The sequence below is a fragment of the Pseudomonas sp. SDI genome (genome assembly GCF_003105155.1).
GTDB lineage: Bacteria > Pseudomonadota > Gammaproteobacteria > Pseudomonadales > Pseudomonadaceae > Aquipseudomonas.
Genome location: NZ_QETK01000017.1, coordinates 1 through 112720, shown reverse-complemented (window position 1 = coordinate 112720; position 112720 = coordinate 1). Strand labels below are relative to the sequence as shown.

The window sequence follows — 112720 nt, the reverse complement described above, 5'->3', positions numbered from 1 at the left end:
CACTGGCATCAACGCCAGCCCGGCACCGCAGGTGACGGTGGCAAACGCCACCGCGCCGACCAGCGCAATGCCCAGCGCCGCGCCAGCGAGAAACCCGCCAAGGGCACAGGTGTGGGCAATTTCGTCATGCAACCGTGCCGCTTCGTACATGCACACATCTCCCTGTGTTCGTGGACGTCCTTAAGGCGTGGTGTTGAACGGGTGCGCCTGGAAGCTCGCCAGTACCTCCTGCCAGGTCTGGTCCAGTGCGGCATCGAAGGGGCTCTGTGCGGTGGCGGAGAACACCAGCACGCGCTCTTCGGCAATCAGGAAGGCGGCCTGGCGCTGGTACACAACCCGGCCATCGCTGTTGAAGTGCGCGTCGACCTGCATACCCGCCAACGGCGCCTGGGTTCCCAGCCACACCTCGGCGCTGCCCAGCCGGGTGTACTGGCGCAACCGGATGGCGATCAATTCCAGCTGGCGTTCGAGGTACTGGTCGAGGCTTTCCCCCGGTAATGTCTGGTCGCGACCGACGGTGAGGCTGAACACCGCAGGCACCACGTTGCCGGGGATAAACATGTTCACGCTGCGGTCGCTGAAGCCGTCAGGCAGGGTCAGGCGGCCTTCCTGTAGCAAGTAGTCCATGGGGGTCGAAATCCTTTGAGTGAATGCGTTTGCTTAACTGGCCGGCTGCGGTGGCGCAGCGAACACGCCCTCGACCTTGGCGTCGATGTCGGCCTTGATGCCGTCGGCACCCGGCGCGGTGGCTGCGGCACCGCCGGGCAGGTTGATGTCGAGGTTGCCGCCGGTGTTGATCTGCCCGCTGCCTTCCACCGAGAAATTGAACTGGCTGCCGTAGAGGTTGATCACGCCGTTGCTGTTCAGCTCCAGCACGCTCTGTCCGCACACCAGGCGGATCTGCTGACCGGCTTCGATCAGGTAGGTGCTGCCGATGCTGTCCTGCTTTACGCCGCCCACCAGCAGGGTGTCGTTGCGTTTCACCGTGCGGTTGCGGTGCTGGCCGACCAGTACGGTTTCGCACCCGGTCGACGCCGACGCTATGGCTCTCGTTGTGGTTGATCACGCTGTCGAGGTCGCGCTGGGCGTGGACGAAGATCTGCTCCTGGCCAGCGCGGTCTTCGATGCGCAGCTCGTTAAAGCCCTCGCTGTTCGGGCTGCTGCGGCTCTTGAATACCGAGCGGGTCTTGTTTGCCGGCAGGTCGTAGGGCACACGGTTTTCGGCATGCGGCAGACAGCCGGTAATCAGTGGCTGATCGGGGTCGCCTTCGAGGAAGCTGACCACCACCTCCATGCCCACCCGCGGAATGCTGATCGCGCCATAGCGGCTGCTGGCCCAACTGGACGCCACACGCACCCAGCAGCTGCTGTGCTCGTTGCGCTGGTCGCTGCGGTCCCAGAAGAACTGCACCTTGACCCGACCGTACTGGTCGCAGTGGATTTCATCGCCGGCAGGGCCGCTGACCACCGCCGTTTGCGTGGCCAGGATCAGCGGTTTGCGATGGCGTAGTGGCGGCCGATAGGGCACATCCCAACGGCTGGCGCTGAAGCTGTTGCGATAGCCTTGCTGCCGGCCTTGAGCGTTGCCCTGCTGGTTGCCCGAGTACTCTTCGAGCACTTGCGGTTGATAACCCTGGTGTTCGATGGCCAGCAGCAACCAGCGGTCGTTCAGGGTGCGCCGCGGGTGGTCGGACACGTTCAGCAGATGGCCGTTGCGCAGGCTCGGCTGGTCGCTGCTGCCCTCGGCCAGGCAGTAGTCGGCGCGGTCGCGTTCGAGCATGCGTCGGGTCAGGTGCTGGCCACGCTCGTGCAGATCGAAGCGGCCGGGATACTCGTAGCGCTCCAGCGCCGGTTTGAAGCCGCTGCGGTTGTCTGATTCGATCGGCCGTGCCGGGGCTTCGAAGTTGTAGTTGCGCTGGCTGACCTCGGTAATGCGGGTGGTCACACGCAGCCCGAAGCGGTTGATCACCGGCTCGGCGGCGACCATGGCGCTGTCCTGCACGTAGGGGGTGGGCCGGCCGAGCTCGGGGAAGGCCACCTGCTCGTCGCCGAAAACCAGCAGGTGGCGATCGGGCAGGTGCTGGAAGTGATAGTGAATGCCTTCCTCTTCGCAGAGGCGTTGCACGAAATGCAGGTCGGACTCGCCGTACTGTACGCAATAGGTACGCCGTGGGTACTCGCTCGGGCCCAGCTGAAAGCGGTAGGTGTCGCCGAGAATGCCGTGCTCCTTGAGCACCTGCTGGATGATCTGCGGCACCGTGCGGTGCTGGAAGATCCGGTGGTTGATGCGCAGGGCCAGGTTCGAGAAGCGCGGCGCCAGCGTGAGGTGGTAGTGCGCCAGGCGTTTGCCGGCCTCGCCCTGAGCGACGTGTTGGACTTCGCCGTGGATGCCTTCGCCGGCATGCCCGAAACGAAGGAATGCCGGCTGGTTGAGCAGGCTTTCGAGATCGAGCTCGTGGTGCTCGCTGACGCATTCGAGGGCAAACGCATAGGGCGTGTTGATGGCCTCGTTGCCGGTAAAGGCCAGCACCTGAAAGTCGTGGCTGGGCCCGGACAAGGTCAGGGTGAACTGCGGGGCATTGGCGGGTCGGAACATCCACTGTTCTCCATGCGCGTCGTCGAAGTGGCGCAGGGTAAGGGTTTTCCGGTGGCTAAAAAGGGCGTTGGCAACGGTAGGGAAATGTCCCATTCGTGTTTGGGAAAGTTCCTACTTATCGCGCCTGCCAAGCTGCACCGCCAGCTGCAATCGCAGCCCTTGAAAATGGCGGCTGAAGCCGGGTCTGGCGGCTGCGGATTGCGTGCTAGACCTGTCGGAAGGGTGGGCGATGCAGCGAGCGCATCAAAAACAGAAAAAAAGATATAAGCAGCTAAATAAAAGATATTGTTCGGGAATAAAAAATCTCGGTATTGTCCGCCTCACGCCAGCCGCTGAAGGCCAGGCACCTCACTTTTCGCCGTCGCTCGATGGCCGTGATTCGAATAAGGACTGCGCATGAAAAAGGCTCTGTTGTTCTCTGCATTGGCCGCCGCCCTGTCGGTTGCCGGTTTTGCCCAGGCGGGCGAAAAACTGGTGGTCGCGGCCACCCCAGTGCCACACGCCGAGATCCTCGAGCTGATCAAGCCGACCCTGGCCAAAGAAGGCGTAGACCTGGAAATCAAGGTATTCACCGACTACGTGCAGCCGAACGTGCAGGTCGACCAGAAGCGTCTGGACGCCAACTACTTCCAGACCCTGCCGTACCTGAAGAACTTCAACGAAGGCAAGGGCACCCACCTGGAAACCGTGATCGGCGTGCATGTCGAACCGTTCGGTGGTTACTCGAAGAAGGTCAAGAGCCTGAGCGAGCTGAAGGACGGCGCCACGGTCGCGATCCCTAACGAAGGCAGCAACAGCGGTCGCGCCCTGCTCCTGCTGCAGAAAGCCGGCCTGATCACCCTGAAAGACCCGAAAAACGCCCTGGCAACCCCGAAAGACATCGCCGAGAACCCGAAGAAGCTGAAGTTCCGCGAGCTTGAATCGGCCATGCTGCCGCGTGTGCTGGATCAGGTCGACCTGGACATGATCAACACCAACTACGCCCTGGAAGCGGGCCTGAACCCGGCCAAGGACGCCCTGGTCATCGAAGGCAGCGACTCGCCTTATGTGAACTTCCTGGTGGCCCGCCCGGACAACAAGGACAGCGCCGCTATCCAGAAGCTGGCCAAAGCCCTGACCAGCCCGGAAGTAAAAACCTTCATCGAGAAGAAATACAGCGGCGCGGTATTGCCGGCGTTCTAATTCGCCAGCACCACACCTGCTGAAAACACAACGCCGATGCGCTGGCCGCATCGGCGTTTTTGCATGCGCGGTTCAGTCTTGCTGATTCAAGGCGCGGCTTAGGGCGGTGAGCCATTTGAGCAGTTCGTCGGCGTCGAGCAGGGGGGCGGTGCTGTTCATCATTGTTATCGTCCTTGTTGATGGGATAGGCCACGAGCAGCCAGTGGCGTCAGGGGCTTTGAGAGCGTTTTTGCAGGAAAGATCCCAAGGCTTTGTGGGAATTTTTCGGTTAGTAGATTGGGTGATATCAATATGCAATAAGGGTATTTAAAAAATTGTTTTTATACCTTTAGAGTCTTACCCAGCGTGCTTACCGGCACACCCCAACCTTGCTATCAACCGCCCGTCTACCCTCGGGCAGGTCCTGGATGACCGTCATGCCTTCACTCCCTGCGCGTGCGCCGAGGCTTACTCCATGAGCTTCGACGTCGCTTTTATCCTTAGCACATTGCCCGCGTTTCTCAAGGCGGTCGGGGTCACCTTGCAGGTCGGCCTGATCGCCATCGCCACCTCCTTGCTGGTGGCGCTGGTGAACGCGGCGATCCTGGTTTACCGCACGCCCTACCTGCACCGCGCGGTGCAGCTGTATGTGGAACTGGCGCGCAACACGCCGCTGTTGATTCAGCTGTTTGTCGTGTACTTCGCGCTTCCTACAGTGGGGCTGAAAATTTCCGGCTTTGCGGCGGCAATCATCACCATGACCTTCCTTGGCGGTGCCTACCTCACCGAAGTGCTGCGCGCCGGGGTGGAAGCGGTGCCCGTGGCGCAGTTGGAGTCGGGACGTTCGATCGGCCTGTCGGAAGGCCAGCTGTTGCGCCATGTGATCCTGCCGCAGGCGGGTATCCTCAGCTTGCCATCGCTGTTCGCCAACTTCATTTTCCTGCTCAAGGAAACCACCGTGGTCTCGGCGGTAGCGGTGCCGGAGATTCTCTACACCACCAAGAGCTACATCGCCCTGTACTACAAAACCTACGAAATGCTGACCGTGCTGACGCTGATCTGCGTGCTGTTGTTCCTGCCGTTGTCGCTACTGCTCAGCCGCCTGGAACGGAGGCTGCAACATGGCCAGTTCGGGTCTTGAGTTACTGCTGGTGTCGCTGCCGCAACTGGCGCAAGGCGCGGCGCAAACCCTGTCGATTTCGGCACTGAGCATTCTCTTCAGTACCCTGGGAGGTGTGCTCTACGGGGTGCTGAGCACCCTGGGCAATCGCAGCGTGAAGCTGCTACTGCGGGTGTACCTGGAGCTGTTCCGGGCGATCCCGGTGCTGGTCTGGCTGTACCTGCTGTTCTTCGGCTTGCCGATCTTCTTTGCCCTGAGCATCCCGGCGTTCTGGTGTGCGGTGCTGGTGCTGTCGTTGTGGGCGGCGAGCGAGGTCGGTGAGGTGGTGCGCGGCGCGTTGCACTCGTTACCGCGCGGGCAGCGTGAGGCGGGCCTGTCGATTGGCCTGTCGGCGGCGCAGCTGTATGGCTACGTGTTGTTGCCGCAGGCACTCAAGCGCATGACCCCACCGACCATCAACATCTACACGCGCATCATCAAAACCAGCTCGCTGGCGGTGCTGATCGGCGTGGTCGATGTGATCAAGGTCGGCCAGCAGATCATCGAGCGCACTTATGAGTCGGTGCTGATCTATGGCGCGCTGTTCCTGTTCTTCTTCTTTATCTGTTATCCGCTGTCGGCCGCCTCGCGCGTGCTGGAGCGCCGCTGGGCGAACGCATGAACGCACTGATCGAGTTCAACCGCTTCAACAAGTTTTTTGGCGAGCAGCAGGTGCTCAAGGATGTCGACCTGGCGGTTCGCGCTGGCGAAGTGGTGGTGATTCTCGGCCCCAGCGGTTGTGGCAAAAGCACCTTGCTGCGCTGCCTGAACGGCCTGGAAAGCGCCCACAGTGGCCAGTTGCGCCTGAACGGCCGCGAACTGCTGAGCCCGACCACCAACTGGCGTGAAGTGCGCCAGCAGGTCGGCATGGTGTTCCAGAGTTATCACCTGTTCGGTCACATGAGCGTGATGGAGAACCTGCTGCTGGGCCCGCTCAAGGTGCAAAAGCGCGAGCGCCGCGAAGCCCAGGCGCAGGCCGAAGACTTGCTGGCCCGTGTCGGTCTGCTGGACAAGCGTGATGCCTACCCGCGGCAGCTTTCCGGTGGCCAGCAGCAGCGCATCGCCATTGTCCGCTCGCTGTGCATGAACCCGCAGGTGATGTTGTTCGACGAGGTGACCGCGGCGCTCGATCCGGAGATGGTCAAGGAAGTGCTGCAGGTGATCCAGGGCCTGGCCCGCGACGGCATGACGCTGTTGATCGTTACCCACGAAATGGCCTTCGCGCGCGCGGTGGCCGACCGCATCGTGTTCATGGAGGCCGGCAGGATCCTTGAACAGAACCCCCCCGAGCGTTTCTTTACGAACCCGCAGACCGCACGCGCGCAGCAGTTCCTGGAGAAATTCTCCTTCGTTGAAAGCCTGCCCGAGAAACCCACAAAGGAACTGTCATGAAAACTGCCAATGCTTCGAAACTGTTGTTGTCGCTGTTGGGCCTGGCCTTGCTGGTCGGCTGCAACAAGGCCGAGGATTCGGCCAAACCGGCTGCCACCGGTGCGGCCCCGGCCACCAGCTACCTGGAAACCATCAAGGCGCGCGACAAGCTGATTGTCGGCGTATTCACCGACAAGCCGCCGTTCGGCTTCGTCGACGAGACCGGGCGTTATGTAGGCTTCGATACCGACATCGGCCGGGCGTTTGCCAAGTCGCTGCTGGGCGATGAAAACAAGGTCGAGTTCGTGGCCGTGGAGCCGGCCAGCCGGATTCCGTTTCTGCAGAGCGACAAGGTCGACCTGATCCTGGCCAACATGACCGTGACGCCGGAGCGCAAGGAAGTGGTCGAATTCACCAACCCCAACCTGCGGGTGGCGGTCCAGGCGCTAGTGCCGGACGGCAGCAGTGTGCAGAAGCTCGACGACCTGGCCGACAAGACCACCATCGTCACTACCGGCACTACGGCCGACATCTGGCTGACCCAGAACCATCCAGACTGGAAGCTGCTCAAGTTCGAGAAAAACACCGAGTCGTTGCAGGCGCTGGCCAGTGGCCGTGGCGATGCCTATGCACAGGACAACCTGATCCTGTTCAGCTGGTCGAAGCAGAACCCGGGCTACCGCGTGCTGGCCGAGAAACTGGGCGACGAAGCACCGATTGCCCCGGCAGTGAAGAAGGGCAACATCGAGCTGCGTGACTGGGTTAACAACGAGTTGGCGCGTCTGGGTGAGCAGAAGTACCTGCTGAAGCTATATGACCAGTACGTGCGCAAGCAATTGAGCGACGATACCAAGCCGGAAAGCGTGATTGTTGAAGGGGGCAAGTGGCAGGGCTGAGGCGCGATCGAGTGCTGCTCGTCGTTGACGGAGAAGTTCGCTTCGACGGGCAGGCCCGGTGACAGGATCGAGCGCTGGAGCTGGTCATGGATGTCCGTGGTCAGTTGGCCGGCCAAGGCAAGGCGGGGCATCTAACGGCCCAGCAGCGCAGTATTGGGTGGCGACCTGATATTTCTGCCAGTAGACAATGTTCGGCATTAGCGAAGAATGCAAGGCAGACCATGTCATGGGCGCGCACGATGACTAGCAAGCATCCTATGTTTCTCACGGCGTTGTTGTGCATGTTGTGTGTTTATGCCGCACAGGCGCAGCGTCTGGCCGGGGAAACCTGCGCTACGCCGGCCGACGGGCCGCGCTATTTCGACGAGCGCTATGCCTGCGCAGCAGGCTTGCAGTGCAATGAAGGGCTATGCGAGTCGCCACGCTCGCTACCGCCAACCTGCAAGGCTGGCTTTGTCGCCAAGGGGCTTGCCGCCGACGATGCAGTGACGTTGTTCTTCACTCAGGAGCGCAGTTATTGCTATGTCGATTGCAAGGGCCTGCACGACGCGGCAGTGAGCGCCAGGCATATTCAAACTCGGCTGAGTACGTATGAGAAGCGCAGGAATACCCAGGCGGCCAGCGAAGCGCAGGACGGCTTCCTGAGTTTTCTTTCCAGAAACCGCGAGCCGCTGAACGCCGGGACATTGAAGGCTTCGGAAAACATCCCGCGCGACGAACAGGAAAAATCGGCATTGCTTGGCGAGTTATCCACAGCGAATGACAACGCCGAGCGTATTTGTACGGGTTGCCGGTTTTGCGCGATGTACTGAGGCGTAGAAAAAGGCTTGGCGCCTGCTGTCGATCCATCCCCATGTACAGTCTATGCCGGCTAATGTTACGTCGGCGCATCCCGCAGTCCCTCCATCCGCGTTTGGCCTGACGCCTTCTCCAGCACGATGTTACAAGCGGCTGTAGGAACCCTGATCTACGCTAACAGTCGCATCTACCAATCGACTGGCGAGTGAAAGGAGTCTGCATGACGGCGTTGCGTGCAAACCTGATCGTCGGCCTGGGCCTGTTGCTCGCGCTGAGCGGTTGCGAACAGAAAAAAACCGTCGAACCGCTGCGGCCACGGGTGGCGGTGCAGAAGGTGGAGCCCACCGATTTCGGCGCTTCGGTCACCCTCACCGGGGATGTGCAGGCGCGGGTGCAAACCGATCTGTCGTTCCGCGTCGGCGGCAAGATCATCTCGCGCAGCGTAGATGTGGGCGATCACGTCACGGCCAAGCAGGTGTTGGCCCGGCTCGACCCGAAAGACCTGCAAACCAACGTCGACTCGGCCAAGGCCGACGTTTTCGCCGAACAGGCCCGCGTTACCCAGACCGCCGCCGCCTTCGTCCGCCAGCAGAAACTGCTGCCCAAGGGCTACACCAGCCAGAGCGAATACGACGCCGCCGAAGCCAACCTGCGTAGCAGCCAGAGCGCGCTGAAGGCAGCCCAGGCGCAACTGGCCAACGCCGAGGAACAACTCGGCTACACCGCGCTGATCGCCGACGCGCCCGGGGTGATTACCGCGCGCCAGGCCGAAGTTGGCCAGGTGGTGCAGGCCACCGAGCCGATCTTCAGCCAGGCCGTGGATGGCGACCGCGACGCGGTGTTCAACGTCTACGAGTCGCTGCTGGTGTCACCGTCAAGCAACCGCACGGTGACCGTCAGGCTTGTGGATAACCCGGACATCCAGGCCCAGGGCCAGGTCCGCGAAGTCACCCCGACAGTGTCGGCGCAAAGCGGCACGGTGCAGGTCAAGATCACCCTGAGCAAGGTTCCGCCGGGCATGGAGCTGGGCTCGGTGGTCAGTGCCACCGCCAGCCGCCAGGGCAAACCGAGTGTCGAGTTGCCCTGGTCGGCACTGACCAAGGACGTGCACGACCCGGCGGTATGGGTGGTCGGCGAGGGCAACCAGGTCAAGCTGCAGAGGGTCACGGTGGTGCGTTACCTCACTGGCAAGGTCGTGATCGGCGACGGTCTCAAGGGCGGCGAGCAGGTGGTGGTGATCGGCGGCCAGTTGCTGCACCCGGATATGCAGGTGGAAGTGGTCGATGCCAAAGACAGTGGGGTGGCGCCATGAAGTGGCTGATGCTGATGCCGGCGTGCCTGCTGTTGCTGGCCTGCGCGAAGCAGGATGAGGCGCCGGAGCCGGTGCGCCCGGTGCTGTCGCTGATCGTGCAGTCGCAGGACGTGCAACGCCTGGGCCGCTTTGCCGGGTCGATCCAGGCCCGCTTTGAAAGTACCTTGGGCTTCCGCGTGCCGGGACGCATTGCCCGGCGCTGGGTGGATGTCGGCAGCGCGGTGAAACCCGGCGATGTGCTCGCCAGCCTCGACCCCACCGACCAGCGCAACCAGGTGCGTGCCGCCGAAGGCGAGCTGGCCAAGGTGCAGGCGCTGTGGATCAACGCCCAGGCCGATGCCCGCCGCCAGCAGCAGCTGTACGACCGCGGGGTGGGGGCCAAGGCGCAGTTGGACATCGCCCAGACCAATCTGAAAACCACTGGTGCTTCGCTCGCTCAAGCGAAGGCTGCGCTCACTCAGGCCAAGGATCAGCTCGGCTACAGCGAGCTGCGTACCGATCACGCCGCAGTGGTTACCGCCTGGCAGGCCGAAGCCGGGCAAACCGTCAGCGCCGGGCAGGCCGTGGTGACCCTGGCGCGGCCGGACATCAAGGAGGCGGTGATCGACCTGCCCACCTCGCTGGCTGACGAGTTGAACCGCGGGCTGGAGTTCCTCGTGGCGTCGCAGCTCGACCCGAGCGTTACCGCCAAGGCCAGCGTGCGCGAGATCGAGCCGCAGGCCGATGCCGCCACCCGTACCCGGCGCGCGCGGCTAACCTTGGCGAGTACCCCGGAAGCCTTCCGCCTGGGGACGGCGATCAGCGTCACGCTCAGTTCGGCGGTGTCGCCGCGCAGCGAGCTGCCGCGTTCGGCGCTGCTCGACAAGGACGGCAGCACCCGCGTGTGGGTGGTCGACCCGCAGCAGCACACCGTGGCCCTGCGCGAAGTAACGCTGCTTGAACGCAACGAGCAGAGCGTCACCGTGGCCTCGGGTGTGCAGGTCGGCGAGCGGGTGGTGACGGCGGGGGTAAACAGTCTCAAACCGGGTCAAAAAGTGATCGTCGATGAGGACAGTGTGCGATGAAAGGAAGTTTCAACCTGTCCGAATGGGCACTGCGGCACCAGTCGTTCGTCTGGTATCTGATGTTTGTCGCGTTGTTGATGGGCGTGTTCTCGTACATGAACCTGGGCCGCGAGGAAGACCCTTCGTTCACCATCAAGACCATGGTGATCCAGACGCGCTGGCCAGGCGCGACCCAGGACGAAACGTTGTACCAGGTCACCGACCGTATCGAGAAGAAGCTCGAAGAACTGGACTCCCTCGACTATGTGAAAAGCTACACCCGGCCGGGCGAGTCGACGGTGTATGTGAACCTGCGCGACACCACCAGGGCGGCCGACATTCCGCAGATCTGGTACCAGGTGCGCAAGAAGATCGAGGACATCCGCGGGCAGTTTCCGCAGGGCATCCAGGGCCCGGCATTCAACGACGAGTTCGGCGATGTATTCGGTTCGATCTACGCCTTTACGGCCGACGGCTTGAACTTCCGCCAGTTGCGCGACTACGTCGAGCAGGTGCGCGCCGAAATTCACGAAGTGCCGAACCTGGGCAAGGTCGAGATGATCGGTCAGCAGGACGAAGTGCTCTACCTGAACTTTTCCACCCGCAAACTGGCGGCCCTGGGCATTGACCAGCGCCAGGTGGTGCAGGCGTTGCAGGCGCAGAACGCGGTGACCCCGGCGGGGGTGATCGAGGCTGGGCCAGAGCGGATTTCGGTGCGCACCAGTGGCCAGTTTGCCTCGGAAAAAGACCTTGAAGCGGTGAATTTGCGGCTCAATGACCGCTTCTACCGGCTGGCCGATATTGCCGAGATCCGCCGTGATTTCGTCGACCCGCCCACTGTGCAGTTCCGCTACAACGGCGTGCCAGCCATTGGCCTGGCCATCGGCATGAAGGCCGGCGGCAATATCCAGGTATTCGGCGAGTTGCTGCAAAAGCGCATGGAACGGGTGACGCAGGACCTGCCGGTGGGTGTGGGCGTACACACCGTATCGGACCAGGCGGTGGTGGTCGAGGAGGCGGTTGGCGGCTTCACCAGTGCGCTGTTCGAGGCCGTGGTGATCGTGCTGGTGGTGAGCTTTGTCAGCCTGGGGGTGCGCGCCGGGCTGGTGGTGGCCTGCTCGATCCCGCTGGTGCTGGCGATGGTCTTCGTGTTCATGGAATACAGCGGCATCACCATGCAGCGGATTTCCCTCGGTGCCTTGATCATCGCCCTCGGCCTGCTGGTGGACGACGCGATGATTACCGTGGAGGTGATGGTTACCCGCCTTGAAATGGGCGAGACCAAGGAGCAGGCGGCCACCTTTGCCTACACCTCGACGGCCTTCCCGATGCTCACCGGCACCCTGGTGACAGTCGCCGGCTTCGTACCGATCGGGCTCAACGCCAGCTCGGCGGGTGAGTACACCTATACCCTGTTTGCGGTGATCGCGGTGGCGCTGATCGTCTCGTGGATCGTTGCCGTGCTGTTTGCCCCGGTGCTGGGTGTGCACATCCTCAGTACCCACGTGAAACCGCACAGCGAGGAGCCCGGGCGGGTCGGCAAACTGTTCAGCGATGGTTTGCTGTGGAGCATGCGCCACCGCTGGCTGACCATCATCGCCACGGTGCTGATCTTTGCCCTGGCGATCTTCTGCATGCGCTTTGTGCAGAACCAGTTCTTCCCGGCGTCCGACCGGCCGGAGATCCTGGTCGACCTCAACCTGCCGCAAAACGCCTCCATCGAGGAAACGCGCAAGGCGGTGGACCGCCTGGAGGCCACGCTCAAGGGCGATCCGGACATCGTGCGCTGGAGCACCTACATCGGCCAGGGCGCGGTTCGTTTCTACCTGCCGCTGGATCAGCAGTTGCAGAACCCGTATTACGCGCAGTTGGTGATTGTCAGCAAGGACTTCGAGGCGCGCGAGGGGCTGATGAAGCGCTTGCAACAGCGTTTGCGCCAGGACTTCGTCGGCATTGGCAGCAACGTACAGTCGCTGGAGATGGGCCCGCCGGTGGGGCGGCCGATCCAGTACCGGGTCAGCGGCAAGGACATCGACCAGGTGCGCAAGCATGCGATCGACCTGGCGACCCTGCTCGACAGCAATTCGCACATCGGCGAGATGATTTACGACTGGAACGAGCCGGGCAAGGTACTGCGCATCGACATTGCCCAGGACAAGGCGCGGCAGTTGGGCCTGTCGTCGGAAGATGTGGCGAACGTGATGAACAGCATTGTCAGCGGCGCACCGATTACCCAGGTGCACGACAACATCTACCTGATCAACGTGGTGGCGCGGGCCGAGGACAGCGAGCGCAATTCGCCGCAGACCTTGCAGAACCTGCAGATCGTCACGCCTGGCGGCACATCGATTCCGCTGTTGGCGTTTGCCACGGTGCGCTATGAGCTGGAGCAACCGCTGGTGTGGCGGCGTGATCGCAAACCGACCATCACCATCAAGGCGTCGGTGCGCGACGAGATCCAGCCGACCGACCTGGTGGCGCTGTTGAAGCCGCAGATCGACGCGTTCGCCAGCAAGTTGCCCGTCGGCTATTCGGTGGCCACGGGCGGTACGGTGGAGGAGAGCAGCAAGGCCCAGGGGCCGATTGCCAAGGTGGTGCCGCTGATGCTGTTCCTGATGGCGACGTTCCTGATGATTCAGTTGCACAGTGTGCAGAAGTTGTTCCTGGTGGCGAGCGTGGCGCCGCTGGGGCTGATTGGTGTGGTGATTGCGCTGGTGCCGACCGGGACGCCGATGGGCTTTGTGGCGATTCTGGGGATTCTGGCGCTGATCGGCATCATCATCCGCAACTCGGTGATTCTGGTGACGCAGATCGACGAGTACGAGGCGCAGGGCTATACGCCGTGGGATGCGGTGCTGGAGGCGACCAACCATCGGCGTCGGCCCATTTTGCTGACAGCGGCGGCGGCGAGCCTGGGCATGATCCCGATTGCGCGGGAGGTGTTCTGGGGGCCGATGGCCTACGCGATGATCGGCGGGATCATTGTCGCGACGTTGCTGACGCTGCTGTTTTTACCGGCGTTGTATGTGGCTTGGTACAAGGTGCGGGAGCCGCAGAAGGCTTGAGGGCCTTATCGCGGGCTCTTGTGGGAGCGGCGATGCGGCGACCCGACTCGTGCGATGGTCTCACCGCTTGTTCAGCACCTTCGCCAACCGGTCCCCACTCACCTGAATCAACGCCACCAGCAGCACCAGCATCACAATCACCGTCAGCATGATCTGGCTGTCGAAGCGCTGGTAGCCGTAGCGGTAGGCAATATCCCCCAGCCCGCCCGCGCCAATCGCCCCGGCCATTGCCGAGGAGTTGATCAGGGTGACCAGGGTAATCGTGAACCCGCCGACAATCCCCGGCAGCGCTTCCGGCAACAGCACATGCCAGACGATATGCCAGCGCCGGCAGCCCATCGCCTGCGCGGCTTCGATCAAGCCATGGTCGACCTCGCGCAAGCTCACCTCGGCAATCCGCGCGAAAAACGGCGTGGCCGCAATCGTCAACGGCACCACCGCTGCCCACACCCCGTAAGTCGTTCCGACAATCAACCGGGTGAACGGGATCAACGCCACCATCAGGATCAGGAACGGAATCGAGCGAAACAGGTTAACGAACGCCCCCAGCAGCCGATTCAGCGTCGGCGCCTCGAAAATTCCGCCCTTGCCGCTGGTCACCAGGATTACCGCCAACGGCACCCCCGCCAGCAACGCCATCAGCGACGACACACCGACCATCAGCAAGGTGTCCAGCACCCCCTGCAACAAGCGCTCAAACCACATAACCAAGTACCTCTACCTGCGCCGCCCACTGTCGGGCCCGTTCGATCACACTGGCATGGCCGTGCGGCGAAGCCGTCACCGCCACCACCAACTGCCCCAGCGCACGCTCCTGAATCGGCTCGATACCGCCCTGCAACAAGCTCACCTGGCCACCCAGCGCGGCAAACAACGTCGACAAATCCGGCGCCTCGGTATCCCGCCCGCTGACGCGCAAGCGCAACACCAGCCCGGCCTGCGCCGAGGGCGGTGCGGCCAGCAAGCGTGCCTGTACACTCTGCGGCAAGGCCGGCTGCAACGGCGCCAGCAAGGTGCGGCTGACCTCGTGCTGCGGATCGCCAAACACCTCCCAGACCGCGCCCTGTTCCACCACCCGGCCACGCTCCAGCACCACCACCCGATCACAGATATCGCGGATCACCGCCATCTCATGGGTAATCAGCACGATGGTCAGGCCCAGGCGCCGGTTGATATCGCGCAGCAAGCCGAGGATCGAGGCGGTGGTCTCCGGGTCCAGCGCCGAGGTGGCTTCGTCGCACAGCAGGATCTGCGGGTCATGCACCAGCGCCCGGGCAATCCCCACGCGCTGCTTCTGCCCACCGGAGAGCTGCGCCGGGTATACGTTGTGCTTTTCCTGCAAGCCCACCAGCTCCAGCAGCTCGCGCACCTTGCGCTGGCGCTCGGGCTTGGCCACGCCAGCCACCTTCAAGGGCAGCTCGACGTTCTGGAACACGGTTTTTGCCGACATCAGGTTGAAGTGCTGGAAGATCATGCCGATCCGTCGGCGCAACGCTACCAGACGGTCTTCGTCGTATTCGCCGATGTCGACCTGATCGATCAATACACGGCCGCCGCTGGGTTGCTCCAGCCGATTGATGGTGCGAATCAGCGACGACTTGCCGGCACCGCTGCGGCCGATGATGCCGAAGATCTCACCACGCTGGATGTTCAAGTCGATGTCGGCCAGGGCCGGGGCGTCCTGCCCCGGATAGGTCTTGTACAAGCCGATGAAGCGCACGTGGGCGTTCTGCAGTTCCGGGTGCAGCGCGCGTTGTTCGGCTGGCTGCACAGGGCTAAAGGGTAGCGCCGTCTGGCGGGCGGTGGCTGGGCTCATGTCAGCTCTCCCAGCCCGGCTGGTAGAGCGTGCCGTGGGCTTTTTCCAGGGCCGCGCGGACCACCGGCGAATGCTGGTAGATGTCGATGAATTTGGCCAGGCGCGGGTCGGCCTTGTTCTGCGGCTTGATCACGAACTGGATCACGTATTCCTTGTGGTCGAGACCGTCGAACAGCAGCGCCGAACCGGCATCGAAGGTGTTCGCCAGGCGGATATAGGCCGGGTAGCCCTGCACCAGGTCGGCGTCGTCATAGGCACGTACCAGTTGCACCGCTTCCACCTGCAGAATCTTCAGCTTCTTCGGGTTGGCGACGATGTCGTCCTCGGTGGCCTTGTAGCCAACGCCTGTTTTGAGGGTAATCAGCCCGGACTTGGCCAGCAGTTGCAGGCCGCGGCCGCTGTTGATCGGGTCGTTGGCGATGGCGACGCTGGCGCCTTCCGGCAACTCGTCGAAGCTTTTGTACTTTTTCGAATACAGGCCGACGTTATTGATGATCCCCGGTGCATACGGCACCAGGTCGAAGCCAGCGGCCGCCTTGGCGTTTTCCAGGAACGGAATGTGCTGGAAGTAGTTCACGTCGATATCGCCGCTGGCCAGGCTGACGTTCGGCGCGATCCAGTCGCTGAACTCGATCAGTTCGACGTTCAGCCCCTGCTTCTTGGCCTCGTCCACCGCCGCTTCCAGCGGGATGGCGAAGGCGGCGGTGGTGCCGATTTTCAGTGGTGCATCGGCGGCATGTGCCGCGCCGGTGAGACCCAGGGCCAGGGCAAACGCCGCGACAGGGCGGGTCAGAAAGGTCTTAAGCATGCTGTAGCGCTCCAGTCGGCTGTGGGGGTGCAAGGCGGTCGGCAGGTTGCCGGTAGGTGGCGCCCGGGTGGTCGCTTGGCAGGTGGGCAGAGCCGGTGGCGAAGAGTTTTTCGCGCAGGCTGCCGGTGTCGTAGGCGGTCTTGTACGCGCCGCGTTTTTGCAGCTCGGGGATCACCAGGTCGATGAAGTCGACATAGCTTTCCGGGGTCACCGTGCGGGTCAGGTTGAAGCCGTCCAGACCGGTTTCGGCAATCCAGCTTTCCAGTTCGTCGGCCACCTGGCTCGGCGAGCCGATCACGGTGATGTAGCGGCCGCCCAAGGCATGCTGGTCGAGCAACTTGCGCCGGGTGAAGTCGTTGTTCTGCAGGTTTTTGGTGGCCGACTGGATGGCGTTGCTTTTCACGTACTGGATTGGCTCGTCCAGCTCATAGGCGGCAAAGTCGATGCCGGTAGAGCTGGAGAAATGCGCCACGCCGGCCTCGGCGCTGGCATAGCGCAGGTATTCGGCGTGCTTGGCGCGGGCCTGTTCTTCAGTGCGCGCGACGATCACGGTGATCCCCATGAACACCTTGATCGCAGCCGGATCACGCCCGGCAGCGACTGCGGCGGCGCGCACCTTGTCGACCTGGACGCGGGTGGCGGCCTTGTTCTGGCCGCTGATGAACACACACTCGGCATGCTGCCCGGCAAAGCCCAGGCCGCGGTCGGAACTGCCGGCCTGGAACAGCACCGGGGTGCGCTGCGGCGAGGGCTCGCAGAGGTGATACCCCTCGACGCGGTAGAACTCGCCGTGGTGCTCGACCTTGTGCACCTTGTCCGGCTGGGCGTACACGCGCTGCGCGCGGTCGTTGATCACCGCGCCGTTTTCCCAACTGCCTTCCCAGAGCTTGTAGAGCACTTCGAGGTACTCGTCGGCCTGGTCGTAGCGGCGGTCGTGTTCGGGCTGCTCGGCCAGGCCCATGGCCTTGGCGGCGCTGTCGAGGTAACCGGTGACGATATTCCAGCCAACCCGGCCACGGCTCAGATGGTCGAGCGTCGACAGGCGCCGGGCGAATTGATAGGGCGCCTCGTAGGTGAGGTTGGCGGTCAGGCCGAAGCCGAGGTGGCGGGTCACTGCCGCCATCGCCGAGACCAGCAGCAGCGGGTCGTTGACTGGCAACTGGATCGACTCCTTGAGGGTGACATCCACCGACTGCTGGTACACGTCGTACACGCCGACGATGTCGGCGATGAACAGCCCGTCGAACAGCCCGCGCTCAAGCAACTGGGCCAGTTCGGTCCAATACTCGATGCTGGTGTAGCGGTGCGACGTGTCGCGCGGATGGGTCCACAGGCCATGGTTGATGTGCCCGACGCAGTTCATGTTGAAGGCGTTGAGCAGGATCTTTTTCTTCGCCATCAAATGGTCCCCCGCAGCGGTGGGTTCTCATCGTTGAGGTAGTAGTTGCCGATGGCGTGGTACTTCCAGCGCACCGGGTCGTGCAGGGTGTGCACGCGGGCGTTGCGCCAGTGCCGGTCGAGGCCGTGCTCGGCGAGGGTGGCCTGGCTGCCGGCCAGCTCGAACAGGGTGCTGCCGGCCGCGAGGGAAATCTCGGTGCTGATCGCGCGGGCCTCGGCCACGGCAATCGAGGCGGCCGCAACGGTTTCGGCGTTGGTTTCGGCCTGGGCGCGATCGAGGAATTCGCCGGCGCGCTCCAGCAGCGCTTCGCTGGCGTGCAGGCGGATCGCCAGATGACCGAAGGACTTCAGCGTCAGCGGGTCGTCGGTAGCATTGTCCAGGCCCGAATCGATCCACGGCCGGGTGCGCGTGCGCACGAACTGCAGGGCGTCTTCGTAGGCGGCGCGGGCGATGCCGGTGTCGATGGCGGCGTGAAGGATCTGCGCCAGCGGGCCGACTGGGGTCGGCCGCTCGAAGGCGCTGTGGAACGGCACCACGTCTTCGGCGGCGACGTAGACGTTGTCGAATACCACCGAGCCGCTGCCGGTGGTGCGTTGGCCAAAGCCGCTCCAGTCGTCGATGACGGTCAGTCCGGCGTTGTCGGCCGGGACGAAGGCCAGTTGCTGCCGGCCCTGCTCGTCGATCACCGAGGTGGGAATGCGCTGCGCGTACAGCGCACCGGTGGCGTAGAACTTGCGGCCGTTGATGCGGTAACCGGCGCCATCGCGGCTTAGCGCGGTGGTACGGTCGTGAGCGGTCTTGGTGCCCAGCTCGGCCAGGGCATTACCGAAGCGTCGGCCGGCCAGCACTTCGCCGTACAGGCGTTGCTGTTGCTCGGCGCTGCCGTTCACTCGCAATACTTCCAGCGCATAGAAGTGGTTCTGCGGAATCTGCCCCAGCGAGGCGTCGGCCTGGGCGATACGGGCGATGACCTTGGCCAGGGTGACATTGGACACGCCGGCGCCGCCGAACGCCTTGGGCACGCTGATGCCCCACAGGCCGGAGCGCGAGAACAACGACAGTTCGGGGTACGGCAGTTGCCGTTCGCGGTCGCGCAGCAGGCTGTCCTGGCGCAACAGGGTGGCGATTTCTTCGGCGACGACCAGGGCCTGGGCGTCAGTGTGGATGACCGCGACGTCGCCGTGCGGTTGTGCGGAATGGGTCATGAGGAAAAGCTCCAGTGGTCTGGTTATATCCAGGAGTGCCGGGCAGGCAACGTACCGTTCAGGTGGTAGGCACCCACGGCGTGGTATTTCCAGCGCACCGGGTCATGCAGGGTGTGGACGCGGGCGTTGCGCCAGTGGCGGTCGAGGTTGAACTCGGCCAGGGTGGCGCGGCTGCCGGCCAGCTCGAACAGCTTTTCGCTGGCCAGCAGGGCGATTTCGGTGGTGAGCACCTTGGCTTCGGCCACCGCAATCGAGGCGCGGGCGGCACCGGCGGCGTCGATGGGGCCGGCGTTGACCTCGTCGAGCACGCGTGCTGCCTTGCTCAGCAGGGCCTGGGCAGCGTGCAGTTCGAGTTGCAGGCGACCGATGTCGGCGATCACGTAGAGGTCGTCGCTGGCGCGTTCGACCTTGGCGTCGATCCACGGCCGGGCGCGTTCACGCACGAAGGCGATGGTGTCGTCCACGGCGGCTTCGGCGATGCCGGCGTCGATCGCCGCCTGGATCAACTGCGAGGCGGCGCCTTGAATGTTCGGGGTTTCGCTCTGGCGCCAGATATCGACCACCAGTTCGCTCTCTACTGGCACGCGGTCGAGCAGTACGCTGCCACTGGCGGTGGTGCGCTGGCCGAAGCCGGACCAGTCGTCGACGATGCGCAGGCCGGGGCTGCCACGGCGAACGAAGGCCATGACCGGGCGGCCATCGTCGTTCAGTGCCTTGACGGCCACCCAGTGCGCGAACAGCGCACCGGTGGAATAGAACTTCTGCCCGCTAAGCACCTGGCCGTCGCCCTCGCGGGTGATCCGCGCCTTCAGCTCAAGGGTGTGTTTGGTGCCCCGTTCGGGGCCGGCGTTGCCGATTCGCCAGCCGTCGAGTACCGAGCTGAACAGGCGTTGCTGCTGCTCGGCGCTGGCGGTGACGCGCAGCAACTGGAGGATGCCGAACTGGTTCTGCGGGATCTGGCCGAGGGCCGGGTCGGCGGCGCTGATGAGGCGGAACACTTCGGCGATGGTGGCGAAGGACACATCGGCACCGCCGAATTCGCGCGGCAGGCTGATGCTGCCCAGGCCGCTGCGAGTGAACTGTTCGATTTCGGCCCAGGGCAGCTTGCGCTGCTGGTCGCGTCGGGCCGCCTGGGTGCGAGCGATGTCGGCGAGCTCACGGGCGGCCTGGAGGGCCTCGGCGTCGTTGCGCAGCACGGCGGCTGGGAGTAACAGCGGGGCGCTGTCGATGTCGCTGTGGACAGTGGGGTTTGCCAGACTGGACATCAGTACCGCTCCTTGGCTGCACTCAATGCCCTGGCGTTATGCACTGGGGTGATTGTGTTCCTGACCATACCTACCTCACGTCTTGGAAAGGTCGCCATGGCGGCGACAGAAATACGGGGGTCCGGTGGTCCGGTGCATATACCCTAAACGTGTATAAAAATTAAATGAACTAACTTTTAGGAATATATATAGAAGTAGGTTCGAAGCCGAAGCTGGGCGCCGGTGTAGGCGCAGGCAAGCCAGCGCCTACAGGTTTGGCAGGTTTCTTAAAGATTGATTTATTCGATTACTCGCAGATGGATCGCCGGCGCCCAGGCCGAAACATTCCCCACCCGATCCAGCACGCAGTAACTCAACTCCAGCCGCGGGTCCGCGCCCGCTTCCACAATCAACGCCCGTGGTACCCAGGCCATCACCGGCTTGTGGCAGTCGCGCCCGAGCAGCGGTGGCAGATCCATGCGTACATCGCCCCAGCGCAGCGTCAGCGCATCGCCTTCGGCCATGTGCCGATAGGGTACAATGCGCACGCTCAGGCCCTTGCCCAGGCGGCGCAGGTCCAGCCCGGCGCGCAACACCGGCGCCGCCACCGTTGGCGCCGACAACCCCGCCTCGCCACCTGGGCTTTCGAGCTTCACCGTCACCAGCGCCTGCGCCGAGCGCCGCGGACACCGCCCCGGGCTGAGCAGGCGATAGTGAAAACGCTGCACACCGCTCTGCAACAATTGGCGCGGCACCGGCAGGTCGACATGCCGGCCCAGCTCGCTGGCGCGCAAGGTATGCGCCGCGGCAAAGCGGTTGCCCCAGTACAAGGTGATGAAGTCGCCTGCCATCATCGGCGCCGTGGTGCCGATCCGCGCGAGCAGGTGAGCGGCAGTGTGCCGACCCACACCACCCTGGGCGACATTCGGCAGCGTGGGCGGGGGCAGTTCAGGTCCGGTGTGGGCGTTTGGCATGGCAGCTGTCCTTGTGCTGATCGACACGAAGGAGCGGTTATTTGCCAGATCGCCAGACGAGTCAAGGCAGGCCATGGCCGCTTTCGGCGGCCTGCCAGAGGTTCGGAAGGGTCCTACTTCAAATAGCGTTTTGCGCGCCGAGAATCTTGCCCAGGAACTGCCGGGTACGTTCCTCGCGCGGGTTGGCGAACAACGCCTTGGCTTCGCCCTGTTCGACGATCACCCCCTTGTCGAAGAAGATCACCCGGTTGGCGACATCGCGGGCAAAGTTCATCTCATGGGTAACGATGACCATGGTGCGCTTCTCTTCGGCCAGGCCACGAATGGTCGCCAGCACCTCGCCGACCAGCTCGGGGTCGAGCGCCGAGGTCGGTTCGTCGAAGAGGATCACCTGCGGCTCCATGGCCAGCGCGCGGGCAATCGCTACCCGCTGCTGCTGGCCACCGGAGAGCCGCCGCGGGTAGGCATCCTCTTTGCCCGCCAGGCCGACCTTGGCCAGCAGCCTGCGGCCAAGCGCTTCGGCCTGGGCGCGGGCGGTTTTCTTCACCACCAGCGGGCCCTCGATGACATTCTCCAGCGCGGTGCGGTGCGGGAACAGGTTGAAGTTCTGGAAGACAAAGCCCACCTGCTGGCGCAGGGTACGGATCAGCCCGCTCTGCTGGGTGAGTGGGCGACTGGCATCGATCGCCACGTTGCCGACGGTGATCCGCCCGCTGCTCGGGGTTTCCAGCAGGTTCAGGCAGCGCAGGAAGGTGGTTTTGCCCGAGCCGCTGGGGCCGATGATGGCGATGACCTCGCCAGCCTCGACGCTCAGGCTGATGTCGTTGAGCACGGTGTGGCCGTTGAACTGCTTGCTCAGGTGGTCTACCCGGATCATGCCTCAGGACTCCTGGTCGTGTCGGTTGACCCGCGCTTCCAGGCGGTTCTGCAGGTGTGCCAGAACGCTGGCCAGCACCCAGTAGATCAGTGCGGCGGCAAGGTACATGGTGAAGATTTCGAAGGTGCGCGCCGTAATCAGCTGCGCCTGGCGGAACAGTTCCGGCACCTGGATGGTGGCGGCCAGGGCGGTGTCCTTGACCAGCGAGATAAAGCTGTTGCCCAGCGGCGGCAGGGCGGTGCGCGCGGCCTGTGGCAGGATCGCCCGGCGCATCGCCTGGCTGCGGGTCATGCCGATACTGGCAGCGGCTTCCCACTGGCCACGGTCGATCGAACCGATCGCGGCACGGAGGATTTCGCAGGCATAGGCCGCCATGTTCAGCGAGAACCCGATCAGGGCTGCCGGCAACGGGTCGAGCTCCACGCCCAGTTGCGGCAGGCCGTAATAGATCACGAACAGTTGCACCAGCAGCGGCGTGCCGCGGAAGAACGACACATAAATGCGCGCGGTCCAGCTCACCAGCTTGAACCGCGACAGCCGCATCAATGCCAGGCCGAAGCCCAGCAACAAACCGAAAAACATCCCGCCCAGGCTGAGGATGACTGTGTAATACGCGCCCTTGAGCAGAAAGGGCGCAGAGTCCAGCGCGAGCTGCAGGCTGTCTTCGATCATCGAGTCACGTCTTCACCGAAGTACTTCTTCGACAGGGTGCCCAGGGTGCCGTCGGCACGCAGCTGATCCAGTGCCTGGTTCACCGCGTCGAGCAGTTCCGGTTCGCCCTTGCGCAGGGCAATGCCGGCTTCCTGGCGGGAGAACGGGGCACCGGCAGCGGCGGTTTCCGGGACCTTCTTCGCGTATTCGAGTGCGGCCAGACGGTCGATCAGGGTGGCGTCGATGCGGCCTACGCGCAGGTCCTGGAACTTGGTCGGGTCGTCGTTATAGGTTTTGATTTCCGCTTTTGGCGCGTTGTCCTTGAGCCATTGCTCGTAGTTGGTGCCCAGGCCGACGCCGACTTTCTTGCCCGCCAGGTCGGCGGCCGTCTTGATCACGCCTTCGTTCTTCTTCAGTACCAGCGCCTGGATACCGGAGATGGTGTAGGGGGTGGAGAAGTCGTATTTTTTCTTGCGTTCCTCGGAGATCGTTACCTGGTTGACCACCACGTCCAGCCGTTTGGATTCGAGCGCAGCGAGGATGCCATCCCAGGGGGTGGCCTGGATCTTGGCCTTCACGCCCAGCGCCTTGGCCAGGGCTTGCGAGAGCTCGACCTCGAAGCCGGTCAGCTTGCCGTCGTCACCGACAAAGCTGAACGGTGGGTAGGTGCCTTCCAGGCCGATCTTGATCTCGCCCTTGTCCTTGATGGTCTTCAACTGCTCGCCGGCCACCGCCTGACCGAGCAGGCTGGCGCCCAGCAACAGCGCCACAGCGGCGCCCAGAACCTTCTTGCCGAAAACGGAAATCGTCATGACTAGCCCCAATGTTGTTGTGTGGTGGGTGGCGACTATAGGGTGACTCCAATAGGCTTAAAAATAATATAAATTCATTTTCTTATATTAATTTGAGATAAGCCAAGGTGCTGCACTTCAGCTGTTCCAGACTTCAGGGTAGGCGAATAATGCCGGTGCCCCACCCGTGTGCAGAAAAATCAGCGGGCCATCGTCGAAACGCTGCCGGGCAATGCCGTCGAGCAGACCGGCCATGGCCTTGCCGGTGTACACCGGGTCGAGCAGCACGCCTTCCTGGCTGGCCAGCAGACGGATCGCGGCGAGGGTGCCGGCATTCGGCTCGCCATAGCGCGGGGCGAAATATTCGTCCCACAGTTCGACCTTGAAGGCGGCCGGCAGCGGCACGTCGAGCAACGCGGCCGTGCGTTCGGCCAGGCCCTGCACTTTGGGTCGCTGCGCTTCGTCGGTGCGCGACACGGTAACGCCGATGACCGGCAGCTCCGGCAAGGCCTCGGCCAGGGCCAGGCCGAGGCCGCTGTGGGTGCCGGCGCTGCCGGAGGCCAGCACCACGCCGGCAAAGCGTTCGCCGCTGTGCTTGATCTGTTCGGCCAGCTCCAGGCCGGCGCGCACGTAGCCGAGCGCGCCGAGGGCGTTGGAGCCACCGATGGGCACGATGTAGGGTTTGCGCCCGCTGGCGTGCAGGCGTACGGCCAGGGCTTGCAGTTGCTCGTCGGCGTTGTCGAGGTTGGCGACCCGCTCGACCTTGGCGTCGAACAGCTCCAGTAGCAGGCGGTTGCCGTTACCCTGGTAGTTGGCCGAGTCGGTGCCGATGGGGTTTTCCAGCAGGGCGACGCAGCCGAGGCCCAGGCGCGCGGCGAGGGCGGCGGTCTGGCGCACGTGGTTGGACTGGATCGCCCCGGCGGTCACCAGGGTGTCGGCGCCTTTGGCCAGCGCGTCGGCACCGAGGTATTCGAGCTTGCGCAGCTTGTTACCACCCAGCGCCAATGGCGTGAGGTCATCACGTTTGAGGTAGATGTCGCGGCCGGCCCAGTTCGAGAGGCGCTGGAGCTTTTCCAGCGGGGTCGGGGCGCTGAGCAAGTCGAGGCGATTGAAGCGGGCAAGCTGACGTTCGATCATGGTCGTGGGCTGGCTGTGGGAAAATTCGACTATAGGCGCGCGAATGCCGCCGAGCAATCCAGCTCGGCTTATGCCTGGTTTATAGCCAAGTGGAATAAAGCGATCTTTTTTCCCGGCTGGGCATTTGCCGTAGAGTGGTGTTCCACAAGCGCGGCACCTTCCTTTTGAGCCCCCCGCCGTGTCAGGAGAACGATCGTGAGCGACACCCCGCAAACTGGGTACTGGCAACTGCAGAGTATCGTCGGCCAACTGCGTTCGGCGCGTGATGAATGGCGTGGCCGCAACGGTCGCAGCAGCGGCGAGCAGGGCGGCCGCGAACTGCCGTCGCGCGAAGCGATGCGGCAGATTCTCGAACAATTGTGCGGGGCGCTGTTCCCGATGCGCCTGGGCCCGGTGGACCTGCGCGAAGAGAGCGAGGACTATTACGTCGGGCACACCCTCGACGCGGCATTGACCGCCTTGCTGGCGCAGGCGCGGTTGGAACTGCGCTATGCCGCGCGGCATGGCAAATGCGACACCGCGCAGGTCGATGCCAAGGCACTGCGCTTGATCCAGGACTTTGCCGCGGCCCTGCCAGGGCTGCGCAGTCTGCTCGATACCGATGTGCTGGCGGCGTACCACGGCGACCCGGCGGCGCGCAGTGTGGATGAAGTGCTGCTGTGCTACCCGGGGGTGCTGGCAGTTATTCATCACCGTTTGGCGCACCACTTGTACCGTGCCGGTTTGCCCTTGCTGGCGCGGATCAGTTCGGAGCTGGCGCATTCGGCGACCGGCATCGACATTCACCCGGGCGCGCAGATCGGGCCAAGCTTCTTTATCGACCATGGCACTGGCGTGGTGATTGGCGAGACGGCGATCATCGGCGAGCGGGTGCGCATCTACCAGATGGTCACCCTGGGCGCGAAGCGCTTCCCGGCCGATGAATCCGGGCAACTGCAGAAAGGTCACCCGCGTCACCCGATTGTCGAGGACGACGTGGTGATCTATGCCGGGGCAACTATTCTGGGGCGTATCACCATCGGCAAGGGCTCGACGATTGGCGGCAACGTGTGGCTGACCCGCAGTGTGGCGGCGGGCAGTAACCTGACCCAGGCGAACCTGCAGTTGGATGACGGCACGCAGAAATAAGCGTTGAATTTGAGGGCCCTATCGTGGGACGAGCCCGCTCCCACAAGCGCAATGCAAGGCCACTGTGGGAGCGGGCTTGTCCCGCCATGGGTCGCACCGCGACCCCCATCCATGTTTAACTTGAATGCTTGTTCAAGTTAAAACGGTGGTCCGCTGCCGGTGTTCAACAGGAGGAAACCCTTTGCTGAACCCGTTCAACCCAACCCTCATTCATCCCCGCGAGGTGCACCCTCGATGAGTGCACCAACTCCCCCCGACAGCAACATCCGCATGAACCCTCCGGTGTTCTATTTCGCCGCGAGTTTCATCCTGCTGTTCGGCCTTGCCGTCATCAGCAACCCCACTGCCGCCGGCGAATGGCTGCTGGCCGCACAGAACTGGGCGGCCAATACGGTCGGCTGGTATTACATGCTGGCCATGACCCTGTACCTGGTCTTCGTGGTGGTCACCGCCTTGTCCGGCTACGGCAAGATCAAGCTCGGTGCCGACCACGACGAACCCGAGTTCAGCTACCTGTCCTGGGCCGGCATGCTGTTCGCCGCCGGCATCAGCATCACGCTGTTCTTCTTCTGCGTCTCCGAACCGCTCACGCACATGCTGCAACCACCCACCGGCGAGGCCGGCACCGCCGAAGCCGGGCGCCAGGCCATGCAGTTGCTGTTCCTGCACTGGGGCCTGCACGGCTGGGGCGTGTTCGCCTTCGTCGGCATGGCCCTGGCCTATTTCGCCTACCGCCACAACCTGCCGCTGGCACTGCGCTCGGCGCTGTACCCGTTGATCGGCAAACGCATCAACGGGCCGATCGGCTATGCGGTGGATGGTTTCGGCATCATCGCCACGGTGTTCGGCCTGGGCGCCGATATGGGCTTTGGCGTACTGCACCTGAACGCCGGGCTGGACTACCTGTTCGGCGTTGCCCACAGCCAGTGGGTGCAGGTGATCCTGATCACCCTGATGATGGGCGCGGCAGTGGCCGTGGCGGTTGCCGGGGTGGCAAAGGGCGTGCGGGTGATGTCCGACATCAACATGTTCCTGGCCTGCGCGCTGCTGCTGTTCGTGCTGTTCGCCGGGCCGACCCAGCACCTGTTCAACACCCTGATCCAGAACCTCGGCGACTACCTCGGCGCCTTGCCGCGCAAGAGCTTCGACGTGTACGCCTATTCCCAGGCCAATGACTGGCTGGGTAACTGGACAGTGTTCTACTGGGCCTGGTGGATTGCCTGGGCGCCCTTCGTCGGCTTATTCATTGCGCGGATTTCCCGTGGCCGGACGATTCGCGAATTCGTCTTTGGGGTGTTGCTGATCCCGCTCGGCTTCACCCTGGCGTGGATGTCGATCTTCGGTAACAGCGCGATGTTCCAGGTGCTTGAGCACGGCATGACTGCACTGGGCCAGTCGGCGCTGGACGATCCGTCGATGACGCTCTACCTGCTGCTGGAAACCTACCCGTGGAGCAAGGCGGTGATCGCCGTCACGGTGTTCATCAGCTTTGTGTTCTTCGTCACCTCGGCCGACTCCGGCACGGTGGTGCTATCGACCCTGTCGGCGACGGGCGGCAGTGCCGACGAGGACGGGCCGAACTGGCTGCGGGTGTTCTGGGGGGCGATGACCGCGCTGGTGACCAGCGGCCTGTTGTTCGCCGGCAGTATCGATTCGCTGAAGTCGGCGGTGGTGCTCACTTCGTTGCCGTTCTCGCTGATTCTGCTGGCGATGATGTGGGGGCTGCACAAGGCGTTCTACCTGGAGTCGCAGCGGCAGATCGCGCAGTTGCACTCGCTGGCACCGTTCGCCAATTCACGGCGTGGACGCGGCGGCTGGCGCCAGCGCTTGAGCCAGGCGGTGCATTTCCCGTCGCGCGACGAGGTGTACCGGTTCATGGACGACGTGGTGCGCCCGGCGATTGCCGAGGTGACCGAGGTGTTTGCCGAAAAGGGCCTGCATGTCATTACCCAGGAAGACCCAAGCCACGACAACGTCAGCCTGAAGATCGGCCATGGCGAGGAGCAGCCGTTCATTTACCAGGTGCAGATGCGCGGCTATTTCACCCCGTCATTCGCGTTGGGTGGGCTGGGTACGCAGGAGTTGAAGAATCGCCGCTATTACCGGGCGGAGGTGCACCTGAGCGAGGGCAGCCAGGACTATGACCTGGTGGGCTACAGCAAGGAGCAGATCATCAACGACATTCTGGATCAGTACGAGCGGCACATGCAGTTCTTGCATCTGGTGCGCTGAATCTATTCAGGCCAACCGCTGTTCTGTCGGCGCAGGCAAGCCAGCTCCTACACAGAAGCTCGCTTGCCTGGGGATTCAAATCAGAACGGCGCATCCCCGAGGATCGTCGCCCGGTGCATCACCCGCCGTTGCGGCCGGTAGTCGTCCACCGCGTAGTGCTGGGTAACCCGGTTATCCCAGAACGCCACGTCGTTCTCCTGCCAGCGCCAGCGGATGGTGAACTCCGGCCGTGTCGCGTGTGCGAACAGCAGCTTCAGGATCGCCTCGCTCTCGGCATCGCCCAGCTCGTTGATCCGTGTGGTGAAGCCTTCGTTCACAAACAGCGATTTGCGTCCGCTCACCGGGTGCGTGCGAATCACCGGGTGCGACAGCGGCGGGTTGCTGCGCCGCGTTGCTTCCCAGCGCGCCAGGTCTTCCGGGGTGGTGCCAAAACGCTCCAGCGGGAACGATTTGGTAAAGTCGTGGGTTGCCGTCAGCCCATCGAGCAACTGCTGCAACGGCGCCGACAAGGCCTCGTACGCGGCAATCCCGCTGGCCCACAAGGTGTCGCCGCCATACGCCGGCAACTGCTTGGCACTGAGCACCGCGCCCAGCGCCGGGGTGGGCAGGAAGGTCACGTCGGTGTGCCAGATGGCATTGTCGCGCACGTCGGTTACCGCCGTATCCAGCACCAGCACCTGCGGGGTTTGCGGCACGTTCGGGTAGATCGGGTGAATATGCAGGTCGCCAAAGCGCGCGGCAAAATTGGCCTGCTGCTGCGGGTTCAGCGGCTGCTCGCGGAAGAACAGCACCGAATGCCTGAGCAGGGCTTGCTCGATGGCGTCGCGGTGTTCCTGGCTGATTTCGCGGGTCAGGTCGACGCCGCCGATCTGTGCGCCCAGCGCCGGGCTGAGCGGGGTAATGGTCAGGCTCATAACGGTCTCGCTTGTCTAATCAGTGGCGCTGGCCATGCCAGGGCACCAGTTTGCGTTGCAGGGCACGCAGGCTCATTTCCAGGGCAAAGGCGATCAGTGCAATCAGCAGAATCCCCAGCACTACCACATCGGTCACCAGGAACTGCGCCGCCGACTGCACCATGAAGCCCAGGCCGCTGGTGGCGGCAATCAGCTCGGCGGCGACCAGCGTCGACCAGCCCACACCCAGGCCGATGCGCACACCGGTGAGGATGTCGGGCAGGGCGCTGGGCAGGATCACGTGGCGAATCAGTTGCCAGCGGCTGGCGCCCAGCGACTGCGCGGCACGCAGTCTGGCCGGGTCGACGGTACGCACGCCGGTTGCCGTGGCGATGGCAATCGGGGCGAAGATCGCCAGGTAGATCAGCAGCACTTTCGACAGCTCGCCAATCCCGCACCAGATCACGATCAACGGCAGGTAAGCCAGTGGCGGGATTGGCCGGTAGAACTCGATCAGCGGGTCGAGGATGCCGCGGGCGATGCGGTTGTAGCCAATCGCAATGCCCACCGGAATCGCCGTCAGCACCGCTGCCCCGAGGGCCAGGCCGATACGCTTGAGGCTGGCGCCCAGGTGCTGCCAGAGGGTCGATTCCAGGTAGCCCTGGGTTGCTAGCAACCAGCCCTTGGCCAACACGGCTTCGGGCGATGGCAGGAACAGCGGCTCGATCCACTCGGCGGCGGTCACCGCCCACCACAGGGCGAGCAGGCTGAGCAGGGTCAGGGTGCTGACCCAGCGGGTGTTCAGGCTGCGCCGCCGTTTGATCGGGGCGCTGCGGGCGATGGTGGCTTTGCGCGCCACCGGTACGTCCAGGCTGCTCATGCGGACTCCTGCCGGCGGGCGGCACTGCGCTGGGAGAACACCCGCGCCAGCACGTGCTCGCGGGTTTCGATAAAGCGCGGGTCGGATTTGATCGCCCGCGCCGATTCGCCGGCCGCGTAACGCTGGCCAAAGTCCAGTTGCAGGCGTTCGACGATCTGTCCCGGATTGGGCGCCAGCAGCACCAGGTCGGTGGCGAGAAACACCGCTTCTTCAATGTCGTGGGTAATCAGGAACACCGGTTTGGCGGTGCGCTGCCAGACCTGCAGCAGCAGCTCCTGCATCTGTTCGCGGGTGAAGGCGTCGAGGGCGCCGAACGGTTCGTCCATCAGCAGCACGCGTGGGTCGGCGGCCAATGCGCGGGCCAGGCCAACGCGTTGCATCTGGCCACCGGAGAGTTGCCAGATGCGCCGCTCGGCGAAGTCTGCGAGGTCGACCAGGGCGAGCATTTCGCGGGCTGTGCGTTCGCGTTGCTGGCGCGGTACGCCGGCCAGTTCCAGGCCAAAGGCAACGTTGGCCAGCACGTTCTGCCAGGGCAGCAGGGCGTCGTCCTGGAACACCACGCCGCGCTCGGCACTCGGGCCCTGGACGGGCACGCCGTCGAGGGTGATGCGCCCGGCGCTGGGCGTGACGAAGCCGGCGATCAGGTTGAGCAGCGAGGTTTTACCGCTGCCCGAGGGGCCGAGGGCGACCAGCAGTTGCTGTGGCCCCAGGCTCAGGTTGATATCGGCCAGCACCGGGGCGGCGGCGCCGGGGTACTGTGCGCTGATGCGCTCCAGCTCTAACAGGGCCATGGTGTTTCCTGATTCAGGTGGCGGGATCAGTTGGCAATGAACTTGGCGCTGACGTACGGCGAGTAGTCCGGCAGTACGGCGTCGACCTTGCCCTGCTCCTTGAGGAAGCTGGCGGTGTCGGTGATCGCCTTGGTGGTCGGCGCGCCGAGCGCGGCCAGCTGGTCGGCGGCCAGCGGGTAGACGTTGCCTTCGAGCAGGGCCGGGATGTCGCTGGCCTTGGCACCGGAGAGCCTGGCGACCTTGTCGACGTTGCTGCTGTTGGCCAGCCAGGCTTGCGGATCCTTGCGATAGTCGGCGTAGGCGTCGAGGGTGACCTTGGCGAAGGATTTGACGATTTCCGGGTGCTTGGCGGCGAAGTCTTTGCGCACGATCCAGGCGTCGAAGGTTGGCGCGCCTTTCTTCGCCAGTTCGCCGGAGGTGATCAGCACCTTGCCGGTTTCCTTGGCCACACCCAGCGCCGGGTCCCAGACGTAGGTGGCGTCGATGTCGCCGCGTTTCCAGGCGGCGGTGATGGCCGGTGGGGCGAGGTTGAGGATCTGCACGTTGGACGGGTCGATGTTCCACTGCTTCAGCGCGGCCAGCAGGCTGTAGTGGCCGGTGGAGACGAACGGTACGGCGATCTTCTTGCCGATCAGGTCGTGTGGCGAGTTGATGCCGTTGCGGGCGACCAGTGCTTCACCGGCGCCGATCTGGGTGGCGATCAGGAAGGTTTCCACGGGCAGCTTGCGGGTTGCGGCGGCGGCCAGCGGGCTGGAGCCGAGGTAGCCGATCTGCACGTCGCCGGAGGCGACGGCGGTGATCACATCGGCGCCGTTATCGAATTTGCGCCAGGCGATATCGGCCTTGCTGTCTTTTTCATAGGTGCCATCGACCTGGGCGACTTTGGCCGGGTCGACAGTGGTTTGATAGGCGACGGTCAGGTCGGCCGCCTGGACGAAATAGCTGGCGCCGGCCAGGGCCAGGGCGGTGAACAGGCGCAGCGGAGCATGCAGGGTCATGGTGAACTCCAGGTCGGGCGGACAAGTGAGGATCGATTGGCGAGAAGACTAGATGATCTAAGAAACTTAAAATAAATAACTTTTTTGCATTAGCTTAGGAGCCAATTGAAGTAAGGCGCAGGCGCGGCGGGGACGCGATCGCGGGACGAGCTCGCTGCGTCATGGTGAGATCGGCGGCTGGCTGACCAGGGTCAAGCCGCTAAGGGCAAGAGCAGGGAACAATCGCGGCGGCACGGGAAAGGCCAGGGTTGCCGCTTCCCGTACGGGGGGCAGTGCTATAGAGCTAATGGATCTAAAAAATTTTTAAATAATTTCCTTCAGGAATTAACGTGGGCGCCGACAGCGGCTTCACGGAAAGATTTGGACGTTATGCCCGAATAATCTGAAAAATTGCGAAATAAGACTTTTTGGATTTATCCATTTGTCTTTATCCTTCGCCACCAAGGTCGGCGCATTAGACCAAAGTAGCGAAATGATTCGTTACGATTGACTTGACGGTCACGCTTTGGTGCTAATCGCCAATCGTCATAGAGCGGGACGACAGATTCCGCCTTAAGCGACACACAAGAATTAGAACGTAGAGGAGCAAAACATGTACAAGTCCACCTTGGCACTTGCCGTGGCTGTGGGGGTTCTGGCCCAGCAAGCGGGTGCTGCCGGTTTCGTAGAAGACAGCAAGGCGAGCGTCACCGCTCGTAACTTCTACATCAACCAAGACAACCGTAATGGCACTGCCAACCCTAATAAGCAGGAAGAGTGGGGCCAAGGCTTCATCTTCAACTTCAGCTCGGGCTTCACCCAAGGCACCGTCGGTTTCGGTATCGACGCCATCGGCCTGGCCGGTTTCCGCCTGGATTCGGGTAAAGGCACTGCCTACAACAAAGATAGCGTCGGCAAGGGCGGTGTTGTCTTCCCAAGCGACAGCGATGGTCGTGCCGTCGACGAGTTCGGCAGCCTGGGCCTGACCGGCAAGGTCAAGTTCTCGAAAACCGTTGCCCAGCTGGGCACCCTGCAGCCAAAACTGCCAGTCGTGACCTACAACGACGGTCGTCTGCTGCCACAGACCTTCGAGGGTGGTCAGATCACCTCGAACGAAATCGACAACCTGACTCTGATCGGCGGTAAGCTCGAGCACGCCAAAGGCCGTAACTCGTCGAACAACGAGTCGCTGACCATTGCCGGTTCCAACGGCAACCCGGCCACCGCGACCTCGAACCGTCGCAGCAACGCCTTCTACTATGCTGGTGCCGACTACAAGATCACCAAGGATCTGCTGGCTCAGTACTACTACGGCAACCTGGACGACTTCTACAAACAGCACTTCCTGGGCCTGACCCACACCCTGGCACTGCCAGTGGGTAGCCTGAAGTCTGATCTGCGTTACTTCTACAGCGATTCGGACGGCAAGAACGCCAGTGCCGAAGGTCGTCTGGCCGGCTACCGTGCTTCCGGTTACCAGAACAACGGTGAAGTCGACAACCGTACCTGGAGCGCCAAGTTCACCTACAGCCTGCAAGGCCATGCGTTGAGCGCCGGTTACCAGCGTGTCAACGGCACCAGCGACTTCCCGTTCCTGAACCAGGGCGACGGCGCGAGCAGCTACCTGATCACCGACGTGCAGATTGGCAAGTTCCAGCGTGCCGGCGAGCGCACCTGGCTGGCGCAGTATGCCTATGACTTCGCGGCCATCGGCGTGCCAGGTCTGACCACCTCCGTGATCTACCTGAAAGGTGACAATATCAACGCACCTGGCAGCGATCGTTCCGAGTGGGAGCGTGACTTCACCCTGGGCTACGTTGTACCGGAAGGTACCTTCAAAGGCGTAGGCCTGGCCTGGCGTAACGCTGCACTGCGTTCTGATGCAGTGAGCCAGCGTGACCAGGACGAGAACCGTCTGATCCTCAGCTACACCTACAGCTTCCTGTAAGGCTGGCTGAAAAAGGAGCCCCGCCTTGTGCGGGGCTTTTTTTGTCTGCGTTTTAATAGGTCTTAAAGTTATAAATAAATCGATATTTATTCTTTTTAATTTTACGCGGCGACAGGCACAGTGAAGCCACAACGAACCTTCGCAAGGAGCCGCAGCATGAGCCTCAGACTGGGCGATATCGCCCCCGATTTCGAACAGGATTCCAGTGCCGGGAAGATTCGCTTCCACGAATGGCTGGGCGACAGCTGGGGTGTGTTGTTCTCGCATCCGGCCGACTTCACCCCGGTGTGCACCACCGAGCTGGGTTTCACTGCCAAGCTCAAGGCGCAGTTCGCCGAGCGTGGGGTCAAGGCCATCGCGCTGTCGGTAGACCCGGTGGATTCGCACCATCGCTGGATCGATGACATCAACGAGACCCAAAACACTACGGTTAATTTCCCGATCCTGGCAGATGCCGATCGCAAGGTGTCGGACCTGTATGACCTGATTCATCCGAATGCCAACGACACGCTGACCGTGCGTTCCTTGTTCGTGATCGATCCGAACAAGAAGATTCGGTTGACCATTACCTATCCGGCGAGCACCGGGCGCAACTTCCACGAGATTTTGCGGGTGATTGATTCGCTGCAACTGACCGATAACCACAAGGTGGCGACCCCGGCCAACTGGCAGGACGGGGATGAGGTGGTGATTGTGCCTTCGCTGAAGGATGAGGAAGAGATCAAGCGGCGTTTTCCCAAGGGGTATCGGGCGGTCAAGCCCTACCTGCGGTTGACGCCACAGCCGAATCGTTGAGGGTTAGCCATAGCAGGGATTTTCGGGCCGTTTCGACGGCCCTTTTTTTTGCCTGGGTGGATGGGAGCAGCAGGGTAGGTGCGCCTGCTGTGTTGGCCCTGCCAGCGCTGCTTTTGATTTTTTGGCTGTTGGTTTTGTGGACATATCCATCCCAGATAGCGGCTCTGCCGGCCCCCACTAGCCCCAAAACCGCATAGTTAAAAATCGTATAAACAAATGAAAAAATATGATTTATGGATATATGTCGTCACCTGTTAATGTCACTTTATTCCAGCGAGCTACCCACCTCGCAGCCCTCTAGAACCCGATCAAGGAAGCGCTTCAATGCTGGTTGTTTCTCTCGGCGGTAGTCCCAGTCTGCGCTCGCGCTCCGGCGTGTTGCTCGACCGTTCCCGCCTCTGGCTGCAACGCCACGGCGTCGAAGTGGTGACCTTTCAGGTTCGTGACTTCCCGGCCGATGACCTGCTCCACGCCCGCTTCGACAGCCCGCAAGTCCAGCACTTCCTGCAACTGGTAGAACAGGCCGATGGCCTGGTAGTGGCCACCCCGGTCTACAAAGCCTCCTTTGCCGGTGCCCTGAAAACCTTGCTCGACCTGCTGCCCGAACGCGCCCTGGAGCACAAAGTGGTCCTGCCCATCGCCACCGGTGGCAGCATCGCCCACATGCTCGCCGTGGATTACGCACTCAAGCCGGTGCTCTCGGCGTTGAAGGCCCAGGAGACCTTACAAGGGATCTTCGCCGACGACAGCCAGATCGCCTACGGCGAAGGCAGCGCCGCCGCGCAACTGGCGCCGGCGCTGGAGCAACGCCTGAGCGAATCGCTGGAACTGTTTCACAGTGCCCTGGCCCGGCGACCGAAACCGGTCGCCCCTGGGCTGCTCAACGAACGTCTGCTCAGTGCTCGCTGGAGCATCTGAGGCAGGCTAACCGATCCATCGCAACACCCCACCTTACTCGCCCGCCAACGGGCAAGCAGGTGCAGCCTGAACCCCCACTGCAAAAAGGAGAGCGCTATGCGCACTGTCGTTTTGCGTCGCGGTCTGGTCGCTCTGTTTGCTGCGGCTGTGTCCTTCGGCGCCATTACTCAAGCTCAAGCCGAAACCCTGCGTATCGGTTATCAGAAATACGGCACCCTGGTGCTGCTCAAAGCGAAGGGCACCCTGGAAAAACGTCTCGCCGCCCACGGCGTTGACGTGCAATGGACCGAGTTCCCCGGCGGCCCGCAACTGCTCGAAGGCCTCAATGTCGGCTCGATCGACTTCGGCGTCACTGGCGAAACCCCACCGGTATTCGCCCAGGCCGCCGGCGCCGACCTGCTCTACGTCGCCTACGAACCGCCAGCCCCCAATAGCGAAGCGATCCTCGTGCCCAAGGGCTCGCCGATCACCTCGGTGAAAGACCTCAAAGGCAAGAAAGTCGCCTTGAACAAAGGCTCCAACGTGCACTACCTGCTGGTACGTGCCCTGGAAGACGCCGGCCTGCAATACACCGACATCACCCCGGTCTTCCTGCCCCCCGCCGATGCCCGCGCGGCCTTCGAGCGTGGCAGCGTCGATGCCTGGGTGATCTGGGACCCGTACCAGGCGGCCGCCGAACAGCAACTGCAAGCGCGCACCCTGCGCGACGGCAACGGCATCGTCGACAACCATCAGTTCTACCTGGCCACCAAGCCGTATGCGCAGCAGCACCCACAGGTGATCAATGCGCTGGTCGAGGAGGTTCGTGCAGTCGGCGAATGGTCCCAGGCCAACCCGCAGGAAGTCACCGATCAGGTCGCACCGCTGCTCGGCCTGCCGGCCGATATCACCCTGACCTCGGTCAAGCGCCAGGGCTATGGCGCGCACTTCATCAGCCCAGAGGTGGTCAGCGCGCAGCAGAAGATTGCCGACACCTTCTACACCCTGAAACTGATTCCCAAGCCCCTGAGCATCAAGGATGTGATCTGGACGCCAGCGGCCAAGGTCGCCACCGCCCCCTGACGCTTTGTCCGCACCGGGGCGCCGTCCCGGTTTGCGCCACCCTTAGGAGACAACTCCAATGAGCCTCAACGTTTTCTGGTTTCTTCCGACCCATGGCGACGGCCATTACCTTGGCACCGCCGATGGCGCCCGCGCCGTCGATCATGGCTACCTGCAGCAGATTGCCCAGGCCGCGGATCGGCTCGGTTTTGGCGGCGTGCTGATCCCGACCGGGCGTTCCTGCGAGGATTCCTGGCTGGTGGCGGCGTCGCTGATCCCGGTGACCCAGCGCCTGAAGTTCCTTGTCGCGCTGCGGCCAGGGATCATCTCGCCCACCGTTGCCGCGCGCCAGGCGGCTACCCTCGATCGGCTGTCCAACGGCCGCGCACTGTTCAACCTGGTGACCGGTGGCGACCCGGAGGAGCTGGCCGGCGACGGGCTGTTCCTCAGTCATGAAGAGCGGTACCAGGCGTCGGTGGAGTTCACCCGCATCTGGCGCCGGGTGCTGGAAGGCGAAACCGTCGACTACGATGGCCAGCACATCCAGGTCAAAGGCGCCAAGCTGCTCTACCCACCCGTGCAGCAACCGCGGCCGCCGCTGTACTTCGGGGGCTCGTCGGCAGCCGCGCAAGACCTTGCCGCCGAGCAGGTCGAGCTGTACCTGACCTGGGGCGAGCCGCCAGCCGCCGTCGCCGAAAAAATCGAGGAAGTCCGCGCCAAGGCCGCCAAGCTGGGGCGCAGCGTGCGCTTTGGCATCCGCCTGCACGTGATCGTGCGGGAAACCAACGAAGAAGCCTGGCACGCCGCCGAGCGCCTGATCTCGCACCTGGACGACGACACCATTGCCCGTGCCCAGGCCTCGCTGGCGCGCTTCGACTCGGTTGGCCAGCAACGCATGGCTGCGCTGCATGGCGGTAGCCGCGACAACCTTGAAGTCAGCCCCAACCTCTGGGCCGGCGTCGGCCTGGTGCGTGGCGGTGCCGGTACGGCACTGGTCGGCGATGGGCCGACCGTGGCGGCACGGGTCAAGGAGTACGCGGCGCTGGGCATCGACACCTTTATCTTCTCCGGTTATCCACACCTGGAAGAGTCGTATCGGGTGGCCGAGCTGCTGTTCCCGCACCTCGACATCCAGCGCCCGGAAGCGCCGAAAAGCAGTGGCTACGTGAGCCCGTTCGGCGAAATGGTCGCCAACGATATCCTGCCCAAATCCGCTGCACAGCGCTGAGGGCCAGGTCATGAGTCATCCTCCCTCAACCCCCTGGCGCCAGCGCCTCGCGCCCTGGGCCCTGCCGGTGCTGCTGCTGGCCATCTGGCAACTGGCCGTCAGCGCCGGCTGGCTGTCGACACGCATCCTGCCGGCGCCGAGCGCGGTGCTCAGCGCCGGTATCGAGCTGGTGCGCAGCGGCGAAATCTGGACTCACCTGGCCATCAGCGGCTGGCGTGCCGGCCTGGGCTTCGTCATTGGTGGCAGCATCGGCCTGGCGCTGGGCTTTATCACCGGCCTGTCGAAATGGGGCGAGCGCCTGCTCGACAGCTCGGTGCAGATGATTCGCAACGTACCGCACCTGGCGCTGATTCCGCTGGTGATCCTGTGGTTCGGCATCGACGAGTCGGCGAAGATTTTCCTGGTGGCCCTGGGCACCTTGTTCCCGATCTACCTGAACACTTACCACGGTATTCGCAACGTCGACCCGGCGCTGGTGGAGATGGCCCGCAGCTATGGCCTCAGCGGTTTCGCGCTGTTCCGTCAGGTGATCCTGCCGGGTGCCTTGCCGTCGATCCTGGTCGGTGTGCGCTTTGCCCTGGGCTTCATGTGGCTGACCCTGATCGTTGCCGAAACCATCTCGGCCAACGCCGGTATCGGTTACCTGGCGATGAATGCCCGCGAGTTCCTGCAGACCGACGTGGTGGTCCTGGCCATTGTGCTCTACGCGGTGCTTGGCAAGCTCGCCGACCTTGCCGCCCGTGGCCTGGAGCGTGTCTGGCTGCGCTGGCACCCGGCGTATCAAACGGCCAAGGGAGACAGCGCATGAGCATCCTTAAAGAATCACCGCCACGGCTGCTGCGCGGGATTCCGCTGGCCGTGCGCAACGTGCAGAAAACCTTTGGCCAGCGCCAGGTGCTGCGGGATATCGACTTGCATATTCCGGCCGGGCAATTCGTCGCCATCGTTGGCCGCAGCGGCTGTGGCAAGAGCACCTTGCTGCGCCTGCTGGCCGGGCTTGACGTGCCGAGCGGCGGCGATCTGCTGGCCGGCTCGGCGCCGTTGAGCGAGGCCCGCGAAGACACCCGGCTGATGTTCCAGGAAGCGCGCTTGCTGCCCTGGAAGCGGGTGATCGACAACGTCGGCTTGGGGCTCGCCGGTAACTGGCGGCCACGGGCACTGGAAGCCCTGGAAGCGGTCGGCCTGGCCGATCGCGCCAATGAGTGGCCGGCGTCGCTGTCGGGCGGGCAGAAGCAGCGGGTGGCGTTGGCCCGTGCGCTGATTCACCAGCCGCGCCTGTTGCTGCTGGACGAGCCGTTGGGGGCGCTGGATGCGCTGACGCGGATCGAGATGCAGCAGTTGATCGAGCGCCTCTGGCGTCAGCATGGTTTCACCGTGTTGCTGGTGACCCACGACGTGGCCGAGGCGGTGGCGGTGGCGGATCGGGTGATCCTGATCGAGGACGGCGCGGTGGGCCTGGACCTGAGCGTCGACCTGGCGCGGCCACGGGCGCGTGGCTCGCATCGTCTGGCGGCGCTGGAAACCGACGTATTGAACCGCGTTCTGTCGGTACCGGGCACGCCGCCCGAGCCCGAACCCGTAGCACCTTTGCCCACGCAACTGCGTTGGGCGCATTGACCTCTACCTAGAAAGGACCTTGAAGATGACCATCAAAGCGATCAACGTGCGTAACCAGTTCAAAGGCACTGTGAAAGAAATCCTGGAAGGCCCGGTGCTGTCGGAAATCGACGTGCAGACGGCGTCGGGAATCGTCACCTCGGTGATCACCACCCGCTCGGTTAAAGAGCTGGAGCTGACCATCGGCAGCGAAGTGATTGCGTTCGTGAAATCGACTGAAGTGTCGATTGCCAAGCTCTGAATTGCGGTGCGGCTATCGCGGGACGACTCGTCCCGCGATTGGGCCTCAACGGCGGGCCAGAAACGGCGGCAAATACAGTCCCAGATAGGCATCGAATACCCGCATGCCTTCCTCGGCCATGCGCGGCGTGATCTGCCCGTGCAGTTGCACCGAGCGCGCATACACCCGGTCGCCCAGCTCCATCGCCAGGGCAAACACGTCGACATCATCAGGCAGCACCGGCAACTGGAAGTGCTGGTCGAACAACGCCTGCATCAGCGCCCCCAGCTCCAGATCGTGCTGCCGGTCGGCCTGCACCACTTCGCTTAAGCCGTGCTGCGCCAGAATCAGCTGCCGCGCCGCCGCATCGCCATTGTAGATGCTCAACATGCGCTGCTCGACCAGCCGCGACAGATCCCGCCAGCTGTGCAGGTTGCCCGGGTCGATCGGCGCCTGCAGGCAAGCGCGAAACGCCCTGTGCACGTCCGCCGTCAGGGCTTCGAGCAAGGCCGGGACGCTGGCGAAGAAGTGATACACCGACGACGGCGGGATCTGCGCCCGCTCGGCGACGCTGTAGATCGACAGGCAGGCCACGCCTTCGCGGGCCAGCAAGGTGCGCGCGGCGTCGAGGATCGAGTCGATCCGTGCCTGGCTGCGCGCGCGCGGTTTGCGCGGTGTGGCGGTGCGCGTCATGTCAGTTGCTGATCGCCAGAATGCTCGCCTGGTAGGCGCTGACAAACAGATCGAAATCGACCGGATGTTCTTCCCGCTCCAGCGTTGCCTGGGCTTCCAGCGACGCCTGTGCCAACGCCTCGAAGTGCTGCTGCTCGGCACTGCTCAGCGCCTCGCCACGGAAGAACTCGGCATGTGCCTGGCTCTGCCGCAGGGCGAAGCGGCTGAAGCTTTCCTGGTGCGCGCGCATGCTGTCGAGTACCTGCGCCGACGGTGTCAGCGCTGGCTCTTTGACCTTGGCCTTCTGCATGGCCAGGGCCTTGGCGTGTTCGTCGCCACCCAGGCTGCGGTCGAGCACTGCTGCCAGTGGCGCGATGCGCTCAAGCAACTCGTCAGCCCACTGCGTCAGGGTGATCGGTTGACCGCCGCGGCTCAGTTGCAGATTCGGGCGCCGACCTTCCTTGACTACGCTGAGGAAGTTGCTGGTGCATTGGCCGCATTCGCCGTTTTCCAGCAGCGGGCTTTCTTCCAGTGCGCAGAACAGCAGGAACGCATCGAGGAAACGCGCCTGCGGCAGGTCGATGCCGGTCGGCAGGAACGGGTTGATGTCCAGGCAACGCACTTCGACGTACTGGATGCCACGGGCAACCAGGGCCTGGATCGGCCGCTCGCCGGAGTAGGTGACGCGCTTGGGGCGGATATTCGAGTAGTACTCGTTTTCGATCTGCAGGATGTTGGTGTTCAGTTGTACCCATTCGCCGTCCTGGTGCGTGCCGATCTCGACATACGGTGGATACGGTGTGGCCACCGCCTTGCGCAGGCTGTCGGTGTAGCTGGCGAGGTCGTTGTAGCACGGCGTCAGGCCGGCCTGGGCGTTGCTCTGGTAACCCAGGTCGCTCATGCGCAGGCTGGTGGCGTACGGCAGGTACAGGGTGTCGGCGTCGAACGGTTCGAGCTGGTGCGGACGGCCGCGGAGGAAGCCGGCATCGAGCGCCGGCGAGGCGCCGAACAGGTACATCAGCAGCCAGCTGTAGCGGCGGAAGTTGCGAATCAGAGCGATATAGGCCGACGACTGATACTCGCGCTCGTCGACACCGGCCTGGCCTTCGGCCTGGCGCAGCAGCGGCCAGAGCTGTTCCGGCAGCGAGAAGTTGTAGTGAATCCCGGCGATGCACTGCATGGTGCGGCCGTAACGCAGGGCCAGGCCCTTGCGGTAGACGTACTTGAGCTGACCGATGTTGGAGCTGCCATACCAGGCGATCGGGATGTCTTCCTCGGCCGGTAGCGGGCAGGGCATCGAAGGGCTCCAGAGGAACTCCTCGCCCAGTTTGGTGTAGGCGAAGCGATGGATGCTTTCCAGGCTTTCGAGGGTCTTCGCAGGGTCGGCCAGGGCCGGCGTGATGAACTCCAGCAGCGACTCGGAATAGTCGGTGGTGATCTGCTCATGGGTCAACGCTGCACCGAGAGCCTCGGGATGCGGGGTCTGGGCCAGGCGGCCGTCGGCGGTCACGCGCAGGCATTCACGCTCGATGCCGTGCAGGCACTGCTTGAGCAGGGAGAGGTTGTCGCCTTCGCCGAGCAGGCTCAGGCGGCGGTTGAGAAGTTCGCTCAAGATGGATTCCTTCACGCGTCAGTCGCCCCAATATGGGGGTAGAGGTGACGGTCTACAAGGGTGGACAGAGGAACTGGCGTTGTCGCCTGGTTTTCGCAGGGTTCCGGCAGTGCCCGCGCACTGCCGAAAGTACCGCACAATAGGCGTTTGCGGCTAGAGCGCGGCGAAGGTGCCTTGCGCTTTGGCCATCAGCTTGTCGCCCTGCAACACGTCAGCCTCGACCACCAGGATGCGCCGCCCGGCCTGCAGCACGCGGGCGATGCACAGCACTTCGCCGTCGCTGACCGGGCGCAGGTAGTTGATCTTGCATTCCACCGTCACGCTGTGCCGGTCGAAGCCGTGGGCGCTGGAACAGGCCAGGCCCATGGCGGTGTCGACCAGGCTGAAGATCGCCCCGCCGTGGAGCATGTTGCCGCGGTTGCGCAGGTGCGGGGCGAGCGCCAGGCTCACCTCGGCAACGCCTTCTTCAAGGCGTTGCAGACGGCAGCCGAGCAGCTCGCTGAAAGCGCTTTGGGCAAAACCCTCGGGCACCGCCATCACTTCTTCTTCAATTGCTTGGCGTTGGCGAACAGCGCCGCCATGGCGTTGTTGCTCGGCGCTGCGGTTTCCTTGGCGCGGGCCGGCTGGCTCGGCTGCTGACGTGGCGCCGAGCCTGGGCGGCTGCCACGGGCGCCGTCGATCTTCTCGCCCGGGGTGTCGCCCATGCGCATCGACAGGCCGACGCGTTTGCGCGGAATGTCGACTTCCATGACCTTGACCTTGACCACGTCGCCGGCCTTGACCGCTTCGCGCGGGTCCTTGATGAACTTCTCGGACAGCGCCGAGATGTGCACCAGGCCGTCCTGGTGCACGCCGATGTCGACGAAGGCACCGAAGTTGGTGACGTTGGTGACTACGCCTTCGAGGATCATCCCCAATTGCAGGTCCTTGAGGTCTTCGACGCCTTCCTGGAACTCGGCGGTCTTGAACTCGGGACGTGGGTCGCGGCCCGGCTTGTCGAGTTCCTGGAGGATGTCGGTGACGGTCGGCAGGCCGAAGGTCTCGTCGGTGAACTTTTTCGGGTCCAGGCGCTTGAGGAAGCCACTGTCGCCGATCAGCGAGCGGATATCGCGGCCGGTATCGGCGGCGATGCGCTGCACCAGCGGGTAGGCTTCCGGGTGCACTGCCGAAGCGTCCAGCGGGTTGTCGCCGTTCATTACGCGCAGGAAGCCGGCGGCTTGTTCGAAGGTTTTCTCGCCCAGGCGGCTGACTTTCTTCAGCGCCGCGCGGGTCTTGAACGCGCCGTTGGCGTCGCGGTGGGCCACGATGTTCTGCGCCAGGGTGCTGTTCAGGCCGGAGATGCGCGCCAGCAGCGCCACCGAGGCGGTGTTGACGTCAACGCCGACGGCGTTCACGCAGTCCTCGACCACGGCGTCGAGGCCGCGTGCCAGCTTGAGCTGGGACACGTCGTGCTGGTACTGGCCGACGCCGATGGATTTCGGGTCGATCTTCACCAATTCGGCCAATGGGTCCTGCAGGCGGCGGGCGATGGACACCGCGCCACGGATCGACACGTCGAGGTCGGGGAATTCGCGGGCGGCCAGCTCGGACGCCGAATACACCGAAGCGCCGGCCTCGGAGACCATGATTTTGGTCATCTTCAGGGCTGGGTATTTTTTGATCAGTTCGGCTGCGAGCTTGTCGGTTTCGCGGCTGGCGGTGCCGTTGCCGATGGCGATCAGCTCGACCGAGTGCTTGGCGCACAGCGCGGCGAGCACGGCGATGGTCTGGTCCCACTGGTTTTTCGGCACGTGCGGGTAGACCGTAGCGGTGTCCAGCAGCTTGCCGGTGGCATCCACCACCGCCACCTTGCAGCCGGTGCGCAGGCCCGGGTCGAGGCCCAGGGTCGCCCGCGGGCCGGCCGGGGCGGCCAGCAGCAGGTCGTGCAGGTTGTGGGCGAAGACGTTGATCGCTTCGCCTTCGGCGTTGTCGCGCAGCTCGCCGAACAGGTCGGTTTCCAGGTGGCTGTAGAGCTTGACCTTCCAGGTCCAGCGCACCACTTCGCCGAGCCACTTGTCGGCCGGGCGGTTGCGGTTGGCCAGGCCGAAGTGCTCGCCGATCATCAGCTCGCAGGGGTGCAGGGTGCCCGGCAGTTCTTCGCCGACTTTCAGGGTGGCCGACAGCACGCCTTCGTTACGCCCGCGGAAAATCGCCAGGGCACGGTGCGACGGCACGCTTTTCAGCACTTCGTCGTGTTCGAAGTAGTCGCGGAACTTGGCCCCTTCCTCCTCCTTGCCGGCCACCAGGCGGGCGCTGAGCACGGCTTCCTGCTTGAGGAAGCTGCGCAGCTTGTCGAGCAGGCTGGCGTCCTCGGCGAAGCGCTCCATGAGGATGTACTTGGCGCCTTCGAGCGCCGCCTTGACGTCGGCCACGCCTTTTTCCGCATCAACGAAGCGTGCCGCTTCGGTTTCCGGGGTCAGTTGCGGGTCGTTGAACAGGCTGTCGGCCAGCTCGCCGAGGCCGGCTTCGAGGGCGATCTGGCCCTTGGTGCGGCGCTTCTGCTTGTACGGCAGGTAGAGGTCTTCGAGACGGGTCTTGGTGTCGGCCAGCTTGATCTCGCGGGCCAGCTCCGGGGTCAGTTTGCCCTGCTCCTCGATGCTCGCCAGGATGCTCACGCGGCGCTCGTCGAGTTCGCGCAGGTAGCGCAGGCGTTCTTCCAGGTGGCGCAGCTGGGTGTCGTCCAGGCTGCCGGTCACTTCTTTTCGGTAACGGGCGATAAAAGGCACCGTGGAGCCTTCATCAAGTAGCGCCACGGCCGCTTCGACCTGTTGCGGGCGGACGCCGAGTTCCTCGGCGATGCGGCTGTTGATGCTGTCCATAAAACCACCTGACAAATTGTGAGTGCGAAGGCCGCCGTAGAGGCGCTGCAGGGCGCGCAAGGGCAGGGCGACACTGAATCAAAGCGGCGCATTATACCCAGCGTGCGCCGCTTGCGGTGATAGCGCCTGGCCAGCTGTGCTGGCGGCATGGATGGCGCCCGGGGAAAAATCTGCTAACAATGCACACGGCCCGCTCAAATGGCAGCTAAGCCATAATGCGCGCCGAGATCAGAGGAGTTATCCATGAGCAGCACTGCACAAACTGCCGAAGGCGAAAAAATTCTCATCGTCGACGATGACCCGGGCCTGAGCAGCCTGCTGGAACGTTTCTTTACCAGCAAGGGCTTCCGTGCCCGCGCAGTACCGAATGTCGAACAGATGGACCGCCTGCTGGCCCGTGAAGTCTTCAACCTGGTGGTGCTCGACCTGATGTTGCCTGGCGAAGACGGCCTGTCCGCCTGCCGCCGCCTGCGCGCGGCGAACAACCAGATCCCGATCATCATGCTCACCGCCAAGGGCGACGAGCTCAGCCGTATCAAGGGCCTGGAACTGGGCGCCGACGATTATCTGGCCAAGCCGTTCAACCCCGACGAGCTGGTTGCGCGAGTCAAGGCTGTCCTGCGTCGGCAGTCGCCGAGCGTACCGGGCGCCCCAGGCAGCGAAGACGAAACCGTTACCTTTGGCGAATACCAGCTGTCGTTGGCCACCCGCGAACTGAAGCGTGGCGACGAAGTACACATGCTCACCACCGGCGAGTTCGCCGTACTCAAGGCCCTGGTCATGCACGCCCGCGAGCCGCTGACCCGTGACAAGCTGATGAACCTGGCCCGTGGCCGCGAGTGGGATGCGCTGGAGCGCTCCATCGACGTACAGATTTCCCGACTGCGCCGGATGATCGAACCGGATGCGTCGAAACCGCGCTATATCCAGACGGTATGGGGCGTTGGCTATGTGTTCGTGCCGGACGGTAGCACCAGCAAGTGATGTTTCGTTTGTAGAAACAGGTCTCCAATCACAGGGCCGCCCACGGGGTTGCCCTGTTTTTGCGTGTGCCGAATTCTACAAGGCCCGCGAGCCACGCTCGTGCCTGCAAAGTGTGTAGTCGCTGTCCATGAAAACGCCCCTTTGGTTTCCCCAGAGCTTCTTCGCCCGCACCCTCTGGCTGGTGCTGATCGTCGTCCTGTTCTCCAAGGCACTGACCCTGGTGTATCTGCTGATGAACGAAGACGTGCTGGTCGACCGCCAATACAGCCATGGGGTGGCGCTGACCCTGCGCGCCTACTGGGCGGCCGACGAGTCGAACCGGGAGAAGATCGCCGAAGCCGCCGGGCTGATCCGGGTGGTCGGCAGCGGCGTGCCGGAAGGCGAGCAGCATTGGCCCTACAGCGAGATCTATCAGCGGCAGATGCAGGCCGAACTGGGCGACGACACCGAAGTGCGTTTGCGCATCCATTCGCCGCCGGCGCTGTGGGTGCGCGCGCCGAGCCTGGGCGCCGGCTGGCTGAAAGTGCCGTTGTATCCGCACCCGCTGCGCGGGCAGAAGATCTGGAGCGTGCTCGGCTGGTTCCTCGGCATCGGCCTGTTGTCGACGGCCTCGGCGTGGATGTTCGTGCGGCAGCTCAACCAGCCGCTCAAGCGCCTGGTGTTCGCGGCACGGCAACTTGGCCAGGGCCGCAGTGTGCGCCTGCCGATCAGCGACACCCCCAGCGAGATGACCGAGGTGTACCGCGCCTTCAACCAGATGGCCGAAGACGTCGAGCAGGCCGGGCGCGAGCGCGAGCTGATGCTGGCGGGGGTTTCGCATGACCTGCGCACACCGCTGACGCGCCTGCGCCTGTCGCTGTCGCTGTTGGCCAATGACAGCGACCTGACCGACGACATGGTGCGCGACATCGAAGACATGGACGCGATCCTCGACCAGTTCCTGGCATTCATTCGCGATGGCCGCGACGAGCCGGTCGAGGACGTCGACCTCAGCGATCTGGTGCGTGAAGTGGTGGCGCCGTTCAACCAGCCGGAGGAGCGTGTACGCCTGTGTCTGGAGCCGATCCCGCCGTTCCCGCTGCGCCGGGTGTCGCTCAAGCGGCTGCTCAACAACCTGATCGGCAATGCCTTGTATCACGCCGGCAAGGGCGTGGAAGTGGCGGCCTACGTGTCGGGCGACAGCGGCGCGCCCTACGTGGTGCTGAGCGTACTCGACCGGGGGGCCGGCATCGACCCGGCCGAGCTTGAAGCCATCTTCAACCCGTTTATTCGCGGCGACCGCGCGCGCAGCGGCAAGGGCACCGGGCTGGGGCTGGCGATCGTCAAGCGGATCGCTGCCCAGCACGGCGGCAACGTCGAGCTGCGCAACCGCTCCGGCGGTGGCATCGAGGCGCGCGTGCGCCTGCCGTTGGGCCTGCTGCTGCCGCGCGGCGCAGTGTAATCAGCCTTTGCCCTTGGTACGGGTCAGGTTTGGCCCGCCGTTCTTCTCCAGGTGCTCGATGATCATTCCGGCAACGTCCTTGCCGGTGGTGACTTCGATGCCTTCCAGGCCCGGCGAGGAGTTCACCTCCATCACCAGTGGGCCGTGATTGGAGCGCAGGATATCGACTCCGGCAACGCTCAGGCCCATGACCTTGGCCGCGCGGATGGCGGTCATGCGCTCCTCCGGGGTGACTTTGATCAGGCTGGCGGTGCCACCCCGGTGCAGGTTGGAGCGGAACTCGCCGGGCTTGGCCTGGCGCTTCATCGAGGCGATGACCTTGTCGCCGACCACGAAGCAGCGGATATCGGCGCCGCCGGCCTCCTTGATGTACTCCTGAACCATGATGTTCTGCTTCAGGCCCATGAACGCCTCGATCACCGACTCGGCGGCCTTGGTGGTTTCGCACAGCACCACGCCGATGCCCTGGGTGCCTTCGAGCACCTTGATCACCAGCGGCGCGCCGTTGACCATCTGGATCAGGTCGGGAATGTCGTCCGGGGAGTGGGCAAAGCCGGTCACCGGCAGGCCGATGCCGCGCCGCGAGAGCAATTGCAGCGAGCGCAGCTTGTCCCGCGAGCGGGCAATGGCGACCGACTCGTTGAGCGGGAATACACCCATCATTTCGAACTGGCGCAACACGGCACAGCCATAGAACGTGACCGACGCGCCGATCCGCGGGATCACCGCGTCGAACCCTTCCAGCGGCTTGCCGCGGTAGTGGATCTGCGGCTTGTGGCTGGCAATGTTCATGTAGGCGCGCAGGGTGTCGATCACCACCATTTCATGGCCTCGTTGCGTTCCGGCTTCGACCAGACGACGAGTGGAATACAGACGCGGGTTCCGCGACAGCACAGCGATCTTCATGCAACACCTGTTGAAGGGGTAATGGTGGCCGGGAATGCCGGCTTGTCCTGAACGTATTTGAGACCGGGGTTGACCACCAGTTGGCCATGCACCAGCGCCTTGGAACCGAGCAGCAGGCGGTAGCGCATGGCCTTGCGGCAGGCCAGGGTGAATTCGACTTGCCAGACCCGGTCACCCAACGCCAAGGGCGTGCGGATGACGTAGCGGATCTGGGCGTGGCCGTTGGAGCTCTTGATGGTTTTCTGGGTGACCAGTGGCGCTTCGCAGCGCCGGTGTCGCAGTTGTACCCGCGAGCCCAGGTGCGCATTGAAACGTACCCATTGCGCGCCATCGCGCTCGAACACTTCGACCTCGGTGGCATGCAGGCTGGACGTGCTGGCGCCGGTGTCGATCTTGGCGCGCAGGCCGGCCACGCCGAGGTCGGGCAGGGCCACCCACTCGCGCAGGCCGATCACAGTCAGATGGTCAAATGTCTTCAAAATGCACAACCTGCGAAAAAGTCGGTGAACTGTAAGCACGCCGCGTACTTTTTGCATCCGCCAGTTACGGTAGTACAGTTCCGTGAAAGATATGACAGGGGGAAATGCTATGGCACAAAAGCCGGAAGACGACGACAAGGTACGTCTGGACAAGTGGCTCTGGGCCGCGCGCTTCTACAAGACCCGGGCCCTGGCCAAGACCGCCATCGAGAGTGGCAAGGTGCATTGCCGGGGCGAGCGCTGCAAGCCCGGCAAGGAGCCGCGGGTGGGCGACGAGTTCGTGTTGCGTACCGGTTTCGACGAGCGCACCGTGGTGGTCAAGGCGCTGTCGGTGGTCCGCCGAGGCGCCCCCGAGGCCCAGGCACTTTATGAGGAGACGGCGCAGAGCATTGTCCGCCGCGAACAGGCGGCGGCGCTGCGCAAGGCCGGCGCGCTGGGCGTGACCACCGACGGCCGGCCGACCAAGAAACAGCGGCGCCAGTTGCACCAGCTCCACGATAATGCTGGTTAGCTGGCACCTAGCACGTTCAGGCGGCCCAGCAGCGGCAGCCGCGCGAGCCGCTCGAACAGCGGTGCGGTCAGGCGCAGCAAGGCGCGGCTGAGGTGCGCCGCGAACGGTGTGTAGACGCTCCAGCCCAGGGCCAGTATGGCCATGGCCAAGCCGCCGATATAGTCGTCCTGGCCCCAGTGGGCGCCGGCGACCAGGCGCGGCAGCATGAACAGCACCGCCAGGGTCCAGATCAGCAGGTGCTGGCCGGGCGTGCGGCTGAACAGGCTCATGAACATGCCCCACAACAGCAGCACCGAGGCGTGGTCGCCGGGGAAGCTCTTGCTGGAGCGGTCCTTGAGTTCCCAGAGGGCTTCCAGGTTCGGGTAGTAATCGCTGAGCAGGATCGAATCGCCGAACACCATCGACGGGCTGTGATGCTGCCAGCCCATGGCGGCGACGAGCTTGGAGAACAGCGCGCGCACCAGCAGCAACAGCAGCAGGCTGACGAAGAAACCGAAGAATGCCTGGCGCGTCTGCCTGGCCCTGAACACCCAGTTGCCACGCAGCAGCAGGCAGAGCAGGATCAGGCCGACGACAATATCGAACGGACGCAGGCTGCCGACGGTCCAGATGTAGCGCCAGGTCTCACTGTCCGCCAGCGGGCGGTTGAGCAGGTGAAACAGCCATTCGTCGAAAGTCAGGCAGAGGATCTGGCCAAACGGCCATAACCAGAAACACAGTAGTGCGACGGGCAATGCCGTGCAGAGAAACAACGGGCGCCAAGCCCACCTTGCTTGGAACAGTGACGGATTGTCCATAAAATACCCCTTTGCTGCGTTTGACGCGTGCACCATTCTGGTGCTCTAAGCCGGGCGTTATAGGCCCTTGTCACCCATTTGTCATCATTCAGAAAGCCAGAACCCATGTCCGATTTGCCAGATACCGACTTCACCCAACGCTTTATTTTCGACGACCACGACATTCGCGGTGAGCTGGTCGGGCTCGAGCAAAGCTATGCCGAGGTCCTGGCAAAACACCCGTATCCGCAACCCGTCGCGCAGTTGCTCGGTGAGCTGATGGCGGCGGCTGCATTGCTGGTCGGCGCGCTGAAGTTCGATGGCCTGCTGATTTTGCAGGCGCGTTCCGAAGGCCCGGTGCCGCTGCTGATGATCGAATGTTCAAGCGAGCGCGAAATCCGAGGCCTGGCCCGCTACAACGCCGAGCAGATTGCCGCCGATGCCACCCTGGCCGACCTGATGCCCAACGGCGAGCTGGCCTTGACCATCGACCCGGCGCGCGGTCAGCGCTACCAGGGCATCGTCGATCTCGACGGCGAGACCCTGTCGGAATGCTTCACCCACTACTTCGTGACCTCGCAGCAGGTAACGACCAAGTTCTGGCTCAGTGCCGACGGCCGTCGCGCCCGTGGCCTGCTGCTGCAACAGCTGCCGGCCGACCGCCAGAAGGACGACGATGACCGGGCAGCCAGCTGGCAGCACGTCACTGCTCTGGGCAACACCCTGCAGGTGGAAGAGCTGCTGGGCCTGGACAACGAAACCATCCTGCACCGCCTGTATCACGATGATGCCGTGCGCCTGTTTGATATTCAGCCGCTGCACTTCCGCTGCAGTTGCTCGCGCGAGCGCTCCGGCAACGCGCTGGTCAGCCTCGGTCAGGCCGACGCCGAACAGCTGGTTCAGGAGCGTGGCGGGCAGATCGAGATCGACTGTCAGTTCTGTAACCAGGCCTACCTTTTCGACGCTGCCGACGTCGTGCAACTGTTCGCCGGCGGCGGCGCAGACTCACCGTCGGATACTCGTCACTAAAACGTTTCAGTTTAGGTAAATCTCCTGTCTAACGCCGGAAAGCCGCCGTTCTGACAGGAGGGCCCTACTTTTTTTGGGCGTTTCTGGCATAATCCGGCCACTTTTTTCGCTGTAGTAGTTTTCAAAGAGTTACTACAAAACGTTTGGAGCACTCGGCCGCAGGCCGGATGGGGAATCTCATGACGCAAGCCAACAACACCGTGTACAACGACCTGAGCGTCGATGAGCTGGTAAAAGAAGCGCTGAACCGCGGTGAAGGCGAACTGGCCGACACTGGCGCGCTGGTCGTGAAAACCGGTCACCGCACTGGTCGTTCGCCAGTTGACCGGTTCATCGTCGAAGAGCCGTCCACGCAGGACGCCATCGCCTGGGGCCCGATCAACCGCAAGTTCCCGGCCGACAAGTTCGATGCCCTGTGGGCGCGGGTTGAGGCGTTCAACAATGCTCAGGAGCATTTCGTTTCCCACGTTCACGTAGGTGCGGCCGCTGAGCACTACCTGCCTGTGCGCATGACCACCCAGACGGCCTGGCAGAACCTGTTCGGTCGTTGCCTGTTCATCAACCCGGCCCAGTACAACCCGGCTGGCCGTGATGAGTGGCAAGTGCTGAACGTGGCCAACTTCGAGTGCGAGCCTGAGCGTGACGGCACCAACTCCGACGGTTGCGTGATCATCAACTTCGCCCAGAAGAAAGTCCTGATCGCCGGCATGCGCTACGCCGGTGAAATGAAGAAAGCCATGTTCTCGGTGCAGAACTTCCTGCTGCCGGCTGCCGACGTGCTGCCGATGCACTGCGCTGCCAACATTGGCGAAGCAGGCGACGTCACCCTTTTCTTCGGTCTGTCGGGTACCGGCAAGACCACCCTGTCGGCTGACGAAAGCCGCTACCTGATCGGCGACGACGAGCACGGTTGGGGCGAAGGCGTGGTGTTCAACATTGAAGGCGGTTGCTATGCCAAGTGCATCGACCTGTCGGAGAAGAACGAGCCGGTCATCTGGAAAGCCATCAAGCACGGCGCCGTGCTGGAAAACGTGGTGCTGGACGACGCCAAGAAGGCCGATTACGCCGATGGCAGCCTGACCCAGAACAGCCGCGCCGCCTACCCGCTGGAGCACGTCGAAAAGCGCTCCGAGCACAACCTGGGCGGCGAGCCGAATGCAGTCATCTTCCTGACCTGCGACCTGACCGGCGTATTGCCGCCAGTGTCGATCCTCAGCGAAGAGCAGGCGGCTTATCACTTCCTGTCCGGTTACACCGCACTGGTCGGTTCGACCGAAATGGGTTCGGGCAGCGGCATCAAGTCGACGTTCTCCACCTGCTTCGGCGCGCCGTTCTTCCCGCGTCCGGCTGGCGAGTACGCTGAACTGCTGATCAAGCGTATCCGTGGTTTCGGCTCGAAAGTTTACCTGGTCAACACTGGCTGGACTGGTGGTGGCTACGGCGTTGGCAAGCGCTTCAACATCCCGACCACCCGTGCGGTGATCGCAGCGATCCAGAGCGGCGCGCTGGTCGGTGCCGAAACCGAGCACCTGGACATCGTCAACCTGGACGTACCGAAACTGGTACCTGGCGTTGAAACCGTCCTGCTGAACCCACGTAACACCTGGGCCGATCAGGCAGCGTACGACGAAGCGGCCAAAGGCCTGGCGAACCTGTTCATCGAAAACTTCAAGAAATTCGAAGTTTCCGACGCCATCAAGGCAGCTGGCCCACAACTGTAAGTTGTCGCCACTGCGTTGAAAAAACCGCCCTTCGGGGCGGTTTTTTTGTGGGTGATGTTCGGGCAGGCCTCGACCTCGGTCGGAGCCGGCCTCCGCCGGGCCCAGCAGGGAACACCATCTCCCACATGCTTTAGACTGCTCGACACTTTTGTCCGTGAGGCCTATAGGCATGACCGAAATCCCCCTCCGCGAGCACTACCTGCACTTCCAGCCAATCCTCAGCCGCTGGCAGGACAACGATCTCAATGGCCACATTGCCAGTGCCACGGTCTACGGCTTTTTCGACAGTGCCATTCAGAGCCTGCTGATCGAACGCGCCGGGATCGATCCGCAAACCGGTGCGGTAGTGGCTTTTGTGGTGAGCTCGGCCTGCGATTTTTACGCTTCGGCGGCCTTCCCCGAGCGCCTGGAGGTTGGCGTGCGGGTTGCGCGCCTGGCCGGCAGTTCGGTGGAGTATCAGCTGGCGTTGTTCCAGCTCGGCGAGGGGCAGCCGTGTGCGGCCGGGCGGGTGGTGCAGGTATTCGTCGAGCGCGAGTCGAATCGTCCGGCGGTACTGCCGGCAAGCCTGCTTGCGGTGTTGCAGGCCCTGCACGGCTGACGCTCAGTCGTTGATGCGGATAATTTCTTCGCGGAAGAAATAGGTTTCCTGGCACAACAGCACAGGAAGCCGGTGGCGCAGACCTCGGGGCCGATGCTTGCGCGGATTCGCGCGCGGCATCAGCCCAGCAGGATTCGTCTAGGCGTTTGGCTTAAGCCTGGACGGCCTGGGCCTTAGCGGTCGCGCCAGTGACGTTTGTGCTTGCGATGGCCGTAGTGATGGCCGCGGTCGTAGTAACGACGGTCGTCGTAGCCACGGTTGCGGTAGCGACGGTCTTCGTCATCGCTCTTGTTGCCCATGTAGTTGCCCAGTGCACCGCCGGCACCACCGCCGGCTGCGGCGCCGATCAGGCTGCCGGTGTTGCCGCCCATGTTGCGGCCGACCACGTTGCCGCCTGCTGCGCCAAGGGCACCACCAATGGCGGCTTCGCCACGGCTGCGTTTGTCTGCGCCGACGGCGCTACCGGCCGCGCCACCCAGGCCGGCGCCAATTGCCGAACCGGTGCTGCCGCCAATCGACTGGCCGACGACCGAGCCCAATACCCCACCCAATGCGCCGCCGATGCCGGCTTCGGTAGTGCCACCTGCAGAGGCAACGCCGCTCAGCAGGCTAAGGGACAACACGAGAATCGAGGAGTACTTCATACGAGAGCCTCAAAGGGATGACGGCGCGATCCTGAGGCTAGGCGAGGTGGCTTTCAACGAGAATCCGACGAGTAACACGACGGGTATACAAATTCATAAGTTACTGTTTTAGCAGTGAAACTTAATTGATTTTTCGCGGTCAGAGATTGCTTGGAACGAGGCCCTGGCAGTGATGTCAGGGCCTTTTTTGTGCCTGTGGAAACCTGGCAATGGGCGTTTGTGGGCGCTGGTAATGCCGGCGCCCACCAGAAATGAATCTCACCGGTCAGGTTGCGTTAGAGGATCCGTGCGCTGGCGCTGGCGCGTTCCAGCTTGATCGCGACGAACTTCGAGGTTGGCGTGTGGCTGCCATCGCCAACGCTCTCCAGGGGTACCAGAGGGTTCACTTCGGGGTAGTAGGCGGCCGCCTGACCCGCCGGGATATCGAAGGCGAGCAAGGTAAAGCCTTTCACTCGCCGTTCGCGGCCATCGCTCCACAGCGAGACGATATCGGCCTTGTCCCCCGGATGGAAGCCCAGCCGGACAATGTCCGCTTCGTTGACGAACAGCACGTCGCGCTGCCCCTTGACCCCCCGATAGCGGTCGTCGAGCCCGTAGATCGTGGTGTTGTACTGATCGTGCGAGCGCATCGACTGCATGATCAGGTCCGGCACCTGGCCACTGGCGCGCACGCGCTCATGCAGCAGGTCGTCCGGCAGGGCGTTGGCCTTGAAGTTGGCGCGGCCACTGGCGGTCTTCCATTTACGCTCGCCAGCACTGTTGCCCAGGTAGAAGCCCCCCGGATGTTCCAGGCGTTGGTTGAAGCCCTCGAAGCCAGGAATGGTGTCGGCGATCAGTTCGCGGATGCGCCGGTAATCGGCCACCAGCCAGTTCCAGTCCACCGGCTTGGCGCCGAGGGTGGCCGCAGCGATCCCGGCAATCACCGCCGGCTCCGACTTCATGTGCCGCGACAACGGCTGCAATTGCCCGTTGGAGGCATGCACCATGCTGAACGAGTCTTCCACCGTGACCGCCTGTGGGCCCTCGCTCTGCAGGTCGATATCGGTGCGGCCCAGGCACGGCAGAATCAGCGCCTGCTTGCCGTGAACCAGGTGGCTGCGGTTGAGCTTGGTGCTGATCTGTACGGTCAGCTCGCAGTTGCGCAAGGCCTGCGCGGTGCGCTCGGTGTCGGGTGTGGCCTGGGCAAAGTTGCCGCCCAGACCGATAAACACCTTGGCCCGCCCTTCGGCCATGGCATGGATCGCCTCGACCGTGTTGTGGCCGTTGCTCCGCGGCACCGGGAAGCCGAAACGTCGCTCCAGCGCATCGAGCAGGGCCACCGCTGGGCGCTCGTTGATGCCCATGGTGCGGTCGCCCTGCACGTTGCTGTGGCCGCGTACCGGGCATAAGCCGGCACCCGGCTGGCCGAGGTTGCCGCGCAGCAGCATGAGGTTGGCGATTTCCTGGATGGTCGCCACCGAATGACGGTGCTGGGTGATGCCCATGGCCCAGCACATGATGACTTTTTTGGCGCTCACGTACATGCGCGCGGCCTGCTCGATCTCGACCCGGCTCAGCCCCGCCTGGGCAACGATCTGTTCCCAGTCGGTGGCGTCCACTGCGGCCAGGTAGTCGTCTACTGCGGCCGTGTGTTCGGCGATGAAGGCGTGGTCGAAAATGGCGGGCTCGCCCTTGGCCTGCGCTTCGCGCTCCCACAGCAGCAGGAACTTGGCCATGCCGCGCAATACCGCCATGTCGCCACCGAGCGCCGGGCGCAGGTAGGCGGTGTTGGTCGGGCGGTCGCCGTTGGTGAGCATTTCGATCGGGTGCTGCGGGTGCTGGAAGCGCTCCAGGCCGCGCTCCTTCAGCGGGTTGATACACACCACTTGGGCGCCGCGCTTGACCGCTTCGCGCAGGGGTTCAAGCATGCGCGGGTGGTTGGTGCCGGGGTTCTGCCCCCAGACGAAGATCGCATCGGCATGCTCGAAGTCGTCGAAGGTCACGGTGCCCTTGCCGACCCCGACGCTTTGCCCCAGGGCCACGCCGCTGGCTTCGTGGCACATGTTCGAGCAGTCCGGGAAGTTGTTGGTGCCGAAGGCGCGCACGAACAGCTGATACAGGTAGGCCGCTTCGTTGCTGGCCCGGCCCGAGGTGTAGAACTCGGCCTGGTCGGGGCTGGTGAGGTTGTTCAGGTGACGGCCGATCAGGGCGAAGGCGTTATCCCAGCTAATTGGCTGATAACGGTCGCTGAGCGGGTCGTAGACCATCGGTTCGGTCAGCCGGCCCTGATACTCCAGCCAGTAGTCGCTCTGGGCGAGCAGCGAGGTGACACTGTGACGGGCAAAGAACGCCGGGTCGACGCGGCGTTTGGTGGCCTCCCAGTTCACCGCCTTGGCGCCGTTCTCGCAGAACTTCACCATGCCGCTTTCCGGCGAATCGCCCCAGGCGCAACCTGGGCAGTCGAAGCCGCCGTTCTGGTTGGTCTTGAGCAGCGCGCGGATGTTCTTCAGCGCGTTGTCGCTGCCGATCCACGCCTGCGCCACGCTGCGCAGTGCGCCCCAGCCGCCGGCGGCACCGTTGTAGGGCTTGTAGCGCGGAACGGGTTTCTGGTCGGCTTGATGGTGCAGGCTCACGATAGGTTCTCCCGCGCAGGGCTATAGACCCGTGGCGCACTCTTTTGCGGCAAGTGAATGAGGTTCAGGTTGTGCCGGCGTGCCCATTGCAGGGCCAGGCCGGTGGGCGAGGACAGGCTGACCAGGGTCTGGATGCCGGCGCGCAGGACTTTCTGGATCAGTTCCAGGCTGCAGCGGCTGGTGACGATGGCCAGGCCGCCGGCAGTGGCGAGCTGCTGCCGTTCGATGGCGCCGATCAGCTTGTCCAGGGCGTTATGCCGGCCGATGTCTTCGCGGCCCAGCAGCAGTTCGCCGTCGGCGTTCATGAACAGCGCCGCATGCACTGCGCCGCAATGCTGGCCGAGCGGCTGGAAGTCGCCGATGCGCTGACGCAGGCCATCCAGCCAGTGCACTGGCGGCAACGGCGCGCCGGGCAGCACGGCGAGCTCGGGCAGGGCCTGCTCGACCGCTTCCACACCGCACAGGCCGCAGCCGCTGGTGCCGGCCAACTGCCGGCGCTGATGCTTCAGGTTCCAGAACGCGCGGCTGGCGATTTCCACCTCGGCATGCAAGGCCGAGCCACTGCCACTGAGCTTCACGTCGTAGATTTCATCGGCGCTGGCAACAATGCCGCTGCCGATGCTGAAGCCGACGACGAAGTCTTCCAGGTCGGTAGGGCTGACCAGCATCACGGCCTGGCTGATGCCATTGAAGGCGATCGCCAGCGCCACTTCCTCGGCCAGGTCGGTGCTGGCGGGGCTGTGGTCATCGAGGTGGCAATAGTCGTAACGAACACTGGCCGCGGGCGCGTCCAAGGGAATGAAGGCCGCGCAGGCCGGGGGTTTGCTGGTCATGGACGAATTCCGGCAGGCTGCTCAGCCTTAAGCCTAGGCCCCTGCCGGTGCACCGTCTAATCGCTAATGCTGATGTATTGATAGACGCCGTCGATCAAGCACCGCTCATCAACAGACGGTATTCGGCAAAGCAGGCCTCGGCCAGCGCCGAGCGCGGCGCCGTGCGGCGCATGATCAGGCCCAGTGGCGCGAGGGTACTGGCCGCCTCGATGGGTTGCAGGCGCAACGTCGTGGTCAGCGCTTCCAGCCCGGCCGCCAGCGGCATGATTGCGCAGCACAGGCCCCCGTGCACCGCCTGCACCAACTGATGGACGGCATCGGTTTGCAGCAACAATTGCGGGGTCAGCCCGCGACTGTGAAAGTTGTGGTCGATCGACTGGCGAAAGTGCATGCCGGCGGTGAGCAGCCCCAGCGGAAGTTCGCTCAGTGTCGCCCAGCTTAAGGGCTGTGCGGCGAAGCGGAAGTGATCTGGGTCATACAGCAGGCCCATTTGCGTTTCGCCCAGTGCCAGCGATTCGAAACGCTCGTTGTCGAGCCGCCCGAGGTACGACACGCCAAGGTCGAGCTGGTTGCTGCTCAGCTGTTCGATGATCTGCTCGGAACTCAGTGCGCTCAGCTCGAAACGCAGCTCCGGGTGCTGGCCATGCAGGCGTTGCAGCAGCGGCAGTGGATCGAAGCTGGACAGTGGCACCACGCCCAGGCGCAGGGTACCGGCCAGGTGCCCGCGACAGGCCGCGGCCTCGGCATACAGCCCATCGAACGCAGCCAGTGCCGAGCGCGCCCAGGCCAGCACGCGCTCGCCCTGGGCGGTAAAGCCTTCGAAGCGCTGGCCACGGTTGACCAGCTCCAGGCCCAGCTCCTGTTCCAGGTTGCGCAGGCGCATCGACAGGGTTGGCTGGGTCACGTGGCAACGCAGGGCGGCCTGGCCAAAGTGGCGGGTTTCATCCAGGGCGATGAGGAATTTTAGTTGTTTGATGTCCATCGTCGTTCCGCGGCGGTGAGCAGGCGAAGCATTCTATCTTGTCCTAGACTCCCTGCTCCGGTCATTGATACCTATGGAGCACAGGATGAGCATTTTTAGTTTCGTGAAAGAAGCAGGGGAAAAACTGATCGACTTGCTGACCCCCGGTAACGCCAACGCCAGCGAGCAGTTGAAGGAGCACGTGGCCAAGGTTGGTCTCGGCAACCCGAACGTGACCACCGAAGTGGATGGCGACAAGGTCATCGTCAAAGGCGAGGTGTCGAGCCAGGAAGAAAAAGAGAAGATCCTGCTGGCGCTGGGCAACATTGCCGGCGTGGCCTCGGTCGACGACCAGATTGCCGTGAGCGGCCCGGTGGTGGCGGCCGCGCGCTTCGTGGTGGTGAAGAAGGGCGATACGCTGAGCGCGATTTCCCTGGCGGTGTATGGCAATGCCAACCTGTACAACAAGATTTTCGAGGCCAACAAGCCGCTGCTCAGCCACCCGGACAAGATCTATCCGGGCCAGACCCTGCGTATTCCCGAGTAACCCTCACAGCCCATCGAGCAACGCCCGGTAGTCTTCCTGCGCGGCAAATTCCTCGGTGTCCCGCGGCCCCTTGCGGCTGTCGGGCTGGCGCACCGCCAGCAGGTGCGCCACACCGAAATGGCGCGCGCTGCGCAGGATCGCCAGGGTGTCGTCGATGAACAGGCTGCGCGCCGGATCGAAGCCGGTGTCGGCCTGCAGGGCGCTCCAGAACTGCTGGCTTTCTTTCGGGTAGCCGTAGTCGTGTGAGCTGATCAGGCGTTCGAAGTACGGCGCCAGTTCTACCCGTTCCAGTTTCAGCGACAGCGAATCGCGGTGCGCGTTGGTGATCATGATCACCCGCTTGCCGGCGGCCTTGATCGCCTGCAGGAAGGTGTCGGCGTCCGGGCGCAGGGCAATCAGGTCGGCGGTTTCCAGCTTCAGCTCACGCACCGGCAGCTTGAGTTCGGCACTCCAGAAGTCCAGGCAATACCAGTTCAGCGAACCGGCATTGCGTTCGAACAGCGGCTGCAATTCCAGCTCGGCCATGGCCCGGCTCACCCCATGCAGGTCGGCATAGCGCTGCGGCAGATGCTCCAGCCAGAAATGGTTGTCGTAGTGCAGGTCGAGCAGGGTGCCGTCCATGTCCAGCAGAACGGTGTCGATGTCGCGCCAGGCAAGCGAGGGCATGTGAAATATTCTCGATAAGTCGGGGCACAGTGGCCGGGCAAGCCACGGTATAGTAACCCGTTACCGCCAAGGAGCCGCCCCCCCATGCGCCAGAAGCCCACCGTCCTCAACCGCGAGATCGTCGCCAGCAGCCGCCTGTTCCGCGTCGAAGCCGTGCAGTTGCGTTTTTCCAACGGTACCGAGCGTACCTATGAACGACTGGTCGGGCGTGGCAACGGCTATGGCGCGGTGATGATCGTGGCAATGCTCGATGCCGAGCATGCGGTGCTGGTGGAGGAGTACTGCGGCGGTACCGACGAGTATGAACTGTCGCTGCCCAAAGGCCTGATCGAGCCGGGCGAGGACGTGCTGGCAGCGGCCAACCGCGAGTTGAAGGAAGAGGCCGGTTTCGGTGCCCGTCAACTCGAACACCTGACCGAGCTGTCGCTGTCGCCGGGTTACATGAGCCAGAAGATCCAGGTGGTGCTGGCCACCGACCTGTATGAAGAACGCCTCGAAGGCGATGAGCCGGAGCCGATGCGTGTCGACAAGGTCAACCTGCGCGAACTGTCGGCCCTGGCCCAGCATCCGCAGTTCTCCGAAGGGCGGGCGCTGGCGGCGCTGTATCTGGTGCGCGACCTGCTGAACCAACGCGGAGTATTCCCGGTATGAACGATGTACAACTGATGCACCAGGTGGTCGAACTGGCCCGGCAGGCGGGCGAGGCGATCCTGCCATTCTGGCGTGCCGACGTGGCGGTGACCGCCAAGGCCGACGAGTCGCCGGTCACCGCCGCCGACCTCGCCGCGCACAAGGTCATCGCCGACGGCTTGCAGGCGCTGGCGCCGCAGATCCCGGTACTCTCGGAAGAAGACTGCGACATCCCTCAGCGCGAGCGGCAGCAGTGGCAGCGCTGGTGGCTGGTCGACCCGCTGGACGGGACCAAGGAATTCATCGCCGGCAGTGAAGAGTTCACCGTCAACATCGCCCTGATCGAACAGGGCCGGGTGGTGTTTGGCGTGGTGGCGATCCCGACCAATGGCCGCTGCTACTTCGGTGGCGAGGGCCTCGGCGCCTGGCGTGCCGAGCGGGCTGGCGATGCCCAGCCGATCCAGGTACGTAGCGCACCGCCTGCCGGCGAAGCGTTCACCGTGGTGGCCAGCCGGCGCCATTCCAGCCCGCAGCAGGAAGCCCTGCTGGCCGGCCTGAGCGCGGCGCTGGGTGAGCTGAAGCTGGCCAATATCGGCAGCTCGCTGAAGTTCTGCCTGCTTGCCGAAGGGGCCGCCGATTGCTACCCGCGGCTGGCACCGACCTCGCAGTGGGACACCGCGGCCGCTCAGGGCGTACTCGAAGGCGCGGGCGGCGAAGTGCTGGGGCTGGATGGCCAACGCTTCGTCTATCCGCCGCGCGAGTCGCTGCGCAATCCGTTCTTCCTCGGCCTGCCAGCCACGGCAGCCTGGCGCGCCGCGCTGCTCAAGCTCGCCTCAACGGTGTAGCACGTACTGCCCGCTGAACTGTACGGCGGGCGCTTCGCTGCCGGCGTTGTACACCTGGGTGTGCAGCGTCAGCCGTGCCCGGCCGCGGCGCTGGTAGGTGGCGAGGAAACGTTCCCAGACTTGCGCCGCTGGCGCCTCGCACACGGCGATGGCCGCGCCGGTGACCGGCAATGGATAGCTGATCTGCCCTTCCTGAATGACGATATGCCCGTCGTCGACCTGTGCCTCACGCAAGCGCAGGTGCAACCAGCCCCAGCCGGCGAGCACCGCCGCGCAGTACAGGCTGCCACCGAACATGGTGCTCTTGTGGTTGACGTTGGCCGCCAGCGGCAATTGCAGGCGCAGGCGCTGCTCGGCCCAGTCGAGCACCTGCAGGCCCATTTCGGCGGTGAGTGGGATGTCGTGGTGCAATACCGATTCGAGGTACTGGCTGTGGCTGTTCATGCGCGGTGGTCCTCCAGGTCGTCGCCGGCAGCGAAGCTCAGGCCATGCTTGCGCAGCTTGTCGTGCAGGGTCTTGCGCGGGATGCCGAGGGCTTCGGCCAGGCTGCGCATGGAGCTGTGCGAGCGGCTCAGCTCGGCGGCGATCAGCGAGCGCTCGAACTGCTCGACCTGATCGCTGAGGTTGCCGCTGCCGGCCGGCAGTTCCGCGCTGCCTACAGCACTGCCTGGCTCGCCGTCGAGGGCCAGTTCCAGGCCCAGGGCGAAGCGCTCGGCGGCGTTCTGCAACTCGCGCACGTTCCCCGGCCAGGGGTGGCGCAAGAGCATCGCCCGCTGCGCCGGTTGCAGGCTGTGCCCAGGCAGGCCGTGGCGCTCGCTGGCGCTGTCGGCAAAGTGCTGGAACAGCACCAGCACGTCCTCGCCACGTTCGCGCAGCGGCGGAATGCGCAATGGGGCGACGTTCAAACGGTAGTACAGGTCGGCGCGGAAACGCCCCTGGTCGGCGGCCTGGCGCAGGTCTTCCTTGGTCGCGGCGATGATGCGGATATCCAGCGGGATCAACTGATTGCCACCCAGACGCTCGACCACCCGCTCCTGCAACAGACGCAGCAGTTTGACCTGCACGTCCAGGCTCATGCTTTCGATTTCATCGAGGAACAGCGTGCCGCCATTGGCGAATTCGAACTTGCCGATGCGTCGCTTTTGCGCGCCAGTGAAGGCCCCCGGCTCGTGGCCGAACAGTTCGCTTTCGACCACCGATTCGGCCAGGGCGCCGGCGTTGATCGCCACGAACGGGCCATCGCGGCGGCTCGACAGGTCGTGCAGCGCTCGTGCTACCACCTCCTTGCCGGCGCCGGTTTCGCCGAGGATCAGCACGTCGGCACGGGTGCCGGCCAGTGCGCCGATCTGCTCGCGCAGGCGCAGCATCGGTGCCGACTGACCGACCAGACGGGTGCTCAGTTGCTGGCGGTCGCTCAGGGCCAGGCGCAGGCTGCGGTTGTCCAGCACCAGCCGGCGCAGGGCGCTGGCACGGCGCACACTGTCGATCAGCGCGTCGCTGGCGAAAGGCTTTTCGAGAAAATCGTAGGCCCCGGCACGCATCGCCTGCACCGCCAGCGGCACATCGCCGTGGCCGGTAATCAGCAACACCGGCAGCTCCTGATCGCGAGCGTGCAACTGTTCAAGCAACTGCAGGCCATCGATGCCGGGCATGCGGATATCGCTGACCACCACGCCGGGCCAGTCCGGCTCGATACGTTCGGCCAGGCCCTGGGCGTCGCTCAGGGCCATCACCTTCAGCCCGGCCAGGTCCAGGGTCTGGCTCAGGGCCTGGCGCAGGTGCGGATCGTCGTCGACCAGGATCACCTGCGTGCGACTGTCGATGAGCTCGGTCGTCATGCCGAGGAGTCCTCCGAGGTTTGAAGCGTGGCGCCGGTCTTGGCCACGCGCAGTTGCAGGGTCAGCAGTGCGCCGCCTTCGGGGTGGTTGGCCAGTAGCAATTCACCGCCTAGGGCACGCATCAACGTATCGCAGATCGCCAGCCCCAGGCCAAGGCCCTGGGTGCGGGTCTTGGTGGTGAAGAACGGTTCGCGGGCGTGGGCCATGGCTTGGCTGGAAAAGCCCGGGCCATTGTCGCGTATGGTCAGGTAGACGCAGTCGTCGCGGCGCTCGGCACTTATCCACAGTTTGCGCGGGTTGGCTTTTTCGGTGAGCGCGTCGAGGGCATTGGCCAGCAGGTTGCCGAGCACCTGGCGCAGGCGGGTTTCGCCGGCCTGCACCCACAAGGTGGCCTCCGGCAGGTCGCGCACCAGTTCCACTGCCATCGCCCGGCGTCGTTTCGCCAGTAGGGCCAGGGCGTCGTCGAGCGCCGGTTGCAGGGCCACGCTTTCCGGGGCATGCCGGTCGCGGCGGGCGAAAGCACGCAGGTGGGCGATGATCGAGGCCATGCGCCCGGTGAGCTCGCTGATCAGCTTGAGGTTGCTGCGGGCGTCGTCGGTGCGTTGATGATCGAGGAGGATCTCGGCATTTTCGGCATAGCTGCGGATGGCCGCCAGCGGCTGGTTGAGTTCGTGGCTGATGCTTGCCGACATGGTGCCGAGCACCGACAGCTTGCCGGCCTGGACCAGTTCGTCCTGGGCGCGTACCAGCTCCTGCTGGGCCTGCTCGCGTTCGAGCACTTCGGTTTTCAGGCGGCTGTTGAGGCCTTCGAGGGCGGCGGTACGCTCGATCACGCGCTTTTCCAGCTCCTGGCGGGCGCGCGCTTCGAACGCGATGCGGTCCATGTAGTTGCGGCGGCGCTGCATCACCAGGCCCAGCAGCAGCATGACCACCAGCAGGGTCGCTGCCCCGATGGCCAGGACCGTGCTGACCGAGCGATCGACCAGTGCCCGTGGTGCCAGAATGCTCACCTGCCAGCCGGTCTCCTCGATGGCGCGAGTCTGTATCAGCCAGGCGTCCGGGTTGAGGCTGAGTGGCTGCGGGGCCTGGGTTGGGTACGGCTGGATGGCGGCGATGGCTTCCCGCTCGGCCACGCTCAGCGGGCGCGTGGCACGGAAGCGCCAGTCGGCCCGCGAGGTGAGGATGACCACGCCGTTGTGGTCGGTGAGCAGCAACTGCTCGGGGGTTTTACCCCAGAGCGTTTCGGTGTGGTCGAGGTCGACCTTGACCACCAGTGCGCCGATGATCTGCTCGCCGTCGCGCACCGCGCCGGCAAAGAAGTAGCCCCGCTTGGCCGAGGTGGTGCCCTGGCCGAAGAAGCGTCCCAGCTGCCCGGCAATGGCTTGGCTGAAGTACGGGCGGAAGGCGAAGTTGCGGCCGACGAAGCTGTCTTTCTTGTCCCAGTTCGACGCGGCCAGGGTATTGCCCTTGGCGTCCATCAGGTACATCACTTCGGCGCCGGTCTGGGTGGCGATGTCCTTGAGCAGACGGTTGGCGTTGGTCAGGCTTTCCAGGCGCAGCGGATCGGCCAGCACGGCGCGCAGGGCCGGTAGGTCGCCGAGGATCTGCGGCAGGGTTTCGTAGCGGTGCAGGGTGCCGAGCAGGTTGGCGACGTAGAGGTCGAGGGTCTGCCGGTTCTGCCCGGCGAGCTCGTCCTGGTAGTAGTGCTCGGCCAGCCGTTGCAGCGGCCAGAGCAGCGGCGCCAGGCAGATCGCCAGAATCGCCAGGCTGCGCCAGCGGGGCCGGCGCGGAAGGGTGGGGGTCGTGTTCATTGCAGCACTGCGCCAGTAGGGACTGGCGCATTATGCGCTACTTCAGGCAGTCGATCAGCGCTTGCTGCCAGTCTGGCTGGCTGACCTGCCAGTTACGTTGCAGGCGGCTGCAGTCGAGCCGCGAATTGAGCGGTCGGCGTGCTGGCGTCGGGTAGTCGCTGGAGGGAATCGGCAGCAGCCGGGCGCACGGTTTGCCCTGCGCCTTGAGCTGTTCGGCGATGGCCTGGGCAAAGCCGAACCAGGAGGTTTCGCCCTGCGCGGTCAGGTGGTAGGTGCCCCAGGCGCCGGCCTGGCCGGCCTGCCAGCGTTCGATCAGTTGGCGGGTGCTGCTGGCGATGGTGCCCGCCCAGGTGGGGGCGCCCATCTGGTCGGCGACCACCCGCAGCTCGGGTTTTTCCTGCAGCAGGCGCTGCATGGTCAGCAGGAAATTGCGCCCGCTGCGCGAGTAGACCCAACTGGTGCGCAGGATCAGGTGTGCCCCGCCCACGTTGCCGACGGCCTGTTCGCCGGCGAGTTTGCTCTGTCCGTATACGCTCAGCGGGTTGGGCTGATCGTCTTCGCTGTACGGCGTCGGCTTGGCGCCGTCGAACACGTAGTCGGTCGAGTAATGGATCAACGGGATCGCCAGGCGCGCGGCTTCTTCGGCCAGGATGCCAGGGGCCTCGGCGTTGATCGCAAAGGCCAGTTGCGGTTCGCTTTCGGCCTGGTCCACGGCGGTGTGCGCGGCGGCATTGATGATCAACTGCGGCTGAATCGCCCGGACCTGTTCACGGATGCGCTGCGGCGCGCTCAGGTCGAGTTGCGCGCGGCCCAGCACATGCAATGGCCCAAGGTCGCGCAACTGCGCTTGCAGGGCCTGGGCGACCTGGCCGTGCTGGCCGATGATGAGGATTTTCAGGGGCGTGGTGCTCATGCGAACAACTCAGCATCTTTGAGCCAGGCGCCGGCCTGGTCCTTGGCCGAAAGCTGCGGCGGCGCTTCCAGTTCCCAGTCGATGGCCAGGTCCGGGTCGTCCCAGCGAATGCAGCGCTCGGCGGCAGGGTTGTAGTAGTCGGTGGTCTTGTAGAGGAACTCGGCGCTGTCGCTGAGCACCACGAAGCCATGCCCGAAACCTTCCGGCACCCACAGCTGACGGCAGTTCTGTGCCGACAGGCGGATGGCTACCCAGCGGCCGAAGTGGGCCGAACTGCGGCGCAGGTCGACAGCCACATCCAGGACTTCGCCCTGGGTGACCCGGACCAGTTTGCCCTGGGTGTTCTGCAGTTGATAATGCAGGCCACGCAACACGCCCTTGGCCGAGCGCGAATGGTTGTCCTGGACGAATGACGTGTCGATGCCGGTCTTGTCGCGGAACGCCTGAGCGTTGAAGCTTTCGTAGAAAAAGCCACGCGCATCGCCGAACACCCGTGGCTGCAGGATCAGCACGCCGGGCAGCTCGGTTTCGATCACTTCCATCGGTGTTCTCCGCTCAGGCTATAGAGGTACTGGCCGTAGCCGGTCTTGCCGAAGGCCTTGGCGCGCTCCAGCAGCAGGGCTTCGTCGATCCAGCCCTGCTGGAAGGCAATTTCCTCCAGGCAGGCGACCTTCAGGCCCTGGCGATGCTCGATGGTCTGCACGTACTGCGAGGCTTCCAGCAGGCTGTCATGGGTGCCGGTGTCGAGCCAGGCGAAACCGCGCCCGAAGCGCTCGACGCGCAGGTCACCGCGTTCGAGGTAGGCGTTGTTGACGTCGGTGATTTCCAGCTCGCCGCGCGCCGAGGGGGTGATCTCGCGGGCGATACGGATGACGTCGTTGTCGTAGAAGTACAGGCCGGTAACCGCATAGCTGGATTTTGGCTTGGCCGGTTTTTCCTCGATCGACAGGGCCTGGCCGTTCTTGTCGAAGTCGATGACGCCGAAGCGCTCCGGGTCCTTGACCCAATAGCCGAACACGGTTGCGCCGCTCGGGTGGGCGGCAGCGCGCCGCAACTGTTCACTGAAGTGCGGGCCGTGGAAGATGTTGTCACCCAGGATCAGGCACACCGAGTCGTTGCCTATGAACGACTCGCCGATCAGGAACGCCTGCGCCAGGCCATCCGGCGAGGGTTGCTCGGCGTAGCTGAAGTGCACGCCGAACTGGCTGCCGTTGCCAAGCAGCTGGCGATACTGAGGCAGGTCCTGTGGGGTCGAGATGATCAGGATTTCATTGATGCCGGCCAGCATCAGTACCGAGATCGGGTAATAGATCATCGGCTTGTCGTAGACCGGCAGCAGCTGTTTGGAGAGCCCCAGGGTGATGGGGTGCAGGCGGGTGCCGGAGCCGCCCGCCAGAACGATACCTTTGGTCATGCAATCAGGTCCTTGAAGTCGCTATTGCCCAGGCGCTGGCCCTGGTAACTGCCATCCTGCACACGCTGGCACCAGTCGAGGTTCGCCAGGTACCACTGCACGGTCTTGCGCAGGCCGGAGGCAAAGGTTTCGGCCGGCACCCAGCCCAGCTCGCGCTCGATCTTGCTGGCATCGATGGCGTAACGCAGGTCGTGCCCAGGGCGGTCCTGGACATGGCTGATCAGCTCGGCGTAACGGCTGATGCCAGCCGGGTGCTGTGGCGCCAGCTCATCGAGCAGGGCACAGAGGGCGTGCACCACGTCGATGTTCTTCTGCTCGTTATGCCCGCCGATGTTGTAGGTTTCGCCAACCTTGCCTGCGCTAAGTACCTTGAGCAGCGCCCGCGCATGGTCCTCGACATAGAGCCAGTCGCGCACCTGCTGGCCGTTGCCATAAACCGGCAAGGGTTTCCCGGCGAGAGCGTTGAGGATCATCAGCGGGATGAGTTTTTCCGGGAAGTGGAACGGTCCGTAGTTGTTCGAGCAATTGGTCACCAGCACCGGCAGGCCATAGGTGCGCTGCCAGGCGCGGACCAGGTGGTCGGACGCCGCCTTGCTGGCCGAATACGGCGAGCTGGGGGCGTAGGGCGTGGTTTCACTGAACAGCTCGTCGACACCGTCCAGGTCGCCGTAGACCTCATCGGTGGAGACGTGATGGAAGCGGAACGCCGCCCGCTCGGCGGCCGGCAGGCCCGACCAGTAGCTGCGGGCTGCTTCGAGCAGGCTGTAGGTCCCGACGATGTTGGTCTGGATGAACGCTGCCGGGCCGTCGATAGAGCGGTCTACATGCGATTCGGCTGCCAGGTGCATGATGGCCTGCGGCTGGAAACGCGCCAGCACGGCACTGACCGTGGCCTGGTCGACAATGTCGGCCTGGACGAATTCGTAGCGGCTGTTGCTGGCGATACTGCTCAGCGATTCGAGGTTGCCGGCATAGGTCAGCTTGTCCAGGTTGAGCACTTCGTGCTCGGTATGGCCGATCAGTTCGCGGATCAGCGCCGAGCCAATAAATCCGGCACCGCCGGTGATGAGAATGCGCATGTCGATATGCCTTTGGTGCCTGTCGTAAGGTGGATAGCTTGTGTCCAGCGTTCTGCCGGTGCAAGCGTAATACGGAGTTTGCGCCTGACGGCGGTCAACGTTTTGTCGGCTCCTCTTGCTTATCGGCAGGAGCGGTGGCGATATAAGCGACAAAAAAATCGAGGCTCGTCCCATGCCGTTGCACACCCTGATCCATCGTTCCAGCTTGCCCACTCCGCACATCAGCGACGCCGACGCTGCTCGGCTGCTGGAACAGCACTATGGCCTCAGTGGCACACTGCAGGCCCTGGGCAGCCAGCAGGACCTGAATTTCCGGGTCGACAGCACCAGCGGGCGCTTCGTCCTGAAGATTTGCCATGGCGACTATGCCGTGCAGGAACTGCAGGCCCAGCATGCGGCCCTGGGTTACCTGCGCGAGCGTGGCGTGCCGGTGCCAGCGGTGCGGGCAGCGCTTGGCGGCGAGCAACTGCTGGCGCTGAACATCGATGGCCAGGCCGTACGGGCGCGGCTGCTGGAGTATATCGACGGCCAAACCCTGACCCGCTTCAACTACCTGGAGCCACGCCTGATCGCCGAGCTTGGTGCGCTGTGCGCGCGGGTCGACCAGGCCCTTGCCGATTTCAGCCATGAAGGCCTCGAACGAACCCTGCAATGGGACCCGAAACACGCCCAGGCCCTGATCGCCCACCTGCTGCCGGTACTGCCCGAGGGGCCACGCAAGGCCCGCGTGCAGGCTGCCGCCGAGCAGGCCAACGCCGTGCTCGCGCCGTTGTTGGCGGCGCTACCGACGCAGGCCGTGCATCTGGACATCACCGATGACAACGCCGTCTGGCAGCGCGACGCGCAGCGCCAGTGGCAACTGCAAGGGGTGATCGACTTCGGCGACCTGCTGCATACCTGGCGCATCGCCGACCTGGCGGTCACCTGCGCGGCGTTGCTGCACCATGCCGAGGGCGATCCGCTGCGCATCCTGCCGGCGGTGGCCGCCTACCATGCCCTCAACCCGTTGAGCGCGGCCGAACTCAAGGCGCTGTGGCCAATGATCGTGGCGCGTGCGGCGGTGCTGGTGCTCAGTGGCGAGCAGCAGGTCAGCGTCGACCCCGGCAACGCCTACAGCCGCGACAACCTCACGCATGAATGGGAAATCTTCGATGTCGCCAGCAGCGTGCCGTTTGCGCTGATGGAAGCAGCGATTCTGCAGGCGACCGGCACTGCCACCTGTGAATTGAAACTGGCCAACGTCAAGCCGCTGCTGCCGGCCCTGGCCAGCCAACCGGTAACCCGGGTCGACCTGGGCGTGCTCAGCGAGCAGTTCAACGCCGGTAACTGGGAACAGCTCGGGATCGACCAGCAGTTGCTGCGCGCCGCAGAGGCGCCGGCCAGTTCGCTGTACGCACAGTTCCGCCTGTCGCAAACCCATATCGATAATCCTCGGGAGCCGCGTACCTGTGCCCTGCATGTCGAACTGCACCTCGCCGCTGGCACCGCGCTGCAGGCGCCGTTCAATGGCCTCTGGCGCCAGGCCGAGGCCGGCAGCGGGTGCCTGGAAGGCGCCGAGGCGAGCCTCTGGCTGACGGGGTTGAGCGAGACGCCGCGTGACGGCCAGTCGCTGGAACCGGGGCAATTGCTCGGCAAGGCCGGCGAGTTGCTGAGCGTACAGCTTTGCCGGGTGCCCGGCCTGCGTCCGCCGGCGTTCGTCGAACCGTCCCGGGCCCGCGCCTGGCAGGTCGTGTGCCCGTCGCCACGGGCGGTGCTGGGCGTTGACTGCGATGCCGCGCCGCTGCCCGATTCGCAAGCGCTGCTGGCTCGCCGCGACGCCAGCTTTGCCCGTTCGCAAAAGCATTACTACGAACAGCCACCGCAGATCGAACGCGGCTGGCGCAATTACCTGATCGACCTGCAGGGCCGGTCCTACCTCGATATGCTCAACAACGTCGCGGTACTCGGTCATGGCCACCCGCGGATGGTGGCCGAGTCGGCCCGGCAATGGTCGCTGCTCAATACCAACTCGCGCTTCCACTACGCCGCCATCGCCGAGTTTTCCGAGCGGCTGCTGGCGCTGGCGCCGGAAGGCATGGACCGGGTGTTCCTGGTGAACAGCGGCACCGAGGCCAACGACCTGGCGATTCGCCTGGCCTGGGCGGCCAGCGGCGGGCGCGACATGCTCAGCGTGCTGGAGGCCTACCACGGCTGGTCGGTGGCCACCGACGCGATTTCCACCTCGATCGCCGACAACCCGCAAGCGCTGAGCACGCGTCCTGACTGGGTGCACCCGGTGACCGCGCCGAATACCTACCGCGGCGCCTTCCGCGGTGCCGACAGCACCGCCGACTACGTGCGCAACGTCGACGAAACCCTGGCCCGGCTGGATGCCGAGCAGCGCCAGCTGGCCGGTTTCATCTGCGAGCCGGTCTATGGCAACGCGGGCGGCATCCCGCTGCCACCGGGCTACCTGCAACAGGTGTACGGCAAGGTTCGCGCGCGCGGCGGCGTGTGCATCGCCGACGAGGTGCAGGTGGGCTATGGCCGCCTTGGCGAGTACTTCTGGGGCTTCGAGGAGCAGGGCGTGGTGCCGGACATCATCACCATGGCCAAAGGCATGGGCAACGGCCAGCCACTGGGCGCGGTGATTACCCGCCGCGAGATCGCCGAGGCACTGGAAGCCGAGGGCTACTTCTTCTCCTCGGCCGGCGGCAGCCCGGTGAGTTGCCGGATCGGCATGGCGGTGCTGGACGTGATGGCCGAAGAAGGCCTGTGGGAAAACGCCCGTGTCGTCGGTGGGCACTTCAAGGCCCGTTTGCAGGCGCTGGTGGATAAGTATCCATTGGCCGGTGCGGTGCATGGCTCCGGCTTCTACTTGGGCCTGGAGCTGGTCCGCGACCCCGCCAGCCTGGAACCGGCCAGCGAAGAAACCGCGATCCTCTGCAATCGCCTGCGCGAACTGGGCATCTTCATGCAGCCGACCGGCGATTACCTGAACATCCTCAAGATCAAGCCGCCGATGTGCACCACGCGCGCCAGCGTCGACTACTTTGTCGACAGCATCGAGCGTGTGTTGGCCGAAGGGCTCTAGGCTGCAACCGTTAGCCGGTTAATTCGATTGTTATCGGCTTATCCGGCTTTTTTCGGTTAGGCGGTTGTTGCTATTGCTTTCAAAGCCGATATATATCGGATATAAATGCGTCCACACAGGCGTGCTTGTGCAGCACGTCGATCTGAATAAGCTTGAGTCCTGAATTCAACCCACCCGCCGCGCCTCGGGCCGCGACGGGCCACAGCAAGGTCCGCCTATGAAAACCCTGACCTCCACCCCGCGTGCCGATGGCTTCCACATGCCGGCCGAATGGGCCCCGCAAACCCAGGTCTGGATGATCTGGCCCGAGCGCCCGGACAACTGGCGCCTGGGTGGCAAGCCTGCGCAAGCGGCCCACGTGGCAGTGGCCAAGGTGATTGCCCAGTTTGAACCGGTGACCGTTGGCGTCTCCGCCGGCCAGTACGAAAACGCCGTGGCGCGCCTGGGCGATACGCCGAACATCCGCGTGGTGGAAATCAGCAACGACGACGCCTGGGTCCGCGACACCGGCCCGACCTTCGTCGTCAACGATGGCGGCGAAGTGCGTGGCGTGCACTGGGGCTTCAATGCCTGGGGCGGTTTCCAAGGCGGCCTGTACGCGCCGTGGAACCGTGACGAGCAGGTAGCGGCCAAGGTGCTGCAAACCGAGCGCTGCGACCGCTACCGCACCGAGGGCTTTGTGCTCGAAGGCGGCTCGATCCACGTCGACGGCGAAGGCACCCTGATCACCACCGAAGAGTGCCTGCTCAACCACAACCGCAACCCGCACCTGAACCGCGAGCAGATCGAAGCGATCCTGCGCGAGCAGCTGGCGGTGGAGACCATCGTCTGGCTGCCGGAAGGCCTGTACAACGACGAAACCGACGGCCATGTCGACAACTTCTGTTGTTACGTCAGCCCAGGTGAAGTGTTACTGGCCTGGACCGATGATTCGAAGGACCCCAACTATGCACGCTGCCGTGCGGCCTTGGCGGTGCTCGAAAGCCAGAAGGACGCTAAAGGTCGCTCTTTTGTAGTGCACAAGATGCCAATTCCGGGCCCGCTGTTCGCGACCGAAGAAGAGTGCGCTGGGGTCGATCCGGTCGATGGCAGCCAGGAGCGCAACCCGTCGGTTCGCCTGGCCGGTTCCTATGTGAACTTCCTGATCGTCAATGGCGGGATCATCGCCCCGAGCTTCGACGACCCGGCAGATGCCGAGGCTAGAGCGATTCTGGCCAAATTGTTCCCGGCCCATCAGGTGGTCATGGTGCCGGGCCGCGAGCTGTTGCTCGGCGGTGGCAACATCCACTGTCTGACCCAACAGCAACCGGCGCCAGTAACGCGCTGATTCTGCGAAAGAAAAAAGCCCGTCTCGCGACGGGTTTTTTTTTGCCTGTGGCGACGGTCGGCAGCTGTACTGGCACACGTCTTGTATCAATTTTTGGGTATCTGGAATTGCGGGCGGGGCTACTCAGTCCTGTCACAAAATTCGATTAACGTTGCCGCTCACGCTTCTGGGGAGTACGTGTGTAAATGAATGCAGCACGTGAGCCGGCTTCGCACCCATCAGTCGTGAATCACGAATCGCTCCAACTCCTGGTGCAATGGTTGAAACGCAGTGACGCGCACCGGGTCAGGAAGACCGAACCAAGAAGGATGTTGATTGATCGTTATCCCGCGGGCTTGATCACCGACGCAGAGATTGAAGCGCTGCTCGGGGTCTGGCACAGCTGATGGACTGACCGGTCGAGAAATGAAAAGGGCGTCGCTGTCTTGGCAGCGACGCCCTTTTTTTGCGCTTTTTTCTATCTCAGCCTGCGCAGGTGGTGGCCAGCTCCCACAGGGCGACAGTCAGGATGGGATCAGAACGAGTAGGTGCCCGTCACCACCAGGCTGCGCGGATCGCCAAACTGGATCTGCGAGGTGCTGGTGGCCGAGGCGTAGTAGGTCTTGTCGGCGATGTTGTTCAGCGCCGCGCGCAGGTCCCAGTCCTTGGTCCGGTAGCCGGCCAGTGCATCCCAGGTGCCATAGCCTGGCAGCACCACGGTGTTCTTGGTGTCGGCATAGCGCTGGCCGACCAGGGTCACGCCGGTTTCCGCATACCAGCCCATTTCCGGCTTCCAGGTGATGAACAGGCTGCCGTTGCGCTTGGCCACATCGTTGATGCGGTTGCCGGCGTTGCCTTCGCTGTCGTCGACGATGGTCGCGTCCTGCAAACCGATGCCGCCGCGCACATACCAGTCGCCGCCCAATTTGCCGGTGGCGGTCAGCTCGATACCGCGCGAACGCTGCAGGCCGGTCAGGATGTAGCGATTCAAGTCGAGCGGGTCACGGGTACGGCGGTTGTACAGCTCCAGCTCGTATACCGCCAGGGTGGTGCTCAGGCGCTCATCCAGCCAGTCGCTCTTGACCCCGATTTCCTTCTGCTTGGTCTGCTCCGGGCTGGTTTCGTTGGTGTTGCCCGCCGCGCCTGGGGTGATGCCGATCAGGCCACCGCCGACCGGCGAGAAGGTCTTGCTCCACGAGGCGTAGAAGGAGTGATCCTTGAGCGGGGTCCAGACCACGCCGAAGCGCGGGCTGGTGCTGTTGCTGTTCTGCTGCTCGCTGCGGCCGTTGAGCTTGCTGGTGGTCTCCACGTCGAACTGGTCGAAGCGCACGCCGGCCAGCAACTGCCACTGATCGTTCAGTTGGATCTGGTCCTGCAGGTACAAGCCACGGCTTTCGACGGTGGTGTGGTTGTCGCTGGAGATGGCCATCACCCCATTGTGCTGACGGCCCTGGTCCGGGTTGAAGACGTTCACCGCGGGTACGTTGCTGCCGTTGCGCAGCAACGAGTTACGGCGCTGCTCGCCGAATTCCAGGCCGGTGAGCAAGGTGTGCTCTACGCCAAAGGTGGCGAAGTTGCCTTCCAGCTCGACGGTGTTGAACAGGTTGCGGGTGTCCAGGTCCTGCTGCCAGCGCTGGCGTGACACCAGGCCGGTCGCCGGGTTGTAGCCGGCGATGTAGGTGTTGTCGAAGTCGCTGGCCAGGGTGAACAGGCCAAGGGTGTGGCGCACTTGCCAGCTGTCGTTGAGCTGGTAGTTCAGGCGTGAGCGCAGCGATTCGGCACGGTCATCGATGTAGTCGCGCTGGGTGTCGCCGTAGGTGGTGCTGCGGCTCACATCCACGGGGCGGCCGGTCAGCGGGTTGCCAGGGATACCGCGGTCCGGCGTGCGGTTGTAGCGGCTGTACTCGTATTGCACCAGCCAGTTCAGGTCGGGGGTCAGTTGCCAGCTCATGGACGGGGCGAACAGCTGGCGGTTGCCGTCGATGCCTTTGCGGAAGCTGTTACTGTCCTCGTTGCCCATGTTCAGCCGCAGGCTGATGTTTTCGCTCGGGTCGACGCTCAGGTCGGTGTACAGGCTGCGCAGGTCCTGGCTGCCACCCTGGGCGGTGACGGTGGAACGCCGGCCGAACTCCGGCGCCTTGCTCACCCGGTTGATGATCCCGCCCTGGCTGCCACGGCCATAGAGCACGGCGGCCGGGCCCTTGAGCACTTCGACGCGCTCGATGTTGTTGAGGTCGCGCACGTATTGGCTGTCGTCGCGAATGCCGTCCAGGTAGAAATCGTTGCTCGCCTCGAAACCGCGGATACGCACGCTGTCGAAGCGCGTGTCGGCCGCATTGCTGACGTTGGGAATGCCGCTCAGGGCTTTGCCGAGGCTGTTGGTGCCGTAATCGAGCAGGTTGCTGGTTTTCACCGAGTCGATGGCCTGCGGTACGTAGCGTGCCGGGGTCGAGGTACGGGTGGCCGTGGTGACCTCCTTTACCCGCGGGTCATCGCGTTCGCGATCTTGCTCGGCGTCGGCAGTGACCGACAGCTCGGGCAGGGTCGTGCTGGCCGCCACGGCCAGACTGGAAGTGAACAGCAGGGACAAGCCCAGGGTCAGGGGCGAAAGGCGGCAAGGGGCACGCATGATTGGCAGAGGTCCGGAGGTTTTATTGGAGGGGATTAAAAAAGAATATGAATGATAATGCTTGGCATTTACAGATGTTAATTGTTTGTTCAATCAACAAATAGGTATTTGTGACGAATTATTTCTTTGATTGATTTGAACGATCTGCGCAACAAACCTGCCTTCGTTGCAGCGTTTTTCGTGCAAGCGTTTGCCTCTACCCTGAGCGCAGTCCTTTTGTAGAAGCGGAGTCACCCATGCCAGCCCACACCACCCTTCATTACGTTTACGACCCGCTGTGCGGCTGGTGCTATGGCGCCGAGCCGCTGGTGACTGCCGCCGCGCGAGTGCTGCCGGTGCTGATGCACGGTGGCGGAATGATGGCCGGAACCAATCGCCAGGCGGTTTCGGCGCAACTGCGCGACTACGTGATGCCGCATGACCGACGCATCGCCGAGTTCACCGGGCAGCCGTTTGGCCAGGCGTATTTCGAAGGATTGCTGCGCGACAGCAATGCGATGTTCGACTCGCAGCCGCCGATTGCCGCAGTGCTGGCCGCCCAGCAGATCGCCGATGCCGGGCTGGCGATGCTGGCGCGCGTGCAGCATGCGCATTACGTCGAAGGCCGGCGGATTGCCGATGCCGACGTGCTGCAGGCGCTGGCGGCCGAGTTGGGCTTGCCTGAGGAGGCGTTTGCAGCGGCGTTGGCCAACGTCGACAGCAACGGCCATATCCGCACCAGCCGGGCCTTTCTCAACAGCGTCGGCGGCCAGGGCTTCCCGACCCTGGTGCTGGAACGCGACGGCCGTTTGCAACTGATCGACATCAGTCCGTTTCTGGGAAAACCAGAGGCATTTGTCGATTGGCTGGAGCAGCAATTCGACTACAACGCAGCCGATTCGGCTGCCAACGGCGGGTTTTGTGGGCTCAATAGCTGCGATCCAGAGCGCTAGTCATCAAATGTTCACGAATTTTTGACATGCCGATCCGCACACGGCTAGGATTCGGCCAACGCCTGTAGGCCCACCGGCCAAGAGTCCAGAATAAAAGGCCCGCTGCGATCACTCGCACGCGGGCTTTTCATTTTCAGACCCGTGAGCGTCAACCCACGCAGGGGGCGTGGTTCCTGGCGTCGGTCGCAGAGCGTCTTTGACTAAGAAATAAGGAAAATAAGATGTTGTTGAAAACTCGAATCAGTTTGATCGCGCTGGGGCTGTGCGCGGCGACTCAAGCCATGGCCAATGACCAGGCCAACGCCAAGGGCTTCCAGGAAGACAGCAGCATGAAAGTGCTGCTGCGTAACGCTTACATCGAGCGTGACAAGAAACACCACACCAAGGACCAGATGCAGTGGGGCCAAGGCGTCATCACCACCTTCAACTCCGGCTTCACCCAAGGCACCGTCGGTGTGGGTGTTGACGTGTTCGGTCTGTACGCCGTGCGTCTGGACGGTGGCTCGGGTCACGCCGGCGGCGCCGGTATCGACTTCTTCCGTCGTGGCGACAGCGGCAACCTGCAGCACGACATCGCGCGTGCTGGCGGTGCGGTCAAGTTCCGTGTCTCCAACACCGTGCTGAAGTACGGCGACCAGATGCCACAGCTGCCTGTGCTGCAATACGACGACAGCCGTCTGCTGCCAGAAAGCTTCACCGGCACCATGATCACCTCCAACGAAATCGAAGGTCTGGAGCTGAACGCCGGTCGTTTCACCGCCGAAGCGCGCAAGAGCGAAGAGTCGCGTGACAGCGGCCTGAAAGCGATCAACGTGTTCGGTGGTAGCTACAAGTTCAACTCGCAACTGAGCGCTTCGGTCTACACCTCCAACGTCGAAGACGTGCTGCGCAAGCACTACCTGGGCGTGAACTACGTTCAGCCGATCGCTGCCGACCAGTCGCTGACCCTGGACTTCAACGGCTACCGTTCGAGCCTGAAAGACAAGTACGTGCGTGATGCCGGCCTGACCGGCGACCAGAACACCATCTGGAGCCTGGCCGCTACCTACGCTTTCGGCCCGCACTCGATCACCCTGGCACACCAGCGCAGCACCGGCAGCACTGGCTACCAGTACGGCTACTACCAGAACGACCATGGCGTGGGTGACGGTGGTTCGACCATCTACCTGGCCAACTCCTACTGGTCCGACTTCAACGCTGAAGACGAGCGTTCCTGGCAGCTGGGCTACGGTCTGGACTTCGGCGCCTTCGGCGTACCGGGCCTGACCTACAAGATCGCCTACGTGCGTGGTGACAACATCAACACCCACGGCTTCGGCGAAGGTAAAGAGCGCGAGCTGTTCAACCAGATCAAGTACGTGGTTCAGGAAGGCCCAGCCAAGGACCTGTCGATCAAAGTGCGTAACTCGATCCTGCGTACCTCCAACAGCGTTCAGCGCAATGGCACCTACAACGACGACGGCAACGAAGTCCGCGTATTTGTCGAGTACCCGATCAACGTCTTCTAAGACCGCTCGGCGTCTCCCAGCAAACCCGGCCTAGGCCGGGTTTGTTGCTTTTCGGCGCGGCGCCAGGGCAATCGCCGGCGCCTCGCCCGTCTCCGGCTCGAAGCTGTCGCTGCGGGCCATCCGCCACATCCGCGCATAGAACGCGCTGTCGATCGAGCCGCTGAGCAATTCGCCGGGCTTGAGGAAGGTGTGCAACTGCGAAAACAGGCGGATCTCGCTGGCGCTGACCCGCCGCACCAGGTGCTTGGGCTTGAGCTCGGCCGGGTGCTCCAGGCCTGCCGCAGCGAGCATCTCGGCCAGCGCGTGCAAGGTGTTGCGGTGGAAGCTGAACACCCGCTCGGCCTTTTCCGGGACCACCAGCGCGCGCTGGCGCAGCGGGTCCTGGGTGGCCACCCCGGTCGGGCACGTATTGGTGTGGCAGCTTTGCGACTGGATGCAGCCAATAGCGAACATAAAGCCGCGCGCCGAGTTGACCCAGTCGGCACCGATGGCCAGCACGCTGGCGATATCGAAAGCGCTGACGATCTTGCCGGCAGCGCCGATGCGCACCTTGTCGCGCAGGTTCAACCCGACCAGGGTGTTGTGCACGAACATCAGCCCTTCGCGCATCGGCACGCCGATGTTGTCGCTGAACTCGCGGTGGGCGGCGCCGGTACCGCCTTCCTTGCCGTCGACGACGATGAAGTCGGGGACGATGCCGGTCGCCAGCATCGCCTTGGCAATGCCCATGAATTCCCACGGATGGCCGAGGCAGAATTTGAAGCCCACCGGTTTGCCGCCAGACAGCTCGCGCAACTGAGCGATGAAGCTGAGCAGCTCTAGCGGCGTGCCGAAGGCACTGTGCGCGGCTGGCGAGATGCAGTCCTCGCCGATGTTCACGCCACGGGTGGCGGCGATTTCCGCGCTCACCTTGTGCCCCGGCAGGATCCCGCCGTGGCCGGGCTTGGCGCCCTGGCTGAGCTTGAGCTCGATCATCTTCACCTGCGGATCACACGCCTGCTCGGCAAAGCGCTGCGGGTCGAAGCGGCCGCTGGCTGTGCGACAGCCGAAGTAGCCGCTGCCGATTTCCCAGATCAGGTCGCCGCCGTGTTCGCGGTGATAGGGGCTGATGCTGCCCTCGCCGGTATCGTGGGCAAAGCGCCCGAGCCGCGCGCCCTTGTTCAGCGCGCCGATGGCGTTGGCACTCAGCGCACCGAAGCTCATCGCCGAAATGTTGAAGATCGACGCCGAGTACGGCTGGCGACACTGCGGGCCGCCGATGGCGATGCGAAACGACGCCGGGTCGGGCGTTTGCACCGGCAGCATCGAGTGGCCGATGAATTCGAAGCCGGGGCGGTACACGTCGTGCAGCGTACCGAAGGCTTTCTCGGCGCTTTCGTTCTTCGCCCGGGCGTACACCAGCGAGCGCTGGGCGCGGGAGAACGGCAGCTTGTCGTCGTCGCCTTCGAGCAGGTACTGGCGGATTTCCGGGCGGATGGTTTCGATCAGGTAACGGATATTGCCCAGGATCGGGTAGTTGCGGCGCACCGCGTGGTGACGCTGACGCAGATCGTTGAGGCCGACCAGGCTCAGCAGCGCGGTGGTCACCGTGAACGGCCAGAGCCAGGCGTGAGTGCTGAGGAAAAACGCGCTGATGGCAGTAAACAGCAGGCAGCCGGCCAGGCAGGCGTAGCGGCTGGGAAGCGAGTGATTCATGGATCGTCCGCTGACAGGAGAGATCGTTCCTAGGATAGGCAAAGCCGCGCTGCGGAAAACCCGTGATTTCGGTAAAACAGTTTTATCCGCGCTGTGCTTGCGCCTCGCCCGTGGCTCAGGGTGCGGCCTGGGCGACGATCTGCAGGAAGGCCTCGGCGGCCGGCGAGCGACCTTGCTTGCGGCTGATCGCCAGCAGTTCGATACGCGCCTGCGGCTCGCTCAGCGGGCGATAGCAGACGCCACGTTTCTCCAGCGCCTGGGCACACGCGGGCAGCAGCGCGACGCCTTGGCCGGCGGCCACCAGGGCGATGATCGAGGTGGTCTGGCGGCCACTCGGGCCGCGTTGCAGGCTGAGGTTGTGAGCGCCGAACAGGCGCTCGATGGTGTCGTTCAGGCCGGTGCCCTGGTCGCTGGGGAACAACACCAGGGCGCGCGCCTGCAAGTGCGCCAGGCTGACCTCGGCGTGGGCACACAGTGGGTCGGCGGCGGGCAGGGCGACCACCAGCGCTTCCTGCTCCAGGGCCTGGGTTTGCAGTTCGGGGTACTCGACCGGCGCCGGCAAGCGGCTCAGGCCGATGTCCAGCGTGCCGTCGCGCAGTTGCGCCCATTGTGCCGTCGAGGCTTCCTCGACCAGGTTCAGGTGGATCTGCGGATAGGCCTGGGCAAAACGCTGCAAGGCCAGGCTGAAGCGGTCGCTCAGTGCCACCGAACTGGCGTAGCCGAGGCTCAGGTGCCCGGCAATGCCCGCTGCCAGTTTGCTGGCCATGCTCTGCGCCAGGCCCAGTTGTTCAAGGGCGTTGCGTGCGTAGGGCAGGAAGCTTTGCCCCTCGCCGGTGAGACTGACGTTGCGGCTGCTGCGCTCGAACAGGCGGAAGCCGAGCTGGGCCTCCAGCGCCGAGATCTGCCGGGTCAGCGCCGGCTGCGCCAGGTGCAGGCGCTGTGCGGCGCGGCCGAAGTGCAGGTCGTCGGCGACGGCGACGAAGTAGCGCAGCTTGCGTGCATCGAGCATGAATCACCTTGAGGTATCGATCGGTCGAAAATCGGTATTGGCCGCGGGCGAAGATGGCGGTTTATAACGGGCGGCATCCACTGTAGCGAGTTTCCCATGCAGGCACCGTCTTTGGCGGCGCGGGCCGCACTGTTTCTGTGCGGCTGTGCGGCCTTCCTTCCGTTGTACGCCACCCAGGGCATTCTTGCCGAACTGGCCCGGCAGTTTGCCGTGGACATTCGCCAGGTGAGCTGGAGCCTGACCATCACCACCCTGGCGGTGGCTGTCACGGCGCCGTTCGTGGGCTGGCTGGGGCGGCGCTGGCGGCCGCCGTCGGTGATCGTTGCGGCAGTGTTGTTGCTGGCGACGCCGGTGCTGCTGGTGGCGACGGTCGAAAATTTTTCCGAACTGCTGTTCTGGCGCGGCGTGCAGGGGCTGTTGATACCGGTGATCTTCGCCACCAGCGTGGGCCTGATCGGCGAGCGCTGGCAGGGCGGCAGCGTCACCGAGGTGACCAGTGTGTATGTCGCCGGGACCATTCTGGGCGGCTTTGCCGGGCGCTTCGTCACGGCGCTGATCAGCGATTACTGGGGCTGGCGTGAAGCGTTCATGGTGCTGGCGCTGCTGGTATTGCTGATCGGGGTGGCGATCCACCTGCTGCTGGCGCCGGGGCCGGCGCCGATGATGCGGCGGCGGGTTGCCGGGCGGCGGTTTGGCTGGCCGCTGTGGTCGGCCTGTGCGGTAGGCTTTTGCGTGTTGTTCTCGCAGGTGGCGTCGTTTACCTATGTGGGGCTGTACCTGAGTCAGGCGCCGTTCTTGCTCGGCACGGCGGCGCTGGGTTCGATCTATGCGGTGTTTCTGCTGGCGCTGGTGGTCACGCCGATCGCCGGGCGCCTGGCCAGGGCCCGGCCGCCGCGGCATCTGTTGCTGCTGGCGGCTGGGCTGGGGTTGCTGGGGAGCGGGCTGACGCTGCTGGCGCAGTTGTGGCTGATCGTGCTCGGTCTGGCCTTGAGCTCGACCGGCGTGTTTCTCGCGCAGGCGGCGGCCAATGCGTTTATTGCGCGCTCGGCGGGTGAGCACAAGGCGGGGGCGATCGGACGCTACCTGACCTGCTATTACCTGGGCGGGAGTGCCGGCGCACTGTTGCCGGCGCTGGTCTGGACACCGTGGGGCTGGCTGGGCTGTGTGTTGATGATCCTCGGCTTTCAGCTGGCGTTCATGTTGATCGGATGGTTGGGGTGGCGCTGAAGCAACGCGCTGGTGGCAAGCCCGGCATTAGTACGCCGGTGACAGGGCAATCTTCAGTTGATCGACGTCGATATACAGCACCGCCTCACGCCCGTTGACCTCCAGCGGGTGGGCGGACACCGCTTCATGCTCGGGGACGATCTTCGACAGCACCTTGTTCGCCAGGTCCACCCGCCAGACGCAGGCGAAGCCGCCGCTGTTGTCGAAGTACAGCACCGGGCGGGTTTCGCTCCAGGTCGGGTTGACCAGGCTCCAGCCCCCGGCGTCGTGCTCCATCACCTCTTCGATGCCCTGGCCGGCCGAGCGGTTGTAGTGCAGCTTGAGGCCGTTATTGTCGATGTTCAGGTTGCCGAGCACGCGCGCCTTGGCGTGGCGCAGGGTGTTCGACAGCGCCGAGTACAGCTGGGTGCTTGGCTGCGGCGGCTGGCGGCTGTCGAGGGTGTAGGCCATGGCCTGTTGCAGGTTGCCCTGGGTGCGCTGGCGGTAATAGAAGACCCCGTCCTGAACCCCGGCATAGCGTTCGCCCTGATCGTTGTAGGTGCTGGTGTTCCAGCCGGCGAAGCGCACGTCGCGGGCGATCTCGTACCAGTCGCCGCGGGCGTCTGAGTATTCCAGCAGGGTGCCTTTGAGCGGCGTGAGGTAGCTGCGTTCGACCACCATCGCTTCGCCATCGGTGCCGGTAATCAGAAACACCAGCGCGTGCAGCACGCCGTTGTGCAGGGTCAGGTCGACCAGTTGCGCGCTGGTGTTTTCCGGGTCGAAACCGGGAAGGGTTGCCAGGCTGAAGCGCGGCCAGGGCTCGTCCCGCACTTCGCGGTAGCGCTGGCCGTCGGGCAGTGGCCTGAGGGTGTTCGGATCGACCTCGGTGCGTGGCGGTTGCGGCGTCAACTGGCGGATCTGCAGGTCGTAGGCTGCTTCCAGGCAGGCGGCGGTCTGGCACACGTTGCGCACGTCCTTGAGCCAGCGGGTTTCCAGCTCGCGGAAAATCTTCTGCTTTTTCAGTGGCGCGTAGAGCGCGGTGAGCTGCTCGTCCTTGGCCGACAGCGAGGGGGTATCGCAGATTGCGTGTTCGAGCAGGGTGACGGCTTTGCCGCAGTCGAAGCCGGCCGCGCTGGCGCTGGGCAGGTACAAGGCAAAGATCGCGGGAAGCAGGGCACAGAGCAGGCGTGCGGCGGGTTTCATCGGACATCCATGTGAGCCGGAACAAGGGTGGCGGATGATACGCGAACAGCCGCTGCCGCTGCGCGGCAGATCGCGGGACAAGCCCGCTCCCACAGAACAGCAGATACCCCGCTGCACCCTGTGGGAGCGGGCTCGTCCCGCGATGCGGCCTCCTCAGATCTTGAACCGCTGCACCGAAGACTGCATCGACTCCGCCGCCTCATTCAGCCGCTCCGCCGTCATCCGCAGGTCCTGCATCGAATGGGTATTGGTCCGCGACTTCTCGGCAATCACTTCCACCCGCTGGGCCATCTCGTCGCTGGCCTTGGACTGCTCGCCGATGGTCTGCGAGATCTCCTCGACCATCGCCGCTGCATGATGCGCGCCCTCGCGGATCTCGTTGATCGACACCCCGGCCTGGCGTGCCAGCGTCACCCCTTCGTCGACCCGGCTGACACACGACTGCATGTTCGCCACCGCATCGCGCGCACTGTTCTGGATGCGCTCGATCATCGCGGAAATTTCCTGGGTCGACTGGGTGGTGCGCGTCGCCAGGTTGCGCACCTCGTCGGCGACCACGGCAAACCCGCGCCCGGCCTCGCCGGCCCGCGCCGCCTCGATGGCCGCGTTGAGCGCCAGCAGGTTGGTCTGCTCGGCGATGCCCTTGATCACCTGAATGATCGAATGAATATCCTCCGACGAGGCATCCAGCGCGGTGATATTGCCCGACGACTGGCTGACCACTTCGGCGATCCGGTTCATCCCCTCGACTACCCCGAGAATCACCTGGCCGCCGCTGCTGGCCAGCTGTTCCGACTCGGCCGAAATCACCCGTGCGCTGTGCGCGTGGGCGGAGATCTGGGTGATGTTGGCCATCATCTGCTCCATGCTTGCCGCCATGCTGGTGGCACTGTCGGCCTGCTGGTCGGCGCTGGCGACGATCTGCCGGGCGGTGTCGCCCAGGGTGCGCGAGGTGCTGTGCAGGTCGTCGCTCTCGCTGCGAATGGTGGCGATCATCTGCCGCAGGTTGCGCTGCATGTCCTCGATCACCTTCTGCAACTGGCCGATCTCGTCGTTGCCGGCTGGGCCGATCTCGCGCTGCAAGTCGCCATGGGCAATCGCCCGGGTGCTGTCGATGATCCGGTTCAACGGGCCGAGCACCGCCTTGAGCAGGTGCCAACTGAGGAAGCCGAGTATGACGCAGGCGGCTACCAGGCTCAGGGTCAGCCAGCGGCTGGCGCTTTGCAGGCTGGCGTCCTGATGTTGGCGCGACTGGGCGGCCTGGTCTTCGATCTGGGTGCTCAGGGCTTCGTTGCGCACTTCGAGGGCACTGAACGCGGCATCGAAGGTGCTGCGCAGCGCCGCGCTGTCCTGGGCCGACCCTAGCGCGCTGTCAATCACGCTTTGCGCGGTGCCGATGTAGGCTTCGACCTGCGGTTGCAAGGCCCTGATGGCGCTGCCGATCTCGGCGGGCAGGGCGGCGTCGGCGTTGGCCTGGATCACCTTGCGCATCCACTGTGCATGCTCGTCGAAGTCCTTGCGCACCTGCTCGGCGCCCTGACTGTCGGCGGGGCTGACCAGCAGGGCGGCGAGCACGTCGGCGCGGATCGCGTCGTGCATCATGTCCGCTTCCATGTGGTTGCGCATGGCCGAGATGCTGGTTTCGTTTTGGCTCAGGGCCGTCGCGGTGGTCGCGTAGCCTTGCAGGCCGATGCCGCCGAGCAGCAGCGCGGCAAACAGGCTGATCAGGCCCGAGGCAATGATCTTGGTGCGAATATTCACGTCCCTGTGTTCCTGTGTGCGCCGAGTTCAGACAAGTGTAGCCAAGGCGCTGGCGGTCGATGCACGCAAGGTTGACCCGGATTAAGGTTTATCCACAGGGCAGGTTTAGGCTGTGAAACGCCTCACATTGCCCAACTGCGGGCCATGGGGTACGCGGAGCCGATGCTGGGGGTTGAGGCGGGGGGTACGGCGTTACGGCGAAGCGTTGCTGAGCAAGGGATGAATGCAGTGGGGGGACGATCCCGAGGCCGCGTTACATGTCCCACCTTGCCTTGCCTGGACAGCCCGCGTAGGCTTTCCCGGTCGCTGCACATCAGCGATCGGGCTTGGTCGCCCGAACGAACAATAGACAGCTCTATAACGCGAGTACTGACGTTTTGTGCGTCCGTGCGCTCGTGCTTTGGCGGCTGTGCGCGGGAGGCCTTGTGCCTGCCGGGTTTACCTATTGTCCCGGTCGACCAACCTGCGTACAGCTGTCACCATTCTGTTTGGTCGCAGACGGTGATAGCTCCATTACCAATAGGAGTTTCACCATGACGAAGATCGTCCCCGATCCCCCGCAATCCCCCTTCGGCAAGACTGCCACCACCGCCTTCGGCCTCTGCGACGCCGGCCACGCCCCACTCTTCGCCGTGCGCTCCGGTATCAACGCCGAAGACGCCCTCGTCCATGTCTCGCTCCTGCTTCAGAGCATCTACGACACCGCGCAACAAGCCAGCGAGCATATTCACGACATGCCAAAAAAAGGTCTGCTCTGGGCGACCTTGCACTCAGCCGAGATGGCAAAAGGACTGGTTGACGCAGTATTGGACGGCATCGAAAACGTGCCGATGACGCGAGAGCAGACGCTCTAAAACGCGGGAAACAAAAGGTTCACCGCAAGGTGAGCCTTTTTGAAAGCAAGACGGTGGCCTACGCCAAGCACCATTGCTGTTGTGCTTTCCAATTGTTGGGAAACCCCATGACTCCCAAGTTGCCCGCCTCTTGCTGATCCATCAGCGCTTCAAGGCGAAACTTCCATCGACTATCCGGGCTAATCAAATCCGTGAGGTAGGCCAACATCGTCAACACGATGTAGAGGCGTTGTTTCGGCTGCGGCCGTTCATTGGCTACCTGTGGAATGACCCATTGCTTAGGCAGTGAGGGCCGAATGGCCAGTTCCCGGTTCCACAGTCGAGCGTGATGAGCACAACAGTTTCGAATGAACGTCAGGGTATGCAGCCAGGAGGCAAAAACGTCGAAGGGCAGTTTGAATCGATTGGCGATTGCCTTTTTGTCGGCACTTCTCCCGATGGCACTGAACAGAGTGGAGACTGATCCCAGACTCAACTCTTCAAGTACCGCCCAGGCCGGTGGCAGTTCGGGTTGAGCATAAGTCGAGCCGTAAAAGCGGAAGTAGTTATCGCGCATGCGATTTTCGATCCGCTGCTGTTGAATATCTTCAGCGTGCCGACTGTTTTTGATACGAGCAATTTCCCGCTCAAGCCGACCACGCTCCTTTTTCAATTGCTCGCGCAGTGGGCGGAGCAGGTCAGCATGTGCGTAGTTCGAGGTGAAGGCTGAAGCGTCGGCTATCCAGTCTGGCCCATAAGCTGGGCACATGTGATTGCTGATTGCAGCGCGTATGGCAACCTCGACGCGCTCGATGGCGTCCATCGTCAGACGTCTTAACGCGCCGTCGAACCGGTAGATGTCGGCCACGGCTTTTAGTGTGCTTTCAGGCTTGAAGGTGTGCTCAGGGCCAGTTTCCTGAAACGGGCGCATGTAGGGGCTCAGGCGAAACAGCGTGACCACTTCGAGAAAGCGCAGGGCCCGATCATCGTTCGCAACGCGAAGGCCCCGCTGCTTCAGCAGATCCAATTGCTGTTCTACGCTGAGGGCCGGCTTGTCGAAGGGCCTCATGTAGTTTTCTCCAGGCAAAAAAAAACCCGCACGATTTGAGCTTGCTGACTGTGTCAACCTAGGCTTGGCGGGTGTGTTGGGGTGCATTATAGGTAGCTGGCTGGGGGCGTCAACGTCGCAAAGGCGTGGATTTGTAACGTGCAGTGGCGTCAGGTTTGCTGCGAGGTGGGATGATTGGCCCGCAGTTCTGTGAGCATTTGTTTTGGCACCATACGAACGGTTGTTGGCTGTTAGGCCCCGATTTTGGCGGGACTGGAATTTGGTGGATTTTTTGATGTACCTCAAAGGGTATCTATAAAAAATCAGCTAGTTATGGATCTCTGTGGAATCGAATCGGGAATTTTGGGGCCCTATCGATTGCTGCTATGCGAGAGGACGTCTGCTGCAGAAGACAGGGGTGGCACAAAATGTCTCGAAGCAGCCTTTTACAGACGACCGCTATCGACCCATTGCTGCCCTTAGGGGAGGACAGCCATCGGCCAGAAGCAGCCACTCACACAGGTGGCGAGCAAACCGCGCACATTGTACTTTTCTCTTCTCCGGCTGAGGGTTGGCATTGACAACACTGCCATCTCCATAACTATTTCAAACAAGGATGTAAAGTGAGTAATCTTGTTTACGAGAAACACCTAAGCACAGCAGAAGACTTCATGGATTTCTTACTTCCATGGTCTGAGCAACACAAAGGCATTGACTTGAAAGATTATATTTTTCGGGGGCAGCGTAATGCCGAGCATGGGTTGATCCCGTTTGCGCTTAGAGAAAGCGAGCGGGAAGGGATGCGCAAGAAAATGAATATCTTTTTGGAGACTCATCCCGAGCACACGAACTCGCCTTGCATATTGGCTTTAGTCGAATATCAACTTATCAGAGATTTTTACAGACAATCTGATATGCACGGATTGCCGGTGCCTCCTTCAAAAACCTTGCGCAACCTTCATTATAAGAAGACCGAGTTTTCTACTATGGCAAACTGGATCGAAGATGCAGTTTGGCTTCCTGATGACATGTTGGAAGCTGCTGCGCTGGCGCAGCATTATGGTATACCAACCCGTCTGCTCGACTGGAGTTATAATCCCCTTGTAGCCGCTTTTTTTGCGACTCTTCCTAAACTAGAGGGCCCGCAGTCTGGATTCAAACGTGATGGGAGGTTCTGTATCTGGGGGCTCAATACAGAAGCGGTTGGAACGTTGCATCAGGTTTATGATGCTGCGAAATTACATCCGATGTCCATGCCCTTCCCCGAGTTTCCGTTGAAGCTTGTAACACCACCATACGACGGAAATCCAAATTTAGCTGCTCAACAGGGGCTGTTTACTCATTGGACGAGCCAGCCAGGCAGTATCAAATCGTTGGCCAGCGATTTGCTAAATAGTGCGAATCGAGCCGAGTACGGTTTGGAGAAACAGATTGAAGATTTTTTTAGAGCCCTAATGTCTACCGGCACTGCTAATATGCTCCTCAAAGTAACCTTGTCAAATACCGAGTCTGAAAAGGTGGCTCGCTATCTTAGAGATCAAGGCTATGGCCCATCGAGACTCTTTCCGGGTTATGACGGGGTAACACAGGAAATAAATGAGCGAATACATTTCACCCGCAAAAGAAAGGATGAGTAAATCAAGCGGCAGACCCATACTTCTAATACCTCGCCACAGGACTCTCGCGAGCGGTCTATGGGTATTGTAGAAATCCGTAATCAGCAGACTGGCTTGATCGCACCCCACCGTCCGCAATGGGTCGAAAGCTGCCGACCGAGTGTGACCGCTATCGACCCGTAGCTGCCGTTCATCAACATAGACTGGATTCGATCGAGTAGGCCAGAAAGCTTAACAACGAAAACCAGCTAAACAAGGAAAGTAGAGTGATTGAAGAAGAACGGTCTTATAAATTGCCTGAAAAAACCTTACCGGCAATAAGTTTTGATGACCACGCGAAAGACTTATTGGAATTCAAGGAGTTTGTAGATAGTCTCGGAATCAAGACTCACAACACTCGCATCGCGCGATACGCGCAATACTTCGTTCAGTTGGCAGAAGGGAATGCCATTGACGAAAAGAAGATTTTCAAAAACGTCAACGATGCGCGTTTCAAAAGCTCTCTTGATTGGCAGTTGTATTTGTTGAGAGAAGCTCATGAGCTAATGTGGATATTACGAGGGTTGAAAAATCATGTGCCGAAGGGCATTGAGGAAAAAATAGAAAAGATAGTTAGCGGCACTGATTTTGCAGCGCTGGACAAAAATACCGAGTCAAGAGATACACAATTCGAGCTACGGATTGCAAGCTACTTTTGCCAATCTGGATGTACAGTGGATATCAGCACAGATACTGACATCGTAGCTGTCACGGATAAGCACGCTTTTTTTGTAGAGTGCAAAAGGATAGCGGGCGCGCGCAACCTTAAAGACAACCTTGTAAAAGCTAGAGATCAAATAATCTTACGCATGCCCAAGAAGTATGAAGAAAAACATGCCTTCGGAGTAATAGCGGTAGACGTGACAAAGTTAGGGTTTTCACACAACGGCCTGACTATGGGGCTGACACCTGACCATTCGAGAGATATTATCCAGAGCAAATTAAAGGAGATTAAAAAAAGAACATCTGCGTTGTCAATATTTACCGGTCGACCTGATATTATCGAGTGTCTACTTCAAATTCACATACCATCAATTGTCGCTTATCCACCGACAACCACCACCCGCTTCTCCTCATGCTCGATACACAACAGCAAACTTGATAGAAAAAGCAGGTCAGCAATTACAGAGTTTTACGGCATCTCTCAGGCAGGTAGATTAATTGATGATCGAGAAATACCTTCAGAGCATTTAACGCTCAGAAAAATTTTGAATGTCCCTGCTGGAACCAATTTTTCCTTGGAACAGGATTTAATTACTACCATTCTCTCGAATTCCGATGAAAAAAACTATGTGCCAGAATCAATTGTTGCCTCAATGAAGATGAATGATGTTGTTCATGAGTTCTCTGCTATGGAGTTGCGGATGGTAATGGCAAAGTTTACGTCAAATCAGCTTCGTCATCTCGTATCGAACGAATCTTCTGAAAGACTTGAACTAGTCCTAAAAATGTTCATGCAGCGCTACCCCTATGAAAATAGTCCGTTCTAGTCCAATGAGCGCTATTTGTGATGGTGTTGCCGCCCGAGCAAGCTTGACCACCTGCCGAAGCACAATTGACCCTCCGTTGCTCCACGAACCCAGACCATGACGGCATCTAGCCGACTGCAGCTTTGGGTTGGTTGCGGTCGGTCTATCGCTAAAGTCAGACCTTCTTAGCACTTGAAGACCCATGCTCTTTCTAAACGACTAGCCAGCAGCCGCATGGTCAGCAGGTAGTAATATCGAGTTGCCTTGCACCGCCTCGCTAGTCGGTGGTCGAGAAACCAAGCAACATGTTTTTTCTTCCAACCCCAAGGTGTTTCTAGCTGCCAGCGTTCAGATATCTCTGCTTGGATGAGCTTAGCTTGCCGTAAATGGCGCTGCCGCGTTGCGTACGATCCCGTCAGCACCGCAGCCAAGAACAGTTCCATATCGAATGGCTTACTCATATGCGTCCTCCAATATAGGCCGCGACCACATCGATCCGACCGTGCCCCAACTCATAGCTGATTTGCCTTCGGGCCTCACGATCTAGGTTCCTATCTGCCTGGCAACATTGGCCGCCGTTGATAGGCGCGGGGTGTTGGATGATTTGCTCATAGCGTTCACATGCGTACGCCGCTCGTAGCTCATGGAAGCCTTTGAGCTTGTGTGCATGCAGGACGTCCCGCGCTGGGCGGATGATTTCCTGCAGAACATTCAGATAGCTTTCGTCTGGCGCAATCAGGTTGCGGCTACTCGTAGGCGACACCTGCGGTGCAAACCCAAGTGCGTCTTGAACATGGTGGTTCACCGCAATCCATCGTGGCGCTGAGGCGCCAGCTCGGCCGCCTTTGGTGCCATCCTGGATGTTGATCCTGCCTAAGTCGTTAGCCTCACGGCTCAGCCGTGGCAAGTCGGCTTGGATGGCCTCACGCAAGCGCATGCCGGTGGCTCGCGCCAACAGAACGATCGCGGCGGCCCGTCTCTGGTCAAGACTGCAAAGCGCATCGATGATCTGCTTAAGCTGTTCGTGGGGCACCGAGTGGCGAACCCCGGTGCGCTGCATACCCAGCGCCCTACTCGGACTTGGCAATTTCACATACTGATCACCGCGAAGCGCCGCCATGGTCCTGTTAACGCGGGATAGCCGGTTTTGTGCGGTGCTGACGGCGAGGTCACCGCGTCTAACCAAGTCACGCAGATACGCCGCATAGTCGGCCAACACACTTCGATCAATCTGCCGCGCATCATTGATACCGGGCCCTTGTTCGGAGCGGCACCACTTCACGAATTCCAACCATCGATCACTGTGCGCCTTGACCGTGCCGTAGTGGCCACCTCCGTACATGTCTTTCAGCGCCTGAGGTCCTGCGTAACTCAATTGCCTGCCGTAGCCGAAATTGCGACCATCGTGTCTACCCACCAATGCCATGTCGGTCACCTCATCTTCCGATCTCCGATCCTAGCCCCCACGTCATCCCGCCAAGAATGCTGAGTGTTATCAGGGATCAAGGCCCCTGCGACCTGTGGGAAATGTCCACTACGCGGGTCTGGCGGCTCCTTACGACCAAGAGCAAGGGCATCTCATGATCTAACCTCCTGAGCACCGTTACCGGTGGGCGGGTGAAGGCTGCATTGGCTGACGAGACCAGTGCCGCGAGATCCTGAGTCGGGTGAACGCAGCAATGCGATGACCGGGGCATGCCTGACTGTCAGTCAGGTGCAGTCCATTCCTTGGTCTGCGGCACCATCATCTGCATGGCTGTTGCTGGTGACATCGGCGTTTGTCACGCCAATTGTCACGAGGGGAATTGCCGCTGAGCCATGTGCGATCAGGGCTGCAGCAGTGTCAGGAGCGCCCGTCTCTTTCCAGTGAAAGAGACGGGCGCAGGTTGGCGCACGCGAAATGGCCAAGCGGATAGGTTGCTGCTGAGCAGATGGGTAGGGTGGTTGCCGCAGGGGCAACGATATTGAGTTGGCATCCATCACATGGGTAGTGACCGTACGAGCTGCCGGACGCGAATCGTACTTGCGGGTGAACCACCGCGGGAGCGGCGTGACCTTAAAGGTTCGGGTCACCTGGGTGCTGTCATCGACAGCTCTTGCGACTCCCGGTCTACGCTTGTGGACAATATTCGTCAAGCAGCGCGATATCAGGGATTTAGCGCCTGTGGATAAAACTATCCCCCGGTGGACATCAGTGGTTTTCCACAGACGTACGCTGTGCCAGCAGTTTTTTTCTTAGGTATGGTCCTTTCAAACGGGGCGGCTTTGCAGCCCCGTTTGAAAGGACCCGCGCGGAGGAGCTTCATGCGGTGCTGTGGGTAACTTCACAGCGAGTTTGATGCGGTGGTGCGGCGAGTTACTCGGTCCTCTTGGCACTGCGAAGGCGCGTGACGTTCTCGCCCGTCTGCTTGGCAAACTCATGCGGCGTCACATGGTCCTCGCGGTTCGCCTCCAAAAACCGGCTCCACCAGGTCATGATCATCCGGCGCTCTTCGAGGAACTCGGCCTTGTGGGTATAAGCGGCCCGCACGTTGTTGCGTTCCTTGTGGCTCATCTGCCGTTCGATGGCCGTCTCTGACCACAGCCCGGACTCGACCAGCGCACTGCACGCCATGGCTCGGAATCCGTGGCCGCAGATATCCACCTTGGTGTCGTAGCCCATCGTCCTGAGCGCGGCATTCACCGTGTTCTCAGACATCGGTTTCCACGGTTTGGCATCTCCCGCGAACACCAGGTCGAACTTGCCGGTGATCGCGTGGATCTGCTCAAGCAAGGTCACTGCCTGCTGCGATAAGGGTACAACGTGAATGTCCCCGGCCATCTTCGTACCCCTTGTGGAAAACGGCACGCCGTCCAGCGCCGGGCGGGTGTCGGGGATCTCCCAGATGCCGCGCTTGAGGTCGAACTCGTTCCAACGGGCGAAGCGCAGTTCGCTGGAACGTACGAATACATGCAACGACAGCATCACCGTGAGGCGCGTGAGCGTGCGACCTCTGTAGTCCTCGATACATGCCAATAGCTCTGGGAGTCGCGATAGGGGGAGTGCGGGTCGGTGAGTTACCCGTGGTGTCTTGATCGAGCCATCGAGGTCGTGAGCCGGATTCGCCGTGATCAACCGCAGACGTTTGGCCTCGCGCATGATGCTTTGCAGGTAGTTCTTGATCCTGAGCGCCACGTCGATGGTGCCGCGCTTCGTCACGGCTTCCAGTGGCTGCATGAGGTCGTGGGTGTCCAGCTCAACAATTGCTCTGGCACCGATCAAAGGGAACACGTGAGTCTTCAGCCGGCTGAGTACAGTCTTGGCGTGGCCGGGCGCCCACTTCGGCACCATGCTCGCATACCAGTCGAGCGCAACGCTTTCGAAAGTGCGGCCGTTGATCACGGCTTGGGTCTTGGTCTGCTGCTTGTACTGGATGGGATCTATGCCGTTGGCGAGCTGCTGCTTGATCTCGAAGCGCTTGCGGCGTGCGTCGCCCAGCCCGACCACCGGGTAGCTGCCGAGGGCGGTCAGGCCTTCGCGGCCATCGGGTTTCACGTACCTGAGCCGCCAGCCTTTGCGGCCGTTGGGTTGCACAAGGAGGTAAAGACCGTCGCCGTCGAAGAGCTTGTACTCGCGCTCTCTGGGCTTTGCCGTGCGACAGGCGGTGTCGGTAAGCGGGGCAGTGGTGCGGGCCATAAGGGTAGTCTCCGATATCGAAACGGACCTCTATCCTTAAAACTACCCTTATTAGCGCTGGCTACCCTCGGAATCCGACGGAACGCCAAAACGAAAAAACCCGCCAGAAGGCGGGTTTTTCGGGGGTTCCAGAGATTTTGAAAGCTTTCTATGGAACCTTGAATGGTGCCGGCACCAGGAATCGAACCCGGGACCTACTGATTACAAGTCAGTTGCTCTACCATCTGAGCTATACCGGCAGTAGGGCCGCTATTATAGCCATCGGTTTGGTTCTGTAAACCACTTCCTATCACTACGTAGCAAACCCTTGCCCCACGGGGCTTGTAGGCGCCTCCGCTACCAGCCGCGATGCATGCTGTTGACGCTCGGTTCCGCCTTGCTCGGGTCGAACAGCATCGGCTTGTCGTGGTGGCAGCCGCGCTTGGTGCAGTGCAGCTGGTTGCGCCACAGCGGGTCGCTCGGCTTGTTCATGCTGTTGAGCTGGTACCACTCCGGCGTCTCCGGGAACATTTTCATGTCCGAACAGCCACTCATCATCATTGTCAGCAGCACCAGGGCAAGCGCATTGTCCATTTTCATGTCCATCTAGTCCTTGTTGAGGATTTTCTGAATCGTGCCGCCACAACCCTGGTAGCACTGGTCGTAATCGCGCTCGCAACTGAACGTCGAACCCCTGCTGTACGGGTAGCTCGGGTAATAACAGCTACGCCGCGCCTCTTTGCTGCTCTTGCCGGCCTGGCACAGTTGATAGGTGTTGAGATTGGCCTGGTAGATCGCCCGCTCGCTGCTCTCCTGCATGCGCACCAATTGCCCGCAATGGCTACGCTGCTGCGAACACGAACTGATGCAGTTCAGGCCATGCGCGCTCGGAGGAGGGGAGTAGCGGTAGGTGTAGCTGGGGCCGCAGCCGCTAAGTAAGCCGACGGCCAGAAGCAGCGCACCGAGGCGCCAGAAAGATGATTTGCCCACGCGTTGCCATTTCCTTGTTCATTCCTCACTGAACTCCAGCAAGTCACCCGGCTGGCAGTTCAATGCACGACACAACTTCTCCAGGGTCTCGATCTTGAAACCCTTGATCTTGCCGTTTTTCAGCAACGACAAATTAGCTTCGGTAATCCCAATAATCTCGGCCAGGTCCTTGGAACGGACTTTGTTTCTGGCCATGACGACATCAAGCCGGATGATTATTGGCATGGGCGAAAGCTAGACATAACAGTTGTGTTCATCGCTGATGGTTTTGGCGTCACGCATGAGGAGAGAGAAGGCGCACAGCAAAATGCCTTTCATGATCCCGTAGACAGCCTGCGATGATACACCGATCGAGAAACTGAAGCTTCTTTCGCCTTGTGGCAGGTCGATGGCGAAGCCCAGGCCCTGCAAGGTCCAGATCACCGGCCAGAGCAACGGCATGCCAATGCACAACAGGCCCACCCACCACAACAGTTCGATGTTCTGCGTGGTCCAGGTTTCGCCCCGCGACACGCGCAGGAAGAACAAACCGGTCAGCGCCAACGCCAACGCCGAGACCACCATCGGGATCAGGTCCAGGCCGATCACCACACCCAGCGCCAACGCCGAAGGCTGGTAACCGGGGGCGGCGAGCATCGGCATCTGGTCGGCAAAGCTCTGCAGGTAAGCCGACTGCACGTCGGCGAAGTCGAACACCCACATCACTACGCCGCCACCGAACTCAACAACCCCGGTGCCCCAGGCGAGCACCGCAGCGAATGCACCGATCACCCGTAAGCGTGACCTTGCGTACGCCACTGTCTTGCTGTTCATGGATTGCCTCCTTGTCGATTTGAGCGGGAGGCATTATTGAGTAGAAATTATCGTATTACAATAATTAATTATTGAATTTAGGCTTGTGCGACATTTTGTCTCGGAGCCGGCCTTGCCGGCGCGGGGGGCTTTAACGGCGGCAGATCTGGACGCTGCGCTGAACGTATCGCTGGCAATGCCGAGTCGTCGCACCGCAGCTCCCCCAGGAGCCTTGTGCGATAAGGGCTGGCGGGGTTTGGGCAAGAGGCTGGCCAGTGCTTGATTAATATAATTTACGAACCTTTCACCAGCCTTTAAGGGCTTTCCCCTGTAATACGAATACAGGCCGCGACAAATCATTAGTCATTCTCTATCGGTTTGACTTAAACGATTCCCTCAGTTAATTTGTTGTTCATTATGTTGAACACTCAAGCGTTACCGCTCCTCACCTCTCGCCTGGTCTCCCGTGAACGTCACTGGACCGGCGATCTCTAGCTCCTCCCATTTTCGGCACCTGCACTGTCTGAATTTTCCTATGCCCATGGGAGGGCATCATGCGTTCCTGGATTTATCTGTTAATCGCCATTGTTGCCGAAGTGATCGGCACCACCTCGATGAAATTCGCCAGCGATTCGGCCTTGCTCGGCCACGGCCTGATGTACGGCATGATCGGTTTGTCCTATGGCTTCCTCGCGCTGGCCGTTAAGCGCGTGCCGCTGGGCGTCGCTTACGCCCTGTGGGAAGGCATCGGCATCGTGCTGATCACCCTGGTCAGCGTTACCTGGCTGGGCGAAAGCCTCGGTCTGCTCAAGGCCCTGGGCCTGGGCGTGATGATCGCCGGCATCCTGCTGATCAAGTCGGGTACGCGCAGCGCCACGGCCGTTCGTGAAAATGCACAGGAGGCCCTGCCATGCTGAATTCGAACCTGATGCCGTTCGCCTGGCTGGGCCTGGCGATCGTGCTGGAAGTGCTCGCCAACCTGCTGCTGAAATACTCCGACGGCCTGCGCAAACGCTGGATCGGTGCCGTCTCGATTGTCTGTGTGCTGGCCGCGTTCACCGCGCTGGCGCAGGCGGTCAAGGACATCCCGCTGTCGATGGCCTATGCCATCTGGGGTGGCTTCGGCATCCTCGCCACCGTCGCCATGGGCTGGGCCCTGTTCGGCCAGCGTCTGGCCGGTCGCGGCTGGCTCGGCCTGCTTCTGCTGGTCGGCGGCATGGGCCTGCTCAAGCTCGCTTAGCGCGTTTTGTTCAATCGCTTATGCACAAGGCGCATGCCAGCCAGGCGCCGTGGGCATCGCCGGCCGGCAATTTCTACGCGTTTGCGCAAATGGCTGTTTTTTCTGATGTTTAAAACATGAACAAAAAATGACCAGGCGATTAAAGCGCTTGGATCCATGATTTTTCATGGTGCCCGCGCAACATTGCCCACAGAGTTATCCACAAGCTGAAGGCTTACTCGCGCTCCGCCAGCAGCATCAGGTTGCGCGGGGTCAGCGGGTGTGGGCAAAACACGCCAAGGGTCACGTCAAAGCCCTGCTCGCGCAGGTACAGCGCGCGATCGAGCACCAGCCACAGTTCCAGCGGGCGGCGGAACAGGTTGCGCAGCAGTTCGAGGTTGCGCACTTCAGCCAGGCGCGCTGTGCCGGCGGCTTCCAGGGCGGCCCAGTCGGGGTTGCCCAGCAGCGTCAGGCCTTTGAGTTGGGCCAGGTCGCGGCAGTACGCGTCGAAGGGCTTGTTCAGCCAGTTGCTGGGCAGCGACGGGGTGGGCAGGTACTCGTCGCACTGGCGCTGCTGGCGTTGCAGCAGGTCGAAGCCCAGCCGGCGCGCCATCGACTGGTCGCGTTGGCGGCGCACCCGGCTGCCGGCGGTAACCGTTTCGCTCAAGGGCAAGCCCAGGTCATCGATGGACAGCTCCAGCGCCGAGGCCTGCGCGGCTGTGGATAACGCCGTGTAGCGCGGCCCCTGCGTGCGGTTGTAACAGCATGGCGCAATGGCCAGCTGGCGGCAGCCGGCGGCGCTGGCCAGTTGCATCAGGCGCACATGCAGGTCGCCACAGGCGTGCAGGGCGACCGGGGTGTGGCTGGCGTCGAGTTGCCCGGCGGCGTCGGCGGCCAGCACATCCTGCAAGCGATGCGCGGCCGCCAGGCGATGATGGGCGCTGAGCGCCTGCCCGGCCTCGACCAGCGCCGCATCGAACTCCAGGCAGGTCAGTTGCTGGCCGCCCCGCAGCAACCGCCGCCCCAGATGACCCTTGCCGGAACACCAGTCCAGCCAGTGCTGCGGCGGCCGGGCAAAGTTCAGGTGGCTGCCGAAGGCTTCGATCTGCTGCCATTTACGCCCGGGCACATCGACATTCAAGCGCGCGTCCGGGGCATGCAGCGGCGTTGTGGATAACTCGCCCAGCGCCGCCAGCGCGCTGGCCTGCGCGGCAATCTGTGGATAAGGCGCCGGCGCCGGCAATGCCTCAGGCTGGTTGTGCGCCGCTTCCGCCTGCTCCAGCGACCGCCCGCGCAGCCAGCTGGCCAGCGCCGGATGCTCGGCTTCCCAGGGCAGGTGCAGGGCGGTAAACGGACGCGGGCGCCACAAGCGCTGGTAGGTCAGCAAAAAGCTGTCCAGGGCCTGGAAGCGGCTCAGCAGTTGGTCGCCGCGCAGGGCGTTGGCTTCGGTCATGAGCAAGGCGGGGATGACGGGGATGGCGCCAGTCTGCGCCAACCCCGTCGGCCGGGTCTAGCGACCCTGGCAGGCATCCACTCGCAACCAGCGCTCCAGCAGCTTGAAGCCCTGGACCAGCAGGAAGGAGATCAGCAGGTAGAACAGCCCGGCGGCGAAGAAGATCTCCACCGGCATGTAGGTGCGGGCAATGATCGTACGTGCCATACCGGTCAGTTCCAGCAGGGTCACGGTGCTGGCCAGGGCGCTGGCCTTGAGCATCAGGATCACTTCGTTGCTGTAGGCCGGCAAGCCGATGCGCGCCGCCCGTGGCAGCAGAATGTAGAACATCGCCTTGGCCTGGGACATGCCCAATGCCCGTGCTGCCTCGATCTCGCCCTTGGGGATGGCCTGCAGCGCGCCACGCAGGATCTCGGCGATGTAGGCGGCGGTGTGCAGGGTCATGGTCAGTACGGTGCACCAGAACGGATCGCGCAGGTACGGCCACAACGCGCTGTTGCGTACCGCGTCGAACTGCGCCAGGCCGTAATACACCAGGAACAGCTGCACCAGCAGCGGCGTGCCGCGGAAGAAGAAGATGTAGCCGTAGGGCAGGGCGCGTACGTACCACAGCCGCGACGAGCGGGCGATCCCCAGCGGGATGGCCAGGATCAGGCCGGCGATGACCGCGATGGCCACCAGTTCCAGGGTCAGCGTCGCGCCCTGGGCCAGGCGCGGCAGCCACTTGATGATGACTTCCCAGTTCATTGGTTCGGCCTCGCGAAACCGCGCGCGGCGCGTTTTTCCATGAAGTGCATGCCAATCATGGCCAGAACGGTCAAGCCCAGGTACATGAGGGCGGCGACCACGTAGAAGGTGAACGGTTCTTTGGTCACGGTCACGGCGGTTTGCGAGCGACGCATGATTTCTTCCAGGCCGATGACCGAGACCAGTGCCGTGTCCTTCATCAGGATCATGAACAGGTTGCCCAGGCCCGGCAGGGCAATCCGCCACATCTGCGGCAGGATCAGTTTGGAAAGGATCCGCCCTTTCGACAGGCCCAAGGCCAGGCCGGCCTCGCGGTGGCCCTTGGGGATGGCCAGGATCGCACCACGGAACACTTCCGTGGCGTACGCGCCGAAGCACAGGCCCAGGGCAATGACGCCCGCGGCGAAGGCACTCAGCGCGAGGTCGGGAATATTCAGCCACGCGCCAATCTGATTCATCAGGCTGACGGTGCCAAGGTAGATCAACAGCACCCACAGCAGCTCGGGTACGCCGCGCACCAGGGTGGAATAGAAGCCGCCCAGCCATTGCAGCGGTTTGTACGGCGAGGTTTTCGCCAGGGCGCCAAGCAGCCCCAGTACCAGCCCCAGACACAGGGCCGACAACGCCAGTTTTACGGTCATCAGTGTGCCGGCCAGAAGCGCCGGACCGAATCCGTGGAGATCAATATTCATGGGCAGGTTTGTTCAAGGGACCGGCAGCGCCACACGGGCGCTGCCAATCGGGGCGAATCAATAGATGCTGAACGGGAAGTACTTGTCGTTGATCTTCTTGTAGGTGCCGTCGGCAACGATTTCCTTCAGTGCGGCGTTCAGCTTGTTGCGCAGTTCGTTGTCGCCTTTGCGCACGGCAATGCCGACCTTGTCGCTGTCGTTGACCGGGTCGCCCTTGAACTCGTAGTTCTTGCCCGCGTCGGACTTCAGCCAGTCGTAGTTGGCGTACTTGTCGGCGAGGATGGCGTCGAGGCGGCCGGAGGTCAGGTCGAGGTAGGCGTTTTCCTGGCCGTCATACAGGTTGACCTTGAACTCGCCGTCCATGCCGCCGTTGTCGTCCAGCCACGTAGCGGCCTGGGTGGCGCGCTGGGTGCCGATGGTCTTGCCCTTGAGCGAAGCGCGGTCGGTTTTGAAGTCGACGTTTTTCGGCGCGATGAACTGTTGCTTGTTCGAGTAGTACGGGTCGGTGAAATCAACCGCCTGCTTGCGCTCGTCGGTGATCGACAGCGAGGAGATCAGGAAGTCGAACTTCTTGGCGTTGAGTGCCGGGATGATGCCGTCCCAGTCGGAGGTAACCACTTCGCACTCGACTTTCATCTTCGCGCACAGGGCGTCGCCGATGTCCTTGTCGAAGCCGACGACCTGGCCGCTGGCATCCTTGTTGTTGAACGGCGGGTAGGCCGCCTCGATGCCCATGCGCAGTTTTTCCGCAGCCATGGCATTGGCCGAGAACACCAGTGTGGCGGCAGCGGCCAGGAGGAATTTCTTGTAGGTCTGCATGCGTGTTGCTCCGTTAGCGGTTGCTGGACATGAATTGTTTACAGCGCGCCGAGTTCGGGTTTTCGAAAACCTGCTGCGGCGTTCCCTGCTCTTCGACCAGGCCCTGGTGCAGGAAGATCACTTCACTGGACACCTGACGGGCAAAATTCATTTCGTGGGTTACCAGCAGCATGGTCCGGCCTTCTTCGGCGAGGGCGCGGATCACGTTGAGCACTTCCTGGACCATTTCCGGGTCGAGGGCCGAGGTGGGCTCGTCGAACAGGATGACTTTCGGTTGCATGGCCAGGGTGCGGGCGATGGCCGCACGCTGTTGCTGGCCGCCGGACAGCTCGGCCGGGTAGCTGTGCCGCTTGTTGTGGATGCCGACCTTGTCGAGCAGCGCTTCGGCGGCTTCGATGGCCTCGGCCTTGCTCTGCCCCAGGACCCGCCGCGGCGCCTCGATGATGTTGTCGAGGATGCTCATGTGCGGCCACAGGTTGAAGTTCTGGAAGACGAAGCCGATCTCGCTGCGCAGGCGATTGATCTGCTTGTTGTCGGCGGCGATCAGTTCGCCATTTTTTGCCGCCTTGAGCTTGAGCTCTTCGCCAGCCACCAGGATCTGCCCCTGGTGCGGGTTTTCCAGCAGATTGATGCAGCGCAGCAGAGTGGACTTGCCGGAGCCGGACGATCCGAGGATCGAGATGACGTCGCCATCGCAGGCGGTCAGGGAAATGCCCTTGAGAATCTCCTGCTCGCCGTAGCGTTTGTGCAGGTTGCGGATTTCCAGCGCGGGCGTGGCCTCAGCCATGTGCGGTCCTCATGTGTTCTGTGCGCTCCTGCTTGTTGGCTGCCTTCCTGGCGAGGCGCCACGCTAGCATAGCGCCCGGATGACAGCCAACAACGGCGGGAGGGGCAATCAGCTGGGCAGGGGGCGGGTGTCGCATTGCGACAGCGGACTGTCGCGCGGATGTCCGCTCACCCCGGTTTCCAAGGCTGGAGCCGTGATGAAAAAAGGCGCGATGGTGCCATTTTTGGCCGCTGCTGGAAAGCCGTATTTGACCGCAGGTACAGGAACCGCCGGCCGTCAGGGGCCTGAATTGGCCAGCGGGTGGTTGCACCCCAGTTGCACCCAAATGCCCCATAAAACGAATGGGGGTGTTACCTAGGTGCACTGCTGGTGCGTCCGTCGGCAATTGTAAGTGAGTATTTCGGTAATCGTCGCTTTTATGGCAAGGTCGGCGGCCTTTCGGTCATCCCGTGGCCGAATGCGCCGTAAGCCTCGCCAATCGTGGGCGTCAGAACTTTCCCGCGAACGGTCATGGATCTGGCTCGGTTATTGCCATCTCACCCCGCCACAGGATGTAGCGGCAGTCCTCACAAGGGGCTGTTGACTGACGACGCGGGATGAACGCCATTCTTTGCAAAGGTAGTTTTATGAGCGGTACGAACAACTCCAATGACCTCGCTCAGGGGCTCAAGCAGCGGCATGTGACCATGCTGTCGATTGCCGGTGTGATCGGCGCGGGCCTCTTCGTCGGCTCCGGCCATGCGATTGCCGAGGCCGGCCCGGCCGTGCTGCTGGCCTATGCCGCGGCGGGTACCCTGGTGGTGCTGGTGATGCGCATGCTCGCCGAAATGGCCGTGGCGTCGCCCGACACCGGCTCGTTCTCCACCTACGCCGACAAGGCCATCGGCCATTGGGCCGGCTTCACCATCGGCTGGCTGTACTGGTGGTTCTGGGTGCTGGTGATTCCGCTGGAAGCCAACGCCGCCGCCACCATCCTGCATGCGTGGTTCCCCGACGTGGCGATCTGGGTATTCACCCTGGTCATCACTCTATTGCTCACCGCCACCAACCTGGCCAGCGTAAAGAACTACGGCGAGTTCGAGTTCTGGTTCGCGCTGCTCAAGGTGATTGCGATCATCGGCTTCATCATTCTTGGCCTGGCAGCGATCTTCGGCTTCATGCCGAACAGCCAGGTCAGCGGCGTCAGCCACCTGTTCGACACCCAGGGCTTCATGCCTAACGGCCTGGGCGCGGTGCTGGCGGCGATGCTGACTACCATGTTCTCGTTCATGGGGACCGAGATCGTCACCATTGCGGCGGCCGAGTCGAAAGACCCAGGCAAGCAGATCACCAAGGCGACCAACTCGGTGATCTGGCGGATCTTCCTGTTCTACCTCGTGTCGATCTTCATCGTTGTGGCCCTGGTGCCATGGAACAACGCAGCGCTGGCTGAAGTCGGTTCGTACCAGACCGTGCTGCAGATGATGGGCATCCCGAACGCCAAGATCATCGTCGACATCGTGGTCTTGATCGCGGTCACCAGCTGCCTGAACTCGGCGCTGTACACCTCCTCGCGCATGCTGTTCTCGCTGAGCAAACGCGGCGACGCGCCGGCCATGGCCCAGCGCACGACCACCAGCGGCACGCCGCACGTGGCCGTGCTGCTGTCGACCGCAGCGGCATTCCTGACCGTGTTTGCCAACTATGTGGCGCCGGCTCAGGTGTTCGAGTTCCTGCTGGCCAGCTCCGGTGCAATCGCGCTGCTGGTGTACCTGGTGATTGCCGTGTCGCAGTTGCGCATGCGTCGTCAGCGCATGGCGCGGGGCGAGACGATCGCCTTCAAGATGTGGCTGTTCCCGGGGCTGACCTGGGCGACCATCGTGTTCATCGTTGGCGTGCTGACGCTGATGCTGATCCGTCCGGACCATCGCGCCGAGATCGTGGCGACCGGCCTGCTGAGCATTGCCGTGGTTGCGGCGGGCCTGCTGGTGGCGCGCAAACGCAAGGCCGAAGGTGTTGGCCGGGCTGTGCTGGATAACTGACACTCGGTTAAACAAAAAGGCCGCGATCTGCAAGGATCGCGGCCTTTTTTGTTGGCCTGTCGCCTCAGCCGAACTTCTTCTGCTTCGAGACGATCTCGGAAGCCGTCACATAGGCGCTCTGGAACTCATCGCTCTCTAGCCACGCCATCGCTTCCTCTTCCTCGGTACCATCCAGCCACTGGCGGTAGGCGCACAGCACCTTGCAAATGTAGTCGGTCGAGTGTTCTTCGCTGTGGCCCTTGAGTACCAGTGCCAGCAAGGGGTCGACCAGGAACACCGAAATCATCGATTCCAGGCTGGTTTCCTGGGCGCTCTTCATCTTGTCGAACAGGGCGTTGTAGCTGCCCGAATCCATCGCCTTGTTGAACACCTGGTCGACGCTGGTGCTGGTGCTCTCGCCGCCGCCCTTGACCGCCTGGCCGCTGCGCACCATGCGGTTCTGCCGCGCCTTGGTCGCGGCGCGTTTGGCGCGTTTCTGTTGCTTGGTAGTGGAGGCCATGGGTGGATCCTTGAGGTAAGACGGCAAATTGGTGCGTATTGAATCGCAGTTTGCCGACAAACCCAAGCCTCAGGCCGGCAGCAACAGTTGGCGGGTACGCTTGGTGTCGCTGCGTTCGTCCTCTTCCAGCCCGCGCGAGGCGCGTCCGACCAGCAGCGGGTCGGGCAGGTGGGCCACCCTGAGGTCCTTGCCAGGGTAGTCCAGCGAGTGCAGGAAGTGACGGATGCAGTTGATCCGCGCGCGCTTCTTGTCATCGGACTTGATCACTGTCCACGGCGCATCGGCGGTGTCGGTGTGGAAGAACATGGCTTCCTTGGCGGCGGTGTACTCGTCCCACTTGTCCAGCGACTTGATGTCGATGGGCGACAGCTTCCAGTGCTTGAGCGGGTCGTCGCGGCGCGAGATGAAGCGGCGCAGTTGCTCTTCGCGGTTCACCGAGAACCAATATTTGAACAGCAGCGTGCCGCTGTTGCAGAGCATGCGCTCCAGCTCGGGTGCCTGGCGCATGAATTCCAGGTACTGATGCGGCGTGCAGAAATCCATCACCCGCTCGACGCCGGCGCGGTTGTACCAGGAGCGGTCGAAGAAGACCATTTCCCCGGCGGTCGGCAGGTGCTGCACGTAACGCTGGAAGTACCACTGGCCCTGTTCCTGCTCGGAAGGCTTTTCCAGGGCGACGATGCGTGCGCCACGCGGGTTCAGGTGCTCCATGAAGCGCTTGATGGTACCGCCCTTGCCGGCGGCGTCGCGGCCCTCGAACAGCACGACGATGCGCTGGCCGGTGTCTTTCACCCAGCTCTGCACCTTGAGCAGTTCGATCTGCAGGGCGTGCTTGGCGTTCTCGTATTCGATGCGGCGCATGCGGCTGCGGTACGGGTAGCTGTCCGGCAGTTTTGCTGCCGTGCTGTCTTCGCTGGAACCGCGTGGCGCCGAAGCGACCTTGAGCGCGGCGGGCTGCTGGCTGATGACGCCGATCTCGGCATCGACCGGCGTGCGGCTGGTGCGTGCCCGGCGTGACCGTGGTGGTTGGCTCGCAGGTGTTGCGCTGGAAGCCTCTGGCAGGGGCAGGGCGGTTGATTCTTCGCTCATGGGGAGGTGGGCCTGTTTAATCCGTTTCGAATGTCCACCTGTCAGCCTAGGGTGGCTGCCGGGCGAAACATTGATGCCGGTCAACAGGCCGGGCGGTAAGCGCTGTTAGCGCACGATTTTTCCCGGCACAAACAAAAAACCCCTGAATCTTTCGATTCAGGGGTTTTGCGTTGTCTTGGTGCCCAGAGACGGAGTCGAACCGCCGACACGTGGATTTTCAATCCACTGCTCTACCGACTGAGCTATCTGGGCAACGGGGCGCATTAAAAGGCTTTTTCAGGTTTGCGTCAACACTATTTTGAAAATTTTTTTAATTAATACCGTCGCTTACGGTTTTCGCCGCTTATTCGCTGGGCGGAACGTAGCCCTCGGCTTTCTCGAACGCTTCGCCGGAGAAGAACTTGTCCATCTCGCCCTGGAGGAATTTGCGGTCCTCGGCGTTCATCATGTTCAGGCGCTTCTCGTTGATCAGCATGGTCTGTTCTTTCTGCCAGTCGGCCCAGGCCTTCTGCGAAATGTGTTCGTAGATGTCCTGGCCCTTGGCACCCGGGTACGGTGGGCGCTCAAGGCCTGGCAATTCTTCGTGGTACTTGCGGCACATTACGGTGCGGGTCATGTCGACTCTCCTGCATTCAAAACGTCGGCCGCGCGTTTCAGCAGTTTTTTCACCGGGGCGGCGAGGCCCAGGCGCGGCGGGGTGGCGAGGTTATACCAGAGCCAGTCGGCATCGGCCATGTGCCCGCCCTGGCGGTCGACATGCACCAGCCACGGCTCGATGGCCAGCTGGAAGTGGCTGAAGGTGTGGGTCAGCCCGCTGAGCGCCTCGGTTCGCGCCAGGCGCAGGCCGTGCTGCTCGACCAGGTCGTCCAGCTGTTGCAGATCGTCCAGCTCCGGCAGGCTCCACAAACCGCCCCACAGCCCGCTGGACGGGCGCCGGTAAAGCAGAATCGCGCCGTCCTCGTTGGCCAGCAGCGGCATCAGCGTGCGCCGTTGTGGCAATTCCTTGCGCGGCTTGGGAATCGGGTAGCGGATCTCCTGGCCGAGCATGTGCGCCTCACAGCCCAGTTGCAGCGGGCAGATCAGGCAGCTCGGCTTGCTGCGGGTACACAGGGTCGCGCCCAGGTCCATCATGGCCTGGGTGTAATCGTTCACCCGGCTGTGTGGGGTGAAGCGCTCGGCGTTGGCCCACAGCGCCTTGGCCACCTTCGGCTCGCCGGGGTAGCCCTCCTGCGCGGTGTAGCGGGCCAGCACGCGCTTGACGTTGCCGTCGAGAATCGGCGCGCGCAGGCCCATGCTGATGCTGGCAATCGCCCCGGCCGTGGACAGGCCGATGCCGGGCAGCTCGGTGAGCTTTTCCACATCGCGGGGAAACTCGCCAGCGTACTGCTCGACCACGATCTTTGCGGTCTTCTGCAGGTTGCGTGCGCGGGTGTAATAGCCCAGGCCGGTCCACAGGTGCAGCACTTCGTCTTCCGGCGCTGCGGCCAGGGCCTCGACGCTCGGCAGGGCGTCCATGAACCGCCCGAAGTAATTGAGTACGGTGCTGACCTGGGTCTGCTGCAACATGATCTCGGAGACCCACACCCGGTATGGGGTGATGCCCTGTTGCCAAGGCAAGTCATGCCGGCCATGGCGGTCGAACCAGTCGAGGACGGCGCTGGAGAATTGTTGCGGACTCATCGTTTGAACAGCCCCTTGAGTGCGTCTTTGAGCTCGGGGCTGACCTTGTCGCCGAGCTTCTCCTCGAGTTTCTGATTGATCCGGTTGCCCAGGGCCTGGCCGGCCAGGTTGCCGACGCCGTCCTTGTCCACCCGGCAGGCCTTGGCGCCCATCTCCAGCGGGCCGCGGCAACGCAACGGCCATTCGAGGCCGGCATAGCGCTCGTTGACCTGGCAGGCCGGGTCGGGCATCTCACGCTTGTCGCCTTCGATGATCACGCCCACGCGGTAGTCCATGCCGAGCACGCGCAGGTCGATATCGCCGTTGCCCTTGAGGGTCAGGCCGGGGATGCGCGCGCGCAGGTCCGGGTTGCTGGCCACACCGTTGCGCAGCACCAGGCTGCCCTTGAGCTCCTGGAACGGCGTGTCCTTGCCGCGTGGCTCGCCGCTCAGGCTCTTGCGGTTGAGCAGGGCGATGCCCTGACACAGCTGCTGTTCAAGGTTGGCATTGACCAGCACGCCATTGTTGATGACGAAGCTGGCGTTGCCGTTCAGCGTGTCGACCAGAGCCTTTTGACTGTTGCCGCTAGCGGTGATCGCGCTGTCGAGGGTCAGCAGGCCTTTGACCGGCGGGGTGTCGGTCTGGCTCTTGATGAAGTGCTCGAGCGGCACCCGGGCAACCTGGGTGCTCAGGCCGATCTGCGGCACGGCCGGGCGCACGTCGAGGCTGCCGTGGCTGGCAAATTCGCCGTTGTAGAGGCCGCCACGCAGCTCGTGCAGGGTCACCAGGCCGTCTTTGGCGGTGGCCTTGAGCACGGCGTCCTGAATCGGCAGTTTCTCCAGGGTCAGCACGCCAATGTTCAGCTCGGCGTGCAGGTCGAGGCTGCGCAGGCGGTCTACCGGCAGCAGCTTGTCGTTGCTCCAGGCGGCTTGCGTGGGGGCGTCCGGCAGCGGCGAGGTGCCCGGGCCGGCCAGCGCGCCGGCTTCCTTGCTTTGCACGTCGGCCTGGCGCGCGGCGCTGGCGCCCTTGGTTTCTTCGCTTTTCGCCGGCAGGTAGCGGTCGGCGTCGAAGCTGTTGCCTTTGAGCTGTACGCGCAGCGCCTGTTTGGCGAAGTCTTCCACCGCCAGGCGGCCCGTGAAGGTGCTGTCGTCGAGCTTGATCGCCAGGTCTTCCAGGGCCAGGCTGCTGGCGCTGCCGTCGAGGCGGCTGACCAGTTCGAACGTGCCCAGGGTGGCCGCATCGGCCATCGGCGGCAGCACCACGCCGACGCTGTCGAGGAACTTGCGCAGGTCGAGCTGGGCGATGGACAGACCACCGGTCAGCTTGGGCGCCTTGTCCAGGTCGCGCAGGTTCAGCTCGCCAATGGCGCGCAACTGGTTGGCGGAAATTTTCAGGCCGTTCCATTCGGCGACATTCGCCGCCAGGTCGACCAGCAACTGGCCCTGGGCGGCGAAGGTCATGTGTTTGCCTTGCAGCGGTTCGCCCGAGGCTTCGCCACTGAGCTTCATGTCTTCGAACTGGTAGCGCTTGAGCGCGCGGTCGAAGCGCAGCTCGCCGGCAAGCTCGGTACGTGCCTTGATGAGCGGGATGCCGACGCCGAGGAAGGCCGTCATCTTCAGCGGAATGTTCAGCCCTTCGTGGACCGCGCCGGTGCTCAACTGGATGCTTTCGGCGGTCAGCGTCTGGCCGTTGCGCGCATCGGTGTAGGTGACGCGGGCGTTGTTCACGGTGAGGCTGTCGATGTCGAGTTTCACCGGGTGCTCGACGGCCGCCGCCTGCGCGGCCGGCCCTTCGCCCGGCGCTGGCGCCGCAGCGCCTTCGACGGTGGGCGGGGCTGCGGCCGGCAGCGGTTTGCCGATGTCTTCCCAGTTGCCGTGGCCGTTTTCGTCGCGGGCCAGGGTCAGGTTCAGGCCTTCGACCCGCACATCGCTCATTTGCACTTCGCGGCGCAGCAGCGGCAGCACACGCACCGACAGGCCGAGCATCTGCAGGTCGGCAAAGGGCACGTTCGGGTTGTTCAGGGTGGCGATGCTCGCCTCGTGCAGCTCCAGCCCCAGCCAGGGGAACAGGCTCCAGCCAATGTCGCCGTTGAGCGTCAGCTCGACGTGGGCCTTGTCGCGTGCCAGCTGGCGGATCTCGTCTTTGTAGTCGTTGGGATCGAAGAGGTGGGTCAGGGCAAAGCCCAACGCCACAATGATCAGCAACAGCCCGAGAACCACCAGCCCCAGGATTTTGCCGAACGCTTTCATGGGCGAGTCCTTGTAGTCCGATTTCTAAAATTAAGCCGCTGAGTATAGCGCTGTGCGTTTGACTGCTGACGGCCGAGTAGTTCTGTCTTGTAGGAGATGTGCTCAGTTGCGCACAAAACGACGGTATCAGTTTGAGGTCAGCGAGCGACGCAAATGCTACTCTTGCGCCGCTCTCGCGCCCTGCTGCGGCGCTTTGTCGCGTGCGAGGGCCGGCGGCCGAAAAAAATGACTCGCTGCCTGTGTGCGCCAAAGTCGACGGCGACCGGTTCGGCCCGAGGGCCCACCACTTCCACGAGGGATAACAATAAATGAGCAGCATCACGGCGGCAGCGGTGCCCAGTGCGCCTGGCTTTTTGTCCAAGGAGCGCATCGTCGCACAACCGGGGTTCAACCGTTGGCTAGTGCCGCCAGCGGCCCTGGCCATTCACCTGTGTATCGGTATGGCCTATGGCTTTTCGGTGTTCTGGTTGCCGTTGTCCAAGGCGATCGGCATCAGCGCGCCGCTGGCTTGTGCGCCGGACATGGGCTTTATCGAGCAGATGTTTTCGGCAAGCTGTGACTGGCCGATCTCCATGCTCGGCTGGATCTACACGCTGTTCTTTATCTTCCTCGGCTGCTCGGCCGCTATCTGGGGCGGCTGGCTGGAGCATGCCGGCCCGCGCAAGGCCGGCGTGGTCTCGGCGCTGTGCTGGTGCGGTGGTCTGCTGATTTCGGCGCTGGGCATCTACCAGCACCAGATCTGGTTGATGTGGCTGGGCTCGGGGGTTATCGGTGGTATCGGCCTGGGCCTGGGCTATATCTCGCCGGTGTCGACCCTGATCAAGTGGTTCCCGGACAAGCGCGGCATGGCCACCGGCATGGCGATCATGGGCTTCGGTGGCGGTGCGATGGTCGGTGCCCCGCTGGCCGCGGCGCTGATGAACCACTTCGCCAGCTCCGAAGGCGTGGGCGTGTGGCAGAGCTTCGTGGTGATGGCGGCGATCTATTTCGTGTTCATGATCGGTGGCGCCCTGGCGTACCGCGTGCCGCCGACCGGCTGGAAGCCCGAGGGCTGGAGCGCGCCGATGAAGAAGGCCAGCAACGCGATGATCACCCACCGCCATGTGCACGTCAGCGTGGCCTGGAAGACTCCGCAGTTCGCCCTGGTGTGGCTGGTGCTGTGCCTGAACGTCTCGGCCGGTATCGGCATCCTCGGCATGGCGTCGCCGCTGTTGCAGGAAGTGTTCGCCGGCAAGCTGCTGGGTAACGACCTGACCTTCAGCCAGCTGGACGCGGCGCAACTGGGCCAGATTGCGGCGATTGCCGCCGGCTTCACCGGCCTGCTCAGCCTGTTCAACATCGGTGGGCGGTTCTTCTGGGCTTCGTTCTCCGACTATATCGGGCGCAAGAACACCTACTTCGCCTTCTTTGCCCTGGGCTTCGCGCTGTACGCGCTGGTGCCGAACATGGGCCACCTGGGCAACATCGCGCTGTTTGTCGCGGCGTTCTGCATCATCCTGTCGATGTACGGCGGCGGTTTCGCCACGGTGCCGGCGTACCTGGCCGACTTGTTCGGCACGCAGATGGTCGGCGCGATCCATGGTCGCCTGCTGACGGCCTGGGCGGCAGCCGGGGTGCTCGGCCCGGTGCTGGTGAACTACCTGCGCGAGTATCAGTTGCGGATTGGCGTGGAGCGCGCGGCCGCCTACGACATGACCCTGTACATCCTCGCCGGCCTGCTGGTGCTGGGCTTTATCTGCAACGCGCTGGTGCGGCCGGTGGCCGACAAGTACTTCATGACCGATGCCGAGCTTGCCGCCGAGCAGGCGCTGGGGCATGACAAGGGTGCCGACAGCAGCACCGTGCTGGAGTGGAAAGCCGCAGCCGGCAGCAAGCCGCTGGTGCTCGCGGCCTGGCTGGTGGTGGGGATTCCGCTGGCTTGGGGGGTGTGGGCGACACTGCAGAAGACGGCGGTGTTGTTCCACTAAAAGCCAAAGCATCGCGGGACGAGTCGGCTCGCCGCACCGCCGCTCTCACAGTGGATATCCTGAATCCTTGTGGGAGCGGGCTCGTCGCGCAATGAATTCGACACAGATTGCCAATTCCCACGCCCAAGGCAGGTAATTCCCCTGCCACATGTCATGTTCGTTTCAAGCCGCGCGCTTCTAGGCCTATAATGGTCACCTTTTTCGCCCAATGATTTTGCGGAGCTGGTGATGGTCGAACGTAAGGCTTCCGTCGAGCGCAATACTCTGGAAACCCAGATCAAGGCCTCGATCAACCTGGATGGCAGCGGCAAGGCCCGATTCGATATCGGTGTGCCTTTCCTCGAACATATGCTGGACCAGATCGCCCGACACGGGCTGATCGACCTGGACATCGAGTGCAAGGGCGACCTGCATATCGACGATCACCATACCGTCGAAGACGTCGGCATCACCCTCGGCCAGGCCTTCAACCAGGCTATCGGTGACAAGAAAGGCATCCGCCGCTACGGCCACGCCTATGTCCCGCTGGACGAAGCGTTGTCGCGGGTGGTCATCGACTTCTCCGGCCGCCCTGGCCTGCAGATGCACGTGCCGTACACCCGGGCCTCGGTCGGCGGTTTCGACGTGGACCTGTTCCAGGAATTCTTCCAGGGCTTCGTCAACCACGCCAACGTCACCCTGCACATCGACAACCTGCGCGGGCACAACACCCACCACCAGATCGAGACCGTGTTCAAGGCCTTCGGTCGCGCCCTGCGCATGGCCATCGAGCTGGATGAGCGCATGGCCGGCCAGATGCCGTCGACCAAAGGGTGCCTGTAATGCAGACCGTCGCCGTTATCGACTATGGCATGGGCAACCTGCACTCGGTGGCCAAGGCGCTGGAACACGTCGGCGCCGGCAAGGTGCTGGTCACCAGCGACGCGGCGGTCATCCGTGAAGCCGACCGGGTGGTCTTTCCCGGTGTTGGCGCGATCCGCGACTGCATGGCCGAGATCCGCCGCCTGGGCTTCGACAGCCTGGTGCGCGAAGTCAGCCAGGACCGGCCGTTCCTTGGCATCTGCGTCGGCATGCAGGCGCTGCTGGAGCACAGCGAAGAGAACGACGGCGTCGACTGCATCGGGCTGTTCCCGGGCAATGTGCGCTTCTTCGGCAAAGACCTGCACGAAGACGGCGAACACCTGAAAGTGCCGCACATGGGCTGGAACGAAGTCAGCCAGGCTGTCGATCACCCGCTGTGGCACGACATTCCGCAGCAGGCACGGTTCTACTTTGTGCACAGCTACTACGTCAGCGCCGGCAAGCCGGCCCAGGTGGTCGGACGCGGGCACTATGGCGTCGATTTCGCCGCTGCGCTGGCCGAAGGCTCGCGCTTTGCCGTGCAGTTCCACCCGGAGAAGAGCCATACCCATGGCCTGCAATTGCTGCAGAACTTCGCTGCCTGGGACGGGCGCTGGTAATGGGCAAGTCCAGGAGCAAGCCGCCGATCCTTAGCCTCACGCCCGAGCAGGAGCGTGAGGCGCTGGACACACTCAAGCGTTTCCTCGAAGACCGTTTCGAGTTGCAGCTGGGTTCGTTCGAGGTGGCCGAAGTCCTGGAACTGTTCAGCAAAGAAATTGCGCCGCACTACTACAACAGGGCGATCTTCGATGTGCAGAACCACCTCAAGGAACGGTTCGAGAGCATCGAAAGCGACCTGTGGGCGCTCGAGAAGAACTGACTTCCCGAGCAACACTGTTTACCGAATAGACAGGTTTTCCAGATGCTGATTATCCCCGCTATCGATCTTAAGGACGGTGCTTGCGTACGCCTGCGCCAGGGCCGCATGGAAGATTCCACCGTTTTCTCCGACGACCCGGTGAGCATGGCCGCCAAATGGGTTGAGGGGGGCTGCCGCCGGCTGCATCTGGTCGACCTGAACGGCGCCTTCGAAGGCCAGCCGGTCAACGGCGAAGTGGTTACCGCAATTGCCAAACGCTACCCGACCCTGCCGATCCAGATCGGTGGCGGCATCCGTTCGCTGGAAACCATCGAGCACTACGTCAAGGCCGGCGTCAGCTACGTGATCATCGGTACCAAGGCGGTCAAGGAGCCGGAGTTCGTTGCCGAAGCTTGCCGCGCGTTCCCGGGCAAGGTCATCGTTGGCCTGGACGCCAAGGACGGCTTCGTCGCCACCGACGGCTGGGCTGAAGTCAGCGCGGTGCAGGTGATCGACCTGGCCAAGCGTTTCGAGGCCGATGGCGTCTCGGCGATCGTCTACACCGACATCGCCAAGGACGGCATGATGCAAGGCTGTAACGTACCGTTCACCGCGGCCCTGGCAGCGGCGACGAAGATCCCGGTCATCGCTTCCGGTGGTATCCACAACCTGGGCGACATCAAGGCCCTGCTCGACGCCAAGGCGCCGGGCATCGTCGGCGCGATCACCGGCCGGGCAATCTACGAAGGCACCCTGGATGTGGCAGAGGCCCAGGCCTTCTGCGACAGCTACGCAGTTAGCTCCAAGCTGTAAGCGACAAGTTGCAAGTTGAAGTTGGGTGCCCTGCTTTTTCTTGCAGCTTGTAGCTAGACGCTTGTAACTGTTAATCGGAGATTAACCATGGCCCTGGCCAAACGCATCATCCCTTGCCTGGACGTCGACAACGGACGGGTGGTCAAGGGCGTCAAGTTCGAGAACATCCGCGATGCCGGCGACCCGGTGGAAATTGCCCGTCGCTACGATGAGCAGGGTGCCGACGAAATCACCTTCCTCGACATCACCGCCAGCGTCGATGGTCGTGACACCACGCTGCATACCGTCGAACGCATGGCCAGCCAGGTGTTCATCCCGCTGACCGTGGGCGGCGGTGTGCGCACCGTGCAGGACATCCGCAACCTGCTCAATGCCGGCGCGGACAAGGTCTCGATCAACACGGCGGCGGTGTTCAACCCGGCGTTCGTCGGTGAAGCGGCGGCGCATTTCGGTTCGCAGTGCATCGTGGTCGCCATCGATGCCAAGAAGGTCTCGGCACCGGGCGAAACCCCGCGTTGGGAAATCTTCACCCATGGCGGGCGCAAACCGACCGGGCTGGACGCGGTCGAGTGGGCGAAAAAGATGGAAGGCCTGGGGGCCGGCGAAATCCTCCTGACCAGCATGGACCAGGACGGCATGAAGAACGGCTTCGACCTCGGCGTGACGCGAGCGATCAGCGATGCGCTGGGCATCCCGGTGATTGCTTCCGGGGGCGTCGGTAACTTGCAACACCTGGCCGACGGGATCCTCGAAGGTCACGCCAGCGCGGTGCTGGCGGCGAGCATTTTCCACTTCGGCGAGTACACCGTGCCGGAGGCCAAGGCCTATATGGCACAGCGCGGGATTGTGGTGCGCTGAAACTCGCTATCGCGGGACCAGCCCGCTCCCACAG

The 112720-nt window shown here is 62.9% G+C and carries 104 protein-coding genes, 2 tRNA genes and 1 pseudogene; 45 read left to right on the top strand and 62 right to left on the bottom strand.

Features of this window, described 5'->3' with window-relative positions:
* Positions 1-180: 180 nt before the first annotated feature.
* Complete coding sequence (locus DCO48_RS13420) at positions 181-627, bottom strand: DcrB-related protein (protein ID WP_116551093.1); 447 nt, start codon at positions 625-627, stop codon at positions 181-183.
* Positions 587-2596 (bottom strand): type VI secretion system tip protein VgrG, encoded by a 2010-nt coding sequence (locus DCO48_RS13415; protein ID WP_116551097.1) that lies wholly within the window; start codon positions 2594-2596, stop codon positions 587-589. Before DCO48_RS13415 ends, DCO48_RS13420 begins: the two co-directional genes overlap by 41 nt.
* Positions 2597-2992: 396 nt before the next feature.
* On the opposite strand from DCO48_RS13415, the gene DCO48_RS13410 reads away from it, so the two are divergent.
* The 9 genes from DCO48_RS13410 to DCO48_RS13370 all read left to right on the top strand — a co-directional run bounded on the left by DCO48_RS13410 (position 2993) and on the right by DCO48_RS13370 (position 13401).
* Complete coding sequence (locus tag DCO48_RS13410) at positions 2993-3778, top strand: MetQ/NlpA family ABC transporter substrate-binding protein (RefSeq protein ID WP_116551092.1); 786 nt, start codon at positions 2993-2995, stop codon at positions 3776-3778.
* A 454-nt stretch (positions 3779-4232) separates the two neighbouring features.
* Positions 4233-4898 (top strand): amino acid ABC transporter permease, encoded by a 666-nt coding sequence (locus DCO48_RS13405; protein ID WP_116551091.1) that lies wholly within the window; start codon positions 4233-4235, stop codon positions 4896-4898.
* Positions 4879-5538 (top strand): amino acid ABC transporter permease, encoded by a 660-nt coding sequence (locus DCO48_RS13400; protein ID WP_116551090.1) that lies wholly within the window; start codon positions 4879-4881, stop codon positions 5536-5538. Before DCO48_RS13405 ends, DCO48_RS13400 begins: the two co-directional genes overlap by 20 nt.
* Complete coding sequence (locus DCO48_RS13395) at positions 5535-6308, top strand: amino acid ABC transporter ATP-binding protein (RefSeq protein WP_116551089.1); 774 nt, start codon at positions 5535-5537, stop codon at positions 6306-6308. Before DCO48_RS13400 ends, DCO48_RS13395 begins: the two co-directional genes overlap by 4 nt.
* Positions 6305-7183, top strand: a complete 879-nt coding sequence (locus tag DCO48_RS13390) for a transporter substrate-binding domain-containing protein (protein ID WP_116551088.1) — start codon at positions 6305-6307, stop codon at positions 7181-7183. The genes DCO48_RS13395 and DCO48_RS13390 overlap by 4 nt, the downstream gene beginning before the upstream one ends.
* Before the next feature lie 86 nt (positions 7184-7269).
* On the top strand, positions 7270-7995 hold the full coding sequence (locus tag DCO48_RS13385; RefSeq protein ID WP_116551087.1) for a hypothetical protein: 726 nt from the start codon (positions 7270-7272) through the stop codon (positions 7993-7995).
* A gap of 206 nt (positions 7996-8201) precedes the next feature.
* On the top strand, positions 8202-9293 hold the full coding sequence (locus DCO48_RS13380) for an efflux RND transporter periplasmic adaptor subunit (RefSeq protein ID WP_116551086.1): 1092 nt from the start codon (positions 8202-8204) through the stop codon (positions 9291-9293).
* Entirely contained in the window at positions 9290-10357 is a 1068-nt protein-coding gene (locus tag DCO48_RS13375; RefSeq protein WP_116551085.1) for an efflux RND transporter periplasmic adaptor subunit, read from the top strand. Before DCO48_RS13380 ends, DCO48_RS13375 begins: the two co-directional genes overlap by 4 nt.
* Entirely contained in the window at positions 10354-13401 is a 3048-nt protein-coding gene (locus DCO48_RS13370; RefSeq protein ID WP_116551084.1) for an efflux RND transporter permease subunit, read from the top strand. The genes DCO48_RS13375 and DCO48_RS13370 overlap by 4 nt, the downstream gene beginning before the upstream one ends.
* Before the next feature lie 60 nt (positions 13402-13461).
* On the opposite strand, the gene DCO48_RS13365 is transcribed toward DCO48_RS13370, so the two are convergent.
* From DCO48_RS13365 to DCO48_RS13315, 11 genes are all read right to left on the bottom strand, one after another.
* Positions 13462-14106, bottom strand: a complete 645-nt coding sequence (locus DCO48_RS13365; RefSeq protein WP_116551083.1) for a methionine ABC transporter permease — start codon at positions 14104-14106, stop codon at positions 13462-13464.
* The gene (locus DCO48_RS13360; RefSeq protein ID WP_116551082.1) at positions 14096-15217 is read right to left on the bottom strand and encodes a methionine ABC transporter ATP-binding protein; all 1122 of its coding nucleotides are present in this window, start codon (positions 15215-15217) and stop codon (positions 14096-14098) included. The genes DCO48_RS13365 and DCO48_RS13360 overlap by 11 nt, the downstream gene beginning before the upstream one ends.
* A 1-nt stretch (position 15218) precedes the next feature.
* Positions 15219-16025 (bottom strand): MetQ/NlpA family ABC transporter substrate-binding protein, encoded by an 807-nt coding sequence (locus tag DCO48_RS13355; protein ID WP_116551081.1) that lies wholly within the window; start codon positions 16023-16025, stop codon positions 15219-15221.
* Positions 16018-17424, bottom strand: coding sequence for an LLM class flavin-dependent oxidoreductase (locus DCO48_RS13350; RefSeq protein ID WP_116551080.1), 1407 nt, complete (start codon positions 17422-17424; stop codon positions 16018-16020). Before DCO48_RS13350 ends, DCO48_RS13355 begins: the two co-directional genes overlap by 8 nt.
* Complete coding sequence (locus DCO48_RS13345) at positions 17424-18629, bottom strand: SfnB family sulfur acquisition oxidoreductase (protein WP_116551079.1); 1206 nt, start codon at positions 18627-18629, stop codon at positions 17424-17426. The genes DCO48_RS13350 and DCO48_RS13345 overlap by 1 nt, the downstream gene beginning before the upstream one ends.
* Before the next feature lie 23 nt (positions 18630-18652).
* Positions 18653-19894: an SfnB family sulfur acquisition oxidoreductase gene (locus DCO48_RS13340; RefSeq protein WP_116551078.1), complete on the bottom strand. Its 1242-nt coding sequence runs from the start codon at positions 19892-19894 to the stop codon at positions 18653-18655.
* 278 nt (positions 19895-20172) lie between these two features.
* Entirely contained in the window at positions 20173-20847 is a 675-nt protein-coding gene (locus tag DCO48_RS13335; RefSeq protein ID WP_116551077.1) for a hypothetical protein, read from the bottom strand.
* A gap of 118 nt (positions 20848-20965) precedes the next feature.
* The gene (tcyN, locus tag DCO48_RS13330) at positions 20966-21724 is read right to left on the bottom strand and encodes an L-cystine ABC transporter ATP-binding protein TcyN (RefSeq protein ID WP_116551076.1); all 759 of its coding nucleotides are present in this window, start codon (positions 21722-21724) and stop codon (positions 20966-20968) included.
* Between the two features lie 3 nt (positions 21725-21727).
* Entirely contained in the window at positions 21728-22396 is a 669-nt protein-coding gene (tcyL, locus tag DCO48_RS13325) for a cystine ABC transporter permease (protein WP_116551075.1), read from the bottom strand.
* Entirely contained in the window at positions 22393-23187 is a 795-nt protein-coding gene (gene tcyJ, locus DCO48_RS13320; RefSeq protein WP_116551074.1) for a cystine ABC transporter substrate-binding protein, read from the bottom strand. The genes tcyL and tcyJ overlap by 4 nt, the downstream gene beginning before the upstream one ends.
* 117 nt (positions 23188-23304) lie before the next feature.
* Positions 23305-24303, bottom strand: a complete 999-nt coding sequence (locus DCO48_RS13315) for a D-cysteine desulfhydrase (protein WP_116551073.1) — start codon at positions 24301-24303, stop codon at positions 23305-23307.
* A gap of 195 nt (positions 24304-24498) precedes the next feature.
* On the opposite strand from DCO48_RS13315, the gene epsC reads away from it, so the two are divergent.
* On the top strand, positions 24499-25431 hold the full coding sequence (epsC, locus tag DCO48_RS13310) for a serine O-acetyltransferase EpsC (protein ID WP_116551072.1): 933 nt from the start codon (positions 24499-24501) through the stop codon (positions 25429-25431).
* Between the two features lie 270 nt (positions 25432-25701).
* Positions 25702-27663 carry a choline transporter BetT gene (gene betT, locus DCO48_RS13305; protein WP_165840771.1) on the top strand — a complete coding sequence of 654 codons (1962 nt, stop codon included), beginning with the start codon at positions 25702-25704 and terminating at the stop codon, positions 27661-27663.
* 80 nt (positions 27664-27743) lie between these two features.
* Here betT and tauD read toward each other — a convergent pair whose 3' ends face one another.
* Genes tauD through tauA form a run of 4 tightly spaced genes read right to left on the bottom strand, consistent with a single transcriptional unit; the run spans position 27744 to position 31225 of the window.
* On the bottom strand, positions 27744-28577 hold the full coding sequence (tauD, locus tag DCO48_RS13300; protein WP_116551070.1) for a taurine dioxygenase: 834 nt from the start codon (positions 28575-28577) through the stop codon (positions 27744-27746).
* Positions 28578-28596: 19 nt separating this feature from the next.
* Positions 28597-29436, bottom strand: coding sequence for a taurine ABC transporter permease TauC (tauC, locus tag DCO48_RS13295; protein WP_116551069.1), 840 nt, complete (start codon positions 29434-29436; stop codon positions 28597-28599).
* A complete protein-coding gene (gene tauB / locus DCO48_RS13290; protein WP_116551068.1) occupies positions 29433-30227 on the bottom strand; it encodes a taurine ABC transporter ATP-binding subunit in 795 nt (264 codons plus the stop codon). Before tauB ends, tauC begins: the two co-directional genes overlap by 4 nt.
* Positions 30228-30253: 26 nt before the next feature.
* The gene (gene tauA / locus DCO48_RS13285; protein WP_116551067.1) at positions 30254-31225 is read right to left on the bottom strand and encodes a taurine ABC transporter substrate-binding protein; all 972 of its coding nucleotides are present in this window, start codon (positions 31223-31225) and stop codon (positions 30254-30256) included.
* A 592-nt stretch (positions 31226-31817) separates the two neighbouring features.
* Here tauA and DCO48_RS13280 point away from each other — a divergent pair.
* From DCO48_RS13280 to DCO48_RS13245, 8 genes are all read left to right on the top strand, one after another.
* On the top strand, positions 31818-33152 hold the full coding sequence (locus DCO48_RS13280) for an OprD family porin (protein WP_116551066.1): 1335 nt from the start codon (positions 31818-31820) through the stop codon (positions 33150-33152).
* Between the two features lie 156 nt (positions 33153-33308).
* A complete protein-coding gene (locus tag DCO48_RS13275; protein WP_116551065.1) occupies positions 33309-33947 on the top strand; it encodes a peroxiredoxin in 639 nt (212 codons plus the stop codon).
* A gap of 324 nt (positions 33948-34271) precedes the next feature.
* Positions 34272-34865, top strand: a complete 594-nt coding sequence (gene ssuE, locus DCO48_RS13270; RefSeq protein ID WP_116551064.1) for an NADPH-dependent FMN reductase — start codon at positions 34272-34274, stop codon at positions 34863-34865.
* 96 nt (positions 34866-34961) lie between these two features.
* Positions 34962-35927: a sulfonate ABC transporter substrate-binding protein gene (locus tag DCO48_RS13265; protein ID WP_116551063.1), complete on the top strand. Its 966-nt coding sequence runs from the start codon at positions 34962-34964 to the stop codon at positions 35925-35927.
* A gap of 58 nt (positions 35928-35985) precedes the next feature.
* A complete protein-coding gene (gene ssuD / locus DCO48_RS13260; RefSeq protein WP_116551062.1) occupies positions 35986-37134 on the top strand; it encodes an FMNH2-dependent alkanesulfonate monooxygenase in 1149 nt (382 codons plus the stop codon).
* Positions 37135-37144: 10 nt separating this feature from the next.
* Complete coding sequence (ssuC, locus tag DCO48_RS13255; protein ID WP_116551061.1) at positions 37145-37942, top strand: aliphatic sulfonate ABC transporter permease SsuC; 798 nt, start codon at positions 37145-37147, stop codon at positions 37940-37942.
* Positions 37939-38751, top strand: a complete 813-nt coding sequence (gene ssuB / locus DCO48_RS13250) for an aliphatic sulfonates ABC transporter ATP-binding protein (RefSeq protein ID WP_165840770.1) — start codon at positions 37939-37941, stop codon at positions 38749-38751. The genes ssuC and ssuB overlap by 4 nt, the downstream gene beginning before the upstream one ends.
* 25 nt (positions 38752-38776) lie before the next feature.
* On the top strand, positions 38777-38992 hold the full coding sequence (locus DCO48_RS13245) for a molybdopterin-binding protein (protein WP_009400132.1): 216 nt from the start codon (positions 38777-38779) through the stop codon (positions 38990-38992).
* 45 nt (positions 38993-39037) lie between these two features.
* Here DCO48_RS13245 and DCO48_RS13240 read toward each other — a convergent pair whose 3' ends face one another.
* From DCO48_RS13240 to DCO48_RS13225, 4 genes are all read right to left on the bottom strand, one after another.
* Positions 39038-39664, bottom strand: coding sequence for a TetR/AcrR family transcriptional regulator (locus DCO48_RS13240; protein WP_116551060.1), 627 nt, complete (start codon positions 39662-39664; stop codon positions 39038-39040).
* Position 39665: 1 nt separating this feature from the next.
* Entirely contained in the window at positions 39666-41255 is a 1590-nt protein-coding gene (gene gshA / locus DCO48_RS13235) for a glutamate--cysteine ligase (protein WP_116551059.1), read from the bottom strand.
* A gap of 153 nt (positions 41256-41408) precedes the next feature.
* Positions 41409-41792 carry a PaaI family thioesterase gene (locus DCO48_RS13230; RefSeq protein WP_116551058.1) on the bottom strand — a complete coding sequence of 128 codons (384 nt, stop codon included), beginning with the start codon at positions 41790-41792 and terminating at the stop codon, positions 41409-41411.
* Positions 41792-44113 (bottom strand): Tex family protein, encoded by a 2322-nt coding sequence (locus DCO48_RS13225; protein WP_116551057.1) that lies wholly within the window; start codon positions 44111-44113, stop codon positions 41792-41794. Before DCO48_RS13225 ends, DCO48_RS13230 begins: the two co-directional genes overlap by 1 nt.
* Positions 44114-44356: 243 nt before the next feature.
* Here DCO48_RS13225 and ompR point away from each other — a divergent pair, with 243 nt between their 5' ends.
* The gene (ompR, locus tag DCO48_RS13220; protein WP_116551056.1) at positions 44357-45097 is read left to right on the top strand and encodes a two-component system response regulator OmpR; all 741 of its coding nucleotides are present in this window, start codon (positions 44357-44359) and stop codon (positions 45095-45097) included.
* Positions 45098-45224: 127 nt separating this feature from the next.
* Positions 45225-46538: an ATP-binding protein gene (locus DCO48_RS13215; RefSeq protein ID WP_116551055.1), complete on the top strand. Its 1314-nt coding sequence runs from the start codon at positions 45225-45227 to the stop codon at positions 46536-46538.
* Here DCO48_RS13215 and rimK read toward each other — a convergent pair whose 3' ends face one another.
* Both rimK and DCO48_RS13205 read right to left on the bottom strand, forming a co-directional pair.
* On the bottom strand, positions 46539-47444 hold the full coding sequence (rimK, locus tag DCO48_RS13210; protein ID WP_043861622.1) for a 30S ribosomal protein S6--L-glutamate ligase: 906 nt from the start codon (positions 47442-47444) through the stop codon (positions 46539-46541).
* Entirely contained in the window at positions 47441-47923 is a 483-nt protein-coding gene (locus tag DCO48_RS13205; protein ID WP_116551054.1) for an ATP-dependent zinc protease, read from the bottom strand. Before DCO48_RS13205 ends, rimK begins: the two co-directional genes overlap by 4 nt.
* A gap of 109 nt (positions 47924-48032) precedes the next feature.
* Here DCO48_RS13205 and DCO48_RS13200 point away from each other — a divergent pair, with 109 nt between their 5' ends.
* Entirely contained in the window at positions 48033-48434 is a 402-nt protein-coding gene (locus DCO48_RS13200; RefSeq protein ID WP_116551053.1) for an RNA-binding S4 domain-containing protein, read from the top strand.
* Here DCO48_RS13200 and DCO48_RS13195 read toward each other — a convergent pair.
* Entirely contained in the window at positions 48431-49231 is an 801-nt protein-coding gene (locus tag DCO48_RS13195; protein ID WP_116551052.1) for a phosphatase PAP2 family protein, read from the bottom strand. The genes DCO48_RS13200 and DCO48_RS13195 overlap by 4 nt on opposite strands.
* A gap of 105 nt (positions 49232-49336) precedes the next feature.
* Here DCO48_RS13195 and hslO point away from each other — a divergent pair, with 105 nt between their 5' ends.
* The 3 genes from hslO (at position 49337) to DCO48_RS13180 (ending at position 52558) form a co-directional block, all read left to right on the top strand.
* The gene (gene hslO, locus DCO48_RS13190) at positions 49337-50239 is read left to right on the top strand and encodes an Hsp33 family molecular chaperone HslO (RefSeq protein ID WP_116551051.1); all 903 of its coding nucleotides are present in this window, start codon (positions 49337-49339) and stop codon (positions 50237-50239) included.
* Between the two features lie 179 nt (positions 50240-50418).
* On the top strand, positions 50419-51960 hold the full coding sequence (locus tag DCO48_RS13185) for a phosphoenolpyruvate carboxykinase (protein WP_116551050.1): 1542 nt from the start codon (positions 50419-50421) through the stop codon (positions 51958-51960).
* 169 nt (positions 51961-52129) lie between these two features.
* Complete coding sequence (locus tag DCO48_RS13180) at positions 52130-52558, top strand: thioesterase family protein (RefSeq protein WP_116551049.1); 429 nt, start codon at positions 52130-52132, stop codon at positions 52556-52558.
* Positions 52559-52731: 173 nt separating this feature from the next.
* Here the strand turns inward: DCO48_RS13180 and DCO48_RS13175 are convergent, their stop codons facing one another.
* From DCO48_RS13175 to DCO48_RS13160, 4 genes are all read right to left on the bottom strand, one after another.
* Complete coding sequence (locus DCO48_RS13175) at positions 52732-53202, bottom strand: YMGG-like glycine zipper-containing protein (protein WP_116551048.1); 471 nt, start codon at positions 53200-53202, stop codon at positions 52732-52734.
* A gap of 275 nt (positions 53203-53477) precedes the next feature.
* Positions 53478-55814, bottom strand: coding sequence for an FdhF/YdeP family oxidoreductase (locus DCO48_RS13170; protein WP_116551047.1), 2337 nt, complete (start codon positions 55812-55814; stop codon positions 53478-53480).
* Entirely contained in the window at positions 55811-56647 is an 837-nt protein-coding gene (gene fdhD / locus DCO48_RS13165; RefSeq protein WP_116551046.1) for a formate dehydrogenase accessory sulfurtransferase FdhD, read from the bottom strand. The genes DCO48_RS13170 and fdhD overlap by 4 nt, the downstream gene beginning before the upstream one ends.
* A 94-nt stretch (positions 56648-56741) precedes the next feature.
* Positions 56742-57629 (bottom strand): LysR family transcriptional regulator, encoded by an 888-nt coding sequence (locus tag DCO48_RS13160; RefSeq protein ID WP_116551045.1) that lies wholly within the window; start codon positions 57627-57629, stop codon positions 56742-56744.
* A gap of 85 nt (positions 57630-57714) precedes the next feature.
* On the opposite strand from DCO48_RS13160, the gene lysM reads away from it, so the two are divergent.
* Positions 57715-58155: a peptidoglycan-binding protein LysM gene (gene lysM, locus DCO48_RS13155; RefSeq protein ID WP_116551044.1), complete on the top strand. Its 441-nt coding sequence runs from the start codon at positions 57715-57717 to the stop codon at positions 58153-58155.
* Positions 58156-58158: 3 nt separating this feature from the next.
* On the opposite strand, the gene yrfG is transcribed toward lysM, so the two are convergent.
* Positions 58159-58821 (bottom strand): GMP/IMP nucleotidase, encoded by a 663-nt coding sequence (yrfG, locus tag DCO48_RS13150; protein WP_116551043.1) that lies wholly within the window; start codon positions 58819-58821, stop codon positions 58159-58161.
* An 84-nt stretch (positions 58822-58905) separates the two neighbouring features.
* Between yrfG and nudE the strand changes: the two genes are divergently transcribed.
* Positions 58906-59472 carry an ADP compounds hydrolase NudE gene (nudE, locus tag DCO48_RS13145; protein ID WP_116551042.1) on the top strand — a complete coding sequence of 189 codons (567 nt, stop codon included), beginning with the start codon at positions 58906-58908 and terminating at the stop codon, positions 59470-59472.
* Positions 59469-60296, top strand: coding sequence for a 3'(2'),5'-bisphosphate nucleotidase CysQ (gene cysQ / locus DCO48_RS13140; protein WP_116551041.1), 828 nt, complete (start codon positions 59469-59471; stop codon positions 60294-60296). Before nudE ends, cysQ begins: the two co-directional genes overlap by 4 nt.
* Here the strand turns inward: cysQ and DCO48_RS13135 are convergent.
* The 7 genes from DCO48_RS13135 to rfbB are packed head-to-tail and all read right to left on the bottom strand — an operon-like array spanning position 60285 to position 67351.
* Entirely contained in the window at positions 60285-60740 is a 456-nt protein-coding gene (locus DCO48_RS13135) for a YiiD C-terminal domain-containing protein (protein ID WP_116551040.1), read from the bottom strand. The genes cysQ and DCO48_RS13135 overlap by 12 nt on opposite strands.
* On the bottom strand, positions 60737-62134 hold the full coding sequence (locus DCO48_RS13130; RefSeq protein WP_116551039.1) for a sigma-54 dependent transcriptional regulator: 1398 nt from the start codon (positions 62132-62134) through the stop codon (positions 60737-60739). Before DCO48_RS13130 ends, DCO48_RS13135 begins: the two co-directional genes overlap by 4 nt.
* On the bottom strand, positions 62131-63945 hold the full coding sequence (locus DCO48_RS13125; protein WP_116551038.1) for an ATP-binding protein: 1815 nt from the start codon (positions 63943-63945) through the stop codon (positions 62131-62133). Before DCO48_RS13125 ends, DCO48_RS13130 begins: the two co-directional genes overlap by 4 nt.
* 37 nt (positions 63946-63982) lie before the next feature.
* Positions 63983-64858: a dTDP-4-dehydrorhamnose reductase gene (gene rfbD / locus DCO48_RS13120; RefSeq protein ID WP_116551037.1), complete on the bottom strand. Its 876-nt coding sequence runs from the start codon at positions 64856-64858 to the stop codon at positions 63983-63985.
* Positions 64855-65400, bottom strand: coding sequence for a dTDP-4-dehydrorhamnose 3,5-epimerase (rfbC, locus tag DCO48_RS13115; protein WP_116551036.1), 546 nt, complete (start codon positions 65398-65400; stop codon positions 64855-64857). Before rfbC ends, rfbD begins: the two co-directional genes overlap by 4 nt.
* Positions 65391-66272 (bottom strand): glucose-1-phosphate thymidylyltransferase RfbA, encoded by an 882-nt coding sequence (gene rfbA / locus DCO48_RS13110; protein ID WP_116551035.1) that lies wholly within the window; start codon positions 66270-66272, stop codon positions 65391-65393. The genes rfbC and rfbA overlap by 10 nt, the downstream gene beginning before the upstream one ends.
* A complete protein-coding gene (rfbB, locus tag DCO48_RS13105; protein ID WP_116551034.1) occupies positions 66269-67351 on the bottom strand; it encodes a dTDP-glucose 4,6-dehydratase in 1083 nt (360 codons plus the stop codon). The genes rfbA and rfbB overlap by 4 nt, the downstream gene beginning before the upstream one ends.
* A gap of 172 nt (positions 67352-67523) precedes the next feature.
* Here rfbB and DCO48_RS13100 point away from each other — a divergent pair, with 172 nt between their 5' ends.
* Both DCO48_RS13100 and aguA read left to right on the top strand, forming a co-directional pair.
* Positions 67524-70424 carry an aminotransferase gene (locus DCO48_RS13100; RefSeq protein WP_116551033.1) on the top strand — a complete coding sequence of 967 codons (2901 nt, stop codon included), beginning with the start codon at positions 67524-67526 and terminating at the stop codon, positions 70422-70424.
* A 217-nt stretch (positions 70425-70641) separates the two neighbouring features.
* A complete protein-coding gene (gene aguA / locus DCO48_RS13095) occupies positions 70642-71751 on the top strand; it encodes an agmatine deiminase (protein ID WP_116551032.1) in 1110 nt (369 codons plus the stop codon).
* Positions 71752-72265: 514 nt separating this feature from the next.
* On the opposite strand, the gene DCO48_RS13085 is transcribed toward aguA, so the two are convergent.
* The gene (locus DCO48_RS13085) at positions 72266-74359 is read right to left on the bottom strand and encodes a TonB-dependent siderophore receptor (protein ID WP_116551030.1); all 2094 of its coding nucleotides are present in this window, start codon (positions 74357-74359) and stop codon (positions 72266-72268) included.
* 236 nt (positions 74360-74595) lie between these two features.
* Here DCO48_RS13085 and DCO48_RS13080 point away from each other — a divergent pair, with 236 nt between their 5' ends.
* Positions 74596-75291, top strand: a complete 696-nt coding sequence (locus DCO48_RS13080; protein ID WP_116551029.1) for a DsbA family protein — start codon at positions 74596-74598, stop codon at positions 75289-75291.
* Positions 75292-75515: 224 nt separating this feature from the next.
* The gene (locus tag DCO48_RS13075) at positions 75516-76799 is read left to right on the top strand and encodes an OprD family porin (protein ID WP_116551095.1); all 1284 of its coding nucleotides are present in this window, start codon (positions 75516-75518) and stop codon (positions 76797-76799) included.
* Between the two features lie 30 nt (positions 76800-76829).
* On the opposite strand, the gene DCO48_RS13070 is transcribed toward DCO48_RS13075, so the two are convergent.
* Entirely contained in the window at positions 76830-78494 is a 1665-nt protein-coding gene (locus DCO48_RS13070; protein ID WP_116551028.1) for an FMN-binding glutamate synthase family protein, read from the bottom strand.
* A gap of 115 nt (positions 78495-78609) precedes the next feature.
* A complete protein-coding gene (locus tag DCO48_RS13065) occupies positions 78610-79503 on the bottom strand; it encodes a LysR family transcriptional regulator (protein ID WP_116551027.1) in 894 nt (297 codons plus the stop codon).
* Between the two features lie 96 nt (positions 79504-79599).
* On the opposite strand from DCO48_RS13065, the gene DCO48_RS13060 reads away from it, so the two are divergent.
* Positions 79600-80730: an MFS transporter gene (locus DCO48_RS13060; protein ID WP_116551026.1), complete on the top strand. Its 1131-nt coding sequence runs from the start codon at positions 79600-79602 to the stop codon at positions 80728-80730.
* Positions 80731-80757: 27 nt separating this feature from the next.
* Here DCO48_RS13060 and DCO48_RS13055 read toward each other — a convergent pair whose 3' ends face one another.
* From DCO48_RS13055 to DCO48_RS23245, 3 genes and pseudogenes are all read right to left on the bottom strand, one after another.
* Positions 80758-81912, bottom strand: a complete 1155-nt coding sequence (locus DCO48_RS13055) for a lysozyme inhibitor LprI family protein (protein WP_116551025.1) — start codon at positions 81910-81912, stop codon at positions 80758-80760.
* A gap of 153 nt (positions 81913-82065) precedes the next feature.
* Complete coding sequence (locus tag DCO48_RS23250) at positions 82066-82779, bottom strand: methyl-accepting chemotaxis protein (protein WP_371919506.1); 714 nt, start codon at positions 82777-82779, stop codon at positions 82066-82068.
* A gap of 141 nt (positions 82780-82920) precedes the next feature.
* A pseudogene (locus tag DCO48_RS23245) lies at positions 82921-83403 on the bottom strand (HAMP domain-containing protein); the annotation flags it as partial.
* An 803-nt stretch (positions 83404-84206) separates the two neighbouring features.
* Here DCO48_RS23245 and DCO48_RS13045 point away from each other — a divergent pair.
* Positions 84207-84527 (top strand): DUF6124 family protein, encoded by a 321-nt coding sequence (locus DCO48_RS13045; RefSeq protein ID WP_116551023.1) that lies wholly within the window; start codon positions 84207-84209, stop codon positions 84525-84527.
* 58 nt (positions 84528-84585) lie between these two features.
* On the opposite strand, the gene DCO48_RS13040 is transcribed toward DCO48_RS13045, so the two are convergent.
* Positions 84586-85575, bottom strand: coding sequence for an Abi family protein (locus tag DCO48_RS13040; protein ID WP_116551022.1), 990 nt, complete (start codon positions 85573-85575; stop codon positions 84586-84588).
* A 602-nt stretch (positions 85576-86177) separates the two neighbouring features.
* Here DCO48_RS13040 and DCO48_RS13035 point away from each other — a divergent pair.
* Together DCO48_RS13035 and DCO48_RS13030 are read left to right on the top strand one after the other, a co-directional pair.
* Entirely contained in the window at positions 86178-87191 is a 1014-nt protein-coding gene (locus DCO48_RS13035) for an FRG domain-containing protein (RefSeq protein ID WP_116551021.1), read from the top strand.
* 245 nt (positions 87192-87436) lie between these two features.
* A complete protein-coding gene (locus tag DCO48_RS13030) occupies positions 87437-88699 on the top strand; it encodes a hypothetical protein (RefSeq protein WP_116551020.1) in 1263 nt (420 codons plus the stop codon).
* Positions 88700-88863: 164 nt separating this feature from the next.
* Here the strand turns inward: DCO48_RS13030 and DCO48_RS13025 are convergent, their stop codons facing one another.
* The 8 genes from DCO48_RS13025 to DCO48_RS12985 form a co-directional block, all read right to left on the bottom strand.
* The gene (locus tag DCO48_RS13025) at positions 88864-89139 is read right to left on the bottom strand and encodes a hypothetical protein (RefSeq protein WP_116551019.1); all 276 of its coding nucleotides are present in this window, start codon (positions 89137-89139) and stop codon (positions 88864-88866) included.
* The gene (locus DCO48_RS13020; protein ID WP_116551018.1) at positions 89136-90104 is read right to left on the bottom strand and encodes an integrase domain-containing protein; all 969 of its coding nucleotides are present in this window, start codon (positions 90102-90104) and stop codon (positions 89136-89138) included. The genes DCO48_RS13025 and DCO48_RS13020 overlap by 4 nt, the downstream gene beginning before the upstream one ends.
* Positions 90105-91034: 930 nt before the next feature.
* Positions 91035-92354, bottom strand: a complete 1320-nt coding sequence (locus DCO48_RS13010; RefSeq protein WP_116551017.1) for an integrase arm-type DNA-binding domain-containing protein — start codon at positions 92352-92354, stop codon at positions 91035-91037.
* A gap of 163 nt (positions 92355-92517) precedes the next feature.
* A tRNA-Thr gene (locus tag DCO48_RS13005) sits at positions 92518-92593 on the bottom strand.
* 97 nt (positions 92594-92690) lie between these two features.
* The gene (locus DCO48_RS13000; protein WP_133247609.1) at positions 92691-92933 is read right to left on the bottom strand and encodes a hypothetical protein; all 243 of its coding nucleotides are present in this window, start codon (positions 92931-92933) and stop codon (positions 92691-92693) included.
* 6 nt (positions 92934-92939) lie between these two features.
* Positions 92940-93323, bottom strand: coding sequence for a hypothetical protein (locus DCO48_RS12995; protein WP_116551015.1), 384 nt, complete (start codon positions 93321-93323; stop codon positions 92940-92942).
* A gap of 18 nt (positions 93324-93341) precedes the next feature.
* Positions 93342-93548, bottom strand: a complete 207-nt coding sequence (locus tag DCO48_RS12990; protein ID WP_116551014.1) for a helix-turn-helix transcriptional regulator — start codon at positions 93546-93548, stop codon at positions 93342-93344.
* A gap of 9 nt (positions 93549-93557) precedes the next feature.
* Positions 93558-94136 carry a hypothetical protein gene (locus tag DCO48_RS12985; RefSeq protein ID WP_116551013.1) on the bottom strand — a complete coding sequence of 193 codons (579 nt, stop codon included), beginning with the start codon at positions 94134-94136 and terminating at the stop codon, positions 93558-93560.
* A gap of 533 nt (positions 94137-94669) precedes the next feature.
* Here DCO48_RS12985 and DCO48_RS12980 point away from each other — a divergent pair.
* Both DCO48_RS12980 and mdtI read left to right on the top strand, forming a co-directional pair.
* Positions 94670-95032: a multidrug/spermidine efflux SMR transporter subunit MdtJ gene (locus tag DCO48_RS12980; protein WP_116551012.1), complete on the top strand. Its 363-nt coding sequence runs from the start codon at positions 94670-94672 to the stop codon at positions 95030-95032.
* Positions 95026-95355, top strand: a complete 330-nt coding sequence (mdtI, locus tag DCO48_RS12975; RefSeq protein WP_116551011.1) for a multidrug/spermidine efflux SMR transporter subunit MdtI — start codon at positions 95026-95028, stop codon at positions 95353-95355. The genes DCO48_RS12980 and mdtI overlap by 7 nt, the downstream gene beginning before the upstream one ends.
* A 214-nt stretch (positions 95356-95569) precedes the next feature.
* On the opposite strand, the gene DCO48_RS12970 is transcribed toward mdtI, so the two are convergent.
* From DCO48_RS12970 to DCO48_RS12950, 5 genes are read right to left on the bottom strand one after another with little or no spacing between them, the layout of a single operon-like run.
* Positions 95570-96787 carry a methyltransferase gene (locus DCO48_RS12970; protein ID WP_116551010.1) on the bottom strand — a complete coding sequence of 406 codons (1218 nt, stop codon included), beginning with the start codon at positions 96785-96787 and terminating at the stop codon, positions 95570-95572.
* A 57-nt stretch (positions 96788-96844) separates the two neighbouring features.
* Positions 96845-97534, bottom strand: a complete 690-nt coding sequence (locus DCO48_RS12965) for an ABC transporter permease (protein ID WP_116551009.1) — start codon at positions 97532-97534, stop codon at positions 96845-96847.
* Positions 97531-98226 (bottom strand): ABC transporter permease, encoded by a 696-nt coding sequence (locus tag DCO48_RS12960; RefSeq protein ID WP_116551008.1) that lies wholly within the window; start codon positions 98224-98226, stop codon positions 97531-97533. The genes DCO48_RS12965 and DCO48_RS12960 overlap by 4 nt, the downstream gene beginning before the upstream one ends.
* 57 nt (positions 98227-98283) lie before the next feature.
* Positions 98284-99045 (bottom strand): ABC transporter substrate-binding protein, encoded by a 762-nt coding sequence (locus tag DCO48_RS12955; RefSeq protein ID WP_116551007.1) that lies wholly within the window; start codon positions 99043-99045, stop codon positions 98284-98286.
* 13 nt (positions 99046-99058) lie between these two features.
* Complete coding sequence (locus DCO48_RS12950) at positions 99059-99832, bottom strand: ABC transporter ATP-binding protein (protein ID WP_116551006.1); 774 nt, start codon at positions 99830-99832, stop codon at positions 99059-99061.
* A 626-nt stretch (positions 99833-100458) separates the two neighbouring features.
* Between DCO48_RS12950 and gabP the strand changes: the two genes are divergently transcribed.
* Positions 100459-101853, top strand: a complete 1395-nt coding sequence (gene gabP, locus DCO48_RS12945; RefSeq protein WP_116551005.1) for a GABA permease — start codon at positions 100459-100461, stop codon at positions 101851-101853.
* 64 nt (positions 101854-101917) lie between these two features.
* On the opposite strand, the gene DCO48_RS12940 is transcribed toward gabP, so the two are convergent.
* From DCO48_RS12940 to DCO48_RS12915, 6 genes are all read right to left on the bottom strand, one after another.
* Positions 101918-102352, bottom strand: coding sequence for a hypothetical protein (locus DCO48_RS12940; protein ID WP_116551004.1), 435 nt, complete (start codon positions 102350-102352; stop codon positions 101918-101920).
* Between the two features lie 69 nt (positions 102353-102421).
* Positions 102422-103441, bottom strand: coding sequence for a polyphosphate kinase 2 (gene ppk2 / locus DCO48_RS12935; RefSeq protein ID WP_116551003.1), 1020 nt, complete (start codon positions 103439-103441; stop codon positions 102422-102424).
* Between the two features lie 176 nt (positions 103442-103617).
* Positions 103618-103693, bottom strand: a tRNA-Phe gene (locus tag DCO48_RS12930).
* A 91-nt stretch (positions 103694-103784) separates the two neighbouring features.
* Entirely contained in the window at positions 103785-104057 is a 273-nt protein-coding gene (locus tag DCO48_RS12925) for an oxidative damage protection protein (protein WP_116551002.1), read from the bottom strand.
* Positions 104054-105121 carry an A/G-specific adenine glycosylase gene (mutY, locus tag DCO48_RS12920; RefSeq protein ID WP_116551001.1) on the bottom strand — a complete coding sequence of 356 codons (1068 nt, stop codon included), beginning with the start codon at positions 105119-105121 and terminating at the stop codon, positions 104054-104056. Before mutY ends, DCO48_RS12925 begins: the two co-directional genes overlap by 4 nt.
* A complete protein-coding gene (locus DCO48_RS12915; protein WP_116551000.1) occupies positions 105118-107349 on the bottom strand; it encodes an AsmA family protein in 2232 nt (743 codons plus the stop codon). The genes mutY and DCO48_RS12915 overlap by 4 nt, the downstream gene beginning before the upstream one ends.
* A gap of 308 nt (positions 107350-107657) precedes the next feature.
* Here DCO48_RS12915 and DCO48_RS12910 point away from each other — a divergent pair, with 308 nt between their 5' ends.
* From DCO48_RS12910 to hisF, 6 genes are all read left to right on the top strand, one after another.
* Positions 107658-109316 (top strand): OFA family MFS transporter, encoded by a 1659-nt coding sequence (locus DCO48_RS12910; protein ID WP_116550999.1) that lies wholly within the window; start codon positions 107658-107660, stop codon positions 109314-109316.
* A gap of 228 nt (positions 109317-109544) precedes the next feature.
* Entirely contained in the window at positions 109545-110138 is a 594-nt protein-coding gene (gene hisB, locus DCO48_RS12905; RefSeq protein ID WP_028942262.1) for an imidazoleglycerol-phosphate dehydratase HisB, read from the top strand.
* Positions 110138-110776, top strand: coding sequence for an imidazole glycerol phosphate synthase subunit HisH (gene hisH / locus DCO48_RS12900; RefSeq protein WP_116550998.1), 639 nt, complete (start codon positions 110138-110140; stop codon positions 110774-110776). The genes hisB and hisH overlap by 1 nt, the downstream gene beginning before the upstream one ends.
* Positions 110776-111036, top strand: a complete 261-nt coding sequence (locus tag DCO48_RS12895; protein ID WP_116550997.1) for a DUF2164 domain-containing protein — start codon at positions 110776-110778, stop codon at positions 111034-111036. The genes hisH and DCO48_RS12895 overlap by 1 nt, the downstream gene beginning before the upstream one ends.
* A gap of 42 nt (positions 111037-111078) precedes the next feature.
* Positions 111079-111828 (top strand): 1-(5-phosphoribosyl)-5-[(5-phosphoribosylamino)methylideneamino]imidazole-4-carboxamide isomerase, encoded by a 750-nt coding sequence (gene hisA, locus DCO48_RS12890; protein WP_116550996.1) that lies wholly within the window; start codon positions 111079-111081, stop codon positions 111826-111828.
* 87 nt (positions 111829-111915) lie between these two features.
* Entirely contained in the window at positions 111916-112686 is a 771-nt protein-coding gene (gene hisF, locus DCO48_RS12885; RefSeq protein WP_116550995.1) for an imidazole glycerol phosphate synthase subunit HisF, read from the top strand.
* The last annotated feature ends 34 nt before the right edge of the window (positions 112687-112720 follow it).

What these genes read in the sequence shown, in the direction of transcription:
- ssuE (WP_116551064.1), top strand. Translation starts at nt 34,272, where the DNA reads ATGCTGGTTGTTTCTCTCGGCGGTAGTCCCAGTCTGCGCTCGCGCTCC.
- DCO48_RS13130 (WP_116551039.1), bottom strand. Translation starts at nt 62,134, where the DNA reads ATGACGACCGAGCTCATCGACAGTCGCACGCAGGTGATCCTGGTCGAC.
- DCO48_RS12965 (WP_116551009.1), bottom strand. Translation starts at nt 97,534, where the DNA reads ATGAACTGGGAAGTCATCATCAAGTGGCTGCCGCGCCTGGCCCAGGGC.
- DCO48_RS13415 (WP_116551097.1), bottom strand. Translation starts at nt 2,596, where the DNA reads ATGTTCCGACCCGCCAATGCCCCGCAGTTCACCCTGACCTTGTCCGGG.
- DCO48_RS12985 (WP_116551013.1), bottom strand. Translation starts at nt 94,136, where the DNA reads ATGAACAGCAAGACAGTGGCGTACGCAAGGTCACGCTTACGGGTGATC.
- ssuD (WP_116551062.1), top strand. Translation starts at nt 35,986, where the DNA reads ATGAGCCTCAACGTTTTCTGGTTTCTTCCGACCCATGGCGACGGCCAT.
- DCO48_RS13060 (WP_116551026.1), top strand. Translation starts at nt 79,600, where the DNA reads ATGCAGGCACCGTCTTTGGCGGCGCGGGCCGCACTGTTTCTGTGCGGC.
- betT (WP_165840771.1), top strand. Translation starts at nt 25,702, where the DNA reads ATGAACCCTCCGGTGTTCTATTTCGCCGCGAGTTTCATCCTGCTGTTC.
- DCO48_RS13135 (WP_116551040.1), bottom strand. Translation starts at nt 60,740, where the DNA reads ATGAACAGCCACAGCCAGTACCTCGAATCGGTATTGCACCACGACATC.
- fdhD (WP_116551046.1), bottom strand. Translation starts at nt 56,647, where the DNA reads ATGACCAGCAAACCCCCGGCCTGCGCGGCCTTCATTCCCTTGGACGCG.
- DCO48_RS13385 (WP_116551087.1), top strand. Translation starts at nt 7,270, where the DNA reads ATGGATGTCCGTGGTCAGTTGGCCGGCCAAGGCAAGGCGGGGCATCTA.
- hisB (WP_028942262.1), top strand. Translation starts at nt 109,545, where the DNA reads ATGGTCGAACGTAAGGCTTCCGTCGAGCGCAATACTCTGGAAACCCAG.
- DCO48_RS12910 (WP_116550999.1), top strand. Translation starts at nt 107,658, where the DNA reads ATGAGCAGCATCACGGCGGCAGCGGTGCCCAGTGCGCCTGGCTTTTTG.
- DCO48_RS13390 (WP_116551088.1), top strand. Translation starts at nt 6,305, where the DNA reads ATGAAAACTGCCAATGCTTCGAAACTGTTGTTGTCGCTGTTGGGCCTG.
- yrfG (WP_116551043.1), bottom strand. Translation starts at nt 58,821, where the DNA reads ATGCCCTCGCTTGCCTGGCGCGACATCGACACCGTTCTGCTGGACATG.
- DCO48_RS12915 (WP_116551000.1), bottom strand. Translation starts at nt 107,349, where the DNA reads ATGAAAGCGTTCGGCAAAATCCTGGGGCTGGTGGTTCTCGGGCTGTTG.
- DCO48_RS13065 (WP_116551027.1), bottom strand. Translation starts at nt 79,503, where the DNA reads ATGCTCGATGCACGCAAGCTGCGCTACTTCGTCGCCGTCGCCGACGAC.
- DCO48_RS13355 (WP_116551081.1), bottom strand. Translation starts at nt 16,025, where the DNA reads ATGCTTAAGACCTTTCTGACCCGCCCTGTCGCGGCGTTTGCCCTGGCC.
- DCO48_RS13230 (WP_116551058.1), bottom strand. Translation starts at nt 41,792, where the DNA reads ATGGCGGTGCCCGAGGGTTTTGCCCAAAGCGCTTTCAGCGAGCTGCTC.
- ssuB (WP_165840770.1), top strand. Translation starts at nt 37,939, where the DNA reads ATGAGCATCCTTAAAGAATCACCGCCACGGCTGCTGCGCGGGATTCCG.
- ompR (WP_116551056.1), top strand. Translation starts at nt 44,357, where the DNA reads ATGAGCAGCACTGCACAAACTGCCGAAGGCGAAAAAATTCTCATCGTC.
- DCO48_RS13000 (WP_133247609.1), bottom strand. Translation starts at nt 92,933, where the DNA reads ATGAAAATGGACAATGCGCTTGCCCTGGTGCTGCTGACAATGATGATG.
- DCO48_RS13025 (WP_116551019.1), bottom strand. Translation starts at nt 89,139, where the DNA reads ATGAGTAAGCCATTCGATATGGAACTGTTCTTGGCTGCGGTGCTGACG.
- DCO48_RS12990 (WP_116551014.1), bottom strand. Translation starts at nt 93,548, where the DNA reads ATGCCAATAATCATCCGGCTTGATGTCGTCATGGCCAGAAACAAAGTC.
- rimK (WP_043861622.1), bottom strand. Translation starts at nt 47,444, where the DNA reads ATGAAGATCGCTGTGCTGTCGCGGAACCCGCGTCTGTATTCCACTCGT.
- DCO48_RS13380 (WP_116551086.1), top strand. Translation starts at nt 8,202, where the DNA reads ATGACGGCGTTGCGTGCAAACCTGATCGTCGGCCTGGGCCTGTTGCTC.
- DCO48_RS13365 (WP_116551083.1), bottom strand. Translation starts at nt 14,106, where the DNA reads ATGTGGTTTGAGCGCTTGTTGCAGGGGGTGCTGGACACCTTGCTGATG.
- DCO48_RS23250 (WP_371919506.1), bottom strand. Translation starts at nt 82,779, where the DNA reads ATGGAGCAGATGATGGCCAACATCACCCAGATCTCCGCCCACGCGCAC.
- DCO48_RS13195 (WP_116551052.1), bottom strand. Translation starts at nt 49,231, where the DNA reads ATGGACAATCCGTCACTGTTCCAAGCAAGGTGGGCTTGGCGCCCGTTG.
- ssuC (WP_116551061.1), top strand. Translation starts at nt 37,145, where the DNA reads ATGAGTCATCCTCCCTCAACCCCCTGGCGCCAGCGCCTCGCGCCCTGG.
- DCO48_RS13405 (WP_116551091.1), top strand. Translation starts at nt 4,233, where the DNA reads ATGAGCTTCGACGTCGCTTTTATCCTTAGCACATTGCCCGCGTTTCTC.
- DCO48_RS13360 (WP_116551082.1), bottom strand. Translation starts at nt 15,217, where the DNA reads ATGAGCCCAGCCACCGCCCGCCAGACGGCGCTACCCTTTAGCCCTGTG.
- DCO48_RS13125 (WP_116551038.1), bottom strand. Translation starts at nt 63,945, where the DNA reads ATGAACACGACCCCCACCCTTCCGCGCCGGCCCCGCTGGCGCAGCCTG.
- nudE (WP_116551042.1), top strand. Translation starts at nt 58,906, where the DNA reads ATGCGCCAGAAGCCCACCGTCCTCAACCGCGAGATCGTCGCCAGCAGC.
- DCO48_RS13185 (WP_116551050.1), top strand. Translation starts at nt 50,419, where the DNA reads ATGACGCAAGCCAACAACACCGTGTACAACGACCTGAGCGTCGATGAG.
- hisF (WP_116550995.1), top strand. Translation starts at nt 111,916, where the DNA reads ATGGCCCTGGCCAAACGCATCATCCCTTGCCTGGACGTCGACAACGGA.
- DCO48_RS13400 (WP_116551090.1), top strand. Translation starts at nt 4,879, where the DNA reads ATGGCCAGTTCGGGTCTTGAGTTACTGCTGGTGTCGCTGCCGCAACTG.
- hslO (WP_116551051.1), top strand. Translation starts at nt 49,337, where the DNA reads ATGTCCGATTTGCCAGATACCGACTTCACCCAACGCTTTATTTTCGAC.
- DCO48_RS13180 (WP_116551049.1), top strand. Translation starts at nt 52,130, where the DNA reads ATGACCGAAATCCCCCTCCGCGAGCACTACCTGCACTTCCAGCCAATC.
- DCO48_RS13100 (WP_116551033.1), top strand. Translation starts at nt 67,524, where the DNA reads ATGCCGTTGCACACCCTGATCCATCGTTCCAGCTTGCCCACTCCGCAC.
- DCO48_RS13020 (WP_116551018.1), bottom strand. Translation starts at nt 90,104, where the DNA reads ATGGCATTGGTGGGTAGACACGATGGTCGCAATTTCGGCTACGGCAGG.
- DCO48_RS13350 (WP_116551080.1), bottom strand. Translation starts at nt 17,424, where the DNA reads ATGGCGAAGAAAAAGATCCTGCTCAACGCCTTCAACATGAACTGCGTC.
- hisA (WP_116550996.1), top strand. Translation starts at nt 111,079, where the DNA reads ATGCTGATTATCCCCGCTATCGATCTTAAGGACGGTGCTTGCGTACGC.
- DCO48_RS12940 (WP_116551004.1), bottom strand. Translation starts at nt 102,352, where the DNA reads ATGGCCTCCACTACCAAGCAACAGAAACGCGCCAAACGCGCCGCGACC.
- DCO48_RS13370 (WP_116551084.1), top strand. Translation starts at nt 10,354, where the DNA reads ATGAAAGGAAGTTTCAACCTGTCCGAATGGGCACTGCGGCACCAGTCG.
- tauA (WP_116551067.1), bottom strand. Translation starts at nt 31,225, where the DNA reads ATGACCCTGCATGCTCCGCTGCGCCTGTTCACCGCCCTGGCCCTGGCC.
- DCO48_RS12960 (WP_116551008.1), bottom strand. Translation starts at nt 98,226, where the DNA reads ATGAATATTGATCTCCACGGATTCGGTCCGGCGCTTCTGGCCGGCACA.
- rfbB (WP_116551034.1), bottom strand. Translation starts at nt 67,351, where the DNA reads ATGCGCATTCTCATCACCGGCGGTGCCGGATTTATTGGCTCGGCGCTG.
- DCO48_RS12925 (WP_116551002.1), bottom strand. Translation starts at nt 104,057, where the DNA reads ATGACCCGCACCGTAATGTGCCGCAAGTACCACGAAGAATTGCCAGGC.
- DCO48_RS13175 (WP_116551048.1), bottom strand. Translation starts at nt 53,202, where the DNA reads ATGAAGTACTCCTCGATTCTCGTGTTGTCCCTTAGCCTGCTGAGCGGC.
- tcyJ (WP_116551074.1), bottom strand. Translation starts at nt 23,187, where the DNA reads ATGACGATTTCCGTTTTCGGCAAGAAGGTTCTGGGCGCCGCTGTGGCG.
- tauC (WP_116551069.1), bottom strand. Translation starts at nt 29,436, where the DNA reads ATGAGCAGCCTGGACGTACCGGTGGCGCGCAAAGCCACCATCGCCCGC.
- DCO48_RS13280 (WP_116551066.1), top strand. Translation starts at nt 31,818, where the DNA reads ATGTACAAGTCCACCTTGGCACTTGCCGTGGCTGTGGGGGTTCTGGCC.
- DCO48_RS13055 (WP_116551025.1), bottom strand. Translation starts at nt 81,912, where the DNA reads ATGAAACCCGCCGCACGCCTGCTCTGTGCCCTGCTTCCCGCGATCTTT.
- DCO48_RS13345 (WP_116551079.1), bottom strand. Translation starts at nt 18,629, where the DNA reads ATGACCCATTCCGCACAACCGCACGGCGACGTCGCGGTCATCCACACT.
- DCO48_RS13375 (WP_116551085.1), top strand. Translation starts at nt 9,290, where the DNA reads ATGAAGTGGCTGATGCTGATGCCGGCGTGCCTGCTGTTGCTGGCCTGC.
- rfbD (WP_116551037.1), bottom strand. Translation starts at nt 64,858, where the DNA reads ATGAGCACCACGCCCCTGAAAATCCTCATCATCGGCCAGCACGGCCAG.
- DCO48_RS13045 (WP_116551023.1), top strand. Translation starts at nt 84,207, where the DNA reads ATGACGAAGATCGTCCCCGATCCCCCGCAATCCCCCTTCGGCAAGACT.
- DCO48_RS13335 (WP_116551077.1), bottom strand. Translation starts at nt 20,847, where the DNA reads ATGCCAAACGCCCACACCGGACCTGAACTGCCCCCGCCCACGCTGCCG.
- tauB (WP_116551068.1), bottom strand. Translation starts at nt 30,227, where the DNA reads ATGGCCCTGTTAGAGCTGGAGCGCATCAGCGCACAGTACCCCGGCGCC.
- tauD (WP_116551070.1), bottom strand. Translation starts at nt 28,577, where the DNA reads ATGAGCCTGACCATTACCCCGCTCAGCCCGGCGCTGGGCGCACAGATC.
- DCO48_RS13225 (WP_116551057.1), bottom strand. Translation starts at nt 44,113, where the DNA reads ATGGACAGCATCAACAGCCGCATCGCCGAGGAACTCGGCGTCCGCCCG.
- DCO48_RS13275 (WP_116551065.1), top strand. Translation starts at nt 33,309, where the DNA reads ATGAGCCTCAGACTGGGCGATATCGCCCCCGATTTCGAACAGGATTCC.
- aguA (WP_116551032.1), top strand. Translation starts at nt 70,642, where the DNA reads ATGAAAACCCTGACCTCCACCCCGCGTGCCGATGGCTTCCACATGCCG.
- DCO48_RS13080 (WP_116551029.1), top strand. Translation starts at nt 74,596, where the DNA reads ATGCCAGCCCACACCACCCTTCATTACGTTTACGACCCGCTGTGCGGC.
- DCO48_RS13040 (WP_116551022.1), bottom strand. Translation starts at nt 85,575, where the DNA reads ATGAGGCCCTTCGACAAGCCGGCCCTCAGCGTAGAACAGCAATTGGAT.
- DCO48_RS13315 (WP_116551073.1), bottom strand. Translation starts at nt 24,303, where the DNA reads ATGATCGAACGTCAGCTTGCCCGCTTCAATCGCCTCGACTTGCTCAGC.
- DCO48_RS13160 (WP_116551045.1), bottom strand. Translation starts at nt 57,629, where the DNA reads ATGGACATCAAACAACTAAAATTCCTCATCGCCCTGGATGAAACCCGC.
- rfbC (WP_116551036.1), bottom strand. Translation starts at nt 65,400, where the DNA reads ATGGAAGTGATCGAAACCGAGCTGCCCGGCGTGCTGATCCTGCAGCCA.
- DCO48_RS12950 (WP_116551006.1), bottom strand. Translation starts at nt 99,832, where the DNA reads ATGGCTGAGGCCACGCCCGCGCTGGAAATCCGCAACCTGCACAAACGC.
- cysQ (WP_116551041.1), top strand. Translation starts at nt 59,469, where the DNA reads ATGAACGATGTACAACTGATGCACCAGGTGGTCGAACTGGCCCGGCAG.
- DCO48_RS13010 (WP_116551017.1), bottom strand. Translation starts at nt 92,354, where the DNA reads ATGGCCCGCACCACTGCCCCGCTTACCGACACCGCCTGTCGCACGGCA.
- DCO48_RS13240 (WP_116551060.1), bottom strand. Translation starts at nt 39,664, where the DNA reads ATGACGCGCACCGCCACACCGCGCAAACCGCGCGCGCGCAGCCAGGCA.
- mdtI (WP_116551011.1), top strand. Translation starts at nt 95,026, where the DNA reads ATGCTGAATTCGAACCTGATGCCGTTCGCCTGGCTGGGCCTGGCGATC.
- DCO48_RS13420 (WP_116551093.1), bottom strand. Translation starts at nt 627, where the DNA reads ATGGACTACTTGCTACAGGAAGGCCGCCTGACCCTGCCTGACGGCTTC.
- DCO48_RS13085 (WP_116551030.1), bottom strand. Translation starts at nt 74,359, where the DNA reads ATGCGTGCCCCTTGCCGCCTTTCGCCCCTGACCCTGGGCTTGTCCCTG.
- rfbA (WP_116551035.1), bottom strand. Translation starts at nt 66,272, where the DNA reads ATGACCAAAGGTATCGTTCTGGCGGGCGGCTCCGGCACCCGCCTGCAC.
- DCO48_RS13200 (WP_116551053.1), top strand. Translation starts at nt 48,033, where the DNA reads ATGGCACAAAAGCCGGAAGACGACGACAAGGTACGTCTGGACAAGTGG.
- DCO48_RS13340 (WP_116551078.1), bottom strand. Translation starts at nt 19,894, where the DNA reads ATGTCCAGTCTGGCAAACCCCACTGTCCACAGCGACATCGACAGCGCC.
- hisH (WP_116550998.1), top strand. Translation starts at nt 110,138, where the DNA reads ATGCAGACCGTCGCCGTTATCGACTATGGCATGGGCAACCTGCACTCG.
- DCO48_RS12955 (WP_116551007.1), bottom strand. Translation starts at nt 99,045, where the DNA reads ATGCAGACCTACAAGAAATTCCTCCTGGCCGCTGCCGCCACACTGGTG.
- DCO48_RS13265 (WP_116551063.1), top strand. Translation starts at nt 34,962, where the DNA reads ATGCGCACTGTCGTTTTGCGTCGCGGTCTGGTCGCTCTGTTTGCTGCG.
- tcyL (WP_116551075.1), bottom strand. Translation starts at nt 22,396, where the DNA reads ATGATCGAAGACAGCCTGCAGCTCGCGCTGGACTCTGCGCCCTTTCTG.
- DCO48_RS13245 (WP_009400132.1), top strand. Translation starts at nt 38,777, where the DNA reads ATGACCATCAAAGCGATCAACGTGCGTAACCAGTTCAAAGGCACTGTG.
- gabP (WP_116551005.1), top strand. Translation starts at nt 100,459, where the DNA reads ATGAGCGGTACGAACAACTCCAATGACCTCGCTCAGGGGCTCAAGCAG.
- DCO48_RS12970 (WP_116551010.1), bottom strand. Translation starts at nt 96,787, where the DNA reads ATGACCGAAGCCAACGCCCTGCGCGGCGACCAACTGCTGAGCCGCTTC.
- DCO48_RS12895 (WP_116550997.1), top strand. Translation starts at nt 110,776, where the DNA reads ATGGGCAAGTCCAGGAGCAAGCCGCCGATCCTTAGCCTCACGCCCGAG.
- DCO48_RS12980 (WP_116551012.1), top strand. Translation starts at nt 94,670, where the DNA reads ATGCGTTCCTGGATTTATCTGTTAATCGCCATTGTTGCCGAAGTGATC.
- mutY (WP_116551001.1), bottom strand. Translation starts at nt 105,121, where the DNA reads ATGAGTCCGCAACAATTCTCCAGCGCCGTCCTCGACTGGTTCGACCGC.
- DCO48_RS13215 (WP_116551055.1), top strand. Translation starts at nt 45,225, where the DNA reads ATGAAAACGCCCCTTTGGTTTCCCCAGAGCTTCTTCGCCCGCACCCTC.
- DCO48_RS13395 (WP_116551089.1), top strand. Translation starts at nt 5,535, where the DNA reads ATGAACGCACTGATCGAGTTCAACCGCTTCAACAAGTTTTTTGGCGAG.
- DCO48_RS13410 (WP_116551092.1), top strand. Translation starts at nt 2,993, where the DNA reads ATGAAAAAGGCTCTGTTGTTCTCTGCATTGGCCGCCGCCCTGTCGGTT.
- ppk2 (WP_116551003.1), bottom strand. Translation starts at nt 103,441, where the DNA reads ATGAGCGAAGAATCAACCGCCCTGCCCCTGCCAGAGGCTTCCAGCGCA.
- tcyN (WP_116551076.1), bottom strand. Translation starts at nt 21,724, where the DNA reads ATGATCCGGGTAGACCACCTGAGCAAGCAGTTCAACGGCCACACCGTG.
- lysM (WP_116551044.1), top strand. Translation starts at nt 57,715, where the DNA reads ATGAGCATTTTTAGTTTCGTGAAAGAAGCAGGGGAAAAACTGATCGAC.
- DCO48_RS13070 (WP_116551028.1), bottom strand. Translation starts at nt 78,494, where the DNA reads ATGAATCACTCGCTTCCCAGCCGCTACGCCTGCCTGGCCGGCTGCCTG.